This window comes from Streptomyces sp. NPDC008313 (assembly GCF_042956125.1).
Lineage (GTDB): Bacteria > Actinomycetota > Actinomycetes > Streptomycetales > Streptomycetaceae > Streptomyces.
Genome location: NZ_JBIBFR010000024.1, coordinates 1 through 113829, shown reverse-complemented (window position 1 = coordinate 113829; position 113829 = coordinate 1). Strand labels below are relative to the sequence as shown.

Sequence of the window (113829 nt, the reverse complement as noted above, 5' to 3'; positions counted from 1 at the left end):
CAGGTGATCCCGCCCACCTTCGCCGCGTACCACGTCAACGGCACGTCGTCGAACATCTACGACCCGGTCGCCAACATCACGGCCGCCGCCAACTACGCGGCCGACAAGTACGGGTCGATCGACAACGTCAACAGCGCCTACTGAGCCTCGCGAGGCGCGCGGACCTCATAGGGGTCTCAGCAGGGACGCGGAAGGGCGGCACCCCCTCGGGGGCGCCGCCCTTCCGCACTGCGACCGCGTCCGCCCCGCCATCGGGCCACCGGCGCGCGCGACCGCTACTTGCGCATGACCTCGGGCTCGTGGCGCCGCAGGAAGCGGGCCACGAAGAAGCCGCACAGCGCGCCCAGCGCGAGCAGGGCGATCATGTCGAGGCCCCAGGCCGCCGCGGAGTGGTCCCACAGCGGGTCCGTGCTCGTGGGGTCGTCGGTGTTCGGGCTGATGTTGTTGAAGTCCAGCGTCGTACCGGCGGCGGCGACCGCCCAGCGCGACGGCATCAGGTACGAGAACTCGTTGACGCCGACCGTGCCGTGCAGGATGAACAGACAGCCGGTGAACACCACCTGGATGATCGCGAACATCACCAGCAGCGGCATCGTCTTCTCGGCGGTCTTCACCAGCGAGGAGATGACCAGGCCGAACATCATCGAGGTGAACCCGAGACCCATGATCGGCAGGGAGAGCTCCAGCAGCACCCCGTTGCCCAGCACCAGGCCCTTCTCGGGGATCTCGCGGCTGGAGAAGCCGATGGCGCCGACCAGCGCGCCCTGCAGGACGGTGATCGCGCCGAGCACGATCACCTTCGACATCAGGTACGCCGACCGGGACAGGCCCGTCGCGCGTTCCCGCTCGTAGATCACCCGTTCCTTGATCAGCTCGCGTACGGAGTTGGCCGCGCCCGCGAAGCACGCACCGACCGCGAGGATCAGCAGCACCGTGGTGGCGGTGCCGTTCGGGACGGGGATGCCCCTCGAGTTCGGCGGGTTGACCAGCAGGCCCTTGTCCGGGTCGATGAGCAGGCTCACCGCGCCGAGCACCGCCGGCAGGATCACCGTCAGCGCCAGGAAGCCCTTGTCGGACACGATGACCGACACGTACCGGCGCATCAGCGTCATCAGCTGCGAGCCCCAGCCCTGCGGCTTGGGCGGCCTGATCGCCTGCGGCGGCGGCATGTGCACCGACTGCGGGGCGACGGCGTCGATGTCCGCGGCGTACATCTGGTAGTGCTGCGAGCCCTTCCAGCGGCCCGCCCAGTCGTAGTCGCGGTAGTTCTCGAAGGCGGAGAAGACGTCGGCCCAGGTGTCGTAACCGAAGAAGTTCAGCGCCTCCTCCGGCGGACCGAAGTAGGCGACGGAGCCGCCCGGTGCCATCACCAGGAGCTTGTCGCAGATCGCCAGCTCGGCCACGGAGTGCGTGACCACCAGGACCGTGCGGCCGTCGTCGGCGAGACCGCGCAGCAGCTGCATGACGTCGCGGTCCATGCCCGGGTCGAGACCGGACGTCGGCTCGTCCAGGAAGATCAGCGACGGCTTGGTCAGCAGCTCCAGGGCCACCGAGACACGCTTGCGCTGGCCACCGGAGAGGGAGGTGACCTTCTTCTCCTTGTGGATGTCCAGCTTCAGCTCGCGCAGCACCTCGTCTATGCGGGCCTCGCGCTCCTGCGCGGTGGTGTCCGCGGGGAAGCGCAGTTTGGCCGCGTACTTGAGGGCCTTCTTGACGGTCAGCTCCTTGTGCAGGATGTCGTCCTGCGGGACCAGACCGATGCGCTGGCGCAGCTCGGCGAACTGCTTGTAGAGGTTCCGGTTGTCGTAGAGGACATCGCCCTGGTTGGCCGGGCGGTAGCCCGTGAGCGCCTTGAGCAGCGTCGACTTGCCGGAGCCCGAGGGGCCGATGACCGCGATGAGCGACTTCTCCGGGACGCCGAAGGAGACGTCCTTGAGGATCTGCTTGCCACCGTCGACCGTGACCGTCAGGTGCCGGGCGGAGAAGGACACCTCACCGGTGTCGACGAACTCCTCGAGGCGGTCGCCGATCAGGCGGAACGTCGAGTGGCCGACGCCGACGATGTCGTTCGGGCCGAGCAGCGCCGAGCCGCCCTTGGCGATCGGCTGGCCGTTGACGTACGTGCCGTTGTGCGAGCCGAGGTCGCGGATCTCGAAGCGGCCGTCGGGCGTCGCGTGGAACTCGGCGTGGTGCCGGGAGACCTGAAGGTCGGAGACGACCAGCTCGTTCTCCAGGGCACGGCCGATGCGCATCACGCGGCCGAGGGAGAACTGGTGGAACGTGGTCGGGCTGCGGTCGCCGTACACCGGCTGCGCCCCCGCGCCGCCACCGGGCACCTGCTGCGCGTGTCCCGCGGCCGGGCCCTGGCCCTGCTGCTGCGGGATCTGCGGCTGCCCCTGCTGCTGCCAGCCGGCCCCCGCCGCCTGCTGGTGCTGCGGCGGAGCCTGCTGAGCCCAGCCGGCGCCCGCGCCCTGCGCCGCGTACGGCTGCTGCTGGGGCTGCGCCGCCTGTGCCTGCTGGGGCTGCGCCTGCTGCTGCGGGGCGGCCCCGGCGGCGCCGGAGAGGTTCAGCCGCGGACCGTCGGTCGCGTTGCCGAGGTGCACCGCCGAGCCCGGACCGATCTCCATCTGATGGATCCGGTGCCCCTGCACGAACGTGCCGTTGGTGCTGCCGTGGTCCTCGACGACCCAACTCCGGCCGTTCCAGCTGATCGTGGCGTGACGCCAGGACACCCTGGCGTCGTCGAGCACGACGTCACCCTGCGGATCGCGTCCGAGGGTGTATTGCCTGGACGCGTCGAGCGTCCAGGTGCGTCCATTCAATTCCAGTACGAGTTCCGGCACTCCATGCCCCACTGAGTTGTCCCCCGAGATACCCCCGTCGCTGGGAGTCTAGGGATGTCGAACATCGTGGGGAACTATTTCAGTAGGAGCACCCTGACCGAAAGTCGGGCCTCGTGAAGACCGCTTACGGGCGGGTTGCCCGTTTCCGTTGACGGGGTGGAAACCGGCCCGGAGAGTGGTAATCCCACGCGAGGGGGACATCCGCGGTGGATCGCCGCGACGCGGACCGGGGGGCCTGACGATGAGGGACAAGACCGCGCAGTACCGCGGGAGGGTGCCGTGGGGCGATGTGCTCCTGTCCTCGATCGCCGCCGTGAGCTGGGCGTTGATCGGGATGGCGGGCACAGCGGCCCTCGGGCTGCATCTGCTCGGCGCGGACGCGGCGGGCTCCCTCGGGCCGATGACCGCGGCGGTGGTGGCCCTTGGGGCGGGTGGTTCGGTCACTCCGTCCGGCGATGTGTCCGCCTTCGGCCTGAAAGGCGCCGAGGCTCATACGGCCGTCCAGATCACGCCACTTGGCGTCGGTCTGGTGGGCGCGCTCCTGCTCGCCTGGTTCTTCCTGCGCTCCCTGCGCGGAGTGAGCGGCGTGCTCGCGCCGCGCGAACTCCTCGCGCGCGCGGGGACGGTGGTGGCGCTCTTCGTCGCCGTGCTCGGCGCCCTCACCCGGGCCGGCCACGACGTCATCACCGTCGACGGCGCCCGGCTCGGCCTCGACCGGGTGCCCGGCGGGGGCGGCCTCGGCGGCATCACGGACAAACTGCCCGGCGGGCTCGGGGACATCGGCGGACTGCTGCCCGACGGGCTCGACGGCCTGGCGGACACCGAGGCGGCGGTCACCTTCACGGTCGACACGGCGGCCACGCTCCTCGGCGGCGCCGTCTGGTGCACCGGCGTCCTGCTCGTCGCCCTGCTCGCCTCGCGCCGCACTCCCCTGCCGCGCGGCTGGGACGCCGTGCACCGGGTGGTGCGGCCGGCCTCGTCCGCGCTGGTCACGGTGGTGCTGGTGGCGGTGCTGGCCGGGCTCGCGGCGGCCGCCTACGCGGCGGTCGGCGACGACCACCCGAAACGGATCGCGGGCGCGGCACTGCTCGGCGCCCCGAACGGGGTGTGGCTGGGCCTCCCGGTCGGCCTCTTCGTCCCCTGGGACGGGAAGGCGACGGGGGAGCTCGTCAGCGTCCTGCCCGACCCGCTGGACAAGCTGCTGAGCACCGGTTCCGACCGGCCCGTCACCCTGGGGCGCCTCGCCGGACTGGACGGCCGCGTCTGGCTGCTGGGGGTCGCGGCCGCGCTCATGATGCTGACCGCCGGAGTCCTGACCGCGGCGCGTACGCCGTACGGAGGCGGGCGGGGTGCCGCGCCCGCGGGAGGCGAGGACACCACGGCTGTACGAGGCGGGGGCGCCGCCGGGTTCGCCGGGCGCTGCGCGCTTCGGCTCGGGGTGGCCACGGCGCTGGCACTGCCGCTGCTCGCCCGGTTGACGGACGTGTCCGTGGACGCCTCGGTGTCCGTACTCGGATTCGACGCGTTCGGTGCCGGGGTCGAGCTGCACGGGCATCTCTGGGCGGCCTCGCTGCTGGGCGCGGTGTGGGGGGCGGGTGCCGGGACGGCGGGGGCGCTGCTCGCACACGCGAGCGGAGCGGCCGGGCGGCGGGCGGCGCCACTGGCACGGCGTGCCAAGGTGGTGCCGGACGCGGTCCCGGGCGGCCCGGGACTGCCGGGACCGTACGAGCCGGGCGCGCCCTACCGGCCGCCGAACCCCGCCACCAACCCGTATCTGCGGCTGCCGGACGAACTGCGGGACGGGGTACGCGACGAGGTGCCGTACCGGCAGCCCGGCCGGGGGCGGGACTCCGGGCGGGGCCGGGAGCACGGGCGTGGCCGGGGCCGCGACGGGGACGGTGCCCCGGACCGGGATCACGGGCGGGGGGACGCCCGCGGTCGGGAACCGGGGCAGGAGGAGCGGCGGGGACCGGGCCGGGCGGGGCGGGAGGTGCCCGAGCCGGACGGCCGGCCGGCGGACGACGTCTACGGCGCGCCGACGGTGGCCGGACCCTGGACACCGCCGCCACGCTCCCCGGCCCGGCGCCCGCACCCGGGGCCGCCCGACCGGCCACCGCCCCCGCCACCACCACCGCCATCGCCGTCCGCCGTTCCGCCCACCCCTCCACCCGCACCCCGGCCCGCGTCTCCCCCGCCGTCCCCGCCCTCCGCGGAGGGCGGGCGGCCGCCCGCACGGAGGAGGCCGAGAGGGAAGGACTGAGGGAGGATGGCACCGACAGCCCCTGGCGGCCGCCACGCTCCGGCAGGAAGCGGGCCACCGCGGTGACAGCCGATGTTCCCCTGTCCGTCAGGCGGACCTCAGGGGCGGAAGGCACTGGGTGCCGGATACGGTGGGAGCACCATGAGCCCTTCGCAGACCTCTGACGTTCCCACTCTCCTCGTCAAGATCTTCGGCAAGGACCGGCCCGGTATCACCGCCGGTCTCTTCGACACCCTCGCCGCCTACTCCGTCGACGTGGTCGACATCGAGCAGGTCGTCACCCGTGGCCGGATCGTGCTGTGCGCGCTCGTGACCGAGCCGTCCGCCGGGCTCTCGGGAGACCTGCGCGCGACCGTCCACAGCTGGGCGGAGTCGATGAAGATGCAGGCGGAGATCATCTCCGGTCTCGGCGACAACATGCCGCGCGGGCTGGGGCGTTCGGTCGTGACCGTGCTCGGGCACCCGCTGACCGCCGAGTCGACGGCCTCGATCACCGCGCGGATCACCGAGACCGGTGGCAACATCGACCGGATCTTCCGGCTCGCCAAGTACCCCGTGACGGCGGTCGAGTTCGCCGTGTCCGGCACCGAGACCGAGACCCTGCGCACCGCTCTGGCGACCGAGGCCGCCGCGCTCGGTGTCGACGTCGCGGTGGTCGCGTCCGGACTGCACCGGCGGGCCCAGCGGCTGGTCGTGATGGACGTGGACTCGACGCTCATCCAGGACGAGGTGATCGAGCTCTTCGCCGCCCACGCGGGCTGCGAGAAGGAGGTCGCCCAGGTCACCGAGACGGCGATGCGCGGTGAGCTGGACTTCGAGCAGTCGCTGCACGCGCGCGTGGCGCTTCTCGAAGGGCTCGACGCGTCGGTCGTGGACAAGGTGCGCAGCGAGGTCCGGCTGACGCCGGGGGCGCGGACCCTGATCCGTACGCTGAAGCGGCTCGGCTTCCAGGTGGGTGTCGTGTCGGGTGGCTTCACGCAGGTCACGGACGATCTCAAGGAGCGGCTCGGGCTCGACTTCGCGCAGGCCAACACGCTGGAGATCGTCGACGGGAAGCTGACCGGGCGGGTCGTCGGCGAGATCGTGGACCGGGCGGGCAAGGCGCGGCTGCTGCGCCGGTTCGCCGCCGAGGCGGGCGTCCCGCTCGTCCAGACGGTGGCGATCGGGGACGGCGCGAACGATCTGGACATGCTCAACGCGGCGGGCCTCGGGGTGGCCTTCAACGCCAAACCCGTCGTCCGCCAGGCCGCGCACACCGCCGTGAACTTCCCCTTCCTCGACACCGTCCTGTATCTGCTCGGGGTCACCCGCGAAGAGGTCGAGGCGGCAGACACGCACGACGACGACGCGCAATGAGTCCGTTCGGTCACGGCGGGCCCGGCGCCGCGGCGCCGGGCCCATGATTGTCCGGGCCTCGTGGGTTATGTGGGTTACTCGGTCGGCGCCCAGTAGTCGGTCAGCGTGCCGACTCCCGGCTCCACGGTCTTCCAGGAGCCCGTGAAGGTGAGGACCGCGTAGGCCGCCGTCGGGAATCCGAGGCTCTTCATCCGGGTGCGGGCGTCGCCCTCGGCCTCTCCGGCCAGGATGTCGGCGAGGCCCTGGATACCGGGGTTGTGGCCGATGAGGACCACGTTCTGCGCGTCGTCGGGTGTCTCGTTGAGCACGGCGATCAGCTCGCCGGGCGAGGCTTCGTAGACCCGCTCCTCGTAGACCGTTTTCGGCCGGTGCGGGAGCTCGTGGACGGCGAGCTTCCAGGTGTCGCGGGTCCGGGTCGCCGTGGAGCAGACGGCCAGGTCGAGGGGGATGCCGGTGTCGGCCAGTTTGCGTCCGGCGACGGCCGCGTCCATACGGCCTCGGTCGGCGAGCGGCCGCTCGTGGTCGGACACTTGCGGCCAGTCGGCTTTCGCATGCCGGAAGAGGACGATCCTGCGGGATTCTGCGACGCTCATGCTTTCCAGCTTCGCACGAAACACGCCACGGGGCGCAGGGAGTTGGCAGGCTCTGCCACTACGGGTGACGGAGTGCTTCCGTATCGACGCCCGAGGGCCCGGGGAAGGGCGGGACGTGGTCCTCCGGGCCGGCCTCAGCGGGTCAGGGCCTGCTGAGCGCGCTCGAAGAGGTGGGCGATCCCGGGGTCGCCGGCGGAGGCCTGGGCGTCGGCCGGGTTGAGTATCAGCATGAGCAGTGCCGCGAAGGCGAGCGCGGGAAGGGCGAGCGCCCACCAGGGCAGCCGGATGTCGACGCGGCCCGTGGTCGCCGGGTGGGGCCGGGTGTGCGTTCGGGCCGGCATGCCGCCTCCAGGGGTCTTCCGCTGCTCCGTGTCGCCACGTCTTCGCGGCCACACTGGAAATCTACGGAATCCGGAGCCGTCGACCCATCCGGTGATCCACCCACTTGACCCTGACACCCGCCCCCTAGGGGATCGGGGGTTAGCCCCACCTCCGGCGGGCGGCGCGGGAGCCGGAACCGGACTCCCTCGGCCGGGGTCCGGCGGTCGGGGCGGCGGTCAGGGCGACGCGATCGTCGCGATGACGCCGATGATGACGGTGATGGCCAGCATCGCGCCGAGCACGAGCATCAGCTTCTTCTGGCCGTTCTGGGGGTTCGGGTCGAGCACAGGCATACGGCAAGTCTCGCACCCCCCGCCGGCCCCCGCCGCGCCGGGGTGACGGGGCGACGGGGCGACGGAGCCATGGGGTTCAGCGGGCGGCCTCGTCCTCCACGGTGCGGTCGCGTCCGGCGAGCACGCCCGCCACGACCTGCGGGACCATCAGCCCGGCCATCAGGGCGATCGGCAGGCCCCAGCCCCCGCTGTGCTGGTAGAGCACGCCGACGAGCAGCGGGCCCGGGATCGAGATGAGGTAGCCGGTGCTCTGCGCGAAGGCCGACAGCTTGGCGACGCCCGCGCGGGTCCTGGCCCTCATGCCGACCATGGTGAGGGCCAGCGGGAAGGCGCAGTTGGAGACGCCGAGGAGCAGTGCCCAGGCCCAGGCCCCTGCCTCGGGGGCGAAGTACAGGCCCGCGTATCCGGCGAGTCCGCAGACGCCGAGCGCGACGACGATCGGTCCCTGGTGGGGCAGGCGGGTGGCCAGCCGGGGGATGACGAAGGCCAGCGGCACCCCCATCACCATGGTGACGGCGAGGAGCAGTCCCGCGGTGCGCGCGGGGACACCGGCGTCGCGGAAGATCTGCGCCATCCAGCCCATGGTGATGTACGCGGCGGTGGCCTGGAGCCCGAAGAACGCGGCGAGGGCCCAGGCGGTACGGCTCCGGGTGATCCGCAGCCCGTCGGCGTCCGGCCGGCCGGCGCCGGTGTCGGCGCCCGTCCCGCTCCCGGCGGGGCCCTCCGGGGCGCCCGGGAGGGTGGCCCGCGCGCGTGACAGGGGGATCCAGGGCAGTACGGCGGCTGCGGCGAGGACGGCCCAGAGCGCGAGTCCGGACCTCCAGCTGCCGCCGAGGGCGTCGGTGACGGGCACGGTCACCGCGGCCGCCGCGGACGTGCCGAGCGCGAGCGCCATCGAGTACAGGCCGGTCATGGAGCCGACCCGGTCCGGGAACCAGTGCTTGACGATGACGGGCATCAGCACGTTGCTGACGGCGATGCCCATGAGGGCGAGCGCGCTGGCCGCGAGGAATCCGGCGGTGCCCCCCACGTAGGGGCGGATCAGCAGGCCCGAGGCGATGGCGGCCATGCCGGCGCCGACCACCGCCGCGGTTCCGAAGCGGCGGGCCAGCCGGGGGGCCATGACGCCGAAGACGGCGAAGCAGAGCGGGGGTACCGACGTGAGGAGTCCGGCGACGCTGCCGCTCATGCCGAGCCCGTCGCGCACCTCTTCGAGGAGGGCACCGAGGCTGGTGATCGCGGGACGCAGGTTGAGGGCCGTGAGGACGATGCCGACCACCACCAGACGCGTCGCCCACGCGCGCGTGGGGTGCGTCCGGGCCTCGGGCTCCGTGCCGGCGGAGCTGCGTATCGGTGCGGACGTCGTCGCCCGGGTCTCCTCGGTAGCCATGACGCCATCATAGAATCATGGGATGAATGGCTGTCCACTGCCCTTCCGCTACTCTCCGGAGCCACCGGCCACACACAGGGCCGGGCACGCAGCGCCCCACGAAGGACCGTCATGCCGCTGAGCCACCCCCGCCGATCGGCCCTGTCCGAGCAGGTCATCTCCGAGCTGCGGACGCAGATCACCTCGGGTGAATGGCCGGTCGGCTCCCGCATCCCCACCGAGCCGGAGCTGGTCGAGCAGCTCGGGGTGGCCCGCAACACCGTCCGCGAGGCCGTACGGGCGCTCGCCCACAACGGCCTGCTCGACAGCCGGCAGGGCTCGGGCACGTACGTGGCGGCGACCAGCGAACTGGCGGGCGTGATGCACCGCCGTTTCGCCGACGCCGATCCCCGGCACGTCGCGGAACTGCGCTCCACGCTGGAGTCGAGCGCGGCGAAGCTGGCCGCCGAGCGGCGCACCGAGCGCGATCTCAAGCAGTTGGACGCGCTGCTCGTACGCCGCGAGGAGGCATGGGAGTCGGGTGACACGGAGGCCTTCGTGACCGCCGACGCCACCTTCCACCTGGCCGTGGTCGCGGCGTCCGGCAACGAGGTCATGAAGGCGCTGTACGCGGACCTCGTCGAGGTGCTGCGGGACTGGCTGCGCGAGGACGTCGGCGAGGAGCTGACGCCGGAGACGTACATGGACCACGCGCGGCTCGTCGACGCGATCCGCGCAGGAGACCCCGAGACGGCGGCGGCCCGGGCGGCCGGCTACCCGTTCCTGTGCCGGCCGGGCCGCCCGCGGCCGGGGGCGCCGGAGCGGCCCGCGGGCCAGGGCGACATGGGCTGAGCGCTCAGTGCTTCCCGGCCCGTTCAGCCCCGGCCCGGCGGTGCGGGGCGACGGTCAGGTCCTGGCCCTCACGGCCGGTGGCTGACCCAGACCGCGCGGATCTCCTTCCAGCAGCGTCCCGTCAGCCGCACGGTCTCGGCCGGGCCGACGAGGACCGGTGAGCCGTCGCTGTCGATGTCCCACCAGCGGTCGCACTCGACGTGCAGGGCGACCCGGTCGACCTCCGGAAAGGGGTTGTGGCAGTAGGCGGTGGCGTGGGAGCCGTCGATCCTCGTACGGCACTCGGCGCCGGACGGCCGGTCGTCGCCCACGCGCGCGTGGGGGACGGTCTTCGCGACGTGCGCGGCCGACGCCTGCGAGGGCAGCGCGACGAGGAGGGCCAGAGCGGCCGGCAGCAGGGCGGAGCGTGGGGTAAGACGCACAAGTGGTACCTCCTCGGCCGTACGGGGGAGGGGGAACGTGCGGAACTCGTACTCCAGGGTGCGCCGCCCCCTGCCGCCCGCGCCCGGCCGGCAGGGCCGAACGGGTGACGCCCCGCCCCCCGCGCACTGCGGGGAACGGGGCGTCGTCACCGTACGAAAGTGCACGTCAGGGGCGTCGCGCCGGTCCGGCGGACCGGGACCGGCGGCCCCCCCACGGGCCCTACGCGCCGATCGCGTGCAGACCGCCGTCGACGTGGATGATCTCGCCGGTGGTCTTCGGGAACCAGTCGCTGAGCAGGGCGACGACACCGCGGCCGGCCGGCTCGGGGTCCTTGAGGTCCCACTCCAGGGGCGCGCGGCTGTCCCAGACCTGGGCGAGCTCGCTGAAGCCCGGGATGGACTTGGCGGCCATCGAGCCGATCGGGCCGGCCGAGATCAGGTTGGAGCGCACGTTCTGCTTGCCCAGGTCGCGGGCGAGGTAGCGGTTGGTGGCCTCCAAAGCGGCCTTCGCCGGGCCCATCCAGTCGTACTGCGGCCAGGCGTACTGCGCGTCGAAGGTGAGGCCGACGACGGAGCCGCCGTTCCGCATCAGCGGCAGGCAGGCCATGGTCAGCGACTTCAGCGAGAACGCCGAGACGTGCATGGCCGTGGCGACCGACTCGAACGGGGTGTTGAGGAAGTTGCCGCCGAGGGCGTCCTGCGGCGCGAAGCCGATGGAGTGGACCACGCCGTCCAGGCCGCCCAGCTCCTCGCCGACGACGTCGGCGAGGCGGCCGAGGTGCTCGTCGTTGGTGACGTCGAGCTCGATGACCTTGGTGGGCCTGGGCAGCTTCCTGGCGATGCGCTCGGTCAGGGTGGGCCGCGGGAACGCGGTCAGGATGATCTCCGCGCCCTGCTCCTGGGCCAGCTTGGCGGTGTGGAAGGCGATGGAGGACTCCATCAGCACACCGGTGATCAGGACGCGCTTGCCCTCGAGAATTCCGCTCATGTCGTTCAGTGACCCATTCCCAGTCCGCCGTCAACGGGGATGACGGCTCCAGTGATGTACGAGGCGTCGTCCGAGGCGAGGAACCGCACCGTCGCGGCGACCTCCTCGGGCTGGGCGTACCGGCCCAGCGGCACCTGCTTCACGATGTTCTCGCGCTGCTCGTCGCTGAGGGCCTTCGTCATGTCCGTGTCGACGAAACCGGGCGCCACGACGTTGAAGGTGATGTTGCGCGAGCCGAGCTCGCGGGCGAGGGAACGCGCGAAGCCGACGAGGGCGGCCTTGGACGCGGCGTAGTTCGCCTGCCCCGCGGAGCCGAGCAGCCCGACCACCGAGGAGATCAGGACGACGCGGCCCTTCTTGGCCCGCAGCATGCCGCGGTTGGCACGCTTGACGACGCGGAAGGTGCCGGTGAGGTTGGTGTCCACGACCGACGCGAAGTCCTCCTCGGACATCCGCATCAGGAGCTGGTCCTTGGTGACGCCGGCGTTGGCGACGAGGACCTCGACCGGGCCGTGCTGGGCCTCGATCTCCTTGTAGGCCTGCTCCACCTGCTCGGTGTCGGTGATGTCGCACCTGACGGCGAGGCAGCCCAATGCGGTCAGGGCGGCCGGCGGCTCACCCGACCGGTACGTGATCGCGACCTTGTCTCCGGCGTCGGCGAACGCCTGGGCGATGGCGAGGCCGATGCCCCGGTTGCCTCCGGTGACGAGAACCGAGCGGCTCAACGGATCACCCTTTCGATAGCGGACGTGGTACCTCGGAAACCTATCGGTACCGCCCGCCCCGCAAAGAATCGGGCGTCGACAGCGACACGCTGCACGTCCTGTCGGGTCCCTACAGCCGGACCACTTCTCGTGATCCGGGGCGGCCGGAAGCCCGAACGGGGCGGACCGCGGGCCCCGTCACTCTTTGGTTACCGGAACGGCTCACCTACGCGTGTCCGGGCCGCTGCGTGCGGTGTCGACCGACGCGGCGAGGGCGTCGATGTCCGAGGCCAGACTCCGCCAAGGGCGGGAGAGATAGACGACGTGTCGCCAGATCCTCAGCCGCCCCTCCCCCACCGGTACCTCCACGACTCCTGGCCTGCCGGAGGCGTAGACGAGATGCCCCTCGGCGAGACCGAGGCGTACGCAGTACGCGGTCATTTGGTACAGGTCACCCCGCTGCGGTCTGGTCTTGAACTTGGCGTCCAGGACGACGGCTTGGCGCATCGCCCCGTCGCGAGGCGACGGCAGGTAGTGCACGAGGTCGGGCTTGAGGGCGTGTCTGCCCGCGACGTCCAGGGAGAAGTTCCGGTCCTGCGGTTCGGGCCTGCCCCCGATGCGCAGGCGCAGGGCCTCGCCGACCGCGCGGGCCAGGTAGGCCTCGAAGAGGCGCCACATGGTCACGAGCATCCCGTCGACGGCGATCTCACGGCCGTCACCGAGTTCGTAGGAGGCACCGCGCAGGACGAGTTCGGCGAGGACGAGGGCGTGGGCGTAGCGGGCGTTGCGCCGGTCGGGGGTCCAGCGGGGTGACGGGGCCCCGGCGGGCAGGAGCGGGACTCCGTCGAGCCGGGCGGTGAGGCGCTGGAGGGCGGAGCGCGGTTCGGGGTCGAGGCCGGGCACGCGCAGGAGGCGGCGGGCGGCGGCGAGGAGGAGTCGGTTCTCCGGTATGTCGGGCGTGTGGTCGTCGTAGGCGACTTCCAGGGGCACGGGGACACCCGGTCTGCGGCGAAGCTGGTCGGCGTGGCGGATGCGGCCCCGGACGACGGGCAGCGTGTCGTACGTCTCCCGGTAGTCGTGGAGGACGCCGTGCAGCAGGGCGCGTTCGGCGGCGGAAACGAAGGCGTGCGCTAGGGCCGGAAGGAGGTCCGGGCGGGCGTCGGCGGTGACCGGGCGCGGATCGAAGTCGACGCGCTCGGGGCATAGGAGACGAGGTGGAGGAGACGGTCGACCGGGACCTTGGGGGTGATCGTCAGCTGGAGGGTGCCATCGCCCACGCCGAGGCGTACGGAGCCCACGGCGCCTTGGCGTACGTCTCCAGCGGAAGGGCGAGGGTATCGAACACCGCTTGGGGGAGCCGGTCGTAGGTCAGACCCTGCTCCCCCGCCGATTCCAGGGCCCGGTACAGCGCGCCACGTACTTGGCTGACCAGGGCGAAGTCGTTGAAATGGCCGGCCTGGAGGCTGGCGTCCTGCCGGTTGTCGACAAAGGTGAGCAGTTTGCGTGCCTTCTTCGTCAGGTCCGGCTGGTCGCGCAGGGAACGCACGACGCGGGAACTGATCAGGGAGACGGCGGAGCTGCGGCCCTCCGCGGAGAAGGTGCCCAGCTTGGCGAGGTCCTTGAGCCTCAGCTGCTCGTACGAGGTGCGGCAGTGGAGACAGAAGCGGAAGGGTGCGGCGATCCACCAGGCGCGCAGGCCCGTGCCGGGCTCGGTCGCCCGGCCGTCCGGGCCGATCCACACCTCTTGGGGAAGATCTCCCGACCGGGTCTTCAGGACCGTCGACCGGCCGTCGTCGTCGGTCTCGACCCAGCTCGCCGGGAGGCGCCGGAACACGGCGCCCTCGTCATGCACGTCGGGCCAGGGCCGGTCGTCGCTGACGTAGAGGAAACCGTCGCCGTCGGCGGCGGGGGCGTCCGGGTCCTCCCGAGCCTCGAACACCGCGCCCTCGTGCTCGGCGGGGCGAGTGACCACCAGGTACTCCTTGCCGCAGTCGCGGCAGAAGTGCAGAGGGACGAGCGGCTTGTCGCGGTGATCAGGGACCCGGGTCTGGTACTGGCTGGTGAGGTGGCGGCGGCCGGGCGGCTCGAAGCTGACGTAGACGGTGTCGCCCTTGGACAGGAACTGGTGCAGCCGGAAGGCGAACAGGGGCCTGTCCAGCTCCCGGTGCCTGGCCCTCGCTCCGACGCGCAGCACTGTCTCGATGGCACGGTGACAGGCCTCGGCGGGCTCCCCGCTCGCTTCGGCCAGCAGCCCGGACGCCTGCGGGATCGTCAGCGGGGGGCGGCGGACGAGCCGCCCACCGGGCTCCTCCACGGCCAGCCCCACGGTGTCCTCGACCCAGACAGCGAGGGGATCGCGGCTCAGGGTCTCGTACTCGGACGGAAGCTCATGAGGCGTTGCGGCGGCGCGGCGGACGGCGTCGGCAAGGGGTTCGCGGGGTGCACTCCGGGTACCGCGTCGGGGCCCGGGTCCGTCGAACGCTCCAGGGTCTCGCCGATCACACGCTTCGGCTCGATCTTCGTACCGAACAGGCGTGTGGCGACCTTGGCGATCTCCTTCCGGGCCTCGGCGAAGGTGACGCCGGTCGCCATCGTGGCCGACGTCCCGATGCACTGGAGTCCGGGCGCCTCACAGGCGTCTCGCAGGCGACGGACGAGAAGGGCGACGTCGGCTCCCTGACGGCCCCGGTAGGTGTGCAGCTCGTCGAGAGCGAGGAAGCGCAGCCCACGGGCAGCGCCGATCAGTTCCCGCCGCTCGTCGGGGCGGGTGAGGAGGTACTCCAGCATCACGTAGTTGGTGAGCAGGATGTCCGGCTTGCTCTTCAGGACCTGGAGTTTCTGCTCGGAGTTCTCCTGGCCTGTGTACCGGGCGAAGGTCACCTTGCGGTGGCCCTCGGGAACGCCCCACGTCAGGTACTTCTCCAGCTCGTGGAGCTGACTGTTGGCCAGCGCGTTCATGGGATAGACGACGATCGCCGAGATCCCGTCGGGGTTCGGGTGCCGCAGCACCTTGTCGACGATCGGCACGATGTAGGTCAGGCTCTTGCCCGAACCGGTACCCGTGCTCAGTACGTACGAGTCTCCGCGGTCGGCCACGGCGATGGCCTCGCGCTGATGCTGGTGGAGGGACAGGGTGCGGCTACCGGGGTCGTTCAGGTGCTTCTTGTGCCGAAAGTACTCCCGGCACATCGGGTGCAGCAGACCGTCGTCACACAGGGAGGCGACCGTTCCACCACTGCGGAAGGTGGGATTCAGCGCAAGCTTGGGGTCGGGCCAGCGGGTCTTGCGCTCGCGCTCGCCGGCAAGGTGACTCTCGATGTCCGGGTCTCGCACGGCAACAAGGGAGCTGGTGAACGCCTCGTACTCGGCGATGAGGTCGTGGTGGACACCGAAAACGTCCATGGTCGGCTGGGCCCCCTTGCAGTTCTACTCGCTCACCCGCGCGGTCCAACGGCCAGGTCACACACCACGGAACGCCCCCACGTAACTGCTCCACCCTACTGCTCCGCACGGACGTCCTCGTCAGTGATTTCGTTCTTTGCCGTGCAGGCAGGAAGGGTCGTGCGCATTTCCGGGGAATGGGCCCGGCGAGCCGTGATTCACTGCGTGCGACGGTCAGTACAGGCGAACAGTTCGAAGGGATCGCACCCGTGCCCCATGAAATCGATCAGTCGTTTCTCGCACTGCCGCTGCGGGCGCTGGCCGACGCGGCGCTCGCGCGGGCCCGGGCGCTGGGCGCCGAGCACGCGGACTTCCGGTTCGAGCGGGTGCGCAGCGCGTCCTGGCGGCTGCGGGACGCGAAACCGTCCGGATCCTCGGACACCACGGACCTGGGGTACGCGGTGCGGGTGGTGCACGGCGGGACGTGGGGGTTCGCGTCGGGCGTGGACCTCACGATGGACGCCGCCGCGAAGGTCGCCTCCCAGGCCGTGGCCATGGCGAAGCTGTCCGCGCAGGTGATCGCGGCGGCCGGCTCCGAGGAGAGGGTGGAGCTGGCCGACGAGCCGGTGCACGCCGAGAAGACCTGGATCTCCGCGTACGACATCGACCCGTTCTCCGTGCCGGACGAGGAGAAGTCCGCGCTCCTCGCCGACTGGAGCGCGCGGCTGCTGGCCGCCGGCGGGGTCGACCACGTCGACGCCTCGCTGCTGACGGTGCACGAGAACAAGTTCTACGCCGACACGGCGGGGACGGTGACGACCCAGCAGCGGGTGCGGCTGCATCCGCAGCTCACCGCGGTCGCCGTCGACGGGTCGACCGGGGAGTTCGACTCGATGCGGACCGTCGCGCCGCCCGTCGGACGCGGCTGGGAGTACCTGACGGGCACCGGCTGGGACTGGGACGCGGAGCTGGAGCGGATCCCGGAGCTGCTGGCCGAGAAGATGCGGGCGCCGAGCGTGGAGGCGGGGGTGTACGACCTCGTCGTCGACCCCTCGAACCTGTGGCTGACCATCCACGAGTCCATCGGGCACGCCACCGAGCTGGACCGGGCGCTCGGTTACGAGGCCGCGTACGCCGGGACGTCCTTCGCCACCTTCGACCAGCTCGGCAAGCTCAGGTACGGCTCCGAGCTGATGAACGTCACCGGTGACCGCACCGCCGAGCACGGCCTGGCGACCATCGGGTACGACGACGAGGGCGTGGCCGGGCAGTCCTGGGACCTGGTGAAGGACGGCACCCTGGTCGGCTACCAGCTGGACCGGCGGATCGCGCGGCTGACCGGCTTCGAGCGGTCCAACGGCTGCGCGTACGCCGACTCCCCCGGGCACGTGCCCGTGCAGCGGATGGCGAACGTGTCGCTGAAGCCGGATCCGGCCGGCCTGTCCACGGAGGGCCTCATCGGCAGCGTCGACCGCGGGATCTACGTCGTCGGCGACCGCTCCTGGTCGATCGACATGCAGCGCTACAACTTCCAGTTCACCGGGCAGCGCTTCTTCAAGATCGAGAACGGCCGGCTCACCGGCCAGCTGCGCGACGTCGCCTACCAGGCCACGACCACGGACTTCTGGGGTTCCATGGCGGCCGTCGGCGGTCCGCAGACCTATGTGCTCGGCGGCGCGTTCAACTGCGGCAAGGCCCAGCCGGGCCAGGTCGCGGCGGTGTCGCACGGCTGCCCGTCCGCCCTCTTCAAGGGCGTCAACATCTTGAACACCACGCAGGAGGCCGGTCGATGAGCACACGCACCAACAAGCCGCACGAGATCGTCGAGCGGGCCCTGGAGCTGTCCCGCGCGGACGGCTGCGTGGTGATCGCCGACGAGCGGTCGACCGCGAACCTGCGCTGGGCGGGCAACGCGCTGACCACCAACGGCGTCACCCGCGGGCGCACGCTGACGGTCGTCGCCACGGTCGAGGGCCGCGAGGGCACGGCGTCCGGCGTCGTCACGCGGGCGGCCGTGACGGCGGACGACCTGGAGCCGCTGGTACGGGCCGCCGAGGAGGCCGCGCGCGGGGCGGGCCCCGCCGAGGACGCGCAGCCGCTGGTCACGGGGGTGTCCCACTCCCCCGACTTCACGGACGCGCCCGCCGAGACCTCGTCGGCGGTGTTCACCGACTTCGCGCCCGCGCTCGGCGAATCGTTCGCACGCGCGCGTGCCGGCGGACGCGAGCTGTACGGCTTCGCCAACCACGAACTGGTCACCAGCTATCTCGGTACGTCGACGGGGCTGCGGCTGCGCCACGACCAGCCGAACGGGACCCTGGAGCTGAACGCGAAGTCGCCGGACCGTACCCGCTCGGCGTGGGCGGGGCGTGCCACACGCGACTTCAAGGACGTCGACCCGGCGGCGCTGGACGCGGAGCTCGCCACCCGGCTCGACTGGGCCCGGCGGCGGATCGAGCTGCCCGCGGGGCGCTACGAGACGCTGCTGCCGCCGACCGCCGTCGCGGACCTGCTGATCTACCAGTACTGGTCGGCGGCGGCCCGGGACGCGGCAGAGGGCCGCACGGTGTTCAGCAGGCCCGGAGGCGGCACCCGCGTCGGCGAGAAGCTCGCCGGGCTGCCACTGACCCTGCGCAGCGACCCGGACGAGCCGGGCCTTGAGTCCGCGCCGTTCGTCCTCGCGCACTCCTCCGGCGACGACGCGTCCGTCTTCGACAACGGGCTGCCGCTGACGGCCACCGAGTGGATCTCCGGGGGCGAGCTGAGGCATCTGTCGACCACCCGGCACAGCGCCGGGCTCACCGGACTGCCGGTGGCGCCGTCGATCGACAACCTGATCCTGGACGGCGGCGGTGACCGCTCCCTGGAGGAGATGGTCGCCGGCACCGAGCGGGGTCTCCTGCTGACCTGCCTCTGGTACATCCGGGAGGTCGACCCGGCGACGCTGCTGCTGACCGGCCTGACCCGGGACGGCGTCTACCTCGTGGAGGACGGGCAGGTCGTCGGCGAGGTGAACAACTTCCGGTTCAACGAGTCGCCGGTGGACCTGCTGCGGCGTGCGACCGAGGCCGGGCGCACCGAGAAGACGCTGCCCAGGGAGTGGGGCGACTGGTTCACCAGGGCGGCGATGCCCGCGCTGCGCATCCCCGATTTCAATATGAGCTCTGTCAGCCAGGGCGTATAACCTCGTAGTCGGCCGCCACCCGGCTGCCTCATGATCACCGAGGAGACACGAGAACCGTGACGGACATCGTCGACGAACTGCAGTGGCGGGGGCTGATCGCCCTCTCCACTGACGAGGACGCACTGCGCAAGGCGTTCGCGGACGGTCCCGTCACGTTCTATTGCGGTTTCGACCCGACCGCGCCCAGCCTGCACCTCGGCAACCTGGTGCAGATCCTCACGATGCGCCGGATCCAGCAGGCGGGCAACCGCCCGCTGGGTCTGGTGGGCGGCGCGACGGGTCTGATCGGTGACCCGAAGCCGAACTCGGAGCGCACGCTGAACGCCCCCGAGGTCGTGGCCCAGTGGGTGGAGCGGCTGCGCGCGCAGATCGCCCCGCTGCTGGACTTCGAGGGTCCGCACGCCGCGGTGATGGTCAACAACCTGGACTGGACCCAGGACATGTCGGCCATCGAGTTCCTGCGCGACATCGGCAAGCACTTCCGGGTCAACAAGATGATCGCGAAGGAGGCCGTCTCCCGGCGGCTCACCTCCGACGCGGGCATCAGCTTCACCGAGTTCAGCTACCAGATCCTGCAGGGCATGGACTTCCTGGAGCTGTACCGGAGGTACGGCTGCACGCTGCAGACCGGCGGCAGCGACCAGTGGGGCAACCTCACCTCGGGCACCGACCTGATCCACCGGGTCGAGCCGGAGGCCGCGGTGCACGCCCTCGCCACCCCGCTGATCACCAAGGCGGACGGCACCAAGTTCGGCAAGACCGAGTCCGGCACGATCTGGCTCGACCCCGAGATGACGACGCCGTACGCGTTCTACCAGTTCTGGCTGAACGCGGACGACCGGGACGTCTCGAACTTCCTGCGCATCTTCAGCTTCAGGTCCCGTGAGGAGATCGAGGAACTGGAGCGGCAGACCCAGGAGCGCCCCCAGGCCCGGGCGGCCCAGCGGGCGCTCGCCGAGGAGCTGACGACGATGGTGCACGGCGCCGGCCAGACGGCCGCCGTCGTCGCCGCGTCCAGGGCGCTGTTCGGCCAGGGCGAGCTGACGGACCTGGACGAGGGCACGCTGGCCGCGGCCCTCTCCGAGGTGCCGCACGTCCAGGTCGCCGAACTCGGCCCGGTGGTGGACCTCTTCGCCGAGGTGGGTCTGGTCGCGAGCAAGTCGGCCGCGCGCCGCACGGTCAAGGAGGGCGGGGCGTACGTGAACAACGTGAAGGTCGCCGCCGAGGACGCGGTGCCCGCCGCCTCCGACCTCCTGCACGGCCGCTGGCTGGTGCTGCGCCGGGGCAAGAAGAACCTGGCCGCGGTCGAGGTCACGAACGGCTGACCGCCCGCCCGCATCCGTACGCGCCTCCGGTGGACCCGGGGGCGCGTACGTGCGCCGGGCCGGGTACGAGGGGGGCGGTCCCGTCCGGGGCCGCTTCCCGCCTCCGACGGTCAGGCCCGCTGACGCCGCTTGTTGCCCCGCATCGCCATGTACAGCATGTCGCCGAGGAAGACGATCACGATGGCCGCGCCGAGCTGCAGCGCGTGCCGGCCCCAGTCGATGCCCTTGGTCGCCTCGATGCCGACGGCGCGGGCGATCGCGTTGCCCACGATGCCTCCGATGATGCCGAAGATCGTGGTCAGCCAGAGCGGACTGTGCTGCTTGCCCGGCAGAATGGCCTTGGCGAGCAGACCCAGCACGAACCCTACGATGATCGCCCACAACCAGCCCATGACTGCCTCCTAGTAGCACTCCGCGTACTGCTCCACGAGAGCATTTCGGCCAGTCTCGGCCTGCCCGCCATACAGCGCATGTCCGGCTCCGCCATACGCGGGACCCCTCGGCGTGGCCGCTCGCGCGCGGCGGGCCCCGGTCTCGTGACCGGCCGGGCGGCGGCGTACCGTGGAGTTTGTCCGGGCCCGGTTCCTGACGGGGTTCGTGGCGGGTACGAGCCGGGGCGTCGGACACAGGCGGGTGGTGCAGCGTGATGCTGAGACAGAGCAAGGACGAGGTCTTCCGGATCACCGGAGCCCGGCAGGGACTCGAGGAGGACGTCCGCGGCCGGCAGCGCCGGTACATCGTGTCGATGTCCGTCCGTACGGTCTCGGTGATCCTCGCGGCCGCCCTGTGGAACGTGGAGCGGCACGTCGCTCTGGTCGCCCTGGTGCTCGGCGCGGTCCTCCCCTACATCGCCGTGGTCCTCGCCAACGCGGGCCGCGAGAACGCGCCCTCGCTGCCCTCCACGTTCGTCACCGCACCGGTGCGGCCGATGCTCACCGGGTCCCCGCAGGACGGCTCCGCCCGGTCCGGGCCCGGTCCGCAAGCGGAGTCCGACCACGTCACAGGGGTGCCGGAAGCGGAACGCGACCCCTCGTGAAGCTCAAGAAAACCTCAGATCAATCACGTAGTTCCGGTGCCGGTCACCGGGTCCTCCGTGACATACTTCGTACGCGCTCCGCATCCCCCGTCGGAGCGACGGACCGACGCCGGGCAGCTCCCCCCGTGGCTGCCCGGCGTCGCCTTTTGTCTGGAGTCGCAAGGTGATCTCGCACAGTCCGGAGCCGTCCTCCGACTCCGGAGGCTCCGCGCCGATGTGCTCCGCCAAGGGCTGCCGGGCCGACGCCGAGTGGGTGCTGGCCTGGAACAACCCGAAGCTGCACACGCCGCAGCGCCGCAAGACCTGGCTCGCCTGCGAGGAGCACCGCGAGCACCTCTCGCAGTTCCTCGGCGTACGCGGGTTCCTGAAGGACGTCGTCCGCTTCGAGGAGTGGGAAGCGCCCCGGCAGGAGTCCTGACCGGGCCGCACCGCCGGCCGTGCCGGCGGTGCGGGCGGCCGGCCGGTCAGCCGCCGATGGACGACATCGGGCGCTCCGGCTGGAGGAACGACGGGTCGTCCAGGCCGGAGCCCGCCTTCTTGCCCCACATGGCGAGCTTCCAGATGCGGGCGATCTCCTCGTCGGGGGCGCCCGAGCGGAGCGCGGCGCGCAGGTCCGTCTCCTCGGTGGCGAACAGACAGGTGCGCACCTGGCCGTCGGCCGTCAGCCGGGTGCGGTCGCAGGCCGCGCAGAACGGGCGGGTGACCGAGGCGATCACTCCGACCCGGTGCGGGCCGCCGTCGACGACCCAGCGCTCGGCGGGGGCGGAACCCCGCTCCTCGGAGCCCTCCTCGGTGAGCTCGAAACGCGTGCGCAGCGCGGTGAGGATGTCGCCCGCGGTGACCATGCCCTCGCGCTTCCAGCCGTGCTGGGCGTCGAGGGGCATCTGCTCGATGAACCGCAGCTCGTAGTCGTGCTCGACGGCCCAGGCCAGCAGGTCGGGGGCCTCGTCCTCGTTCAGTCCGGGCATCAGGACGGTGTTGACCTTGACGGGGGTCAGACCGGCCTCGCGTGCCGCTTCGAGGCCCGCGACGACGTCGCGGTGGCGGTCGCGGCGGGTGAGGGTCTTGAAGACGTCCGGGCGCAGGGTGTCGAGGGAGACGTTGACGCGGTCCAGGCCGGCCGCCTTCAGCGCGGTCGCGGTGCGCCTGAGGCCGATGCCGTTGGTGGTCAGGGACATCCGGGGGCGCGGTGCGAGGGCCGCGACCCGCTCGACGATGCCGACGAGTCCCGGGCGCAGCAGCGGCTCGCCGCCGGTGAAGCGGACCTCGGTGATGCCGAGCAGCCCGACCGCGACGCCGATGAGGCGGACGATCTCGTCGTCGGTGAGCAGGTCGGGCTTGGCCAGCCACTGGAGGCCCTCTTCGGGCATGCAGTAGGTGCAGCGCAGGTTGCAGCGGTCGGTCAGCGAGACGCGCAGGTCGGTGGCCACCCGGCCGTAGGTGTCGATCAGCATGACGGCCCCCTCCCTCGATCCGGATCAGTTCTCGAGCCACTAGCGAGCCTACGTGAAGGGACCGACATCGTGAGCCGCCCGATCCCACGAGGAGGGCCACGGCCGTGTCGTAGGGAGCTACGACACGGCCGTGGGCGCGGGGGCGGGGAGGGTGTGGGTCAGTGCGCCCCGGTGCCGGTGAGGGAGCGGACCTCCAGCTCGGCGTACTTGCCGGTGTCGGGTTCCTCCTTGGACAGCACGGTGCCGAGCCAGCCCAGCGCGAAGCCGACGGGGATGGAGATGATGCCCGGGTTGTCCAGCGGGAACCAGTGGAAGTCGACGTCGGGGAACATCGCCGAGGGCTTGCCGGAGACCACCGGGGAGAACAGCACGAGGCCGACCGCCGTGACCAGGCCGCCGTAGATCGACCACAGCGCGCCCTGGGTGGTGAACCGCTTCCAGAACAGGCTGTAGAGGATGGTCGGCAGGTTGGCGGACGCGGCGACCGCGAAGGCCAGCGCGACCAGTCCGGCGACGTTCATGTCCCGGGCGAGGGCACCGAGGCCGATGGAGACGGCGCCGATGGCGACCGTCGCGTAGCGGGCGGCGCTCATCTCCTGCTTCTCGGTCGCCTGGCCCTTCTTGATGACGTTCGCGTAGATGTCGTGGGCGAACGACGAGGACGAGGCCAGGGTCAGGCCGGCGACGACCGCGAGGATCGTGGCGAAGGCGACCGCCGAGATGGAGGCGAGCAGGACGGCGCCCCAGTTGGAGTCGACGCCGCCGAGGTGCAGGGCGAGCAGGGGTGCCGCCGTGTTGCCGGCGGCGTTGGAGGCGATGATCTCGTCGGGTTTGATCAGCGCCGCGGCGCCGAAGCCGAGGGCGATGGTCATCAGGTAGAAGCCGCCGATGAGGCCGATCGCCCAGTTCACGGACTTCCGCGCGGCCTTGGCCGTGGGCACCGTGTAGAAGCGGATCAGGATGTGCGGCAGGCCGGCGGTGCCGAGGACCAGGGCGATGCCCAGGGAGATGAAGTCGAGCTTGGTCGTGGAGTCGACGCCGTACTTGAGGCCCGGCTCCAGGAAGGAGGAGCCCTTGCCGCTGTTCTCGGCGGCCTTGCCGAGCAGGTCGGAGATGTTGAAGTCGAACTTGAGGAGCACCAGGAAGGTGATCAGCAGGGCGCCGATGATCAGCAGGACCGCCTTGACCATCTGGACCCAGGTGGTGCCCTTCATGCCGCCGATGGTGACGTACACGATCATCAGGACGCCGACCAGGGCGACGATGCCGACCTTGCCCGCGTCGCTGGTGATGCCGAGGAGCAGGGAGACGAGGACGCCCGCCCCGGCCATCTGAGCCAGCAGGTAGAAGATCGAGACGACGATCGTGGAGGTGCCGGCGGCGGTGCGCACGGGGCGCTGGCGCATGCGGTACGCGAGGACGTCACCCATCGTGTACCGGCCGGAGTTGCGCAGCGGTTCGGCGACCAGCAGCAGCGCCACCAGCCAGGCGACGAGGAAGCCGATGGAGTAGAGGAAGCCGTCGTAGCCGAAGAGGGCGATGGCGCCCGCGATGCCGAGGAAGGACGCGGCGGACATGTAGTCGCCGGAGACGGCGAGTCCGTTCTGGAAACCGGTGAACTGGCGGCCGCCCGCGTAGAAGTCGGCGGCGTCCTTGGTCTGGCGGCCCGCCCAGACGGTGATGACGAGCGTCGCGAGAACGAACACCGCGAACAGGGAGATGATCAGTGTGCGGTGCTCACTGGCCTCGCCCGCGGCGAGAGTGGTCAGTGCGGGGCTCATGCGCCGCCCTCCATCCGGGACTTGATGGCCTCGGCCTTGGGGTCGAGTTTCGCGGCGGCGTGCCGCGAGTACCACCAGGCGATGAGGAACGTGGTGAGGAACTGGGCGAGACCGAACACCAGGGCGACGTTGATGTTGCCGAACAGCTTGGTGCCCATGAAGTCGCCCGCGTAGTTCGAGAGCAGGACGTACAGCAGGTACCAGGCGATGAAGGCGACGGTCAGGGGGAAGGCGAACGAGCGGTGGGCGCGGCGCAGTTCACCGAACTCCGCGCTGCCTTGCACCTCGACGAACTGCTCGGTGGCGGGGAGCCGGGGCGGGGTCTCGGACGGGGGCGGCGTTTCGGTGGCCACGGAGTCTCCTCGCGTTGCGGGTGCGGTGACGACGGTGGACGGGAGCGGGTCGGTGTTCTCGTGCCGGGACGGGGACGAAGGGGACGGGTTCGGGGACGGGTTCGGCACGGACATGGCTGGTCTTCCTCGCGGTGACATGGATCACGTTGACCGGGAGTCGACGCATGTGCTCCGGAACGTGCTCCGAGGGGGCGCGACGGTGCGCACGCTCCCTGTTCAAGGTCACGGCGCCACGCGCGCACCGGTTCAACTCACCGGGTCTCTTTCGGAAGTCGTCACCGGAACATCGCCGGAACTCATTGCTGGCCAGGTCGGGCGGGGGATAGCTTCGCCCTGCACCACTCCGTCATGCACCTGCCCGAAGACCACCCTGTTTTCGGGCGGTTCCGTTTCCGGATGATGTGGAGACCCCATGGCTCATCTGCGTTCCAGACGCCGTCTCGCCCTCGCCGTTCCGGCCGCGCTGGCGCTCACGGCATCGGTCGGATTCATGCCGGGCACCGCCTCGGCCGCACCGCACTCCGCCCCGGCCACGGCGAGCGCCGACAGCCCGAACCTCAGCTACGTCGTGAACGTCCGCCCCGGTCACGGGGTTTCCCAGCACGTGAAGAGGGCCATCGCCAAGGCCGGCGGCACCGTCGTGACGTCGTACGACCGGATCGGCGTCATCGTCGTCCACTCGTCGGACGCCGACTTCGCCGCGAAGATCCGCAAGGCGCACGGTGTCGAGTCGGCGGGTGCCACCCGTACGGCGCCGCTGCCCGCGCAGTCGACGACCGACATGGGCGCGCCGATCAAGCTCAGCGCCGCGCAGGCCGACGCCGCGGGCGCCGAGGCGGCCGCGGGGCAGGACCCGCTGGAGCCCCTGCAGTGGGACCTGCCCGCCATCAAGGCGGACAAGGCGCACGAGAAGTCGCTGGGCAGCCCCAAGGTCACGGTCGCCGTCATCGACACCGGCGTCGACGACACGCACCCCGACATCGCGCCCAACTTCGACCGCGACGCCTCCGTCAACTGCGTGTCGGGCAAGCCGGACACCACCGACGGGGCCTGGCGGCCGAGCGCCTCGGAGAGTCCGCACGGCACCCATGTCGCCGGTGAGATCGCGGGCGCCAAGAACGGCATCGGGATGACCGGCGTCGCGCCCGGCGTGAAGGTGTCCGGCATCAAGGTCGGCAACCCGGACGGCTTCTTCTACACGGAGGCCGTGGTCTGCGGCTTCGTGTGGGCGGCCGAGCACGGCGTCGACGTGACCAACAACAGCTATTACACCGACCCGTGGTACTTCAACTGCGCGGACGACCCCGACCAGAAGGCCCTCGTCACCGCCATCACCCGGGCCACCCGGTACGCGGAGAAGAAGGGCACGGTCAACGTCGCGGCGGCCGGCAACGAGAACTACGACCTGGCGGCGGACGAGATCACCGACCCGGTGTCGCCGAACGACTCGACCCCCTCGGACCGGGTGATCGACCCGTCCGAGTGCCTCGACATACCCACCCAGCTGCCGGGCGTCGTCACGGTCGCCGCGACGGGCGCGAAGGGCATCAAGTCGTCCTTCTCCAACCACGGCCTGGGCGTCATCGACATCGCCGCCCCGGGCGGTGACTCGACGAGGTACCAGACCCCCGCCCCGCCGGCCACGAGCGGTCTGATCCTCGGCCCGCTGCCGGGCGGCCAGTGGGGTTACATGGCCGGTACGTCGATGGCGTCCCCGCACGTCGCGGGTGTCGCGGCGCTCATCAAGTCGACGCACCCGCACGCTCCCGCGTCGCTGGTCAAGGCCCTCCTGTACGCGGAGGCCGACGCCACGCCGTGCACCGACCCGTACGACATCGACGCCGACGGCAAGGTCGACGCGGTGTGCGAGGGCACGAAGAACCACAACGGGTTCTACGGCTGGGGCACGGCCGACGCGCTGGACGCGGTGACCAAGTAGGCACCGGTTCCAGGGCACTTGGCGAGGCCGGGCGGCGGATGCCGTTCGGCCTCGCCGTACGTCCGGCGTCCGGCCTCACCGTATGTCCGGCCCGCGTGCCCCGGTCCGCCCGCGCTCGCGCGCGCAGGGCATCATGCCGTCATGACGCGATCACTTACCGGTACGGAGTCGGTGTGGGCGGCGCTCGGCGGGGACCCCGCCCGGCTGTCCCGGGTGTCCGTGGTGGAACGGGACGGGGCGCTGGACGCGCGGCTGCCGGTACGGGAGCTGGCGCGGGCCTGTGTGGGGGCGTGCGCGCTCGCGGGCGCCGAGCTGGCGGCCCGCCGCACTGGGGGCGAGGTGCCCGCGGTGTGGGTGGACGACGCGGCCGTGGCCACGGCGTTCACCAGCGAGCGGCACCTTTCGGTCGACGGCCGGGCGCCGGTCAACTTCGCGCCGATGTCGCGGTTCTGGCGGACCGGCGACGGCTGGGTGCGCACACACGCGAACTATCCGCACCACCGGGCACGGCTGCTGGGCGCGCTCGGGCTGTCCGGTGACGTGCCGGTGGAGACCGTCGCGGCCGTCATCGCCCGGCGGTCCGCCGCGGAGGTGGAGGACGCCGTGTACGCGGCGGGCGGCCTCGCGGTCGCCCTGCGTACGGCCGGGGAGTGGGCCGGGCACGCGCAGGGGGCGGCGGTCGCCGGACGGCCCCTGCTGAGCCGGGAGTGGATCGGCGACGGCCCCGTCCGTCCGCTCGGGCCGCTCACCGGTGCGCCGCTGCTGCCCGCCTCGGGCGTCCGGGTGTTGGACCTCACGCGGGTGCTGGCGGGCCCGGTCGCCGGCCGCAGCCTCGCCCTCCTCGGCGCCGACGTGCTGCGCGTGGACTCGCCGGGGCTGCCCGAACTCCCCGACCAGCACACGGACACCGGGTTCGGGAAGCGGTCCACGACGCTCGACCTCGCGGCGCGGGAGGACCGCCGCACGTTCGAGGAACTGCTCGCCACGGCCGACGTCGTGCTGTCCGGGTACCGTCCGGGCGCCCTGGACCGCTTCGGGCTCGCCCCGGAGGCACTGGCCGAGCGCAGGCCCGGCCTGGTGATCGCCCAGCTGTCGGCGTGGGGCGCCTACGGGCCGTGGGCCGAGCGGCGCGGCTTCGACAGTCTGGTGCAGGTCGCGACGGGGATCGCGGCGACGGAGGGCACCGCCGAGCGGCCCGGCGCGCTTCCGGCGCAGGCCCTCGACCACGGCACGGGGTACCTGCTCGCAGCGGCGGTGCTCCGCTCGCTCACCGAGGGGACCGAGCGGGGCGGGACCCGGCTCGTACGGGCGGCGCTGACGCAGACGGCCGCGTGGCTGACGGGCGGGCTCCGCGCGGCCCCGGACGGCACGGCGGCCGCCGCCGGTCCGGGCGGCGCCCGGTCCGGGCCGGGACAGGAAGAGGACGCCCTGCTCGCGGAGACCGACAGCGACCTGGGACGGCTGCGGTACGCCCTGCCGCCGGTCCGCTTCGCCGACGGGCCACGGACCTGGTCGCGCCCGCCGAGCCGCTGGGGCGGCGACGCCCCGCGCTGGGCCACGTCCTGAGACCGCCCCGGAGCCTCCCGGGACCCCCCACGCCGCGCCGGCCGCCGTGCCCGCCGGCCGGTGCCGGGCGGCAAGAGCCGGGCGGCGGGAGCCGGGCCGGTCAGCCGGTGATGAGGACCTTGAGCGCGGTGCGTTCGTCCATCGCCCTGTAGCCCTCGGGCACGTCCTCGAGGCCGACGGTGCGGTCGAAGACGGGCGAGGGGTCGATCGTGCCGTCGAGGACGTCGGGCAGCAGTTCGGGGATGTAGGCGCGGACGGGGGCGACGCCGCCGCGCAGGGCGACGTTCCGGTCGAACATCACGCCGAGGTCCAGGCCGGTGCCGCTGCCGTGCGGGACGCCGACGAAGCCGATGGCGCCTCCGTCACGGGTGATGTTCACGGCCGTGCTCATGGACTGCTCGGTGCCGACGGCCTCGACGACGCAGTGGGCGCCCTGGCCCCGGGTGAGTTCGCGCACCGCCTCGACGGCCGCGTCGCCGCGTCCGGCGACGACGTCCGTGGCCCCGAACCGCCGTGCGATGTCCGTCCGCTCCTGGTGGCGTCCGAGCGCGATGATCCGCTCGGCGCCGAGCCGCCTGGCGGCCAGGACGGCGCACAGGCCGACGGCCCCGTCACCGACGACGGCGACCGTCGCGCCGGGCCGGGCCCCGGCGCCGAGGGCCGCGTGGTGCCCGGTGCCCATCACGTCGGAGAGCGTGAGCAGCGCCGACAGCAGGCGGTCGTCGGAGGCCGCCTCCTTGGGCAGCCGGACGAGCGTCCCGTCCGCGTAGGGCACGCGCACGGCCTCGCCCTGCCCTCCGTCGTAGCCCACCGCGCCCCAGAAGCCGCCGTGCTCGCAGGAGGTGGTCAGGCCCTCGCGGCAGTAGTCGCAGACGCCGTCCGACCACATGAAGGGGGCGACGACCAGGTCGCCGCGGCGGACGCCCGCGACCTCGGAGCCGGTCTCCTCGACGACGCCGAGGAACTCGTGCCCGATGCGCTGGCCCGGCTTGCGCGCCGCCTCGCCCCGGTACGCCCACAGGTCGCTGCCGCAGACGCAGGAGCGCAGCACCCGCACGACGGCGTCGGTGGGCAGCTTCACCACGGGGTCGGGGACGTCCTCCACGCGCATGTCGTACGGGGCGTGAATGGTGGTGGCGCGCATGGCGAGGGTCCTTCTCGTGCTGTGTGCGGAGAGCGCTCAGGGGGTGGTCGAGCGCACCTCACCGTACGCCGACCTCGGCGCGGATGGCTCGCGCGGGCCGCCCAGCACGCCGCTGACCAGGAGGTACTGGGCGGCTGTGTAGGTGAGCATGACCCACAGGTCGGGCCTCGGGAGCTGCGGCAGGCCGGCGACGCCGGTGGCGATGAGGGTGTCCGAGAGCATGAACAGCGCACCGCCGGCCGCGGCCGTGACCCCGAGCCGGGTGGCCCGGTGCGCCATGGCCGTCAGCAGCAGGCTGTAACCGGCGACGGGGGCGCGCAGTCCGCCGGGCAGGCCGGACCACAGGAGGGCGACGGTGACGACGAGGGCGAGGGCGTAGCAGGAGGCGAGCAGGGCGCCACGCGCGCGTGGGGCGCTCCTCGCGAACAACAGCAGATAGCAGACGTGCCCGGCGGCGAAGGAGGCCATTCCGGCGAGGAACGCCGGCTGGGCGTCGAAGAGCAGCAGCAGGTCGCCGCCCCAGCCGCACAGCAGGGCGGCGACGAGCAGCCGGGGTGCGCGGCACATCGCCGCGTACGTGGCGAGCAGCGGCATCAGCAGGGGCTTGGCGACGAGGTGCCCGGGCTCGGACCCGGCGGCCAGGGAGGTCAGGTCGACGGCGGCCAGGAGGGCGAAGGCCCACAGCACCGGCGGGGCGTGCCGCGGGAACGCGCCGGGGCGCGCCGACTCGCCGGCTCCCGCTCCCGGGGGCCGCGCCCCGTGGACGGAGGTCACGCGACGGGTTCCGTGACCGGCTTGCCGTCCGCTGCCGCCGCCGCCCGCGTCGCCGGCGCGGGCTGCCAGCCCGGTCCGCGGAACACCCGCCCGGCCCGCTCCCGCCAACTCCGCGCCGCCCTGAGGTCCCTGGCGATGGCCGCGTACTCGTGGGTGGCGACGCGCAGCGGGTTGTAGGTGGTGATGTTCTTGGTGAGGCCGTAGACGGGCCGGTCGGTCTCGGGGACGAAGGAGCCGAAGAGGCGGTCCCAGACGATGAGGATGCCGCCGAAGTTCCGGTCGAGGTAGCCGCCCTGGGAGGCGTGGTGGACGCGGTGGTGCGAGGGCGTGTTGAAGACGAACTCGACGGGGCGCGGCAGCTTGCCGATGCGCTCGGTGTGGATCCAGAACTGGTAGACGAGGCTCGCGGAGGAGCAGAACGCGAGCGCCGCGGGGTGCACTCCGGCGGCGACGAGGGGCAGGTAGAACGGCCACACGGTGAGGGACGTCCAGGGCTGCCGCAGCGCGGTGGTGAGGTTGAACCTGCGGCTGGAGTGGTGGACGACGTGGCACGCCCAGAGGATGCGGATGACGTGGTGTCCGCGGTGCGACCAGTAGTAGAAGAAGTCCTGGGCGAGCAGCATCAGCGGCACGGTCCACCACAGGACCGGGACCCGCAGCGGGGTGAGTTCGTGGACGGCCGTGTAGACCGCGACGATCGGGATCTTCCACAGGAAGTCGAAGAACAGGCTGCCGAGACCCATGCCGAGACTGGTGGCGGCGTCCTTCGTCTCGTACCCGGCGGCGTCCTCGTCCGGATGAATTCTGACGCTCACGATCTCGATCACGGTGAGCAGCACGAAGGCGGGTATCGACCACAGCACGACATCGGGCAGGTTCGGCATGAGTGCACCGTAGGGCGGCCGGCCCGCCGCGGCTAGACGTTGTTACCGACAAGTATTTCCCGGGGTACGCGCTTGCTTGTTGGTGGTCCCGGCCAAGTCGCCGCGGGTCTCAGACCCCCGCCGCCCCCAGCAGGGCGCCGGCCCCGTACGTCACCGCCATGGCCAGCGCCCCGCCCGCGACGTTGCGCAGCACGGCCCGGCCCGCCGCGGCCGCGCCCAGCCGGGCGCTGAGCCAGCCGGTGAGCACCAGCGCGGCGAGCACCGACAGCACCGTGACGGCGAGGCGCCAGTCCGCCGGCGGGAGGACGATCGCGAGCAGGGGCAGCAGGGCGCCGACCGTGAAGGCGAGGAAGCTGGCCCAGGCCGCGTGCCAGGGGTTGGTGAGGTCGTCGGGGTCGATGCCGAGTTCCACGTGCGCGTGCGCCCGCAGCGCGTCGCGTTCGGTGAGCTGTACGGCGGCCTCGCGGGCCACCTCGTGGGTCAGGCCCCGCTCCTCCAGCAGCCCGGTCAGTTCCGCCAGTTCCGCCTCGGGCTGTTCGCGCAGCTCGCGCCTCTCCACGGCCAGGGCGGCCTTCTCCGAGTCCAGCTGGGTGGAGACGGAGACGTACTCCCCCGCCGCCATGGACATCGATCCGGCGAGCAGTCCGGCCAGGCCCGCCGTGAGCAGCGCGGAGCGGTCGTCGGTCGCGCCGGCCACGCCGACGACGAGGCCGGCGGTGGAGACGATGCCGTCGTTGGCGCCCAGCACCGCGGCGCGCAGCCAGTTCAGCCGGCTGCCGAGCGCGCCGCCGTGGGACTCGTCGTGCGTAGCTTCCGTCACACGGCGAGGATCGCACCCCGCGCCGGGGCGCACACGCATCGACCCGGACGACCGCCCGGAGCGGCCCGCCGGCCCGAGGGCCCGTCAACTCGCGCGGGAGGCAGCCGGGGAGGCTCCCGGGGCGGGGCTGTCGGTCGGGGCCCGTATCCTCATGGACCATGCTCGAAGACCTCGCGACCGCAGCGTCCCCAGCCTCCTGGCCGGCCTCGTATCCCGAGGGGTACGCGGTCGTCGACGTGGAGACCACCGGCCTGGCCCGGCACGACCGGATCATCTCGGCCGCCGTCTACCGGCTGGACGCCCGCGGCGAGGTCGAGGACCACTGGTACACGATGGTCAACCCGCAGCGGGACCCCGGCCCGGTCTGGATCCACGGCCTGACGGCCGAGATGCTGGAGGGCGCACCTCTGTTCGGGGACATCGCCGAGGAGTTCGCCGCCCGGCTCGCCTCCCGCGTGCTCGTGGCGCACAACGCGGTCTTCGACTGGTCGATGATCGCGCGGGAGTACGCGCGTGCCGAGCGGGAGGCCCCGGTGCGCCACCGGCTGTGCACCATCGCGCTCTCCAAGGAGCTGGGCCTGCCGCTGCCCAACCACAAGCTGGAGTCCCTCGCCTCGCACTTCGGCGTCGTCCAGCAGCGGGCGCACCACGCGCTGGACGACGCGCGCGTGCTGGCCGAGGCGTTCCGCCCGAGTCTGCGGGCCGCCGCGCGGACCGGGGTGCGGCTGCCGCTGCTGGAGTGCCGGCCGCTCAAGGAGTGGTCCGAGAGCCCCACGCCGCACATCGGCCGGCAGGCCTCCGGCGGTTACCGGCCCACCAGTTGGCGCCCTTCACGCAAAAGGCCCGCCTGCCCCTATCCCAACCCGGGCCGGTATGAACCGGACAAACCGCTCAAGCAGGGCATGAGGGTGGCGTTCTCCGGGGACACGTCCGTCGACCGGGAGCTGCTGGAGGACCGCACCACCGAGGCCGGGCTGCATGTCGCGACGAGCGTGTCCCGCCTGACCAGCGTCCTGGTGACCAACGACCCGGAGTCGGCCACCTCCAAGGTGGTGAAGGCCCGGCAGTTCGGCACGCCGGTGATCGACGAGGCGGCCTACGGGCAGCTGCTGCGGGACGTGGAACCGGCGTCAGACGGGTGATTGCCGGGCGACTCGCCCCGCGCCCGCTCGCCCGCGCCGCCCCGGCGCCGCACCCTGTGGCGCATGGCACGTTGCGAAGTCTGTGGCAATGACTACGGCATGACCTTCGAGGTGCACGCGCAGGGCGCGGTGCACGTCTTCGACTGTTTCTCCTGCGCCATCCACCGCATGGCACCGCTCTGCGAGCACTGCCGCGTCCAGATCATCGGACAGGGCGTCGAGGTCGAGGGCCGCTGGTACTGCGGTGCGCACTGCGCCCGCGCGGAGGGAAAGGTGGGCATCATCGACAGCGTCTGACACGCATCCCGTGCCGGCCCGGCCCGGCCCGGTCCGTCCCGCCCGCCCCGGCACGCACCCGCCTGAAGACACCCCACGACCGAGTTGTACGGTCGTGGGGTGTACCGCTTCCTGTTGTCCCGGCAGTGGGTGATTCTCACCCTTGTGACGCTCGCGCTCATCCCGACCATGATCGAGCTGGGCTTCTGGCAGCTGCACCGCCACGAGCACCGGGTGGCGCTGAACACGGTGATCTCCGACTCGCTGGCCGCGAAGCCGGTCCCCGCCGAGTCGCTCACCTCCCCCGGCCACACCGTGGAGCACGAGGACCTGTACCGCCGGGTGACCGCGAAGGGCACCTTCGACACCGCGCACGAGGTCGTCGTACGGCGCCGTACGAACAGCGACGAGGAGGTCGGCTTCCACGTCCTGACCCCGTTCGTCCTCGACGACGGCCGGGTCCTCCTGGTCAACCGGGGCTGGATCCCCGCGAACGGCGCCCAGACCGCGTTCCCGAAGGTCCCCGCGCCCGCGAAGGGCGAGATCACGGTCACGGGCCGGCTGATGGCCGACGAGACGACCGCGGCGAGCGGCATCAAGGACGTCCAGGGACTCCCGGACCGCCAGGTCATGCTCATCGACAGCGGACAGCAGACGAAGCGCCTGGGCGAGCGGGTCCTCGGCGGTTACGTCGAACTGACCTCCCCCGCCCCCCGGGGCGGCGGCCCGGAGCTGATCCCGGACCCGGACCACAGCAGCATCGGCCCGCACATGGCGTACGCGATCCAGTGGTGGCTGTTCTCGGCGGGCGTCCCGGTGGGCTGGGCGGTCCTCGTCCGGCGCGAGCGGCGCGACCGCGCGGAGGCCGCCGCCGACGAGAGCACCGCCGAGGCAGAGCCCGCCGCCGTCTAGGCCCGCCGCCGTCCGGGCCCGCCGCCCGGACGTCTCCCGGGCCGCCCCTCGCCGAACCCGTGTCACCCGCCCGGCGCACCCCCCGGATTGGCGCCGCGTCCCGCCGGGAAACCGCCCCACGTGCACCCACCCATCGAGGACTACGCGCTCATCGGGGACCATCAGACGGCCGGCCTGGTCGGGCGGGACGGCTCCATCGACTGGCTGTGCCTTCCCCGCTTCGACTCGGCCGCCTGTTTCGCGGCGCTGATCGGCGACGAGGACAACGGGCACTGGCGTATCGCGCCGAAGGGCACGGGCCCCTGCACCCGGCGCGCCTATCGCGAGAACTCCCTGGTCCTCGACTCCGAGTGGGACACCGACGAGGGCAGCGTCCGCGTCACGGACCTGATGCCGCAGCGCGAGCGGGCCCCGGAGGTCGTCCGTGTCGTCGAGGGGCTGCGGGGCCGCGTCACCGTGCACAGCACCCTGCGGCTGCGCTTCGACTACGGCTCCATCGTGCCGTGGATGCGCCGCGCCGACGGCCACCGGGTCGCCGTCGCCGGTCCGGACTCGGTGTGGCTGCGCACCGAACCCGAGGTGCGCGGCTGGGGCAAGGACAAGAGCACCCACGCGGAGTTCACCGTCGCCGAGGGCGAGAAGGTCGCCTTCGTCCTCACCTGGCACCCCTCCCACGAACCGCGCCCCCGGCTCATCGACCCGCACGACGCGCTGCGCAACAGCGTCGACGACTGGCAGGCGTGGGCGGCGCGCTGCCGCTACCGCGGACCGCACCGCGAGGCGGTCCTCCGGTCCCTGATCACCCTCAAGGCCCTCACCTACGCACCGACCGGCGGCCTCGTCGCCGCGCCCACCACGTCCCTGCCTGAGGAGATCGGCGGCGTACGGAACTGGGACTACCGCTACTGCTGGCTGCGCGACTCGACGCTCACCCTGGACGCCCTGCTGTCGGTGGGCTATCTGGAGGAGGCCAGGGCCTGGCGGGACTGGCTGCTGCGCGCCGCCGCGGGCGACCCGGCGGACCTGCAGATCATGTACGGCATCGCCGGGGAGCGCCGGCTGCCCGAGGTCACGCTGGACTGGCTGTCCGGCTACCGGGACTCGGCGCCGGTCCGGGTCGGCAACGACGCCGTACGGCAGCTGCAGCTCGACGTGTACGGCGAGGTCATCGACTCGCTCACGCTGGCGCACCGGGCGGGCCTTGCGAGCAAGCCGCACGCCTGGAGCATCCGCAACGCCCTGATGGACTTCCTGCACTCCGCCTGGCGCCTGCCGGACGCGGGCCTGTGGGAGGTCCGCGGCCCGAACCGGCACTTCGTGCACTCCAAGGTCATGGCCTGGGTCGCCGCCGACCGCACGGTGCGCACGCTGGAGGAGAACCCGGGCCTGCGCGGCGACGTCGGCCGCTGGCGCGCGATGCGCGACGAGGTGCACCGCGAGGTGTGCGAGCGCGGCTACGACCCCGTGCGGAACACCTTCACGCAGTCCTACGACTCCCCCGAACTGGACGCCGCGCTGCTGCTGATCCCCCGCCTCGGCTTCCTGCCGCCCGACGATCCCCGGGTCGTCGGCACCGTCGACGCGATCCAGGATGAGCTCGGGCACGGCGGTCTGCTGCGCCGCTACACCGCCGAGGCGACGGCCGTCGACGGTCTCCCCGGCCGGGAGGGCACGTTCCTCGTCTGCTCGTTCTGGCTGGCCGACGCCCTGCATCTGACGGGCCGCACGAAGGAGGCCCGCGAGCTGTTCGAGCGGCTGGCGGGCCTGGTCAACGACGTGGGGCTGCTCTCCGAGGAGTACGACCCCGCGGGCGGCCGGCAGCTCGGCAACTTCCCGCAGGCGTTCAGCCACATCGGCCTGGTGAACACCGCCCTCACCCTCTTCGGCGCGGAGGAGGCAGGATAGGGGGCATGGATCTTGGACTGAAGGACCGTGTGTACGTCGTCACCGGGGCGACCCGCGGGCTGGGCAACGCCGCCGCGCGCGAGCTGGTCGCCGACGGCGCGAAAGTGATCATCACCGGCCGTGACGCCACGTCCGCCGCCGAGGCGGCGGCTCAGCTCGGCGAGGGGGCCGTCGGCATCGCCGCCGACAACGCGGAGCCGGCGGCCGCGGAGCGGCTGATCGCGGCCGCCCGTGAGCACTTCGGCGGCTTCGACGGCATCCTGATCAGCGTCGGCGGTCCCGCGCCCGGCTTCGTCGCCGACAACACGGACGAACAGTGGACGGCCGCGTTCGAGTCCGTCTTCCTGGGCGCGGTCCGCCTGGCCCGTGCGGCCGCCGCCGAACTCGGCGACGGCGGGACGATCGGCTTCGTCCTCTCCGGTTCCGTGCACGAGCCGATCCCGGGCCTGACGATCTCCAACGGACTCCGTCCCGGCCTCGCCGGTTTCGCCAAGTCCCTCGCGGACGAGCTCGGCCCGCGCGGCATCCGCGTCGTGGGCCTGCTCCCGTCCCGGATCGACACGGACCGCGTCCGTGAACTCGACGGGCTCTCCGCCGACCCGGAGGCCACGCGCGCCGCCAACGAGTCCCGCATCCCGCTGCGCCGCTACGGCACCCCGCGCGAGTTCGGCCGCGCCGCGGCCTTCCTGCTCTCCCCCGCGGCGTCCTATCTGACGGGCATCATGCTGCCCGTCGACGGCGGGATGCGGCACGGGTTCTGAGGACGGGCGCGGCGCCGGGGACTACTCCCCGACGCCGGCGAGGTCGCGGAGGCGGCGGCCCTGGGCGGCCCGCTCCGCGACCCGCTGCTCCTCGTAGGTGCGGTCCTGGGCGCCGCGCAGCAGCGCCTTCGTCTCGATGACGGCGTCGCGCGGCGCGGCGAGAAGGGCACCCGCCAGGTCCCGTACGGCGTCGTCGAGCTGGTCGGCGGGGACGGCGAGGTTGGCGAGGCCGGTGCGCTCGGCCTCCTCGGCCAGGACGTAACGGCCGGTGGCGCAGATCTCCAGCGCGCGGGCGTACCCGACGAGGCCCACCAGCGGGTGCGTGCCGGTGAGGTCGGGGACGAGGCCCAGGCTGGTCTCGCGCATGGCGAACTGCACGTCGTCCGCGACGACCCTGAGGTCGCAGGCGAGCGCCAGCTGGAAGCCCGCGCCGATGGCGTGCCCCTGCACGGCCGCGACGGAGACGATGTCGCTGCGCCGCCACCAGGTGAACGCCTCCTGGTACTCGGCGATGGTCGCGTCGAGTGCGGCGTCGCCGCCGCGCGCGAGGTCGATGAAGGACGGCTCGCCGTCGAATCCCTCGGGCGTGAACGCCTGCCGGTCCAGGCCAGCGGAGAAGGACTTGCCCTCTCCGCGCAGGACGACCACCCGCACCGTGCCGGGCAGCGCCCGTCCGGCCTCCGTCAGCGCCCGCCACAGAGCGGGGCTCTGCGCGTTGCGCTTGGCGGCGTTGGCCAGCGTCACCGTGGCGATGGTGTCGTCGACGGTGAGCCGTACGCCGTCCTTGTCGAGTACCGGGTCGAGCGAAGCCATGGAACGCCTCCGATGCGTGCGGTCAGCCGGGAATGCCGAGGGACGGCATCCATAAGTGACTGCACAGTAACCACCCGGCCGCCGGCACGGCCGACCGGGTGGTCACCATCGAAGCCGGTGGGTCGTCCGGGCTCTCAGGCCGAGGGGGCCTTCTTGCCGCGGGTCGCCCCGCCACGCCCTCGCAGCGTGACGCCCGACTCACTGAGCATCCGGTGGACGAAGCCATACGAGCGGCCGGTCTCCTCGGCCAGCGCCCGGATGCTCGCACCGGAGTCGTACTTCTTCTTCAGGTCTGCCGCGAGCTTGTCGCGCGCGGCGCCGGTCACCCGGCTGCCCTTCTTCAGAGTCTCGGCCACCCGTGCCTCCTCATGGGAAGTGCGCTCTGGACTTCTCATGATCACCCCTCCCGGCCCTCATGGCCACCCATTCGGCAAGGTCCGTGGGACAAGGTTGTGACGACGGGAGCCCGTCCTCACGACCGGAATCTCTCATTCCGGTCTCTGCTCTCCGCACAGCAGAACGGGTTCCTCCGCATAGCGGCAGGTCAGCGGCACACCGCGGCCGGGCCCCTGTGCCGTAAGGGCCCGGCCGCGAAATCGGTGGACGACACACCTCGGTACGAGGAGATCTCACACAGATGGTGGATCACCGATGGGCCGAATGATCCAGACGCAAGGGATCACCGGAGCCGGCCCTGTCCCGCCGGAAGTCCCTCCGGCCGGTTCCGGGGCGGCGCCGCGGAGCCGGACGAGAGGGTCCCTTCGGGGAGTGGGGAGGTGCTCAGGCGAGGGCGACGAGGTCCGCGTAGTCCGCGCCCCAGAGGTCCTCGACACCGTCGGGCAGCAGGATGATCCGCTCGGGCTGGAGCGCGTCGACCGCGCCCTCGTCGTGCGTGACGAGGACGACGGCGCCCTTGTAGGTGCGCAGCGCGCCCAGGATCTCCTCGCGGCTGGCGGGGTCCAGGTTGTTGGTGGGCTCGTCGAGGAGCAGCACGTTCGCCGAGGAGACCACCAGGGTGGCGAGCGCGAGACGGGTCTTCTCCCCGCCGGAGAGGACCCCGGCCGGCTTGTCGACGTCGTCGCCGGAGAAGAGGAACGAGCCCAGCGTCTTGCGGACCTCGACCAGGTCCAGGTCGGGCGCGGCCGAGCGCATGTTCTCCAGGACCGTGCGCTCGGGGTCCAGGGTCTCGTGCTCCTGCGCGTAGTAGCCGAGCTTCAGGCCGTGGCCCTCGATGACCTGCCCGGTGTCGGGCTTCTCCGCCCCGCCGAGGAGGCGCAGCAGGGTCGTCTTGCCCGCGCCGTTCAGACCGAGGATGACGACGCGCGAGCCCTTGTCGATGGCGAGGTCGACATCGGTGAAGATCTCCAGCGACCCGTACGACTTCGACAGGCCCTCGGCCATGAGCGGCGTCTTCCCGCACGGCGACGGCTCGGGGAAGCGCAGCTTGGCCACCTTGTCGGACTTCCGAACGGCCTCCAGACCGGACAGCAGCTTGTCCGCGCGCCGCGCCATGTTCTGCGCGGCGACGGTCTTCGTCGCCTTGGCGCGCATCTTGTCGGCCTGCGAGTGCAGCGCGGCCGCCTTCTTCTCGGCGTTCTGCCGCTCGCGCTTGCGGCGCTTCTCGTCGGCCTCGCGCTGCTGCTGGTACAGCTTCCAGCCCATGTTGTAGACGTCGATCTGGGCGCGGTTGGCGTCCAGGTAGAACACCTTGTTCACGACCGTCTCGACCAGGTCGACGTCGTGGGAGATCACGATGAAGCCGCCGCGGTAGGTCTTCAGGTAGTCGCGCAGCCAGACGATCGAGTCGGCGTCGAGGTGGTTGGTCGGCTCGTCGAGCAGGAGGGTGTCCGCGTCCGAGAAGAGGATGCGGGCCAGCTCGATACGGCGGCGCTGACCGCCGGAGAGCGTGTGCAGGGGCTGGCCCAGCACGCGGTCGGGCAGGTTCAGCGCGGCGGCGATGGTGGCGGCCTCGGCCTCGGCGGAGTACCCGCCCTTGGTGAGGAACTCGGTCTCCTGGCGCTCGTACTGCTTCAGCGCCTTGGCGCGGGTGGCGCCGGTGCCGTTCGCGATGCGCTGCTCGTTCTCCCGCATCTTGCGGATCAGGGAGTCCAGGCCGCGCGCGGACAGGATCCGGTCGCGGGCGAGCACGTCCAGGTCGCCGGTGCGGGGGTCCTGCGGGAGGTAGCCGACCTCACCGGAGCGGGTGACGGTGCCCCCGGCGGGGATGCCCTGGCCCGCGAGGACCTTGGTGAGGGTGGTCTTTCCCGCGCCGTTGCGGCCGACCAGGCCGATGCGGTCGCCCTTGGCGATACGGAAGGTGGCGGACTCGATGAGGATGCGGGCACCGGCGCGCAGCTCGATACCGGAGGCGGAGATCACGGACAGACTCCAGGGCGGGTTCGTTGACGGGGTGGGCGGCTGAGGGCGTTCCCGCCGTCTAATGCGCGAGGAGAATGGCCATGGGCCAAGTCTAACGGGGCCGTGCAACCGGTTTTCGCGTCCGCGGCGGTCCGCGTCACCTCCCGCGTCCGGACTGTGGGGCAGGTCACCCGCGGGCCGTCGGGGGACGGGACGGCCCTGGACGCCGAGGGCGGCATCCGGATATCGGGCACCCGCACCCCCGGCACGGGGCGCGGCAGCCCCGTCAGCTGCCTCCGGTGTGCACCTGGAAGGCGGCGCGGCGGACGGCCTTGGCGAGGGCCGGGTCGGGGTGCGCGGCGGCGAGGGCCACCAGCACCTGCACGGTGCGCGGATGCCCGACGGCGCGCACCTCGTCGAGCAGCGCGGGCACGGTGGGCTGCACCGCCGACTCCAGGTGCCGTACGAGGAGCGGGGCCTCGCCGTGGTCGGCGACGGCGGCGGCGGTGTCGACCCAGAGCCAGGTGGCCTCGGCCCGGGTGAGCACCGTGTGGGCGTCCTCGGGGTCGTGGCCGTCGTGCTCGGCGAGCCACAGCAGGGCGTAGGGGCGCAGGAAGGCCTCCTCGGCCACCGCGCGCACCTCGGGTTCGGCGGGGGCTCCGACGACCCGCAGGGCCTCGAAGGCGAGTCCGCGCAGCAGGGCGTCCTCGCCGCGGGCGGCGGAGAGGAGTTCGGTGACCGCGCTGCCGACGGGGCGCGCGGCGAGCCAGGCGCGGTACTCGGCGCGGGCCGCGTTCGGGCGCAGGCGGGCGCAGCCGCGGAGCATGTCCTCGGCGTTCTGCTCGATGTTGCCCGCGGGGCTCTGCGCGGCCACGCAGATCTGCTCCAGCTTGACCCAGACCGCCCAGCTGCCGAGCGGGGTGAGCGTGGCCTGGCCGTCGGCGCAGGTGAGCGCTCCCACCGAGGCGAGGGCGTGCAGGGCCCAGTCGAGCAGGGGCGCCAGCGGGGTGTCGTCGGCCTCCTCCTCGGCCTCGGCGGGGCCGGGCCGGGGGCCGTAGGGGATCTCGCAGCGTTCGGTGCGCAGCTCCGTGACCCGCTGCTGGAGCAGGTCGAGCAGTTGCGCGACGGGCACGGGTCCCGCGGAGAGCTGGAGGAAGGAGAGGAGCTGAGGCATCGCGGAGACGACCTCGGCGACGCCCGCCGCCTCGCGGCCCTCCGGTTCCGGGTGGGCGAGGGACCAGGCGTCGAACAGGGCGACCCAGCCGCGCAGTACGGCGCTGTCGTCGCGGTTCCAGGCACGCAGCCGCCAGCCGGGGCGGGCGACGTCGCCGTGCACCTCGACGAGGCCCGCCAGGCGCGCGGTGTCCCAGTCCGCGCGGACCTGGGCCGGGGTCAGCCCCAGTTCGGCCGCGGCCCGTTCGGCGGTGCTGTCGGAGAGCGCGCCCATTCCGTCGGGCGTCGCGGCGTCCGAGGGAGTTCCGTCGCGGCCGGGACCGAGCGCCGCGTCGGCCCAGCGGGCGACGCGGGCCGCCCCGGCCAGGCCGGAGCGTGCCATTCGGGCCAGTTCGGCGGGCGCCGGTGTGCCCTCCGGGGGCCGGGGCGCGGGACGGCGGGAGCGTCGTTGCCCCACTGTTCGGGGGGCGGCTGCCAGGGGCCGCGGGCGGACGAGTCTGAGCCTGGAGTCGCGCGGGTTACGGGACGTCACGGGTGCAGTCTTCCGGTTGACGGTCCGAAATCCCAAACGGAATGCGGCGGAGCCCGCCGGGCGAGGGTGGTCCGGCGGCTCCCGGCGGGCCCGGCACGGGCCCGCCGCGTCTTCGCCGAGGCCGAAACGGAAGGCTCGTTTCACGCCATGAAGACCTCCCGGGCCGGCGCCGGGGCGGCCCTGAGGAGACCCCGTCGGGAACGGCGTGCGCCGGCCTCGCGGACCGGGGGAGGGAACGGCTACATGAGCGGGGTGAGGAAGCGGCGCAACGTCTCCTCGTAGCGGGCGGGGTCGGCGTTCCACATGGCGGCGTGCGGGGCGTCGGCGACGGTGTGCAGGGTGACCAGGTCGGGGCGGAGCCGGGCGAGGCGGCGGGAGGGGCCCCAGGGGGCGACGGTGTCGCCCGGGCCGTGCAGCAGCAGGGTCGGCACGCCGAGCCTGCCGGGGTCCGCCGTCCGCCGGATCCGGTCGCCGTGCAGCCCGGTGCGGCCCTGGGCGGCGCGGACGGCGAGCGGGAGCAGGGCGCTCGGGGTGTGGCGGGCCGTGGCGAGGGCCCGCAGCGTGGTCTCCCAGTCCAGGACGGGCGAGTCGAGGATCAGTCCGGAGATCCTCTCCCGCAGCGCGGAGTACGCGGCGGCGCGCAGGGCCATCGTGGCGCCGGTCGACCAGCCGTACAGGACGACCTCCTCGGCTCCGTAGCGGACCGCGTAGCGGATGGCCGCGTCCAGGTCGCGCCACTCGGTCTCGCCCAGGTGCCCGAGGCCGTCCGGGGGGCGCGGTGCGCCGGGGTCGCCGCGGTAGGCGAGGTCGAGCACGGGGAACTGGTGGCCGTTCAGGAACCGCATGACGTTCATCGGGTGCTCGCGCGTGGTGCCGAGGCCGTGGACGGTGATGACCCAGGTGTCGCGGGCGGCCGGTACGAACCAGGCGGGCAGTGCGCCGAGCTCCCCGGGGACGTCGGCCTCGACGTACTCGAGTCCGAGCGCGTCGCCCGGGTTCCCGACGTGCACCTGCGGGGAGAACCACACCTTGTCGCCGGGCTCCGGTGTGCCGTACGTGACGCGCTCCAGCCGGCGCACCACCGTGTCGGCGGAGGGGGACGCGGACCCCAGCACCTGGCCGACGACCGCGTGGCCGTCGTCGCCGCTCAGCCCGTAGGTGCCCGGCCGCAGGGAGGCCAGGTGCCGGGTGAGGGTGACGCGGCCCGCCGCCATGGAGTGCAGGGTGAGCCGGGGTTCGGTGGGCAGCGGTCTGCCGGGCGGCGCCTTCAGGGCGGCGTCGCTGGCGAACCGGCCGGCGGCCACGGAGGCCGCGCCCGCGGCCAGGACGACGGTGACGGCCGCGGCCGTCGCGGTGACTGTGCGCACCGGTCCAGTCTCGTGGCGAACGCCGCCCCGGGCCAGTGGAACGGCGCCTTCGGTATGAGGCCCGCCGGCGGCGCACCCCCTGCCGGCCCGGCCCCCGACCGCCTCCGGCCCCGTACGGCTCCGCCCCCCCGGGCCCGCCGCGCTACCCGGGTTGCCCGTACCCCTTCAGCCGCTCCGCCGCCGCGTCCAGCTGTTCGAGGGAGAGGATGTTCGGGGAGAGGCCGGGGACACCGGACGCGGTGAGCCAGACCCGGCACATCCACTCCAGCTGGGCGGTGCGGTCGTAGGCCTGGTCGAGGGTGTCGCCGTAGGTGACGGTGCCGTGGTTCTGGAGCAGGCAGCCGGAGCGGCCGTCGAGCGCCCGGAGCATGGCGCGGGCCAGCTCCTCGGTGCCGTACGTCGCGTACGGGGCGACCCGGACCGGTCCGCCGAGGGCGCCGGCCATGTAGTGGATCAGCGGCAGTTCCCGGACGAGCGTGGAGACGGCCGTGGCGTGCACGGCGTGGGTGTGCACGACGGCGCGCGCGCCGGTGGTGCGGTAGACGGCGAGGTGCATGGGCAGTTCGCTCGTCGGCGCGAGCGAGCCGAGCACCTGACGGCCGTCGAGGTCCACGCCGACGGCGTCGCCTGGCGCGAGCCGGTCGTAGGGCACACCGGTGGGCGTCACCAGCACGGTGGCGCCGACCCGCACCGACACGTTGCCCGACGTGCCGACGACCAGGCCGTCGCGTACCGTCCTGCGGGCCGCCGCGACCAGTTCCTCCCAGCCGCGCCGCAGCGCCTCGCGCCCCTGCGCGGCCTCACGGCCCTCCCCCGCGCCCGGTGCACCCCGCGCGCCTCGGCCGTCCCGTCCGTCCACCGCGTCCCGCCGCTCCTCAGCCATGTCAGCCATGGCGCGATCCTGTCAGGCCGGGGCGGCGGGCCGGTGGCGACCGGGGGACATTGCGGCCTCGTCGGCGCGCCCTCCAAAGGGATATAAGCGTATGAAACAACCTGTGTGAGTGACCGATCGACGACTGGCCGACGCCCCCCACGACCGACCGGACCCCGACGACCCGCCCGCCCCCTCCTCCAGACGCGTCACGGGCCTGACCGCCGCCTGCGCCGCGGCGCTCGCCCTCGGCACCGCCGCCCTCACCGCCCCGCCGGCCGCGGCATGGGACCTGCCCCTGGGCCACGACGTCTCCTCGCACCAGCGGAACGTCGACTGGGCCGGCGCGAGGGCCAGGGGCGCCCGGTTCGTCTACGTCAAGGCGACCGAGTCCCGCTCCTACCGCAACCCCTTCTTCCGCGGGCAGTACAAGGGGGCGCGCGACGCCGGACTGATCCGCGGCGCCTACCACTTCGCCCTGCCCGACAAGTCCTCCGGCACCGCCCAGGCCGCGTATTTCGTGCGGCACGGCGGCGACTGGCGCCCGGACGGCCGGACGCTGCCTCCCGCGCTGGACATCGAGCGCAATCCGTACGGCGCGAAGTGCTACGGCCTGGGCAAGAAGGCCATGGTCCGCTGGATCAGGGCGTTCAGCGACGAGGTGCTGCGGCGCACGGGCCGCCACCCGGTGATCTACACCAGCACGGACTGGTGGAACGACTGCACCGGCCGCAGCAAGGCCTTCGGCCCGGACCACGCCCTGTGGCTGGCCCGCTACAGTTCCGCCGGAGCGGGCCGCCTGCCCGCCGGGTGGTCGCACTGGACGTTCTGGCAGTACGCCAGCAGTGGACCGCTGCCCGGCGACCAGAACCTCTTCAACGGCTCCCGGGCCGCGCTCGAACGCCTGGCGAGGGGGTGACCCGGCACTCCTTTCGGGCGTCACGCAGGCGTGACGCGGCTCACAGAAGGTTCACGAAGCGTCAGCGGAACCCAATATTCCGTCTGTGTTCGAGCCTCGCGCCCCGATTCCGCCACATACGGAGGGACGGGACCCTGTTTTCCGCCACCCCGGCGCCCGCCCCAGTTCATCTTCCGTTCACCCAGGTTGCCTACGTTCCTGATGCCACTGACGTCCAACAGAAGCCTGGGTAAATGGAAAACATCACGCTCCTCCTCGGAATCGTGATCGTAACCGCCCTCGTGTTCGATTTCACGAACGGTTTCCACGACACAGCCAACGCGATGGCCACCACCATCTCGACCGGTGCTCTGAAGCCCAAGACGGCGGTGGCCATGTCCGCCGTGCTCAACCTCGCCGGCGCCTTCCTCTCCGTGGAGGTCGCCAAGACGATCTCCGGCGGCATCATCGACGAAGAGGGCATACGGACCGAGGTCATCTTCGCGGCGCTCGTCGGCGCCATCCTCTGGAATCTCCTGACCTGGCTCCTGGGTCTCCCCTCCAGTTCCTCCCACGCGCTCTTCGGCGGCCTCATCGGCGCCGCCGTGATGTCCGCGGGCTGGTCGTCGGTGAACGGCTCGACCGTCATCACCAAGGTCCTGCTCCCCGCGGTCGCCGCGCCGCTCGTGGCCGGACTCGCCGCGCTGCTGGCCACCCGCCTCACCTACCGGATCGGCCGCGGCACCGACGAGAAGGCCACCGCCAAGGGCTACCGCGCGGGCCAGATCGCCTCCGCCGGCCTGGTCTCCCTCGCCCACGGCACCAACGACGCCCAGAAGACGATGGGCATCATCACCCTCGCCCTGGTCACCGGCGGTGTGCTCGCGCCCGGCTCCAACCCGCCGCTGTGGGTCATCGTCTCCGCCGGCACGGCCATCGCCCTCGGCACCTACCTGGGCGGCTGGCGCATCATCCGCACCATGGGCAAGGGCCTCACCGAGCTCGCGCCGCAGCAGGGCTTCGCCGCCCAGACCAGCGCCGCGACGGCCATCCTGGCCTCCTCGCACATCGGTTTCTCGCTCTCCACCACCCAGGTCTGCTCGGGCGCCGTGATGGGCTCCGGCCTCGGCCGCAAGGGCGGCGTCGTCCGCTGGTCGACCGCGACCCGGATGTTCGTCGCCTGGGGCCTGACCCTGCCGGCCGCCGGCCTGGTCGGCGCGGGCGCGGAGTTCCTCACCAAGCAGGGCACCTGGGGCATCGTCCTCACCGGCACGCTGCTGGTGGCCGGGTCCGGCGCCATCTGGGTCCTGTCCCGCCGCCGCCCGGTCACCGTCGACAACGTCAACGACCGCGACGACGAGCCCGCCGGCGTCGTCACCACCGCGATCGCCGCCGTCACCCCGCCGCCCGCGGGCGTCGCGGCCGGCCCCGGCGCCGAAACGGCCGACGACGCGCTGAAGGCCACCATCCCCGCTCCGGGCCCCGGGCCCGCCGCCGAGCCCACCCGCCCGGCCACGGTGTAAGGAACGATCACCATGCACATCGACTGGGCAGCCCTCGGCTCCGTCTTCGGAGTCAGCCTCGTGGTCACCGTCGCCCTGGTGGGCTTCTTCACCCTGGGCATCATCGGCCTCACCAAGCGCGAGTCCGCCTCCGAAGGGGGCGGCGGCGCCGCCCTCGCGGTCACCGGCGCGTACGCCTGCTTCGCCGCCTGCGCGGCGGCGGTGGCGTACGGCATCTATCTGATCGTCGCCTGACGCCGGGTCATGGGCCGGGAAACCGGCCGTCGGCCGGTTCCCGGCCGTCGTGGGGTGCGGGACGGATCGACGTCCCGCACCCCACGCGCATGTGGGCCTTCGCACACTCTCCCCTCGCAGGTCAACAGCGAGTTGACGGGTGTTCTCGCCCCGTGGTGGACTGCCAACGCCATTACGGCGGCAGAAGAGGAAGCCGGTGCGAATCCGGCGCGGTCCCGCCACTGTCACCGGGGTAGTAAGCCCCCGGGAGCCAGGAACTCTCACCGCCGGTCTCGTCGAACCAGGGCGCGGACACCCTGAGTGAGGACCTATAGCCATGCGCGGCTGCCCGCTGCCGGTCTTGCCCAGCAGTACCTCGTGTACACGGATTCCGGCTCCCTCCACGGCCGGCTGACCGCATGCGTGCCGATCGCGTCTTCGCGTACGGCGCCACCGCCGGACTCCTCGGCGACCTGCTCCTCGGCGATCCCCGCCGCGGGCATCCGGTCGCCGCGTTCGGGCGGGCCGCCGGCGCCGTGGAACGGGCGCTGTGGCGCGACCACCGGGGGTGGGGCGCGCTGCACACCCTCGTGTGCGCCGGTGGCGCCGTCGGTGCCGCGGCCGTCGCCGCCCGCCGCGCCCGCCGGTCCCCCGCCGCCTCCGTCGCGCTGACCGCCGCCGCCACCTGGTCCGTCGTCGGCGGCACCTCACTGGCCCGCGAGGCCACGGCGATCGGCGACGCGCTGACCGCGGGCCGGGTCGACGCCGCCCGTGAGCGCCTGCCCCATCTGTGCGGACGCGACCCGCAGGCGCTGGACGCGGACGGCATCGCCCGGGCCGTGGTCGAGTCCGTCGCCGAGAACACCTCCGACGCCGTCGTGGGCGCACTGGTGTGGGGCGCCGTCGCCGGGGTGCCCGGACTGGCCGGCTTCCGCGCCGTGAACACCCTGGACGCCATGGTCGGACACAAATCCGCCCGCTACCGGCGCTACGGCTGGGCCTCGGCCCGCCTCGACGACGTCGCCGGGTGGCCCGGCGCCCGCCTCACCGCGGCCCTCGCCGTCCTCGCCGGCGACGACCCGCGCGGCGCCGTGCGCGCCTGGCGCGCGGACGCCTCCCGGCACCCGAGCCCCAACGCCGGTCCCGTCGAGGCCGCCTTCGCCGGCGCCCTCGGCGTACGGCTCGGCGGCACCCTCTCGTACGGAGGCCGGGTCGAGCACCGCCCCGTGCTCAACGGCGGCGGACGCCCCGTGGAGGCGAAGGACATCGAGCGGGCCGTACGGCTGTCCCGCCGGGTGGGCCTGCTGGCCCTCGGCGCGAGCGTCGCCGGACGCCTGCTGGCAGGCAGCGGGCGCGCGCCGGGCCGTGGGCCGGGGAAACGGCGGGGGACGACGGCGCTGACGACGGGTACTGGAACGGGACGGGGAGGGACGGCATGAGCGGCGGACTGCTGGTCGCCGGTACGACATCCGACGCGGGAAAGAGCGTCGTCACGGCCGGGATCTGCCGGTGGCTGGTGCGGCAGGGGGTGAAGGTCGCCCCGTTCAAGGCGCAGAACATGTCGCTGAACTCGTTCGTCACCCGCGAGGGCGCGGAGATCGGGCGGGCGCAGGCCATGCAGGCGCAGGCGGCACGCGTCGAGCCGACGGCGCTGATGAACCCCGTCCTGCTCAAGCCGGGCAGCGACCGCAGCAGCCAGGTCGTGCTGATGGGCAGAGCCGTCGGCGAGCTGACCGCCCGCGGCTACCACGGAGGGCGTCAGGAGGCGCTGCTCGGCACGGTCCTGGAGTGCCTGGCCGAGTTGCGGGGCACGTATGACGCGGTGATCTGCGAGGGGGCCGGCAGTCCTGCCGAGATCAATCTGCGCCGCACCGACATCGTGAACATGGGCATCGCACGCAACGCGCGGCTGCCCGTGCTCGTCGTCGGCGACATCGACCGGGGTGGCGTGTTCGCCTCCTTCTTCGGCACCGTCGCGCTGCTGTCCCGGGAGGACCAGGAGCTGGTCGCGGGCTTCCTCGTCAACAAGTTCCGCGGTGACGTGTCCCTGCTGGAGCCCGGCCTCGACATGCTGCACGGCCTGACCGGACGCCGCACGTACGGCGTCCTGCCGTTCCGGCACGGCCTCGGCATCGACGAGGAGGACGGCCTGAGGGTGTCCCTGCGCGGGACGGTCAGGGAGTCCGGGACCGCGGCCCCGGCGGGCGAGGACATCCTGCGCGTCGCCGTCTGCGCCGTCCCGCTGATGTCCAACTTCACCGACGTCGACGCGCTGGCCGCCGAACCGGGCGTCGTCGTGCGGTTCGTGGACCGCCCCGAGGAACTCGCCGACGCCGACCTCGTCGTCGTCCCGGGCACCCGGGGCACGGTCAATGCCTTGGAATGGCTGCGCAGACGCGGCCTCGCGGACGCGATCTCCCGTCGGGCCGCCGAGGGCCGCCCCGTCCTCGGCATCTGCGGCGGTTACCAGCTCCTCGGCGAACACATCGACGACGAGGTCGAGTCGAGGGCGGGCTCCGTCGGCGGGCTCGGACTGCTGCCCGTCCGGGTGCGGTTCGCCCGCGAGAAGACGCTCACCCGGCCCGTCGGCACCGCCCTCGGCGAAAGCGTCGAGGGGTACGAGATCCACCACGGGGTCGCCGAGGTCACCGGTGGCGACACGTTCATCGCCGATGACGAGGGACGCCGCCTGGACGGCTGCCGGGCCGGCTCCGTCTGGGGCACGCACTGGCACGGCTCGCTGGAGTCGGACGGCTTCCGGCGTGCCTTCCTGCGCGAGGTGGCGGCCGCCGCAGGCCGCCGCTTCGTCCCCGCCGACGGTACGTCGTTCGCCGCGCTGCGCGAGGAGCAGCTGGACCGGCTCGGCGACCTGATCGAACAGCACGCGGACACGGACGCGCTGTGGCGGCTCATCGAGTCCGGCGCTCCGCAAGGACTGCCCTTCATCCCACCGGGAGCGCCCGCATGAGCACAGTGTTGTTGTTGTCGACCGCCGACACGGACCTGCTGGCCGCCCGTGCCTGCGGCGCCGGCTACCGGATCGGCAACCCGACCCGTATCGACGTCCGGGAGGAGCTGCCGGAGCTGGTCGCGGGCGCGGACGTCGCCGTCGTACGGCTGCTGGGCGGCAAACGGGCCTGGGAGGACGGGCTCGCGGCGCTCAAGGCGTCCGGCATCCCGACCGTGCTGCTCGGCGGGGAGAGCGTGCCGGACGCGGAGCTGATGGCCGAGTCGTCGGTGCCGGCCGGGGTGGTCGCGGAGGCGCTGCGCTACCTCGTCGAGGGCGGCCCCGCCAACCTGGTGGAACTCGCCCGGTTCCTGTCCGACACCGTGCTGCTCACCGGCGAGGGCTTCGACGAGCCGCGGAAGATGCCCGAGTACGGCGTCCACGGCTCCCGCGTGTTCCAGGAGGGCCGCCCGAGCGTCGGCGTGCTCTTCTACCGCGCCCACGAGCTGTCCGGGAACACCGCCTTCGTCGACACCCTGTGCGACGCGATCGAGGCCCAGGGCGCCAACGCGCTGCCGGTGTACTGCGGTTCGCTGCGCGGCGCGGACGCCGGGCTGTACGAGCTGCTGGCCCGGGCCGACGCCCTGGTCGCCACCGTCCTCGCGGCCGGCGGCACGCACGCCTCGCAGGCGTCGGCGGGCGGCGACGAGGAGGCGTGGGACATCGGGGCCCTGGCCGACCTGAACATTCCCGTGCTGCAGGGGCTGTGCCTGACCACGTCGCGGGCCGCGTGGGACGCGTCGGACGCCGCCCTGTCCCCCATGGACGCGGCGATGCAGGTGGCCATTCCCGAGTTCGACGGCCGCCTCGTCACCGTCCCGTTCTCCTTCAAGGAACAGGGCCCCGACGGCGTGCCCGTCTACACCGCCGACCCCGAGCGGGCCGCGCGCGTCGCCGGGATCGCCGTCCGCCACGCCCGGCTGGGCCACAAGCCGAACGCGGAGAAGAGGATCGCGCTCGTCTTCACCGCCTACCCGACCAAGCACTCGCGCGTCGGCAACGCGGTCGGCCTCGACACACCCGCCTCGGCGGTACGGGTCCTGGACGCGCTGCGGGACGCCGGGTACGGGGTCCACGGCTACCCGGCCGGCGGCGACGAGCTGATCCACCGGCTCATCGAGGCCGGCGGCCACGACGTGGAGTGGCTGACGGAGGACCAGCTGGCCGCGGCCCCGGCGCGCGTCCCGCTCGCCGACTACCGGGAGTGGTTCGACACGCTCGACCCCGAGCTGCGGAACGGGATGCTGGAGGCCTGGGGCGAGCCGCCGGGTTCGCTGTACGTCGACGGCGACGACATCGTCCTCGCCTCCCTGCGGTTCGGGAACGTCGTCGTCATGATCCAGCCTCCGCGCGGCTTCGGCGAGAACCCGATCGCGATCTACCACGACCCCGACATGCCGCCGTCGCACCACTACATGGCGGCCTACCGCTGGCTGGACCGCGGCTTCGGCGCCGACGCCGTCGTGCACATGGGCAAGCACGGGACGATGGAGTGGCTGCCGGGCAAGGGACTGGGCCTCGGCGCCGGCTGCGCCCCCGACGCCGTCCTCGGCGACCTGCCGCTGATCTACCCGTTCATCGTCAACGACCCCGGCGAGGGCACCCAGGCCAAACGGCGCGGGCACGCCACCGTCGTCGACCACCTCGTCCCGCCGATGGCCCGCGCCGACACGTACGGGGACCTGGCGAAGCTGGAGCAACTCCTCGACGAGTACGCGCTGGTGAGCGATCTGGACCCGACGAAGGCCCCGGCCGTGCGGGCGCAGATCTGGACGCTGGTCAAGGCCGCCGAGCTCCACCACGACCTGCACGTGGACGACCAGCCGGACGACGACGCGTTCGACTCGTTCGTCATGCACATCGACGGCTATCTGTGCGAGATCAAGGACGTGCAGATCCGCGACGGGCTCCACATCCTCGGCGGCGGCCCGGTCGGTGAGCCGCGCGTGAACCTGGTGCTCGCCGTGCTGCGCGCCTCGCAGGTGTGGGGTGGGCAGGCGAACGCGCTGCCGGGTCTGCGGGCCTCGATCGCCGCTCATTTCGGCCTGGTGGAGAAGGAGCTGCTGGCCGAGCCGGGCGCCGGGGTCAAGGTCCCGGTGGAGCTGACCGGCCTGGTGGACGGCCCGGCCCGGACCGCCGCCGACGCCATCGATCTGCTGGAACAGCTCTGCCGGCGGCTCGCGGAGGGCATGGAGGCGCGCGCGTGGGCGGCGGGTGACAGCGATGCCCTGGTACGGGAGGTGCTGGGCACCGAACTCCCGGACGCGGTCGCGGTGTTGCGGTTCGCGTGCGAGGAGGTCGTGCCCCGGCTGGCCCGGACGACGGACGAGATCGGGCACATCCTGCGGGCGCTGGACGGCGGTTACGTCCCGGCGGGCCCGTCCGGTTCGCCCACCCGCGGGCTGGTCAACGTCCTGCCGACCGGCCGGAACTTCTACTCGGTCGACCCCAAGGCGATCCCGTCGAGGCTGAGCTGGGAGGTCGGGCAGTCCCTCGCGGACTCGCTGGTGGCCCGGTATCTCCAGGACACCGGTGACTACCCGAAGTCCGTCGGCCTGACGGTCTGGGGCACCTCCGCGATGCGCACCCAGGGCGACGACATCGCCGAGATCCTGGCGCTGCTGGGCTGCCGCCCGGTGTGGGACGACGCGTCGAGGCGCGTGACCGGCTTCGAGGTGGTCGGCCTGGAGGAGCTGGGCCGGCCGCGCATCGACGTCACGGTTCGCATCTCCGGCTTCTTCCGGGACGCGTTCCCGCACGTGGTGGGCCTGATCGACGACGCGGTGCGGGCGGTGGCGGAGCTGGACGAGCCGGCCGACCGGAACTACGTGCGCGCCCACGCCGACGAGGACACCGCCGAGCACGGCGACCGGCGGCGGGCCACCGCGCGCATCTTCGGCTCGAAGCCGGGCGCGTACGGCGCGGGCCTGCTGCCGCTCATCGACGCCCGCAACTGGAGAAGCGACGCGGATCTCGCCGAGGTGTACGCGGTGTGGGGCGGCTACGCCTACGGACGCGGGCTGGAGGGACGCGCGGCACGCGGCGACATGGAGACCGCGTTCCGGCGGATCGCGGTGGCGGCGAAGAACGTCGACACGCGCGAACACGACCTGGTCGACGCCGACGACTACTTCCAGTACCACGGCGGCATGGTCGCCATGGTCCGGCACCTGACGGGCGAGAGCCCCGAGGCGTACGTCGGTGACTCGGCCACCCCCGACCAGGTGAAGACGCGGACGCTGGGCGAGGAGACGCACCGCGTCTTCCGGGCCCGGGTGGTCAACCCGCGCTGGATGGCGGCCATGCGGCGGCACGGCTACAAGGGCGCCTTCGAGATGGCGGCGACCGTCGACTACCTGTTCGGCTACGACGCCACGGCGGGCGTCGTCGACGACTGGATGTACGAGAAGTTGTCGGCCGAGTACGTCTTCGACGCCGAGAACCAGGACTTCATGCGCAAGTCCAACCCGTGGGCGCTGCGCGGCATCACCGAGCGGCTGCTGGAGGCGGCGGAGCGCGGGCTGTGGGCGGAGCCGGACGCGCAGACGCTGGAGCGGCTGCGCGCCACCTATCTGGAGCTCGAAGGCGACTTGGAGGGCGACGACCAGTGAGTACCCCCTTCCCTTTCACGGCCGTGGTCGGCCAGGACGATCTGCGGCTGGCGCTGCTGCTCAACGCGGTGAGCCCCGCGGTCGGCGGTGTGCTGGTCCGGGGTGAGAAGGGCACCGCGAAGTCGACCGCCGTGCGGGCGCTGTCGGCGCTCATGCCGGAGGTGGACGTCGTCCCCGGGTGTCGTTTCTCCTGCGACCCCGAGGCCCCGGACCCGGCGTGCCCGGACGGGCCGCACGAGGCCGGTGCGGGCGCCGCACGGCCCGCCCGCATGGTCGAGCTGCCCGTCGGCGCCTCCGAGGACCGGCTGGTCGGCGCCCTCGACATCGAGCGGGCGCTGGCCGAGGGCGTGAAGGCGTTCGAGCCGGGCCTGCTCGCCGACGCCCACCGCGGAATCCTGTACGTCGACGAGGTCAACCTCCTCCACGACCACCTCGTGGACCTCCTCCTCGACGCCGCCGCGATGGGCGCCTCGTACGTCGAGCGCGAGGGTGTCTCCGTACGGCACGCGGCGCGCTTCCTGCTCGTCGGGACCATGAACCCCGAGGAGGGCGAGCTGCGGCCGCAGCTCCTCGACCGGTTCGGCCTCACCGTCGAGGTCGCCGCATCCCGCGAGCCCGACCAGCGCGTGGAGGTCGTGCGGCGGCGGCTCGCCTACGACGACGACCCCGAGGGCTTCGCCGCGCGCTGGGCCGACGAGGAGACCGCCGTACGGGCGCGGATCGTGGCGGCACGGGAGTTGCTGCCGTCGGTGCGGCTCGGTGACGGGGCGCTGCGGCAGATCGCGGCGACCTGCGCCGCCTTCGAGGTGGACGGCATGCGTGCCGACATCGTCATGGCCAGGACCGCGACCGCGCTGGCCGCCTGGGCCGGGCGGACCGAGGTGCTCGCCGAGGACGTACGGCAGGCCGCGCTGCTGGCCCTCCCCCACCGGCGCCGTCGCAACCCGTTCGACGCGCCCGGGCTCGACGAGGACAAGCTCGACGAGACGCTGGAGGAGTTCGGCGGGCAGGACGGCGACGCGGACGGGAACGGGAACGAGGAGGACGGCGGGGACGGCGGGGACGACGATCCGGACCCGGACGGGCCCGGCCCCGGCGGCGGGCGGTCCCCGCAGGACGGCCCCGACGACGGTGAGTCCCCGTCCGGGGAGACCCCGGACGTCCCCGCGCAGGGTGAGGCCGCCGAGGACGGGCAGGGCGCGTCCTCCGGTGCCGGGGAGCAGTCGCCCGTACGGGCCGCCGAGCCCTTCCGCACGAAGGCGCTGAGCGTGCCCGGTCTCGGCGAGGGCGCCGCGGGCCGGCGTTCCCGGGCGCGGACCGAGCACGGGCGGACGACGGGTGCCCGGCGGCCCCGGGGCGCCCTGACCAAGCTGCACCTGGCGGCGACGGTGCACGCCGCCGCGCCGCATCAGCGGGCGCGGGGGCGGTCCGGCCCCGGTCTGGTCGTGCGCCGGGACGATCTGCGGCAGGCGACGCGGGAGGGGCGCGAGGGCAACCTCGTCCTCTTCGTCGTCGACGCCTCCGGGTCGATGGCGGCGCGGCAGCGGATGAGCGCGGTGAAGGGCGCCGTGCTGTCGCTGCTGCTGGACGCCTACCAGCGGCGGGACAAGGTGGGGCTGGTGACCTTCCGGGGGAAGGACGCGCAGGTCTCCCTGCCGCCGACCTCGTCCGTCGACGCGGCGGCCGTGCGGCTGGAGTCGCTGCCGACCGGTGGCCGCACCCCGGTCGCGGCCGGGCTGCTCAAGGCGCACGACGTGCTGCGAGTGGAGCGGCTGCGGGACCCGGCCCGGCGGGCGCTGGTCGTGGTCGTGACCGACGGGCGGGCGACCGGTGGTCCGGAGCCGGTGGCGCTGGCGTCGCGTGCCGCGCGGCTGTTCGCGGCGGAGGGGACCGCCTCGGTGGTCGTGGACTGCGAGTCGGGTCCGGTGCGGCTGGGGCTGGCCGGGCGGCTCGCGGGCGAACTGGGCGGTACGGCGGTGACGTTGGACGAGCTGCGGGCGGACTCGATCGCCGGGCTGGTGCGGAATGTGCAGGGTGCGCAGAAGACCCAGAGGAGGGCCGCGTAATGCCGCAGGGACAGCCGAGTGTGGTGCCGGACGACGGGCTGACGACGCGCCAGCGGCGCAACCGGCCGCTGGTCGTCGTGCACACGGGCGTCGGCAAGGGCAAGTCGACCGCCGCCTTCGGGCTGGCGTTGCGCGCCTGGAACCAGGGGTGGCCGATCGGGGTGTTCCAGTTCGTCAAGTCGGCGAAGTGGAAGGTCGGCGAGGAGAACGCGCTGCGGGTGCTGGGTGCGTCCGGCGAGGGCGGCTCGGTCGACTGGCACAAGATGGGCGAGGGCTGGTCGTGGGTCCAGCGGGACTCCCAGATGGACAACGAGGAGAAGGCCCGCGAGGGCTGGGCGCAGGTCAAGCGTGACCTGGCCGCCGAGACGTACCGGCTGTACGTGCTCGACGAGTTCGCGTACCCGATGCACTGGGGGTGGGTCGACACCGACGAGGTGATCGACGTGCTGCGGGACCGTCCCGGGACCCAGCATGTCGTGATCACGGGGCGGAACGCCCCGGAGAAGCTGGTGGACTTCGCCGACCTGGTGACGGACATGTCGAAGGTGAAGCACCCGATGGACGCCGGCCAGAAGGGCCAGAGGGGCATCGAGTGGTGACTTCGGTGCCTCGGCTGGTCGTCGCCGCGCCGGCCTCCGGCAGCGGCAAGACCACCGTCGCCACGGGGCTGATGGCCGCGTTCGCCGCGCGAGGGCTCGCCGTGTCCCCGCACAAGGTGGGGCCCGACTACATCGATCCCGGGTACCACTCGCTGGCCGCCGGGCGCGTGGGGCGCAACCTCGACGCGTATCTGTGCGGCGAGGGGCTGATCGCCCCGTTGTTCGCGCACGGCGCGCGGGGCTGCGACATCGCCGTGGTCGAGGGCGTGATGGGGCTGTTCGACGGGGCGGCCGGGGAGGGGGAGCTGGCGTCCACCGCGCAGGTGGCGAAGCTGCTGCGGGCGCCGGTGGTGCTGGTCGTCGACGCGTCGTCGCAGTCGCGGTCGGTCGCCGCGCTGGTGCACGGGTTCGCCTCGTGGGATCCCGGGGTGCGGGTCGCCGGGGTGATCCTCAACAAGGTGGGGTCCGCGCGGCACGAGGCCATGCTGCGGGAGGCGCTGGACGCGTCCGGGGTGCCGGTGCTGGGGGTGCTGCGGCGGGTGCCGCAGGTGGACACGCCGTCGCGGCACCTCGGGCTGGTACCGGTCGCCGAGCGGCGGGCGGAGGCGGTCCAGGCGGTCGCGGCGATGGCCGCGCAGGTGGCCGCCGGGTGCGATCTGGAGGCGCTGGAGAGGCTGGCGCGGGGTGCGGGGGCGCTGCCGGGGGACGCGTGGGACGCGGCTGAGGCCGTGGCCTCTTCGCCCTCCTCGCCCCCTGAGCCCCTCCCCGTTCCCGAGCACGGGGGCTTCGCCCCCTCGTCCCTCAGGCCTGTCGTGGCTCTCGCCGGGGGGCCCGCGTTCACGTTCTCCTACGCCGAGCACGCCGAACTGCTGCGTGCCGCCGGGGCCGAGGTCGTCACGTTCGATCCGCTGCGGGACGAGCGGCTGCCGGAGGGGACGGGCGGGCTCGTCGTCGGGGGCGGGTTCCCGGAGGTGTACGCGGCCGAGCTGTCCGCCAACGAGCCGCTGCGCGCGGCCGTCGCCGGGCTGGCGTCGAGCGGGGCCCCGGTGGCCGCCGAGTGCGCCGGGCTGCTGTATCTGTGCCGGGAGCTGGACGGGCTTCCCCTGTGCGGGGTGCTCGACGCGAGCGCCCGGATGCACGAGCGGCTCACGCTCGGCTACCGGGACGCCGTGGCCGTCAGCGACAGCGTGCTCGCCGCCGCCGGTACCCGGATGCGCGGCCACGAGTTCCACCGGACCGTCGTCGAGCCGGGGGCGGGGGCGGCCGCAGCGTGGGGAGTGCGCGCCCCGGTGCGGCGGCTCGAGGGCTTCGTACAGCGAGGCGTGCACGCGAGTTATCTGCACACGCACTGGGCGTCCGAGCCCGGTGTCGCCCGTCGGTTCGTCGAGAGGTGCCTGACGTCATGAGCAGCAAGCTGGTCGGAGTCGGGGTCGGCCCCGGCGATCCCGAGCTGGTGACCGTCAAGGGGGTCAACGTCCTGCGTGCGGCCGACGTCGTGGTCGTGCCCGTCATGGCGGCCCCCGACGGGACGGACGGGGGCGAACGCGGCCGCGCCGAGGCGACCGTCGTGCACTACGTGCCCGAGGAGAAGATCGTCCGGGTCGTGTTCGCGCTCAACGAGCGGTCCGACCGTGCGCGCCGCGAGGCCGCCTGGGACGCGGCGGGCGAGCGGGTGGCTCAGCTGCTGCGGTCGCACACGACCGTCGCCTTCGCCACCATCGGAGACCCGAACGTGTACTCGACGTTCACCTATCTCGCGCAGACCGTCGGGGAGCTGGTGCCGGGGACCGTGATCGCGACCGTGCCCGGCATCACCGCCATGCAGGATCTCGCGGCACGATCGGGCGCGGTGCTGACCGAGGGGACCGAGCCGTTGACGCTGGTGCCCGTGACGGCGGGGGCCGCCGTGCTCAAGGAGGCGCTGAGCGGGCCGGGCACGGTCGTCGCGTACAAGTTCGGGCGGCAGGCGCGGGAGGTGGCCGAGGCGCTTCGGGAGTCCGGCCGGGTCGAGGGCGCCGTGTGGGGCTCCGCGCTCGGACTGCCCGAGGAGTCGGTCCGGCCGGCCGGCGATCTCGACGACGGTCCGCTGCCCTACCTGTCCACGCTCATCGCGCCCCCGGTGCGCGACGGCGGACGCGGCGGGAAACTGTGACCGGCGCGCTCCGGTGCGGTCGCTCAGCCCGCGATGCCCACCACCAGCCAGATGAACGCGGCGCCCGCGACCGTGCACAGCAGGGTGGAGCGGGCCGGGTGCTCGTGGTGGGCCTCGGGGAGGATCTCGGCGGCGGCGAGATAGAGCAGGACGCCGCCGAACAGACCGAGGTAGCAGCCGAGCAGCCGCTCCGGGATGGTGACGAAGAGCGTGGAGGCCGCACCGGCCACGGGGGCGACCGCGTCCGCGAGCAGCATGGCGACGGCCTTGCGCCGGGCGTTCCCGTACAGGCTCGTGATCGTGTAGGTGTTGAAGCCGTCGGCGAAGTCGTGGGCGACGACCGCCAGGGCCACGGCCGCGCCCATGCCGCCGCCCACCTGGAAGGCGGCGCCGATGGCGACGCCGTCCATGGCGCTGTGGCCGACCATCGCGGCGGCCGCCGTGAGGCCCACCTCGGGCGCCCGCGCGTCGCGTTCCTCGCCGCCGTGCGACGCCTGCCGCGCGGCCAGCAGGCGTTCGACCAGATGGGCCAGCAGGAAGCCGCCGACGAACAGCAGCAGGGCCGCCGGTACGCCGAAGACCTCGTCGCCCGCCGCGTCCAGTGCCTCGGGCAGCAGGTCCAGGCCGACCACGCCCAGCATCAGGCCGCCGGCCAGTCCCAGGACCAGATGGCGGCGGTCGGTCACCCGCTGGGCCGTCCATCCGCCGGCCAGCGTCATCAGGAACGCGCCGAGCGCGACGAGGACCGCCATACGCCCTTGCTATCCGATCACCCCCGGTTCACGCACGTTCGCGGCCGCTGAGCACCGGTAGACCGCGCGGGACCCGGCACGTCCGGCACGACGCGCGCCGGGGCCGACCGCCCCGTGCGCACATCCGCACGCCCCCGAAGTTCCGAAGTTCCGAAGTTCCGACGTTCCGTAGGAGAGGACCCCATCCCATGGCCGATGCCCCCACCGGCGCCCCCGTCGGCAAGGTGACGTTCGTCGGTGCCGGCCCCGGCGCCGCCGATCTGCTGACGTTCCGCGCGGCACGTGCCATCGCCGACGCCGACATCGTGATCTGGGCGGCGAGCCTCGTCCAGGCCGAGGTCCTCGAACACGCCCGCGAGGACGCCGAGATCCTGGACTCGGCGACGATGTCCCTGGAGGACGTCGTCACCGTGTACGAGCGTGCCGCCGCCGAGGGACTGAAGGTGGCCCGGATCCACTCGGGCGACCCGGCGCTGTGGGGCGGTACGCAGGAGCAGCTGGACCGGTGTGCGGACCTCGGGGTCGAGACGGAGGTCGTCCCGGGCGTCTCCGCCTTCTCGGCGGTCGCGGCGCTGGCGCGGCGCGAGCTGACGATTCCGGAGGTCGCGCAGTCCGTGATCCTCACCCGGCTGGGCGGCGGCAAGACGCCGATGCCGCCCGGCGAGGAGGTGCGGGAGTTCGCGCGGCACGGCACGACGATGGCGCTGTTCCTGTCGGCGGCGCGCAGCGGGCAGCTGGTGCGGGAACTGCTGGAGGGCGGCTATCCGACGTCGACGCCGGTGGTCGTCGCCTACCAGGCGACCTGGCCGGAGGAGCTGGTCGTCCGCTGCACGGTCGGCACGCTGGAGGAGACCGTCAAGGAGCACAAGCTCTGGAAGCACACCCTGTTCCTGGTCGGCCCGGCGCTGGACGCGAGCGGCACGCGTTCGCATCTCTACCACCCGGGCCACTTCCACGGCTTCCGCAGGGCCGACCCGCGGGCGCGCGCGGAGCTGCGGGCCGCCCGCGAGAGCGGTACCTCGTGATCACGGTCGTCGGTACGGGGACGGGGGCGCCGCTCACGCCGGACGCCGTGGCGGCGCTGGCCGGGGCCGGACTCGTCGTGGGCGGGCGGCGGCATCTGGCGGCCGCCCCGGTGCCCGACGCGGCCGGGCGGATCGTGCTCGGTCCGCTGGCGCCCGCCCTGGACGCGGTGGAACGGTACCTGGAGAAGGGGCAGGGTCACCGGGTGGTCGTGCTGGCCTCCGGCGACCCCGGGTTCTTCGGGATCGTGCGGGCGCTGGCCGAGCGGTTCGGGCCGGACCGGCTGGACGTGCGGCCGGGGGTGTCGTCGGTCGCGACGGCGTTCGCCCGCCTCGGGCTGCCCTGGGACGACGCGGTGGTGGTGAGCGCGCACGGGCGTGATCTGCGTACGGCGGTGAACGTGTGCCGCGCGCGGCCGAAGGTGGCGGTACTGACCGGGCCCGGCGCCGGTCCGGCCGAGCTGGGCGCGGCGCTCGCGCCCCCGTCCGGTGAGCGTGTCCTGGTGGTGGCGAGCGCGCTGGGCGACCCGGAGCGGGAGCGGGTCGAGCGGGTGACGCCGGCCGAGGCCGCCGCCCGTGACTGGGGCGACGCGGTGAGCGTCGTGCTGTGTCTGGACGAGTCGCGTGTCCTCGCGCCGGTGCGGACCGTCGCCGGGCCGCCGAGGAGCCCGGACCGGTGGGCGCTGGAGGAGCGGGAGTTCGCGCACCGCGACTCCATGATCACCAAGTTCGAGGTGCGGGCGCTGGCGCTGGCCCGGCTCGGGCCGGGCCTCGGGGACGTCGTCTGGGACGTGGGCTCGGGTTCCGGGTCGGTCGCCGTCGAGTGCGCCCGGCTGGGCGCCGCCGTGACCGCCGTCGAGAAGGCCTCGGACGGGGTGGGCCGCATCCGCGCCAACGCCCTGGCGCACGGCGTGGACGTGCGGGTCGTGCACGGGACGGCGCCGGCCGTGCTGTCCGGCCTGGCCGCTCCGGACGCCGTGTTCGTCGGCGGCGGGGGGCGGGACCTGCCGGCCGTCGTCACGGCGTGCGCGCGGCGGGCCCGGCGGTCCGTGGTCGTCGCGATGGCCGCCCTCGACCGGGTGCCCGCCGTGCGCGAGTCGCTCACCGGGGCCGGTCTCGACTGCGACGGCGTGCTGCTGCAGTCGTCCCGGCTCGCGCCGCTGCCCGGGGACGTGACCCGGCTCGCGGCCACCAACCCCGTGTTCCTGCTGTGGGGCGTGCGGCCCCCGGCGTCCAGTGAAGGAGTCTCCAAGTGATCGGCATCGTCTCCGCGACCGCGGCGGGCGCCGCGGCCCGTGACCGGCTGGTCGCGGCCTGGCCCGGCCGCACCAGGGTGTACGACGGCCCGGTGCGGGACGCCGTCGGGCGTGCCTTCTCGGAGTGCGAGCAGGTGGTGTGCTTCCTCGCCACGGGCGCGGTGGTGCGGCTGATCGCCCCGCTGCTGTCCGCGAAGACGTCCGACCCGGGCGTCGTGTGCGTCGACGAGGCGGGGCGCTTCGCGGTGTCCCTCGTCGGCGGGCACGGCGGCGGGGCCAATGAACTGGCCCGTGCGGTGGGTGAGGTGCTGGGCGCCGAGCCGGTGGTGACCACGGCGACGGACGCCGTCGGGCTGCCCGGCCTGGACACGCTCGGCCTTCCCGTGGAGGGCGACGTCGCCGGGGTCTCGCGGGCGCTGCTCGACGGGGAGCCGGTGGCGCTGCGGGCCGAGGTGGTCTGGCCGCTGCCGCCGCTGCCGCTCGCCGCGGAGGGGGCCTGTGCCGTCCGGGTGACGGACCGTCTGGTGGAGCCGGCCGGGGGCGAGGCCGTCCTGCGGCCGCCGTCCCTGGTCGTCGGGGTGGGTGCCTCGAAGGGTGCCCCCGTCGAGGAGGTGCTGGCTCTCGTCGACGCCGCCCTGCGCGACGCCGGACTGTCCGCCGCGTCCGTCGGCGCCCTGGCCACCGTGGACGCGAAGGCCGACGAGCCCGGGATCACCGGCGCGGCCGAGCGGCTGGGCGTGCCGCTGGTGACGTACGCGGCCGGGGAGCTGGCGCGGGTCGAGGTGCCCAACCCGTCCGGCGCGCCGCTCGCCGCCGTCGGCACCCCGTCGGTGGCGGAGGCCGCCGCGCTCGCCGGGGGCGGTGAACTCCTCGTGCCGAAGCGGAAGTCGCGGCGTGCGGACGGCGCTCCGGCGATGGCGACCTGTGCCGTCGTACGGCGGCCGGGGCGCGGGCGGCTCGCGGTGGTCGGGCTCGGGCCCGGCGCGCGCGACCTGCTGACCCCGCGTGCCCGGGCGGAGTTGCGGCGCGCGTCCGTGCTCGTGGGACTCGACCAGTACGTCGACCAGATCCGTGATCTGCTCCGCCCCGGCACGCGGGTCCTGGAGTCCGGGCTCGGCGCCGAGGAGGAGCGGGCGCGGACGGCGGTCGCCGAGGCCCGGCGCGGGCGGGCGGTGGCGCTGATCGGCAGCGGGGACGCGGGCGTGTACGCGATGGCGTCGCCGGCGCTCGCGGAGGCGTCCGGGGACATCGACGTGGTCGGGGTGCCCGGTGTCACGGCCGCGCTCGCGGCGGGGGCGATCCTGGGCGCGCCGCTCGGCCACGACCACGTGTCGATCAGCCTGTCGGACCTGCACACGCCGTGGGAGGTCATCGAGCGGCGGGTGCGGGCGGCGGCGGAGGCCGACATCGTCGTGACCTTCTACAACCCGCGCAGCCGGGGCCGTGACTGGCAGCTCCCGAAGGCGCTGTCGATCCTCGCCGGGCACCGGGATCCGCGGACGCCCGTCGGTGTCGTGCGCAACGCCTCGCGTCCGGACGAGAGCAGCCGCCTCACCACGCTCGGCGCGCTCGACCCGGCCTGGGTGGACATGATGACCGTCGTGACCGTGGGCAACACGGCGACCCGTGAGATCGCCGGCCGCATGGTGACGCCGCGCGGCTACCGCTGGCAGGAGAGCGCGCCTGCGGGCGCGCGGGAGGAGTCCCGGTGAACCGTGTCGTGCACCCCATCGAGCAGGAGTCCTTCCGGCGGCTGCGCGCCCGCCTGGACACCTCGTACCTCCCGCCGCTGAGCCGGGCGGTGGTGGAGCGGGTCATCCACTCCGCCGCCGACCTCGGCTACGCGGACGATCTCGTCCTGGACGAGGGCGAGCTGGCGACGGCGCACGCGGCGCTGCACGCCGGGGCGCCCGTGGTCGTGGACGTGGAGATGGTCGCGGCGGGCATCACACGCCGCGAGACCGTCTGCCGGCTCCGGGACGCCGTGTCCGGGCCGGGACTGACCCGTTCGGCGCACGCGATGCGCCTGGCGTACGAGCAGGTCGGCCCCGGCGCGCTGTGGGTGATCGGCTGCGCGCCCACCGCCCTGGAGGAGCTGCTGACCCTGGACGCCTCCCCCGCGCTCGTCGTCGGGCTGCCCGTCGGCTTCGTCGGCGCGGCCGAGTCGAAGGCCGCGCTGCGCGGGAGCGGGCTGCCCGCCGTGAGCAACGTGTCCGAGAAGGGCGGTTCGGCGGTCGCGGCCGCCGCGCTCAACGCCCTGCTGTACCACCCTGTTTCCGCCCTTTCCGATTCCGAGGAGACCCTGTGACCGCCCCCACACCGCCCGCCCTGCTCATCGCCGGCCACGGCACCCGGGACGAGGCCGGGGCCGAGGCGTTCCGCGCGTTCGTACGGGAGCTGGGGCGCCGCAACCCCGGGCTGCCCGTCGCGGGCGGCTTCATCGAGCTGTCCCCGCCGCCGCTGGGCGAGGCGGTGACCGAGCTGGTGGAGCGCGGGGTGCGCCGCTTCGCCGCCGTCCCGCTGATGCTGGTGTCCGCCGGGCACGCCAAGGGGGACATCCCGGCGGCCCTGGCCCGCGAGAAGGAACGGCACCCGGGGATCTCGTACACCTACGGCCGCCCGCTGGGCCCGCACCCGTCGCTGCTGACGGTGCTGGAGCGGCGGCTGGCCCAGGCCCTCGACGGCACGGACTGGGACCGGTCCGGAGTGACGGTCCTGCTGGTGGGCCGCGGCTCCACCGACCCGGACGCCAACGCCGAGGTGCACAAGGCGGCGCGGCTGCTGTGGGAGGGCCGGGGATACGCGGGCGTGGAGCCGGCGTTCGTGTCCCTGGCGGCGCCGGACGTGCCGACCGGCCTGGACCGCTGCGCGAGGCTGGGCGCGCGCCGGATCGTCGTCCTGCCCTACTTCCTGTTCACCGGCATCCTGCCGGACCGGGTGCGGGAGCAGACGGGGGCGTGGGCGGCGGAGCACCCCGAGGTGGAGGTGCGGTCGGCGGACGTCATCGGTCCGGAGCCGGAACTCCTCGACCTGGTGATGGAGCGGTACGCGGAGGCCGTGAAGGGCGATCTGCGGATGAACTGCGACTCGTGCGTGTACCGCGTCGCGCTGCCGGGCTTCGAGGGCCGGGTGGGCCTGCCGCAGCAGCCGCACTTCCACCCGGACGACGAGGGCCACGACCACGGGCACCACCATGGGGGGCATGCACACACCCATGCGCACTGACGAGGCCGCCGGTCCGGCCGGGCACGATCTGCGGCATCACGGGGACGCGGAGGTACGCGACGACGGCGCGGCGCTGGCCGACCTGGCCGTCAACGTCCGCACCGGGACGCCCCCGGCGTGGCTGCGTGACCGGATCGCCGCGTCGCTGACCGGGCTGGCCGCCTACCCGGACGGCCGGGCCGCCCGGTCGGCGGTGGCGGCGCGGCACGGGCTGCCGGTGGAGCGGGTGCTGCTGACGGCGGGGGCGGCGGAGGCGTTCGTGCTGCTGGCGCGGGCGCTGCGGGTGCGCCGTCCGGTGGTCGTGCACCCGCAGTTCACGGAGCCGGAGGCGGCGCTGCGGGACGCGGGGCACGAGGTGGGCCGGGTGCTGCTGCGCCCCAAGGACGGCTTCCGCCTCGACCCGGCGGCCGTCCCCGAGGACGCGGACCTGGTCGTCGTCGGTAACCCGACCAACCCCACGTCGGTGCTGCACCCGGCCGCGACGGTCGCCTCGCTCGCCCGCGCCGGGCGGACGCTGGTGGTCGACGAGGCGTTCATGGACGCGGTCCCGGGCGAGCGTGAGGCGCTGGCGGGGCGGACGGACGTGCCGGGCCTGGTGGTCCTGCGCAGCCTGACGAAGACGTGGGGGCTGGCGGGGCTGCGGATCGGGTACGTTCTCGCGGCTCCGGAGACGGTCCGCGCCCTGGAGCGGGCGCAGCCGCTGTGGCCGGTGTCGACCCCGGCGCTGGTGGCGGCACAGGCGTGCGTGTCACCGGCGGCGGTGGCGGAGGCGGAGGACGCGGCACGGCGGACCGCGCGGGACCGGGCGTATCTCGTCGCCGCTCTCAAGGAGGTCGCCTCTGCAGGCGTGCGGGTCGTGGAGCCGGCGGAGGGGCCGTTCGTGCTGGTCCGGGTGCCGGGTGCGGCCCAGGTGCGGGGGCGGCTGCGGGAGCTGGGGTTCGCGGTGCGGCGCGGGGACACCTTCCCCGGGCTGGGCGAGGACTGGCTCCGTCTGGCCGTGCGGGACCGGGGGACGACGGAGGAGTTCCTGGGGGCGCTGCGGAAGGCGCTGGGCTGAGGGCGGAGGCGCCTCGCCCCCGCCCCTTCCCCTCGCGTTACCCGGGGCTCTGCCCCAGGATCCCGTTCGCGCAGGTCCCCGCGCCGCTGCCCGCTCAGCCGCGTCGTCTCGCCACCGCGAAGGCCGCGCCGCCGAGGGCCAGCAGCACCGCCGAGCCGCCCGCGAGATACACCGTCGTCGCACTCCCACCCGTCTCCGCCAGATTCTCCTCGGCGGGCTTCTCCTTCACCGGCTTCCCCTTCGCCCGCTTCTCCTTCGCCGGTGCCCCCTGCGCCCGCACGTCGCCCGCCGGCTCCGCGGCCTCCTCCTTCCGCGCCGACGGGGTCTCGCACGTCGCCTCGGCGAGCGTGACCGTTCCCTCCACCTCGGCCACGTTCAGCTTCAACGGGTCGACGGAGACCTTGAGTTCGAGGGCGGTCGCGGCGGCCGTGCGGGACGTGGTGTGCTTCCTGGCCAGCTCGAGCCGCACCTCGCCCACGCCCGGGACCCGCACCTCGGTGGGTCCGCTCGCGCTCACCGTGGTCCGCTTGCCGAGCACGGTCACCGGCCCCACCAGGTTCGCCGAGGCGACCGGCGCCTTCCCGGCCTCGCAGGTCGCGGTGGAGGTGACCCCGGAGAGTTCGATCAGCGACAGCAGGGGCAGTCCGGGCACGTGCAGCCTGGCGTGGGCGAGTTCGGTGTGCGCCTCGGCCTTACCGCCGGACACGGTGGCCTTCGCGGTCGCCACATCGGCGCGCAGCACGCTGAACGGCTTTCCGCGGTCGACTCCGTCGAGCCGGGCGGTGAGCGCGGTCTTCTCGGCGCTCCGCGGCGCGTGCACCTCGTCGAGCGTGACGGCGAGCGGCACGTCCACGGACTTGTCGGCGAGGGAGACGTCGAGCCCGGTGCGCAGGACGACGGCGTCCGCGCGACCGTGGCCGCCGGTCGCGACGGCCGGTCCGGTGGCCGCGAGGGCGGCGGGGCCCGCGGCCAGCGCGGTGGCGGCGGCGACGGTGACGATTCTGCGCGCGGGCATGCGGAAGGTGGTGCCGTTCACGGTGTGGGACCCCCAGAGGGACAGGTACTGGTGCTCGGGACCCGGTAAGAATTACGTACTGTCCGTGAACGGTCAGCGATCCTGGGTTACTTCACTCCATCGGGGGGTTTCCGCGAACGGGTTCGAATTCGGCCACACGGTTGTTCCCAGCGCGGCGAGCAGGATGCCCCGGTCCGGAAGCTCCGGTCCGGACGCCCCGGTCCGGACGCCCCGGTCCGGACGCCCCGGTTGAGGCGGCCTGATCCGAGCGAGAGGTCCTAACCGGCGACCCTGCCGTTCAGCACGATCCGCCGGGGCGCCGCCAGGACCCGTACGTCGGCCCGGGGGTCGGCCTCGTACACCACCAGGTCGGCGGGGGCGCCCTCCTCGAGACCGGGACGGCCCAGCCAGGCGCGGGCTCCCCAGGCCGTCGCCGAGACCGCCTCGACCGGCGGGATCCCCGCCTTCACCAGTTCCGCGACCTCCGCGGCGACCAGGCCGTGCGGCAGGGCGCCGCCCGCGTCGGTGCCGACGTACACCGGGATGCCGGCGTCGTAGGCGGCGCGCACGGTGTCGTAGCGGCGCGCGTGCAGCCGCCGCATATGAGCCGACCAGTCCGGGAACTTGGCTTCCCCGCCCTCGGCGAGCTTCGGGAAGAGGGCGATGTTGACGAGGGTGGGGACGATGGCGACGCCGCGCTCGGCGAAGAGGGGGATGGTGTCCTGTGTGAGCCCCGTGGCGTGCTCGACGCAGTCGATGCCCGCCTCGACCAGGTCGCGCAGGGAGTCCTCGGCGAAGCAGTGCGCGGTGACGCGGGCGCCGAGGCGGTGGGCCTCGGCGATGGCCGCCTCGACGGCGTCGCGGGGCCAGCAGGCCGAGAGGTCGCCGGTCCCCCGGTCGATCCAGTCGCCGACCAGCTTGACCCAGCCGTCGCCGCGCCGGGCCTCCTGGGCGACGTACGCCGTCAGGTCCTCCGGCTCGATCTCCCAGGCGTAGTTGCGGATGTAGCGGCGGGTGCGGGCGATGTGCCGGCCCGCCCTGATGATCTTCGGCAGGTCCTCGCGCCCGTCGGCCCAGCGGGTGTCGGACGGCGAACCTGCATCACGGAGCAGCAGCGCGCCGGCGTCCCGGTCGGTCAGCGCCTGCTTCTCGGAGACGTCGTCGGGGACGGGCCCGTGCGCGTCGAGGCCGACGTGGCAGTGGGCGTCGACGAGCCCGGGCAGCGCCCAGCCCTCGACGGTGCGGACGTCCCGGGCGCCGGCGGGCCGCTGGTGGGCTATCCGCCCCCCGACGACCCACAGCTCGTCGCGGACGTCCTCGGGCCCGACCAGCACCCGCCCCTTCACGTGCAGCACCGCACCATCGCTCATGCAGGCACCTTAGTGAGTCACCGTTCGCTCCCGCCCCCCTAGGGTCTGTCCGAGGTCCCCTCCTCCACCTCGGCCATGGCCGGGTCGAGGAGGCGGGAGAGGAAGTGGCGGGTGCGTTCGTGGCTGGGGGCGCCGATGACGCGGGCGGGCGGGCCGTCCTCGACGATCACGCCGCCGTCCATGAACACGACCCGGTCGGCGACCTCGCGCGCGAAGGTCATCTCGTGGGTGACGACCATCATCGTCATGCCCTCGTTCGCGAGCATCCGCATCACGGCGAGCACGTCGCCGACGAGCTCCGGGTCGAGCGCCGAGGTCGGCTCGTCGAAGAGCATCACCTCGGGTCCCATGGCGAGGGCGCGGGCGATGGCGACGCGCTGCTGCTGGCCGCCGGAGAGGGAGGACGGATGGGCGCCGGCCTTCTCGGACAGGCCCACGCGCTCCAGGTTCTCGGCGGCGACCCGGGCCGCCGTCGCCTTGTCCCGCCCCAGCACCCGGCGCTGCGGCAGCGTGAGGTTCTCGGTCACCGACAGGTGCGGGAACAGGTTGAACTGCTGGAAGACCATGCCGATACGGCGGCGCACCGCGTCGATGTCGACGTCGGGGTCCGTGATCTCGGTGTCCCCGATGAAGACCTGGCCCTTCGTGGGCTCCTCCAGGAGGTTCACACAGCGCAGCAGCGTCGACTTGCCCGACCCCGAGGGGCCGATGACGCAGACGACCTCGCCCGCGCCGATCTCCAGGTCGATGCCGCGCAGCACCTGGTTGTCGCCGAAGGACTTGTGGAGGTCCCTCACGCGGATCTCGGGGCGGGTCACCTGATCTCCTTCAGAGCCTTGGTTTCCATACGGCGTACGACGAGGCTGAGCGGGATGGTGATCAGCAGGTAGCACAGGCCCGCGACCAGGATCGGCGTGCTGTTGGCCGTGGTGCTGGCCAGGTCGTTGCCGAACTTGGACAGTTCGCGCTCCTCCAGGGTGACGCCGAGGAACAGCACCAGCGAGGAGTCCTTGAAGAGCAGGACGAGTTCGTTGGTCAGCGGCGGCATGATGATCCGGAAGGCCTGCGGCAGGACGATGGAGACCATGGCCCGCGCGGGCGAGAACCCGAGCGAACGGGCCGCCTCCATCTGCCCCTTGGGCACGGCCTGGATGCCCGCGCGGATCGTCTCCGCCATGTAGGCGGCGGAGACGAGTCCGAGGGCGACGGCGACCTTGCCGTAGGTGCCGCCCGGGTACTCGATGTGCGGGAAGGCCAGCGGGACGCCGACACCCACGAAGATGAAGATCAGCAGCGCGGGCAGGCCGCGGAAGATCTCGATGTAGATCCCGGCGAGCCAGCGGTAGGGCCCCACGGACGACAGGCGCATCAGAGCGATGACCATGCCGAGGGCGAGGCCCACGACGAACCCGGACAGCGTGTAGAGCACGGTGTTCTTCAGGGCCACCGTGATGATGTCCGGGAACAGCTCCTTCGCGATGTCGACCTGAGCGAACTGGTTCTTCAGCCGGCCCCAGTCCGCGGCGAGCGCCGCGGCTATGACCGCGGCGGCGAAGACGACGTACTGCGCGGCGCGCGACAGCCGGCGCTTCTGGCGGCGGGTGAGGCCCGTCTTCCTCGGCTGGACGGGTGTGTCCGTGTCGGCCATGGGGTCAGGCGGCCGGAGAGGCGGCGGAGGGGTCGTACGGGCCGATCCACTTCTCGTAGATCTTCTTGTAGGTGCCGTCGGCCTTGGCGTCCTTCAGGGCCTTGTTGATGGCGTCGAGCAGTGCCTTGTTGCCCTTCTTGACCGTGAAGCCGTACTGCTCGCCGGTCTTCAGGTTGTCGACGACCTTGAAGGCGTCCGCGTTGGCCTTGTCCTTCAGCCAGCCCTGGACCACCGGGTAGTCGATGACGACGGCCTGGACCTGACCGGTGCGCAGGCCGTTGAGGACCGCGTCGGACGAGTGGAACGAGACCGGGTCGAAGCCCTGCTTCTTGGCGTACTCCTCGCCCGTGGTCTGCGCCTGGGCGCCGAGCTTCTTCCCCTTGGACTTGACGTCGGCCAGCGAGGCGATCCCGCTCTTCCTGTCGACGAGGACGGCCTGGGTCGCCTCGAAGTACGGGTCGGAGAAGTCGACGTTCTTCTTGCGCTCCTCGGTGATGGTCATGCCGGCGGCGGCGAGGTCGCACTGGCCCGAGTTGAGGAACGCCCCGGTCTTGAAGTTCTCGAACGGGGTGTCGACGATCGTCTGCTTCACCCCGAGGTCGTCGGCGACGAGGTCGATGAGCGACACGTCGAAGCCCTGGACCTTGCCGTCGATCTCGGACTGGAAGGGCGGGTACGGCAGGTGGGTGCAGGTGGTGAGGTTGCCCGCCTTGACGACGTCGACGCCCCCCTTGACGGTGGACGCGCCCCCGGAGTCGTCCGAGGAGCAGCCGGCGACGAGCAACAGCCCGGCCGCCGCGGTGATGGCGGCCAGCACGCGTGTCCGGCGTCCGAGGACGGTGTTCAAGGGGGACCTCCTGTGAGGGAACTGAGGATTCCGATTATAAGGAAACGTTTGACTTCCTCAAACCATTCCGATGGTCACCGGGTCGTACGGCCTCCGAAGTCCGGGCGCGAAGCCCCTGGGGTCTTGGCTTCACTGGCCGGTGACACCCGGTGTCCGCCCGCCCTGAGGCCTCTGGGGCTGTTGTTATCTTCTGATCTATTGCCCCGCTGAGCGAGAGAAGCACCACCGTGACGCACCCCTTCCTGGACCTGGCCCCGCTGAGCGCCACCCACTTCGCGGCGATCGAGGACCGCGTGGCACGGCTGCTCTCCACCACGCAGGACGTCCTGATCACGCAGGGCGAGGCGCTGCTGCCGCTCGAGGGAGCCATCCGTTCGGCCGCCGGACCCGGCACCACCGCCCTCAACGTGATCACCGGCCCCTACGGGCAGACCTTCGGCGACTGGCTGCGGGACTGCGGCGCTACCGTGCACGACCTCGCCGTGCCGTTCCACACGGCGGTCACCGCCGCGCGGATCCGTGAGGCGCTGGCCGAGCACCCGGAGACCGACTTCGTGTCCCTGGTGCACGCGGAGGCGGCCACCGGCAACACGAACCCGGTCGCGGAGATCGGCGAGGCGGTGCGGGAGCACGGCGCGCTGTTCTACGTGGACGCGGTCGCGTCGGTCGGCGCCGAGCCGGTGCTGCCCGACGCGTGGGGCATCGACCTGTGCGTGATCGGCGCCCAGAAGGCGATGGGCGGCCCCGCGGGCGTCTCCGCGGTCTCCGTGAGCGAGCGGGCGTGGGCACGGATGGCCGCGAACCCCCGGGCGCCCCGGCGTTCGTACCTCTCCCTCCTCGACTGGAAGGAGCGCTGGATCGACGGCGGCCGCAAGGCGCTGCCGCACGCTCCGGCCCAGCTGGAGATGCTGGCACTGGAGGCGTGCCTGGAGCGCATCGAGTCGGAGGGGCCGGACGTGGTGATGGCCCGCCACGCGTCGGCCGCCGCGGCGACCCGCGCGGGTGCGCTCACCCTCGGCGGCGGGCTGGAGCCGTACGTCCGCGAGGCCGCGGACGCCGCGCCGGTCGCCACGACCCTGCGGACGCCCCCGGGGACCGACGCCTCCGAGCTGGTCGCCCTGGCACTGGCCGCCGACCCGGCGCTGCCGCTGGCCGCCGGCGGGGGCGCGCTCGCCCGGGAGATGATCCGGGTGAACCACTACGGAGGCGACGCCACCCGGGGCGCCGTGCTGGCCTGCCTGGCCGCGGTGGGCGCGGCGCTGGCCGAGTCGGGCCGGACGGTGGACCTGGAAGCGGCGCGGCGCGCGGCGACGGACGCCTGGCACTGAGCGGCGCCCTGACGCCCGGGGACGCCTGACGCGCGAGGACGCCTGGCAGTGAGGGGCGCCCGGCGCCCAGGGACGCCGACATGCGTCCGTGCGAAGGGCGGACGCAGCGAAAGCGTCCGATCACGCAGCGGAAAGGAATAGGAATTCCACACTTCCTTTTCTTTCACTGCCTTCCACCGCACTTATCCTGCTTTTAATACCGGGTGCAGCTTCCCGTGTTCTTCTGCCCGCTTTTTTCGGGCCTAAACCCAGAGATTTCGCGGACGTCATTCGACGTGATCCGACCCCGTCACCGGACGGTTATGGAGTTGTGACGGACTCCACAACCAGTCCGGTTCCTCCCCTATTTTCCGGGCAAACAGGGATCTTCCGACGCCATCTCGCGCGATCGTGCGCGCCCGCGTGATAACACATCAGGTCGCTGCACCCAACCCTTTCCGGCGATGCAATTTCGATTTTCCCTCGGTAAATTCAACCCGCATGACCGCCGCACAAGCAGACCTGCAAGCGGAATTCCTGGAAATGCCGGAGGGCCTGCGGATCGACCGTCCGGAGGTGGCCGACGGGGCCGCTCTCTGGCGGATCGCCAGGGACTCCGAAACTCTCGACCTGAACTCCTCGTACAGCTACCTGCTGTGGTGCCGTGACTTCGCCGGCACCTCCGCGGTGGCACGCGACGAGGAGGGCACCCCCGTCGGTTTCGTCACCGGATACGTACGCCCCGAGCGCCCCCGCACCCTCCTGGTGTGGCAGGTGGCCGTCGACGCCGTGTGCCGCGGACGCGGACTGGCCGGCGCGCTGCTGGACGGGCTGACGGCACGGGTCGCGCGTGAGCAGCGGCTCACGTCGCTGGAGACCACGATCGCCCCCGGGAACACCGCGTCCGAGCGCCTGTTCACCTCGTACGCCGCACGCCACGGCGCGACCGTCGAGCGGGAGGTCCTGTTCGACACAGGGCAGTTCCCCGACGGCCCGCACGACCCCGAGGTGCTGTACCGCATAGGGCCGCTGACCTTCTGACCGAGTTCGTCCCCGGGTACCCCACGACTTTCATCTCCCAGGAGGAGATTCGCTGTGACCATCACCCAGCCCGATCTGAGCGTCTTCCAGACCCTGGAGTCGGAGGTGCGCAGCTACTGCCGCGCCTGGCCCACCGTCTTCGACCGGGCCCAGGGCAGCACCATGTACGACGAGGACGGCCACGCCTACCTGGACTTCTTCGCCGGAGCCGGTTCGCTCAACTACGGCCACAACAACCCGGTCCTCAAACGCGCCCTCATCGACTACCTGGAGCGGGACGGCGTCACCCACGGTCTCGACATGTCGACGACGGCCAAGCGGGCCTTCCTCGAGTCCTTCCAGAACCTGATCCTGCGCCCGCGCGACCTGCCCTACAAGGTCATGTTCCCGGGCCCGACGGGCACCAACGCCGTCGAGTCGGCGCTCAAGCTGGCGCGAAAGGTGAAGGGCCGCGAGGCGATCGTCTCGTTCACCAACGCCTTCCACGGCATGTCGCTCGGCTCGCTCGCCGTCACCGGCAACGCCTTCAAGCGGGCCGGGGCCGGTGTGCCGCTGGTGCACGGCACCCCGATGCCGTTCGACAACTACTTCGACGGCACGGTCGAGGACTTCCTCTGGTTCGAGCGGCTCCTGGAGGACCAGGGCTCCGGCCTCAACAAGCCGGCCGCGGTGATCGTGGAGACCGTGCAGGGCGAGGGCGGCATCAACGTCGCCCGGGCCGAGTGGCTGCGCGCGCTGGCCGAGCTGTGCGAGCGCCAGGACATGCTGCTGATCGTCGACGACATCCAGATGGGCTGCGGGCGCACCGGCGCGTTCTTCTCCTTCGAGGAGGCGGGCATCACACCGGACATCGTGACGGTGTCGAAGTCCATCAGCGGGTACGGGCTCCCCATGGCCCTGACCCTGTTCAAGCCCGGGCTCGACATCTGGGAGCCGGGCGAGCACAACGGCACGTTCCGCGGCAACAACCCGGCGTTCGTGACGGCGGCGGCGACCCTGGAGGCCTACTGGGCCGACGGGTCGGCGATGGAGAAGCAGACCCGCGCCCGCGGCGAGCAGGTCGAGCAGGCGTTCATCTCCATCACCGAGGAGAACCTCGCCGACGTCAAGGAGTACCGGGGCCGCGGCCTGGTGTGGGGCCTGGAGTTCCACGACAAGGAGCGTGCGGGCCGGGTGGCCCGGCGGGCCTTCGAACTCGGTCTGCTCATCGAGACCTCGGGCCCCCAGAGCGAGGTCGTCAAGCTCCTCCCGGCGCTGACGATCACGCCCGACGAACTGGACGAGGGCCTGCGCACCCTCGCCCGCGCCGTCCGCGAGACGGCGGTCTGACCAGCGTACGCACAGGGCCGCGCGAAGCAGGCCACGAACAAGGCCGTACACGCACACCGTACGGACAAGCAGAGAGGCAGCGACTCACCGTGATCGTCCGATCGTTCAAGGACATCGAGGGAACCGACCGTCATGTGAAGGCCAAGACCGGCACGTGGGAGAGCAAGAGGATCGTGCTGGCCAAGGAGGGCGTCGGCTTCTCCCTGCACGAGACGATCCTGTACGCGGGTACGGAGACGTCGATGTGGTACGCGAACCACATCGAGGCCGTGCTCTGCGTCGAGGGCGAGGCCGAACTGACCGACGACGAGACCGGCGAGAAGCACTGGATCACGCCCGGGACGATGTACCTGCTGGACGGCCACGAGCGTCACACCATGCGCCCCAAGAGCGACTTCCGCTGCGTCTGCGTCTTCAATCCGCCCGTCACCGGACGGGAGGACCACGACGAGAACGGCGTCTACCCGCTGCTGACCGAGGAGGTCTGATCACCATGACCGTCACCCCCGAGAGGATCACCGACCTCTATCCGAGCCGCGGCGCCACCGAGGTGCGCGTGGACCGCAAGGACCCCGTGGTGTGGGGCGCGCCGGGCACGCCCGGGCCCCTCGCGACGGCCGAGCTGGAGGGCTTCGAGCGCGACGGCTTCCTCGCGGTCGAGGAACTCATCGGCGCGGCCGAGGTCGCGGTCTACCGCGAGGAGCTGGAGCGGCTGGTCACCGACCCGGCGATCCGGGCCGACGAGCGCTCCATCGTCGAGCCGCAGTCCCAGGAGATCCGGTCGGTCTTCGAGGTCCACCGGATCAGCGAGGTCTTCGCCCGTCTGGTGCGCGACGAGCGCGTGGTCGGCCGGGCGCGGCAGATCCTCGGCTCGGACGTGTACGTCCACCAGTCCCGGATCAACGTCAAGCCCGGTTTCGGCGCGAGTGGCTTCTACTGGCACTCGGACTTCGAGACCTGGCACGCCGAGGACGGTCTGCCGAACATGCGGACGGTGTCCGTCTCGATCGCGCTCACCGAGAACTACGACACCAACGGCGGTCTCATGATCATGCCGGGGTCGCACAGGACGTTCCTCGGGTGCGCGGGGGCCACGCCGAAGGACAACTACAAGAAGTCGCTGCAGATGCAGGACGCGGGCACGCCCTCGGACGAGGCCCTGACGGACTTCGCCACCCGGCACGGCATCAAGCTGTTCACCGGCAAGGCGGGTTCGGCGACCTGGTTCGACTGCAACTGCATGCACGGCTCCGGGGACAACATCACCCCGTTCCCGCGCAGCAACGTCTTCATCGTCTTCAACAGCGTGGAGAACGCGGCGGTCGAGCCCTTCGCGGCACCGGTCCGGCGCCCCGAGTTCATAGGAGCCCGGGACTTCACTCCGGTGAAGTAGGAGACCTCCCGCACGTCCATGGCCCGGCTCGGCGCCCCTCCCTCCGGGGGGAGCGCCGAGCCGGGCCATGTGCGCGTCCGGGCCGGGTCAGCCGGAGAGCGCGTCGAGCAGGCGGTCGACGTCCTCGGGGGTGTTGTAGAGGTGGAAGGCGGCCCGCAGGTTGCCCGCCCGGTCGGAGACCTCGATCCCCGCCCGGCTCAGCTCGCCCTGCCTGCCGCCGAGGCCGGGCACCGACACGATGGGCGACCCGGGCGCGGGCAACGGCTCCCGGCCCAGCTCGGCGAGGCCCGCGCGGAAGCGGTCGGCGAGCGCCAGGTCGTGGGCGCGCACGGCGTCCACCCCGAGTTGTTCGATGAGCGCGAGGGAGTGCCGGGCGCCCGCGTACGAGAACAGGCTGGGGCTCTCGTCGAACCGCCGGGCGGAGTGGGCGAGTTCCTCGACGGGGCCGTAGCAGCTGTCCCAGGGGCGCTCCCCCGCCACCCAGCCCGCGAACACGGGGGTGAGGCCGCCGAGGTCCTCGGGGACGACCAGGAAGGCGACGCCGCGCGGGCAGGTCAGCCACTTGAAGGCGACGGAGGACACGAAGTCGTACGCGTCCGCCTCGACGGGCAGCCATCCGGCGGCCTGGGACACGTCGATGTAGGTGCGGGCCCCGTGGGTCCGCGCGGCCTCGCGGATCGCGGGCAGGTCGGCGATCCGGCCGTCGGCCGACTGCGCGGCGCTGACGGCGACGAGCGCCGTGCCGGGGCGCACCGACTCGGCGATCCGCTCCAGCGGGACGGCGCGGACCTTGAGGTCGCCGCGGATGTGGAAGGGGTTGACGACGGAGGTGAAGTCGGCCTCGGCGGTGAGGACTTCGGCGCCCGCGGGGAGCGAGGCCGCGATCAGGCCGGTGTGGACGGCGACCGAGGCACCGGCCGCGACACGGCCGCCGGGGACGCCGGCCAGCCGGGCGAAGGCGGCCCGCGACTCCTCCACGTCCGCGAACATGTCCTGCGGCTGCCCGGCGGCCACCGACTCGACGGCGGCCCGCATGGCCTTCACCGTGCGGGCCGGCAGCAGTCCGGTGCTCGCGGTGTTCAGATAGGTGTTCTCCGGGGCGAACTCGGCGCGTACGAGGCTCTCGAAGGTCTCCATGGGACCACTGTGCGGCCCCCGGACCTCCCCGTCCATTGCGGAGTTCTACGTGGTTTCGCCAAGCATCGCTTATACGTCCGCCCGACCTGCGGCGATCGTGGTCAGTGCCCCGGGACCGCGCACCCGTCCGGGCCGCAGGCCCCGGCGTCGTCGGCCGTCGCGCCGTCCGCGGCCTGGACCGGGGTGAGCCGCGGGCGCGCGTCCCACGCCTGCTCCAGCGCACGGGTGAAGACCTCGGTGGGCTGGGCTCCGGAGACGCCGTAGGCGCGGTCGAGGACGAAGAAGGGGACGCCGCTCGCGCCCAGCTCGGCGGCCTCGCGCTCGTCGGCACGCACGGCGTCGGCGTACGCGGTGGGGTCGGCGAGCACGGCGCGGGCGGCGCCGGCGTCCAGTCCGGCGGCGACGGCGAGTTCCACGAGGCGTTCGTCGTCGTCGAAGACGGACCGCTCCTCGGCGAAGTTCGCCCGGTAGAGGAGACCGATCAGCTCGTCCTGGCGGCCGTGCTCCCCGGCGAGGTGCAGCAGCCGGTGCATGTCGAAGGTGTTGCCGTGGTCACGGCCCTCGGTGCGGTACTCCAGACCCTCGGCGGCGGCGTTCGCGCCCAGGTTCTCCTCGGCGGCCCGGGCCTGCGCCTCGCTCATGCCGTACTTCTTCGCCAGCATCGGCAGCACGGCCCCGGTGTCGCCCTTCGCGCGGTGCGGGTCGAGCTCGAAGGAGCGGTGCACCACCTCGACCCGGTCGCGGTGCGGGAAGGCGTCGAGCGCCTTGTCGAACCGGGCCTTCCCCACGTAACACCAGGGGCAGGCGATGTCCGTCCAGATCTCGACGCGCATGCTTCGGCTTCTCTCGGGTCGTACGGGCACGGAGAGGTGCCTCCGCTCGGTACGTGAACGTTCAAGCGCATCGGGGTATTCCCCCGGCCGCGGCGGCCGGCGCCGGGCGTCGGCCGCCGGACGTCGGTCAGCGGCCGTCCCGCAGGTCCTCTGGCCAGTTCGGGCGGAACTCGATGTGGTCGTAGGTGACGACGCAGCCCTCGCCCATCGGGGACTGGGTCATGAAGCCGATCAGGGCGGCGCCGGTCTCCTTCTCTCCGCCCAGGGTGAACAGGCGGACGAAGGTCCAGGTCACTCCGTCGCGGGAGGCGTGGAAGGCGAAGGCCCGGCCGGTGCGGCTGACCCGCAGCCAACCGGAGGCGCCGTCGACCGTGAAGGAGTTGGCGTCGTCGGAGTGCTCGCGGGTCACCACCGTGCAGACGGTGGGGACGTCCGGGGAGTACTCCAGGCAGAGCTTCGCCCAGGCACGCTCGCCCACGTGGACGTAGAGCAGTCCGGCGTCGAAGGACGCCGCGAAGCCGACGGTGACGCGGGCGATCAGCTGGAAGTCGCCCTCCGGGGCGCCGAGCAGCCGGGGCGCGTCGGATGCGGGGTCGAGGGCCTCACCGGTGGGGGGCACGAAGCGGTCCTGCCTCGGGCCCGCCCAGCCGGTGAGTACGCCGTCCTCGTACGACCAGTTCCCGTCGGGACCGTACGTACGGAGGGCGAAGGGGAGTTCGGGAAGTTCCACGTCCATCCGCAGAGTGTCGCATCCCGACCGTGCGCCGGAGTGCGCCCTCAGCGCTCCAGCCGGCCGTCGTAACGGCGCGGCAGCCCCAGCGGGTTGTCGTCGCGCAGCTCGGGCGGCAGCAGGGCCTCGGGCGCGTTCTGGTACGCGACCGGACGCAGCCAGCGCTCGATGGCCGTCCCGCCGACGGAGGTCGAGGTGGACGTCGTCGCCGGGTAGGGGCCGCCGTGGTGCTGGGCGGGGGCGACGGCGACGCCGGTCGGCCAGCCGTTGACCAGGACGCGTCCGGCGAGCGGGGTCAGCTCGGCGAGGATCTCGGCGCCGCGGCCCTGCCCGGCGGCCTCCTCGGCGGAGAGGTGCACGGTCGCGGTGAGGTTGCCGGGCAGCCGGGACAGGAGGGCGCGGGCCTCGGCGTCGTCCTCGTAGCGGGCGACGACCGTGAGCGGTCCGAAGCACTCCTCCAGGAGCAGGTCGTGCTCGCCCTCGGCGGCCAGCCGGCCGGCCGGCACGGTCAGGAAGCCGGGGCTCACCGTGTGCTCGCCGCCCGCGCCGGCGGTCACCGGGGCGTCCACGTCGGGCAGGCCGGAGCGCTCGGTGACACCGGCGATGAAGTTGTCCCGCATCCGGTGGTCGAGCAGGACTCCGGCGTCGGTGTCGCTGACGGCGTCCGTGAGGGACTTGACCAGCCGGTCGCCCGCCGCGCCGGCCGGGGCGAGGACGAGTCCGGGCTTGACGCAGAACTGGCCGACGCCGAGCGTCATCGAGCCCGCGAGCCCGGCGCCGATCGCCTCGGCGCGCTCGGCGGCGGCCGCCTCGGTGATCACGACGGGGTTCAGCGAGCCCAGCTCGCCGTGGAAGGGGATCGGCACCGGCCGCGCCGCCGCCGCGTCGAAGAGGGCACGGCCGCCGCGTACGGAACCGGTGAAACCGGCGGCGGTGACCAGCGGGTGCGTGACGAGCGCGACGCCCGCCTCGAAACCGTGCACGAGGCCGACGACCCCGGCGGGGATGCCGTGCCCGGCGGCGGCCCGGCGCAGGGTGGCGGCGACCAGCTCGGACAGGCCCGGGTGGTCGGGGTGTGCCTTGACGACGACCGGGCAGCCCGCGGCGAGCGCGCTCGCGGTGTCCCCGCCCGCGACGGAGAAGGCGAACGGGAAGTTGGAGGCGGAGTAGACGGCGACGACGCCGAGCGGCACCTTGTAGCGGCGCAGGTCGGGGACGGGCGGGGTGGCGGTGTCGTCGGGGTGGTTGATCACCACGTCGAGGAAGGCGCCCTCGTCGACGATGTCCGCGAAGGCGCGCAGCTGGTAGCAGGTGCGGGCGAGTTCGCCGGTGAGGCGGACCGGGCCGAGGGCGGTCTCGGCGTCGGCGGCCTCGACGAGCTGGTCACGGGCACCCTCGAGCGCGTCGGCCGCGGTGCGCAGGAACGCGGAGCGCACCGTCCGGTCGGCCAGGGCCGCCCTGGCGGCGTGGGCCGCGCGGACCGCCTCGTCGACCTCCTGGGCTGTGGCCTCCACCGCAACCTGTTCGCGCTGCTTCCCGGTACGGGGGTCGACACTCCAGACTGGTGCTGCTGACACCGCGGATCCCTCCAGATGTTTGCCGCAGTTCTCACCGCAGTTTCTGTGCGATCCACCAGGGGCGTTCGATATACTGAACGCTGTCTCTGATGGTGAATATGATGCGGAGACTATTTGGCGTCCAACGAAGGGGTCAAGGGCGATGTCGGCAGGCGAGACAGGCGGCGGGGCTCAGGTCAAGTCCGCGGTACGGACCGTGGAATTGCTCGAGTACTTCGCCGGCCGGCCCGGAATGCACTCCCTGGCGGCCGTCCAGGAGGCCGTCGGCTATCCCAAGTCCAGTCTGTACATGCTGCTGCGCACCCTGGTGGAGCTCGGCTGGGTGGAGACGGACGCGACGGGCACGCGGTACGGCATCGGGGTGCGGGCGCTGCTCGTCGGCACCTCGTACATCGACGGCGACGAGGTGGTGGCCGCGGCCCGGCCGACCCTGGACCGGCTCTCGGACGACACCACCGAGACGATCCACCTCGCGCGTCTCGACGGCACGAACGTCGTCTATCTGGCCACCCGCCAGTCGCAGCACTATCTGCGCCCCTTCACCCGGGTGGGCCGCCGGCTGCCCGCGCACTCCACCTCGCTGGGCAAGGCGCTGCTCGCCACCCACACCGACGAGCAGGTCCGCAAACTGCTGCCGGAGACACTGCCCGCGCTCACCGAGCACACCATCACCGACCGGGAGAAGCTCATCGGGGAGCTGCGCCAGGTCCGGGAGCAGGGCTTCGCGGTGGACCGCGAGGAGAACACGCTGGGGCTGCGCTGCTTCGGCGTCGCGATCCCCTACCGCACACCGGCCCGCGACGCGATCAGCTGCTCGGTGCCCGTGGCGCGGCTGACGCCCGCGCACGAGCAGATGGTGAAGGACGCGCTGTTCGACGCGCGGGACCGGCTGACCCTGGCGACCCGGAGGCTCTGACATGGAGGTGGCTCTCCGCGAGGTCCACGACAGTGACCTGCCCGTCTTCTACCGGCAGATGAACGACCCCGAGGCCTGCCGGATGGCCGCGTTCGTCCTCGAGGACCCGGCCGACCGCGACGGCTTCGACGCGTACTGGGCACGCAACCGCGCCTCCTCCGCCGTCCTGCGGACGGTCCTGGCCGACGGCGACGTGGTCGGCAGCGCCGCCGTGTACGGCGAACCGGGCGAGCGGGAGGTCACGTACTGGATCGACCGCGCCTACTGGAACCGCGGCATCGCGACCGCCGCGCTGCGCGGCCTGCTCGCGCAGGTCCGCGAGCGCCCGCTGTACGCCAGGGCCGCCGCCGACAACGCCGGTTCGCTGCGCGTCCTGGAGAAGTGCGGTTTCCGCGTGACCGCGCACGCCAGCGGATACGCGAACGCGCGCGGCGAGGAGACGGCGGAGGTCGTGCTGACGCTCGCGGCGGACTGAGCGGGCGCCCGCGCGGCCCGGGAGGAGACCGGGCCCCGGCCTCCTCCCCCGTCCGGCGGAGGTGGATCGTCGGCGGGGACGACGTGGGGGGCGGGGCCGCCGCGGGAGCGTGGAGGCATGAGCCAGACATCCGCTTCCGCCGCCACCGCGGGCACCTCCCCGGGTGCCCCGGCGGCCCCCGGCCGGGCACGCCGCGCCCTGCGCGCCACCGCCATCGTCTCCTGCGTGCCCTACCTGGCCCTGAAGGCCGCCTGGGTCGCCGGCAGCCGGCTCGGCATCCCCGACGGCAGTCCGCTGCTGGAGCACCGCACGACCATGGCGGTCGCCAACTCCCTGAGCATCGTCCTGGACAGTGCCGTGGTGGTGCTGGCCCTGCTCCTCACCCGGCCGTGGGGGCTGCGGGTGCCCGCGTGGCTGCTCGCGTTCCCGATGTGGGTCGCGACCGGGCTGATCGCTCCGATCATGACCGGCTATCCCCTGCAACTGCTGGTCAGGGTGGTCGACGGCGGCGCCCGCACGTCGGGCACCGGAGGGGGCGGCGAACCCTTCCTCGACGAGTGGGTGTTCGGGGTCGTGTACACGGGGTTCATCGTGCAGGGACTGACCCTCGGCACCCTGTTCGTGCTGTACGCCCGCGACCGCTGGCGGCATCTGTGGAGCGGGCGCACGGGCGACCTGCCGGTCAGCGCCGTGGCACCGGCCCAGCGGGCCACCGCCGTGGCCGCCGCCGTCCTCGCCCTGTTCCCCCTCGCCCAGCGCGCGGCGTGGGCCTGCGGGAGCACGGCCGGGCTGAGCGGCCGGCGCGCCATGGGCCGGGACAGCGACTTCCACGTGCTGGAGGCCACGTTCGCCGCCTTCCTCGTCGTCGCCGTCGCCGGTGCCTGGATGCTGGCCTTCCGTCAGGGCCGCGGACTGTCCCTGAAGGTGCCCCTCGCCCTCGCCTGGACCGGGTCGGGGGCGACGGCCTGCTGGGGCTGCTGGGTGTCGCTGGCGTCGCTGGGCGGCGGGAACGACCTCGCCGACCGCCCCACCCAGGCGATGAACCTCACCTACGCTGGGCAGATGATCGTCGGCATACTCGTGGCCGCCCTCGGCGCCCACTTCCTCGCCGAACGGGCCGCGGCCGGCCGGGCGGCCCGGCGTCCGGTGTGAGCGGCCTCGCCCGGTTCCTGCTCGGACGGCGGGCACGGCGCCGCTGGGTCCACCTCATCCTCGGCGGCGCGCTCGCGATGCCGTACGTCCTGGTCGGCGAGGTCTTCGTCGGACCGGCCCTGGACGCGCGGTACGCGTTCGGTTCGCTTCCCCTCCAACTCCTCTCCTTCGCCGCCGGGTTGCCGCTCGCGGCCGTCACCGGGCTCTTTCCGCTCACCCGGCCCGTGTCGGCCGGCGCGGTACGGGCACTGTGCGGGACCGACGGCGGTCTCGCCGAGGGACCGGCCCGCACCCCGGCCGCCCGCCGGCGCGCCGCCGTCTGGTTCACCCTGCATCTGGGGATCGGCGGGATCGTCTCGGGGATGTCGCTCGCCGTGCCGCCGTTCGCGGTGGGGCTGATCGTGCTGCCGGTGGTCGCCGCGCTGTCCGGGGCCCGTCTCGGGCTGCCCGACGTGTTCGGCCACACCTGGGCACTGGCGCTCTCGCCGCTCGCCGGGGCAGCGATCCTGGTCGCCCTCGCGGCGTGCGCGGCCGCCTGCGGTCTGCTGCTCGCCCGCTGGGCGCCGGTCCTGCTCGGGCCCACGCCCGAGGACCGGCTCGCCGCCGCCGAACGCCACGCCGCGGACCTCGCCGTACGCAACCGGCTCGCCCGGGAACTGCACGACTCCGTCGGCCACGCGCTGAGCGCGGTCACCCTCCAGGCGGGCGCGGCACGCCGGGTCCTCGGCACCGACCCCGGCTTCGTCCGTGAGGCCCTGTCCGCGATCGAGGAGACGACCCGGCGCACGGTGGGCGAACTGGACGCGGTCCTGGGGGTGCTGAGGGAGGGCGACGACCGCTCCACGGCGCCCGCGCCCACCCTCGCCGACGACCTCGACGGCCTGCTGCGCCGCACCGGGGCGGGCGGGTCCGAGCTGACGGCCCACGTCGACGTGGACGTCCACGCCCTTCCCCCGCTCGTCTCCCGCGAGGCCTACCGCATCGTCCAGGAGGCCCTGAGCAACGCCCTGAGACACGCGGGGCCGGCGGCTCCGGTGACGCTCCGGCTGCGCCTCGTCCGCGAGGGGGACGGCGACGGTGGTGACGACTCCCGTGACGACGACGGTGCCGGCGCACGGGGCGCGGACGAACTGCGGATCACCGCCGAGAACCCGGCCGCGTCCGGGGCGGCGCCGGGCCGGCCCGGCGGCGGCCACGGCCTGCGCGGCATCTCCGACCGGGCCCGGCTCCTCGGCGGGACGGCCGAGGCGGGTCCGCGCCCGGCGGGCCCCCGCGGCACGGTCTGGCGCCTCGACGTCCGGCTCCCCCTGAGAGGACCCTCATGACCGGCCCGCCCACCGAACCCCTCGCTCCCGAACTGCTCGCCCCCGAACCCGTCGCTCCCGGGTCCCGCGTTCCCGAACCCATCCCTCCCGAGTCCGCCGGGCCCCCGTCCGCGCCCGCCGCCCCGCGCCTGCGGATCGTCGTCGCCGACGACGAGCGCATGGTCCGCACCGCGCTGCGGGTGATCCTCTCGGCCGAGGCGGACCTGGAGGTCGTGGGCGAGGCGGCCACCGGGGCCGAAGCCGTCTCCGTCGTCCGCCGGACGGCACCCGACGTCGTCCTCATGGACGTGCGCATGCCGGAGATCGACGGCATCCGCGCGACCGAGCGGATCCTCGCCACGGTCCCCGACCCGCCCCGCGTCGTCGTCGTGACCACCTTCGAGAACGACGCGTACGTGTACGACGCCCTGCGGGCCGGGGCCAGCGGGTTCCTGCTGAAACGGGCGGACGCGGACGCGCTCGTCCAGGCGGTGCGGCTGGTCGCGCGCAGCGACAGCCTGCTGTTCCCCTCGGCGGTGCGGGCGCTGGCCGCCGAGCACGCCCGGCGCCGCACCCCGGCCCCGCCGCCCTGGGTGGCGAGGCTCACGGCGCGGGAGAGCGAGGTGCTGCGCCTGATGGCCTCCGGGCTCACCAACTCCGAGATCGCCGGACGCATGGGCGTCGGCCCCTCGACGGTGAAGACGCACGTCGCGGCCGTACTGGCGAAGACGGCGACCCGCGACCGCACCCAGGCGGTGATCGCCGCGTACGAGGCGGGCTTCATGAACGACTCATGAGAAACAGGGGCGGACGGGAACGATTCGCCCGGCTCCGCTCGTCCTCTGAGCGGGATGAACAAGACGATCAGGCGCGCCGCCGTCTTCAGTCTGATGCTCGTGCTCGCCCTGCTGGTCAGGGCGACCTGGGTGCAGTTCTACGACGGCCAGGCGCTCGCGGACAGCAAGCACAACCGGCGGAACGCGATAGAGAGGTACGCGAACCCGCTCGGGAACATCATCGTGGCGGGAAAGGCGGTAACCGGTTCGGCTCGGACGAAGGGCGGCGACCTCGCGTACAAGCGGACGTACACGGACGGCGAGCTGTACGCGCCCGTGACGGGCTACAGCTCGCAGGTGTTCGGGGCGACCCAGCTGGAGGGCATCTACCAGGACCTCCTCGACGGCACGGACACCGATCTGAGGAACCCGCTGGACACGATCACGGGCAAGCGCGCCGACCCGGGTGATGTGATCACGACCATCGATCCGGCCGTGCAGAAGGCGGGGTTCGAGGCGCTCGGCGACAAGAAGGGCGCCGCCGTCGCGATCGACCCGAAGACCGGCCGGATCCTGGGCGCCGTCTCCACCCCGTCGTACGACCCCACCCGGATCAGCACCGGGGACTCCGGCGCCTGGAAGGAGCTGACGAAGGACCCGGACAAGCCGATGACGAACCGGGCGCTGCGCCAGCCCCTGCCTCCGGGCTCCACGTTCAAGCTGGTCGTCGCGGCGGCCGCGCTGGAGGACGGGCTGTACGAGGACGTGGACACCGGCACGGACAGCCCGAACCCGTACACGCTGCCGGGCACGACGACCGTGCTGAGGAACGAGAACGCGTCCGCCCCCTGTGAGGACGCCTCGATCCGCGTGGCCCTGCAGTACTCGTGCAACAACGTCTTCGCGAAGATGGCCGTCGACCTGGGCCAGGACGAGGTCCGGGCCATGGCGGAGAAGTTCGGGTTCAACGACGCGTCGCAGGACGTGCCGGTGCGCGCCCACCCGAGCGTCTACCCGTCGGACATGGACAAGGCGCAGACCGGGCTGAGCGGGATCGGGCAGTTCGACGTGACGGCGACGCCGCTGCAGATGGCCATGGTGTCCGCGGCCATCGCCCACGGCGGCGAGCTGGTCTCGCCGCACATGGTGTCGCGGACCAGTGACTCCGACGGCGACGTGCTGAAGGACTACGAGGACGGCACGGAGACCAAGGAGATCGTCAGCGCGTCCACAGCCGGGCAGTTGCGCTCCGCCATGGAGACCGTCGTCGAGGAGGGCACGGGCACCAACGCCCGCATCCCCGGGGTCACGGTGGGCGGCAAGACGGGCACGGCCCAGCACGGCGAGAACAACAGCAAGACGCCGTACGCGTGGTTCACCTCGTACGCGACGTCGGACTCGACGGGCGAGGAGGTCGCCGTCGCGGTCATGGTCGAGCAGTCCGACGCGGCCCGTTCGGAGGTCAGCGGCAACGGCCTGGCGGCCCCGGTGGCGAAGGCCATGATGCGGGCGGCACTGGGGACCTAGTCTCCTCCGTTCGCCGGGCCGGGCCTAGCGGCCGGTCACCCGGTGTGCCACGAAGGCCGGTTCGTCCCTGGGACGGACCGGCCTTCGCCGTCTGCCCGCCCCAGGGCCCCGGTTCGGGATGCCATACGACGTTCGAAGCTCCGTACGGACGCTGGTACGCTTCCGGGTCTCGCCGCGGCGGACCACCATTCGACGCGCGCGGCGGAGCCGGGGGACGCGTCCGCACCCCCGCCGGTGCCGAGAGCCGCAGCGAGGAGGGGTCGCCCGTGGGCACTGTCGTCGACGACGCCGCCTCCGAGGAGTTCCACGCGTTCTTCGAGCTGCACTACGCCGAACTGGCCCGGTTCGCCCGCCTGCTGACGGGCGGTGAGGCCGACGCCGCCGACGATCTGGCGGCGGACGCGCTGGTCGCGCTCTGGAAGCGCTGGGACCGGGTCCGCGCGGCCGACCACCCGGTGGCGTACGCGCGCGGGGTGGTCGCCAACCTGGCCCGCACCCGGATCCGCAGCGCGGTGCGCGAGCGCAGGAGGATCACGCTGTTCTGGTCGCAGCGCGAGGAGAAGGCCGAGAACCCGGACGTACCGGCGGTGATCGACGTGCAGGAGGCGCTGCGCCGGCTGCCGTTCCGCAAGCGGGCGTGCGTGGTGCTGCGGCACGCCTTCGACCTGTCGGAGAAGGACACCGCGCTCGCGCTGGGCGTCTCGGTCGGTACGGTGAAGAGCCAGACGTCGAAGGGGATGGCCGAGCTGCAGCGCCTCCTGGGCACCGGGGCGGCAGCGCAGCGGGTGCACGCGGCGGCGGCAGGCACGGGTGAAGCCGGAGGAAGGGACCGATGACCAGGCCTCACGACGTGCACGAGTCCGAGGAGCTGCGCGGCGGGCTGCGCGAGGCGGCCGGGGCGCACGAGCCGGACCGGGCGCGCATCCTGGCCCGTGTCGAGCGCGGCATGGCCGACGGGCATCCGGGTCCCGCGCGCGCCGCCCGGCCCCCGGTGTCCGGCTGGCTGCGGGTCGTGGGGGCCACGGCCGCGGTCGCGGGCGTCCTCGCGGTGGGCGGCTACGCGGTCGCCTCGGCGGTCGGGGACGACGTGCCGCAGCAGACGGTGGGTGTCTCGCCCACGCCCCTGCCGTCACCGGACGCGACGAGCCGGGCGCCCCTCCCGCCGGACACCACGCCGAGCGCCGGCACGTCGAAGGGGCCGGACGCGTCCGCCTCGCGCACCCCGCAGGGGCCGGACTCCGCCCCCGCCACGGCGAAGCCGCCCGCCGACGGCGTCGAGGACGGGCCGCTGTGGTCCGACGGCTCGGTCGACCCGCAGAGCAACGCCTTCTGGGCACAGAGCAATGTGACCCTGAAATCCACGCGGGAACTGACGTCGCTCACCGTCGAGTTGCGCGTCGCGCAGACCGGCGGGGTGACCTCGACGGGGGCCTGGCGCTCGCTGCCGGAGGACGATTTCACGCTGACCGTCGGCGAGCGGGACGGCTTCCTCGTCTACCGGTGGGTGCTGAAGGCGGGACGCACCGTTCCGGCCGGTGAGTGGGTGTTCGCCGGGCAGTACGACCACGCGCGCGGCGGCCGTGACGCCAAGGACGACCGCTACGCGGCGAGCGGGCGGGCGAAGGACCGGGAGCGGTCCGTGGCGGGCGGCTTCGCGGCCCGGGACACCCCCTGGGACGGCGACGCGTAGAAAGTTTTCCCGGACCGGCAACCCTTTCCCGGCGGGCGGCGACCAGGAGACGCAAGACTCTCCTCCACACAGGGAAACGGGACATGACTTCTCGAGCTGAGCAGCGCGTACGTCACCGCCGGCGGATCACCAGGCGCCGGGCCGTCGTCGGCGGGGTGGCCGCCTTCGGCCTCACCGGCGCGGCGATCGTCACGAGTTCGATGCTGGCCACCGCCGGTGCCGCGACCTCCTGGCCCGAGGCCACCGGCGACAAGGCCGTCTCGAAGACGATCGAGGTCTCGGGCACGTACGACGGCAAGCTGCGGAAGTTCTACGGCAGCGGCGACCTCGGCGACGGCGGGCAGGACGAGGGCCAGGACCCGGTCTTCGAGCTGAAGGACGGCGCGGTCCTGAAGAACGTCATCATCGGCACACCGGGCGCGGACGGCGTCCACTGCTCGGGCAGCTGCACGCTGCAGAACGTGTGGTGGCTGGACGTCGGCGAGGACGCGGCGAGCTTCAAGGGCAAGTCGTCGTCGGCCACGTACACGGTGACCGGGGGCGGCGCGAGGTCGGCGTCGGACAAGGTGTTCCAGTTCAACGGCGCGGGGAAGCTGACCGTGACCGGCTTCCGGGTCGAGAACTTCGGCAAGCTGGTCCGCTCCTGCGGCAACTGCTCGAAGCAGTACAAGCGCACGATCGTGGTGAACGACGTCGACGTGACGGCCCCGGGCAAGGTGCTGGTCGGCATCAACTCCAACTACGGGGACACGGCGACCCTGACCAAGGTGCGCGTCCACGGCGACAGCGGCAGGAAGATCAAGCCGTGCGTCCGCTTCAAGGGCAACAGCACGGGCAAGGAGCCGACGGAGATCGGAAGCGGTGCCGACGGCACGTACTGCAGGTAGTCCTCGTCCGACCTCACGTACAAGTAGCCGCGCGCCGGCGAGGCCCCCGCCTCCCCGGTCCCGGCCGGTCGGGCCCCCCTCGGCCGGCCGGAGGAACGCCCCCGCCGGTGACGACCGGCGGGGGCGCTCGCCCGTCCGGGGAACGGTCGGTTCATCGTCGCGCGCCTCCGAAGGGGAAGGCCCGGGTCAGCGGCGTCCGGTGTCCGGCCGCCAGTCCCGCAGGTAGGCCGCGCGGGTGTGCGCGCGGGCCTCGGCGCGGGTGAGCTGGGGGCGGTTCGCGGGGACGGTGACGGCCGCGCCGGGGCCGGTGTTGCGGTACTCGGCGAAGCGCTGGTCCTGCCACGGGTATCCGGCCGACATGGTGGTGTACGGCTCCACCGCGTCGATGCCCGCCCCGAGGTGGGTGTCGCGCACGGTGAGCATGGGCCGGGCGGTGGTGTCCGAGCCGGGCACCCAGGGGCGGGCCAGCTTGTAGAAGGCGTCCGGGGCTTCGCTGGTGACGCGCCCCCGGGTCACCAGGTAGCCGCGCGGGTTGGCGGCCGCGGTGGACGGCGCGAAGACGAAGCCGTACGGGGCCGACGCCAGGTCCGTACGGGTCAGGGTGTGGAAGTGGCAGTGCTCGAACACGGCGGTGGCCCGGCCGAAGACGAAGTCGACGTCGCCCTCGACGTAGCAGTCCGTGAAGTACTGGCGGGCGAAGGTGCCGAGCGCCATGGAGTCGGCGTACAGGGTGTCCTGGTGGCCGAGGAAGCGGCACCGCTCGAAGGCCGACCGGTCGCCCTGCACCTTGATGGCGACGGCCTGGGTGCCGGTGATCTCGGGGTGGTCGGCGCGCAGCCAGTCGTTGGCGAAGGTGAGGTGGCGTGCGGTGAACCCGTCGGCCTGCACGGTGGTGGTCGCGGACCCGGTGGTGCCGTAGGTGCCGCCGCCGGGCTTCGGGGTGCCGTTGGCGTGGTCGTACACGATGACGACGTCGCGGGGGTTCCCGGAGGCGCCGATCCAGGTGGCCTCGGTCCGGTCGGCGGGTACGGCGACGGTCTCGCGGTAGGTGCCGGGGGCGATGACGAGCGTGCGGCCGCTGCCGGTCGCGGCGGTCACGGCGGCCTGGACGGTGGTGAAGTCACCGGCGCCGGCCGCGTCCACGTAGAGCGTCCCGGGGTCGAGCCGGGCGGCCGGGGAGCCGTGGCGTCCGAACGGTGAGCGGCCCCGGGCGCGGGCGGGCGCCGCGGCGGCGAGCGAGAGGGCGGTGGCACCGGCCGCCGCGGCGCTCGCGGCGAGGAAGGACCTGCGGCTGGTGACGGCGGCGGGGGTGGGGCGGGAGCGCATGGTTCTCCTTGGCTGTACGGCTCGGGGAGGCGATGAGCGGGGAGTCCGGGCCGGAGCGGCACGCCCGGGTGCGGCGGGCGGGTGCGGTGCCGCTCCGGCCCCGAGGGGGGCCGGATCAGCCGGCGGTGGTGCCGACGGCCGACCCGGCCCGTCCGGTGGGCCGGGTCAGCGCAGCCTGCCCGCTCCGGCCCGGTGGCCGACGATCGCGGGCACGGCGCGCGGCGGGTCGACGTGGCGGCGCAGGGTGGGCGTCCAGCCCGCGCCGGACTGGAGCGTCTCCCCGGGGATCTCCGCGTTGTGCACGGCGATGAGGTCGGTCCTGCGCCCGTTGACGTAGTTGTGGTCGGCGGTGACCGGCGCCTCCTTCCACTTCTTCAGCACCGTCGCCGCGCTGACGCCGTCCGCGAGGGTGAAGGCGTTGTACTGGGCGACGAGCTGGGACTCCATGCCGATGCCGAGGCTGTAGGCGTAGGAGGCGTCGGCGACGTAGTGGTTGTTGTACGTGTCGACCTGGCCGAAGCGGACGCGCGGGGCGCGCTCGACGAGCCCGGAGAACAGGTTGTGGTGCAGCGTGACCTTGAGGTGGCCGCGGTCGACGGCGGCGGTGGCCGCGCTGTCGCTGTTGCCGATCATCAGGGTCTTGTCGTGCTCGGTGAAGACGTTCCAGGACGCGGTGACGTAGTCGGCGCCCTTGACGATGTCGAGTTCGCCGTCGTGCTGCTGGAAGACGCGGCCGTAGTACGAGGGCAGGGTGCTGTCGGGGTGGTCGCCGTCGGTGAAGGTGTTGTGGTCCAGCCAGACATGGGTGGAGCCGTGGACGACCGCGCTGTCGTACTCGGAGTTCCAGTTGCCGGTGTCGCCGTCGGTGGGGTCCCACTGCGGGAAGCAGTCGAGCGGGGTCTCGAAGGTGAGGTTGCGGACGATGACGTTGTCGACGCCCTTGATCTGCAGGCTGGCTCCGCTGATCCCGGCGTGGCGGCCGATGCCGACGATGGTGGTGTCGGCGGGGACGTTCGCCTTGATGGCCCGGTCCTGGTCGGCGGCGGAGGCCCGGCGCAGCCCTTCCTGGCTGTCGTCGGGCTCGGCGGACAGGTCGGTGTCCATGCCCCAGGTCTCGGGCGCGTAGTCGGCGAGGTACCGGTCGAAGTCGTAGCCGTCGGCCTCGAAGGAGGCGCAGCCCTCGGCGTTGGCGTCGATCGTGCCCTTGACCTTGATGATGCGCGGGGCGGTGCCGCCGGCTTCGAGGGCGGCTCTGAACTCGCCCCAGGTGGTGACGGTGTAGACGTGGGCGGCGTCGGCGGCCGAGCCGCCGGTGGTTCCGGTGCCCTGGGACGCCCAGCCGTCACCGGCGGCGAGGGTCTGCCGGGCGAGGTCGCGGCCGTGCGCCTGGGCGGTGGTGCCGGTGACCGTGAGGATCAGGGCGGTGCAGCCCGCGAGCGTCGCAGCTGTGACGCGCGCATGACATTTCTGTGTGTTCATGGTGCGGCTCTCTTTCCGTCAGGCGGTGGGCCAGGTGATCCAGGACTCGGGAATCGCGTCGTCGAGCCGGCGCACGTCCCGGTGCGCCAGCACCCGGCGGTGCAGCAGTCCGGCGGCGACGAGACGGGCCACGGCGATGGCCCCGGGCGGGTTGAAGTGGGTGTTGTCCTGCTCGGTCGCGGTCCAGTTGAAGTAGGTCTTGGTCTCCTCGGCGCCCAGCCGCTGCCACAGGGCGATCGACAGGGCCTGGATGTCGAGCAGGGCCACATGCTCGTCCTCGGCGAGGGCGCGCATCGCCGCCGGGTAGTCGCCGTGGCTCGGCAGTGCGTTGCCGTCCGCGTCGAACCTTCTGCGCTCGACCGGGGTGGCGAGCACGGGCCGCGCCCCGCGGGCCCGCGCCCCGTCGACATACCGGCGCAGGTGGTCCTGGTACGTGGTCCAGGGCTCGGTGTAGCGGGTGGGGTCGGCGGACTTCTCGTCGTTGTGGCCGAACTGGACGAGGAGGAGGTCGCCGGGGCGGATCGACGCGAGGATGACGTCGAGGCGCCCCTCGTCGATGAAACTCTTCGAACTGCGGCCGTTGACGGCGTGGTTGGCGACGGTGACCGCGCCGGGTCCGTCGGTGTGCAGGAAGAACGGCAGCGCCATGCCCCAGCCGGTCTCGGGGGCGGCGTCGGCGTACTTCTGGGCGGCGGTGGAGTCACCGGCGATGTACAGGGTGCGCATGCGCCGGGAACCTCGTGAGTCGTTCGCCGCCGAAGCGGGGGCGCTCGCCGCGACGGCGAGCGGGACGGCGGCCAGGGCGGCCGCGGAGACCTGTCTGCGGGTGAGGGACACGCTGGTGTGCCTCGCTTTCGGGCAAGGGTCAGGTGAAGGGGGAACGGGAGGGCGCCGCCCGCGCGGGAAGCGCACCTCTCCGAAAGGGCCGGGGAAGGGCCGGCGGCGTGGCGCGACCGTGTGGTCCGCCGCCGGCCCCGGTCACCGGTGGGAGTGGGGCGGGGCCCCTACTTCTTGTTCTTCTCCCAGTCCGCCTGGGCCGCGTCGAACTGCTCGGCCAGGGTGTCCAGGAAGTCCTCGGCGGACATCTTGCCGAGCAGGACCTTCTGGAAGCCCGGCTCGTTGTCGGCCTTGGAGATGGTGTTCCAGTCCGGCAGGTAGTACGGCAGCTGCACGATCTTGGTGCTGCCGCTGTTCAGCGCCTCGGCGGCGAGCTTGGTCGGCTCGGCCTCGGAGATCCACGCGTCCTTGGCCGCCTCGGTGTTGGAGGGGATGGCGCCGGCCGACTCGTTCCACTTGCTGTTGGACTCGTGGGACGCGGCGAACTCGATGAACTTCCAGGCGGCCGCCTTGTTCTTGCTCGACTTGAACAGGCCGAGTCCGTCGACCGGGTTGGAGACCTGCACCCGGGTGCCGTCGTCCGAGGCCGGCAGGGGCAGGCCGCGGAACTTCCCGGTGCCGAGCGCCTTCACGTGGTCCTGGTAGGAGCCCAGGTTGTGGTTCAGCATGCCGATCTTGCCGCTGTCCCACTGCGCGACCATCTTGGTGAAGTCGTTGTTGACGTCGGCGGCCGGGGTGTCCTTCTTGTACAGCGCGACGTACTTCTTCAGCGCGGCGACGTTCTTCGGGTCGTCGACCGTCGATCTGCCGCCCTTCCAGAACTCGGTGATCCCGCTCTGGCCGTACATCGCGTCCAGGGCCTGCGCGATGGAGCCGGCGCCGCCGCGGATGGTGTAGCCGAACTCGTTCTTCCCCTTCTTGGTGAGCTTGTCCGCGGCCTCGTAGAACTTCGCCCAGGTGGTGGGCGCGTCCACGCCGGCCGCCTTGAAGAGGTCGGTGCGGTAGTACAGGACGCCGTTGCTGGCGGAGGTGGGCACGGTGTAGAGCCCGTCGGCGCCGCCGGCGACCTTGACGCTCTCCAGCATGCCCGCGTTCAGCTTGCCCTCGAGGGAGCTCTTCTTGATGCGTGAGTCGAGCGGCTCCAGGGCGTTCTGCGCGACGATTCCGGAGAGCATCGCGGCCCCGACACCGCCGACGTCCGGCAGGCCGCCGCCCTGGATGGCGGTGTCGTACTTGGACTGGACACTCTCCGAGGGCACTCCGACGTAGTTGACCTTGATGTCGGGGTTCTGCTTCTCGAAGTCCTTGATGATCTCCATCCAGATGTCACGGCGGACGGCCGTGTTGTTGTCCCAGAAGGTGATCTCGCCCTTGCCCGAGCCCTCGTCGCCCTTGTCGCCGCCCGAGCCGCTGCCGTCGTCGCCGCAGGCGGTCACGGTCAGCGCGAGCACGGCGCTCAGGGCGACGGCCGCGGCCGCGCGCCGCCCGCCCCTGCTGTTTCTGTGGATGCTGATCTTCATTGGTCGGCTCTCTTCTTCTGGATCCAACAGGTGTGTGTGGGTGGGTCTGCGATGCAAGCGCTTACTGGGAGGGTGTGCCGGTGCGCCTCCCAGCAGGCCGTCCGGGGGGTCTTCGGTCGTGGTCGGAGGGTCGGGTGGCGCGTCAGCCGTTCGTCTTCGGGGCGGTGACGCGGAAGTGCGTGAAGGTGGCGGCGCCGGCGTGTCCCGTGCCGGCGGGCGCGAGCGCGAAGAGCCCGAGCAGGGCTCCGACCCAGCGCCACGGGGTCGCGGTGAAGACCTGTCCCGCCGGCCGCCACCCCGCCCCGGTGTCGTAGGAGAAGCGGCAGCGCGCGCCCGGTGCGAGGTCGATCCGCAGCCGGGCCCGCCCCTCGGGTGCCGGGCAGGCGTGCGCGGCGTCCCGTTCGCTCTCGGCGACGGGCTCGGCGAACCGGTGCACCAGCGCGACGGAGCCGTCGGACCCCCGCTGGAGGCCGATCCAGCGGTAGGCGTCGCCGAGCACCACCAGTCCGGCCCGTGCGCCGGGCTGCCCGGCGCCGAGGGCGAGGTCCACCTCGACGGCCGCCGGCCGGCCGGGCAGCCGCTGGGTGAGCACGTGCGGCAGCCTGCGCAGGTCGTGCGCGTCGGCCGTCCGTACGCAGCTCAGCCGCAGTCCGTCGGCGGAGTGCTGGGTGGCCCAGCCGTCGCGGGGATTCGCGGTCCACTGCCACTGGCGTCCGAACCGTCCGCCGGGGAAGTCGTCGTCGGTGGCCGGCGCGGACACCGGCTGTGCCGGCAGCGCCGGCTTGCGGTGGACGGTGACGGGGGTGCCCCGGTCCCCGATCACCGGCCAGGGGCCCGCCGGGTCGCCCTCCTCGCTCCAGCGCATCGGCTGGAGGTGGACGACCCTGCCGTACGCCCCCTTCGCCTGGAAGTGCGCGAACCAGTCCTCGCCCGACGCGGTGCGCACCCAGCCGCCCTGGTGGGGGCCGTTGACGTCGGTGCCGCCCTGTTCCAGGACGACCCGCTCCTCGTACGGGCCGAAGAAGCCGCGCGAGCGGAAGACGCCCTGCCAGCCGGTCTCCACTCCCCCGGCGGGCGCGAAGATCCAGAACCAGCCGTCGTGCCGGTACAGCTTCGGGCCCTCCAGGGTGAACCAGCCGGGGATGCGGTCGGCGTCGACGATCACCTTGCCCTCGTCGAGCAGTCCGGTGCCGTCGGGCCGCATCCGGTGGCCGGTGAGCCGGTTCTTGACGCCGGAGCGGGACCTGGCCCAGGCGTGCACGAGGTACGCCTCCCCGCTCTCGTCGTCCCACAGGGGGCACGGGTCGATGAGCCCCTTGCCCTCCTTGACGAGGTGCGGACGGGTCCAGGGGCCGCGTATCGCTGGGGCGTTGACCTGGAAGACGCCGTGGTCGGGGTCGCCCCAGAAGATCCAGAACCGGTCGTCGTGGTGACGCAGGGCCGGTGCCCACACCCCGCTGTCGTGCCGCGGGACCCCGGACTCGGCGGCGGGCTCCAGGCGTTCGAGCGCGTGGCCGACGAGCGTCCAGTTGACCAGGTCGCGGGAGTGCAGCAGCGGCAGGCCCGGGACGCGGCCGAAGCTGGACGCGGTCAGGTAGAAGTCGTCGCCGACCCGGATCAGGTCGGGGTCGGACCAGTCGGCGTCGAGGACGGGGTTGCGGTAGGTGCCGTCACCGAGGTCGGCGCCGGTCATGGGTTCACCGCCTTGCGTACGAGGGCCGCGGCCTCGTCCCGGCCGAGGGTGCCGTCGGCGACGACGGTGACGATCCGGCGCACGAGGGTGTCGCCTGGCGGGACCGGCAGCCGCTCGCTGTGGGCGAGGGACGAGCCGACGCCGGGGTACTCGGCGGTGCGCACGAACCACGGGTCCTGCCGGGTGGTGCCGGTGGCACCGGCGAAGACCAGGGTCCAGTCCGCGCCGGTGAGGGCGAGCCAGTCGGCGCGGGAGCCGTGGACGGCGTCCTCGCCCTCGGCGTCGGGGGTGAACACGCGTGGCGCGCCGGCCTCCTTGCGGGCCCGCCAGAAGAACCCGCCGTAGGCCGCGCCGGGGCGCCCGTTGGTGGCGGGGCTGCCGATCGACAGCATCCCCCGGGTGGTGTTGGTGAGCGAGAAGGTGAAGTCCAGCGCCCAGGCGGTGTCCGTGAGTCCGGTGGCCGCGACGGTGCGCCGCTCGCGCAGCAGTTCGACGCCTGCGGCGACCCAGCGCAGTTCCTCGACGAAGCCGTCGGGGTCGCACAGCTGGAAGCCGGCGTGCCGCTGGACCCCGTGGTTGTCGAGCTCGGTGGGGCCCCGGCCGCGGACGAAGGTGCGGCCGCCCCAGAAGTTGTGCCCCTCGACGTCGGGAACGGCGACACCGACGCCGAGGTGGTGGGGGTGGTCGGCGGGGCCGAGTTCGGTGACGGCCGTGCCGGCCGGGGTGGTGACCGGGTGCAGGTACGGGCGGGGCGAGAGCGTGCCGGGCAGGTGCGGCCGGGTGACGTAGCGCCCGACCGGGCGGCCCGCGGCGCGCAGGACCGGCGAGTCGTGGGTCATCGGGTGCTCACCTCGTTCGACGGCGACCAGGGGGCGCCCGGGTCCTGTTCCGAGTCCCCCCGCGGCGTCGCGCCGGAAGCCCAGGCAGGACCGAGTTCGGAGTAGAGGGACAGGGTGTCGGCGGCGGCCTCGACGAGTGCGTCGACACCGGTCACGACCCTGCGCCGTTCGCCGGGGTCGAGGTACCAGGCCCCGGCGGGCAGCGGGACGGGGTCGGGGGCCGTCCGGACCGCCTCGACGACCTTCATGAAGGCTCCCGTGGACTCGGGGGCGACCAGCAGTTCCGCGGTGCCCGCCAGATGCCCGGCCAGGTTCTCCAGCAGGTCCGTCCTGCCGTACCGGCTCTCCTCGGGGCCGCGTCCGGAGCGCTGCAGGAGCACACGGTCCTGCTTGTACCAGAAGGTGATCCGGCCGCGGGTGCCGTGCACGACGACGTACGGCTCGGCGGGCCGCTGCGCGCACAGGGTCGCGGCGACCGTGACGCGTCGGCCCTCCGTCGTGGTGACGCGGACGCAGGAGGTGTCGTCGGACTCGATGTCGTTGGCCCGCAGCAGTTCCGTCTCGATCGTGGCGACGTCCTCGGCGCGGGTGGAGCCGTCGAGGGCCAGCGCGGTCGCGACGGCGTGCGCCAGCGGGTTGGTGAGCGCCCCGTCGACGACGTCGACCCCGTCCAGACGCCGGTGCCCGGCCCAGGGCGCGCGCCGGTAGTACGCCTCGTCGCGGGCCCAGGCACCGGCCGCGCCGACCCCGAGGACCGTGCCGAGCTCGCCCTCGGCGATCAGCTCGCGGATCGCGGGCACCGCCTGCGAGCCGAGCGACTGGAAGCCGATCTGGCAGACGACGCCGGCCTTCGCGACGCCGTCGGCCATCCGCCGGAACTCCGCGTACGAGGGCGCGGGCGGCTTCTCCAGGAGCAGGTGGACGCCGCGTGCGGCGGCGGTGAGCGCCAGGCCGGTGTGGGTGTGGATGGGCGTGCAGATCACGGCGGCCGCCGCGCCGGTGGAGTCCAGCAGGGCGCCGAAGTCCGCCGACTGCTCGGGCGTACCGAGGCCGTCCAGCTCCTGGCCGGTCAGCGGTGTCAGCTCGCAGACACCGGCCAGCCGTACGAGGCCCAGGTCCGAGAGGCGGCGGATGTTCGCCAGGTGCCAGCGGCCGTGTCCGCGGGCACCCGCGAGGACGACGGGCAGCGGGGACGGTGGTCTCGTCATCCCTTCACCGCCCCGGCGCTGAACCCGGTGATCAGCCACTTCTGGATGAAGGCGAAGACGACGACCACGGGGACGGCGGCGATGATGCCGCCCGCGGCGAGCGCCCCGAGGTCGACGCTGTCGGAGCTCATCAGGGTGTTGAGACCGACGGGCAGCGTCTGCTGGTCCTGGTTGCTGAGGAACATCAGGGCGAACAGGAAGTGGTTCCAGGCGTGCACGAAGGCGAAAGAGCCGACGGCTATGAGCCCGGGGCGCAGCAGTGGCAGGACGACGATCCGGAAGGCGTTGAAGCGGTTGCAGCCGTCGACCCAGGCGGCCTCCTCCAGGGAGTAGGGGACGTTCTTGATGAAGCCGCTGATCAGGATCATCGACAGGGGCAGCTGGAAGACCGTCTCGGCGATGATGACGCTGGCCAGCGAGTTGATCATCTGGAGCTTGGCGAAGATCTGGAAGAGCGGGACCAGGAGCAGGGCGCCCGGCACGAACTGGGAGCACAGCAGCCCCAGCATGAAGCCGCGCTTGACCCTGAAGTCGAAGCGGGCCAGGGCGTAGCCGCCGGCCAGCGCGATGACGGTGGTCATCACCAGGGTGGCGACGCCGATGAGGACGCTGTTCTGGAAGTAGGTGCCGAAGCTGCGCTCGGTCCACACCTTGTCGAAGTGCTCGAGGGTGAGGGGCCAGGGCACGAGGGAGGTCGAGCCGGCCGGGCGGAGCGCGAAGAGCAGGATCCAGTAGAAGGGGATGAGGGTGAAGAGGAGATAGACCGACAGGGGGACGTAGATCTGCCAGCGGGGGACCTCGTCCCAGCCGCGTCGGGGCTTGCGCGAGCGCGGCCCGGGGGGTGCGACCGCCACGGGGGCGGTGGGCGCGGGAGCTCTGGTCCCGGCGTCCTCGGTGATCACTTGTCTCCGCCTCCGAACTTGCTCAGCCGCAGGTAGACGATCGAGCAGAAGAGCAGAATGACGAACGCGACCGTGGTCAGGGCCGACGCGTAGCCGAAGTTGTGGGCGTCGACGCTGGTGTTGGCGATGTAGAGCGGGAGCGTCGTCGTCTCGCCCGCGGGTCCGCCGCCGGTCAGGGTGTAGAGCAGGTCCACGTTGTTGAACTCCCACACGGCGCGCAGCAGGGTGGACAGGACGATGGCGTCCTTCAGGTGGGGCAGGGTGATGTGCAGGAACTGCCGGAAGCGGCTCGCGCCGTCGACCTCGGCGGCCTCGTACAGGTCCTTCGAGACGGACTGGAGGTCGGCGAGGATGAGGATGGCGAAGAAGGGGACGCCGCGCCACAGGTCGGCGACGACGGCGGCCGGGAAGACGGTCGAGGTGTCCGACAGCCAGCTGGTGCCGTACTCCCCCAGCCCCATGTCGGCGAGGTAACGGGTGATGCCGGTCTGGGAGTTGTAGAGGAGCACCCAGATCGCCGAGGTCAGCACGCCGGAGACGGCCCAGGGGGAGAAGACCAGCGCCCGGCCGACGGCGCGGCCCACGAACGTCTGGTTGACGATCAGGGCGAGCGCCAGGCCGAACAGCAGCTGCATGCCCACTTCGACGAAGACCCACTGGGCGCTGAAGGTCAGGGTGTCCCAGAACTGCGGGTCGTCGGTGAAGGCGTGGACGAAGTTGTCGAAGCCCGCGTAGCCGTTGCGCCACGGCTTGGTGGGGTTGAAGTTCTGCAGGCTGTAGTAGAAGACGCTGATGACCGGGTAGGCGATGAAGCCCAGCATCAGCAGGCCCGCCGGGGCGATCAGCAGATAGGGGAGCTTGCGCGGCGTAGCCGAGCCACGGCGCCGCCGGGGTGGCGCGGGCTGCTTCGCCACGGCTGCGGCTTGGGCCATGACTTTCTCCGTTCGTGGGTGTGCTGGTCGGGCACTTCGGCGGCGCGTGCCGTTGAAGCGCTTCGCGTACGGTGTTCGGGATGTCGGCCGCCAGGGGGCCGGCCGGGTGGCGGTCAGCCCGCGTAGGGGTCCGGCACCTTGCCGGGCCTGGCCAGGAACTCGAAGTCGCAGCCGGTGTCGGCCTGGGTGATCTGTTCGTTGTAGAGGGCGCCGTAGCCGCGCTCGTAACGGGCGGGCGGCGGCGTCCAGGCGGCCCGGCGGCGCTCCAGTTCCTCGTCGTCCACGTCGAGCCGCAGGATGCGGGCCTCGACGTCGAGGGTGATCGTGTCCCCGGTCCGCACCAGGGCGAGCGGGCCGCCGACGTACGACTCGGGGGCCACGTGCAGGACGCAGGCGCCGTAGCTCGTGCCGCTCATCCGGGCGTCGGAGATCCGGACCATGTCGCGCACCCCCTGCTTGAGCAGGTGGTCGGGGATGGGCAGCATCCCGTACTCCGGCATGCCGGGGCCGCCCCGGGGGCCGGCGTTGCGCAGCACCAGCACCGTGTCGGCGGTGATGCCGAGGTCCGGGTCGTTGATGGTGCGCTGCATCGTCCGGTAGTCGTCGAAGACGACGGCGGGACCGCTGTGCCTGAGCAGGTGCGGCTCGGCGGCGATGTGCTTGATGACGGCGCCGTCGGGGCAGAGGTTGCCGCGCAGCACGGCCACACCGCCCTCGGCGGCCACCGGGTCGGCGCGGGTGCGGATGACGTCGTCGTCGTGGACGAGGGCGCCGGCGAGCTGCTCCCGCAGGGTGTCGTGGGAGACGGTGGGCCGGTCCAGGTGGAGGAGGTCGGTGATGCGGGAGAGGAAACCGGGCAGTCCGCCGGCGAAGTGGAAGTCCTCCATCAGGTACCGGCCCCCGCCGGGGCGGACGTTGGCGAGGACGGGGACGGTCCGCGCGACGCGGTCGAAGTCGTCGAGGGTGAGCCGTACGCCCGCCCGGCCGGCCATCGCGATCAGGTGGATGACGGCGTTGGTGGAGCCGCCGAGTCCGAGGACGGTGATGACGGCGTCCTCGAAGGCGTCCCGGGTGAGGATGTGGGACAGCCTGCGGTCGGTGCGGACGAGTTCGACGATCCTGAGCCCCGCGGCGGCGGCCATCCTGTCGTGGCCGGAGTCCACGGCCGGGATGGAGGAGGCGCCGGGGACGGTGACGCCGAGCGCCTCGGCGGCGGCGGTGAGCGTCGAGGCCGTGCCCATGGTCATGCAGTGTCCCGGGGACCGGGCGAGGCCGCTCTCCAGCTCGGACATCTCGCAGTCGCCGATGAGCCCGGCGCGCTTGTCGTCCCAGTACTTCCACATGTCGGTGCCGGAGCCGAGGACCTCGTTGCGCCAGTGGCCGGGGAGCATCGGGCCGGCGGGGACGAAGACGGCGGGCAGGTCGACGGTGGCGGCCCCCATGAGCAGCGCGGGCGTCGACTTGTCGCAGCCGCCCATCAGGACCGCGCCGTCGACCGGGTAGGACCGCAGCAGCTCCTCGGTCTCCATCGCGAGCAGGTTGCGGTAGAGCATCGGGGTGGGCTTCTGGAAGGTCTCGCTCAGCGTCGACACCGGGAACTCCAGCGGGAATCCGCCGGCCTGCCACACGCCCCGCTTGACCGCCTGGGCACGGTCGCGCAGGTGGACGTGGCAGGGGTTGATGTCGCTCCACGTGTTGAGGATCGCGATGACGGGCTTGCCCAGGTGCTCCTCGGGGAGGTAGCCGAGCTGGCGGGTGCGGGCGCGGTGGCTGAAGGAGCGCAGGCCGTCCGTCCCGTACCACTGGTGGCTTCGCAGCCGGCGGGACGCGTCGTCCGTGCCGTCCGCCCTGGCGCCGCCCGTCCCGCCGTCCGCCTCCCGGTCGTTCGCGGGGCCGTTCACATGGACCACCCCGCGGCGATGGCGGCGACCTCGGCCCGCTCCGGTTCGGGCAGCGGCCTGCTGGGGGCGCGGACCTCGCGGCGGCACAGACCGAGCGAGGCGAGGGCCTCCTTCACGACGGTCACGTTGTTGGCGGAGCCGTTGGCGGCGCGCAGTTCCTCGAAGCGGCGGATCTGCTCCCAGACCTTCATGGCGGCCGGGTAGTCGCCCGCTCGAAGCGCTTCGATCATGTTCAGCGAGACGGCCGGGGCGACGTTCACGAGCCCCGAGGTGAAGCCGGTGGCGCCGGCCGAGAAGTACGAGGGCGCGTACGGCTCGGCGAGGCCCGCGACCCACACGAACCGTTCGAGGCCGGCGTCGCGGGCGAAGGCGGCGAACCGGGCGGCGTCCGGGACGGCGTACTTGACGCCGACGACGTTCGGGCAGGCGTCGGCGAGTTCGGCGAGCCGGGAGCCGGCCAGCAGCGAGTTGCGGATGTAGGGGACGACGCCGAGCTCGGGCACGGCCTCGGCGATGGCACGGTGGTAGTCGACCCAGCCGCTCTCCGACACGTAGGGGTGCACGGGCTGGTGGACCATCACCATCCGCGCCCCGTGCTCCCGGGCGTGCCGGGCGGAGGCCACGGCGGTCGGCACGTCGTGGCCGACGCCGACCAGGACGACGGCGCGGTCCCCGGCCTCCTCGATCGTCAGCTCGGTGACGAGGGTGCGCTCCTCGGGGGTCAGGGCGTAGAACTCCCCGGTGTTGCCGTTCGGGGTGAGGGTGCGCACGCCGCCGTCGAGCAGCCGGCGCAGCAGGGCCCGGTGGGTGCCGCGGTCGATCGTGCCGTCCTCGGCGAACGGGGTCACCGGGATCGCCACGACCTCGGCGAGCGCCGCCCGCTGGGTCTCGTACGTCGCTGTCATGCCTGCTCGTCCTCTCCCTGGGCCGCCTCGGGGAAGGCCCGTCGCACGAACGACGCGATGTGCGCGTGCAGGGCGCCGGCCGCGCCGTCGGCGTCCCCGTCCAGGGCGAGCCGCAGGATCTCCCGGTGCTCGCCGGCCTCGCGCTCCCAGGAGGGGTCGGCGGCCCAGGCGACCGCGGAGACCAGGGCGGCCTGGTCGCGGACCTCGTCGAGCATCCGGCCGAGCAGGGGGTTGCCGCAGGGCACGTACAGGGCACGGTGGAACTCGCGGTTGGCGAGGGAGCGTTCGGCGGTGTCGGAGGCGCTGTCCGCGCGGCCGAGCGCGTCACGCGCGGCCTCCAGGGAGGATCCGAGGCGGACCGCCCGGCGCAGCGCCTCGGGTTCGAGGAGCAGTCGCACGTCGTACACCTCGCGCGCCATCTCCGCGTCCACCATGCGCACCGTGACGCCCTTGTACTGGTTCATCACGACGAGCCCGGTACCGGCCAGGGTCTTGAGCGCCTCGCGCACCGGGGTCTTGGACACCCCGAACTGTGCGGCGAGCTCGGTCTCGACCAGGGCCTGTCCCGGGGACAGCTGCCCGGTGAGGATGCGGTGTTTGATGCCCTCCAGCACGTACTGCGTGCGGGAGGGGATCGGTGTGGGCACAGAGGTCATGCGCGCCTCTCGGATCTCATCACGTGCGGGAACGCGGGACCGTGATGTATCGGATCTCGCGTATCGCGTCTCATATATGACGTACGAAGTACGACGCGATGAAGCTAGAAGCGCCCCGGTGTTTCGTCAACGCTTCTGACAGAAGTAATCGGCGGGGCACGCGAATCCGTCTCGAAGGGCCCTGCTTCGGTCCCGGTTCGTCAGAGGATCGCCCTCGGGGTCACGCGATGACCTTTACGTCCCCTTCGCGGGCGGCCGTGGTGCGGCCGCCGAAGACCGCCGCGGCCCGTGCGGCCGCCGCCTCGCGGGTGAGCGCGGGCCCGACATGGGTGACGCACAGTTCCCGTACGCCGGCGGTGCGGGCGACGCGGCCGGCGTCCTCGGGGGTGAGGTGGACCCTCTGTTCGCCGTCGCGATGCCGGTCGAGGCCGGCCTCGCAGAGGAAGAGGTCCGCGCCGACGGCGAGCCGGGCGAGCGCGGGCACGGGGCCGCTGTCCCCGGAGTACGCGAGGACGCCGCCCTCGCACTCGGCGCGCAGTCCGTACGCCTCCGTGTCGTGTGCGACGGCGTGGCTGCCCAGCCGGACCCCGCCGGCCCACGCCTCGTGGCCGTCCGACAGGGGGCGCAGGTCGAACACGCCGTCGAGGGAGCCGGGATCGGAGCGGCCGAGGAACGCGGCGATCCTGCGCCCGCAGTCGCGGGGCGCGTACACGGGCACGGGGGCGGCGGGGGTGAGGCCGCCGTACGCGAAGGCGTAGGCGGCGGACAGGAGGTCGGCGCAGTGGTCCGCGTGCAGATGCGAGACCCAGATCGCGGAGAGCCGCGCCGGGTCGGTGTGCTCCTGCAACGCGGCGAAGCTGCCGGGCCCGGCGTCCACCCATATCTCGGCGCCGCCACCGCTCAGCAGATACCCGGAACAGGGGCGGCCGGGGCGGGGATGGGGGGTCGCGGTGCCGAGAACGGTGAGGGTGAGCGCCATGGAGGGAGCGTACGGAACGCCGTACGCGGGAGCCCCGGGTTTCCCGGCGGACCGGCGCGCCCCCGCGTGGGGCGCCCGGCCCGGCGGGGCCGCGTCCCCGGTGTGTTCAGGTCGTGCGGCCGCGGGCGCCCTCCTCCGGGCTCCTGGCGGCACGCACGGCACGGACGCCCGCGGCCACGGCCTCCAGGTCCGCGTCCGACGCCAGTCCCGCGTGGTACAGGCGCAGTTCCGTCGCGCCCAGGGCGGCCGCCTGCCCGGCGTTCGCCGCGAGGGAGCGCGGATCGCCGCCCATGCCGGTGACGACGGTGAGGTTGGCGGCGAGGACGGTGCCGGGGCGGGCGTGGGCCGCGAAGGCGGGCAGCAGGGCGGGACCGGCGGTGCAGGGCACGACCACGCCGTCGGCGACGCCCAGGACGTGCTCCGGGTCGACGCCCGCGTTCGCCCCGCAGTGCCACGACCGCGGGTCCGCGTGGAGCAGTACCCGGAAGCCGTCCGGCGCCGCCGCCCGCACCGCCGCGACGACGGTCTCCTGCAGACCGCGGGCGGTGGTGTCGCGCCACGCGCGCGTGGCGGCCGCCGTCGCGGCGCCCAGCAGCTCCTCGACGCCGGGCCAGCCGCCGTCACCGGCCGCCGCGCCCCGCCACACCGGCTCCAGCGCGGCGCGCACCTCCCCCGCCAGCGTCCTTGCGTCGAGCCCCTGCCCGGCGTAGCCGTCCCGGCAGGCCGGGCAGAAGCACAGCGACATCAGGTACTGCGCGGCGTCCCCGAGCGGCACTCCGGCGGTCTTGTCGTGCGCGTGCAGGTGGGCGAGCCCGTACCAGCCCAGGGACTCCAGTTCCGTGCCGCCGGCGCCGTCCCGCACCGCCGACTCGGCCGCGAGGCCGGTCAGGTACTCCCGTGTGCCGTCCTGGGCGATGCAGGGCGCCCAGGGGTAGCGGTCCCCGTAGGCGTTGACGACGGAGGTGTCCGGGAACTCCTCGCCGAGACGGGAGTTGTGCGCGAGGACGACCCAGGAGTGCACGTCGAGCCCGGCCGCCGCGAGCTCCTCGGCAGCCCGGCCGTACGCGTCGCCGGGGGCCCAGTCGCCGGCCGGGTACGGCCGCAGCCTGCGTCCCTTCCACCGGTCCTCGTCCACCGGGTGGAGCACGGCGGCGTGCGCGGCCGTGACGATCCGGTGACGGGGGTGGCGGGGGGTCAGCGCGCGGGTGGAGTGGTAGGCGGAGGCGAGGGTCACCTGCTCGACGCCGAGATCCGCGAGGCGCCGCGCGGCCTCCGGGTCGCCGACGACGTCCCAGGGGTAGACGAACGCGGACGCCTTCACTCGCCCTCCTCCACGAGCGCGTACCCGCGCTCGGTCAGCCGGGCCAGCTGCTTGACGTGGTCGTCGGCCGGCTCGTGCAGCGGCGGCCGGACCTCGCCGACGTCGAGCCCGCGCAGGCGGACGCCCGCCTTGACGAGCGAGACGGCGTATCCGCGCCCCTGGGCGCGCAGGTCGACGAAGGGCCGGTAGAAGCCGTCGACGAGGCGGTTGACGGTCGCGTCGTCGCCGGAGTTGAACGCCTTGTGGAAGGCCTGGGCGATCTCTGGCGCGAAGCAGAACACGGCGGAGGAGTAGAGGGTGATGCCGATGCCGCGGTAGGCGAGCCCGGTCAGTTCGGCGGTCGGCAGGCCGTTGAAGAAGAGGAAGTCCCCGGGGGCCTCGGCGCGCACGGTGCTGACGATCCGCTGCATCAGGTCCAGGTCGCCGAGGCCGTCCTTGAGTCCGATGATCCCCTCGGTGCGGGCCAGGCCGACGACGGTCTCGGGGGTGAACACGGCGTTGTCGCGCTGGTAGACGATGACGTCGAGGGAGGTGGCCGCGGCGAGTTCGCGGTAGTGGCGCAGCAGCCCCTCCTGGCCGGCCACGACGAGGTAGGGCGGCATGGCGAGCAGTCCGTCGGCCCCCGCGTCCTCGGCGATCCTCGCGTAGCGCACGGCGAGCGCGGTGCCGTATCCCGCGCCCGCGACGACCGGGACGCGGCCCGCCGTCTCCTCGGCCGCCGCGCGCACGCACGCCTCGAACTCCTCGGGCAGGAGGGCGTGGAACTCGCCGGTGCCGCAGCAGGCGAAGACGGCGGCGGCACCGGCCTCCACGCCCTGGCGCACATGGGTGCGGAACGCGTCGAGGTCCAGGGTGCCGTCCTGGCCGTAGGCCGTGACCGGGAAGAACAGGGGCCCGCTGGGGACACCGAGTCGAGCGGCGAGAGGGGCTGACGTCACGGGGCTCTCCCTATCCAGGCGCTCACGGCGCTCACTCACACCACGCCGGTGCACGTTTCTGATTCGCGTCTACATTTCTGAACAACTCCACGCTAAGGCGCGACCTCCGGGCCGGTCAAGCGCCCCCACCGGCCGATCCGGAGCCGCGTCGACCCGACGGCGACCCCTCACCCGGCCCCCGTCCCGGCTAGCGGGACACTTGACGCGACACCCCGGCGCTCCCTAGCGTGTCCACGGATGTGAATGCGGTACACAGATAAAGCCGTTGAGTCAAGGAGTCCGAGGATGCCCGCTCGCCGTACCGTTCTGCTCACCGGCGCCGCCGGCGGACTCGGCACCCTGATGCGCGGGCTGCTGCCGGCGTACGGCTACGAACTGCGCCTCCTCGACATGCTGCCCGTCGCGGGCGAGCCGGACGCGATCACGGCCGACCTGGGCGACCGGGCGGCGCTGCGCGAGGCGGTGCGCGGGGTCGACGCGATCATCCACCTCGCGGGCATCTCCCTGGAAGCCTCCTTCGGGAAGATCCTCGCGGCCAACATCGAGGGGACGTACAACCTGTACGAGACCGCGCGCGAGGAGGGGGTCGGCAGGATCGTCTTCGCCTCGTCCAACCACGCGGTGGGCTTCACGCCCCGGCCCCGCGGCGAGGCGCCGTTCGGTCCCGGTGAGCTGATCCCGGTCGACACCCCGCGCCGCCCGGACACCTTCTACGGCCTCTCCAAGTGCTTCGGCGAGGACCTGGCCCAGCTCTACTGGGACAAGCACGGCCTGGAGACGGTCTCGGTCCGCATCGGCTCCTGCTTCGAGGAGCCCACCAGTGTCCGCATGCTCTCCGTCTGGATGAGCCCCGCCGACGGCGCCCGCCTCTTCCACGCCGCGCTGAGCGCCGAGGGCGTCGGGCACACCGTCGTCAACGGCTCGTCCGCCAACACCCGACTGTGGTGGGACCTCACGTCGGCCCGTGCGCTGGGCTACGAGCCGCAGGACGACTCCGAGCCGTACGCGGCGAAGCTGATCGCGGAGCAGGGCGAACTCGACCCGGACAACCCCGACCACGACCACCTGGGCGGACACTTCACCACGAACCCGCCGATCTGGCCGTACTGACACGGCACGGCACGGACAGCCGGAGGCGGGCGGGCACCGAACGGGCCCGCCCGCCCCGCTGTTCGGGCACACAGGCTGCCCGAACTCACCGTCCCGGCCACCGCGCCCCAGGTCCGCGGCGCACCGCGGCCCGCGCCGAACGGGCACAGGCGGGCATCATCGGGCCCGCAACAGGCCTGGTCAGTGTCGCGTACCCGCTGTAGAACTTCCCCCAGGGCCCGATCGGGCCCGAACGGGCAGTGAGTACGGGAAGCGGGTGTCGGAAATGAGCGCCGAGGAACGTCAGCGGGAGATCGTCCGGGCCGCCCGCCGCGCCGGATCGGTCGACGTCTCCGCGCTCGCCGCCGACCTGGGCGTCGCCAAGGAGACCGTCCGGCGCGATCTGCGCGCCCTGGAGGACCACGGCCTGGTGCGCCGCACCCACGGCGGCGCCTACCCCGTCGAGAGCGCCGGTTTCGAGACGACCCTCGCCTTCCGCGCCACCAGCCACGTGCCCGAGAAGCGCCGGATCGCCTCGGCCGCCGCCGAACTGCTCGGGGACGCCGAGACCGTCTTCGTGGACGAGGGCTTCACCCCCCAGCTCATCGCCCAGGCCCTCCCCAGGGACCGGCCGCTGACCGTGGTCACCGCGTCCCTGGCCACCGCGGGCGCGCTCGCCGAGGCCGGCAGCACCACGGTGCTGCTGCTCGGCGGCCGGGTCAGGTCCGGCACGCTCGCCACCGTCGACCACTGGACGACGAAGATGCTCGCCGGCTTCGTCATCGACCTCGCCTTCATCGGCGCCAACGGCATCTCCCGAGAGCACGGACTCACCACCCCCGATCCCGCCGTCAGCGAGGTCAAGGCGCAGGCGATGCGGGCCTCCCGGCGGACGGTCTTCGCGGGCGTGCACACCAAGTTCGGCGCGGTCAGCTTCTGCCGGTTCGCGGACGTCGGCGCGCTGGAGAGCATCGTCACCAGCACCCAGCTGCCCGCGTCCGAGGCCCACCGCTACTCGCTCCAGGGCCCCCAGGTCATCCGCGTCTGACCGGCCGGCCCACCCGCCGGACGGCGCGCCCGCACACCCGGGCGTACGCCTTATCTCCCGATATCCTCCGACACGTTCAGGAGCGGTTCATGCGAACCCAGAGCCGACACAGGCCGCGCGCACTGCTCGCGGCGGCCGCCGCAGGGACGCTGCTGGCCCCGTTGCTCTCCGGCTGCTGGGCCGGGGCGGGCGGATCCGGTTCCGGCGGCGACTCGATCAACGTCCTGATGGTCAACAACCCGCAGATGGTCGAACTGCAGAAGCTCACCAAGGCCCACTTCACCAAGGAGTACGGCATCAAGGTGAACTTCACCGTGCTGCCGGAGAACGACGTCCGCGACAAGATCAGCCAGGACTTCGCCAACCAGGCGGGGCAGTACGACGTCGCCACCCTGAGCAACTACGAGATACCCATCTACGCCAGGAACGGCTGGCTGCACGACATGGGCTCGTACGTCGCGAAGGACAGCGGCTACGACGAGCAGGACATCCTCGCCCCCATGCGCCAGTCGCTCACCGGCGACGACGGCAAGCTCTACGGACAGCCGTTCTACGGCGAGTCGTCGTTCCTGATGTACCGCAAGGACGTCTTCGCCGAGAAGGGGCTGAAGATGCCCGCGCACCCCACCTGGGAGCAGGTGGGCGAACTCGCCGCCCGGGTGGACGGCGCAAAGCCCGGCATGAAGGGCATCTGCCTGCGCGGGCTGCCCGGCTGGGGCGAGCTCATGGCACCGCTGACGACGGTCGTGAACACCTTCGGCGGCACCTGGTTCGACAAGGACTGGAAGGCGCGTCTGGACTCCCCCGAGTTCGTGAAGGCCACGAAGTTCTACGTCGGCCTGGTGCGCGAGCACGGCGAGTCCGGCGCCGCCCAGTCCGGCTTCGCCGAGTGCCTCAACAACCTGACCCAGGGCAAGACGGCCATGTGGTACGACGCCACCTCCGCCGCCGGTTCCCTGGAGGCCGGCAAGTCCCCCGTGAAGGGGAAGATCGGCTACGCGCCCGCGCCGGTCGAGAAGACCGACAGCTCCGGCTGGCTCTACACCTGGGCCTGGGGCATGCAGAAGGCCTCCCACAACTCCGACAAGGCCTGGAAGTTCATCTCCTGGGCGTCCGGCAAGGAGTACGAGCGGCTGGTCGGCGACGAGATCGGCTGGTCGGACGTCCCGGCCGGAAAGCGCGCCTCGACGTACGAGAACCCGGCCTACGTCAAGGAGGCCGCCGCCTTCCAGGAGATGACCAGGAAGGCCATCGAAGGCGCCCGGCCCAAGAACCCCGGCGTGCAGCCACGGCCCGCGCCCGGCATCCAGTTCGTCGGCATCCCCGAGTTCACCGACCTCGGTACCAAGGTCTCCCAGGAGATCAGCGCGGCCATCGCCGGACGCCAGTCCGTCGAGTCGGCCCTGAAGAAGTCCCAGGACCTCGCCGACGAGATCGCGAAGGAGTACGCGGGACGATGACCGCCACCACCGCAGCCCCCGTGACCACCGTTCCCGGACGCGCCGCACGCCGGCCGTCAGGCCGACTGCGGGCCTGGGCGACGCGCGCCCCGCTGCTGCCCGCCCTGATCTTCATGATCGCCGTGACCCAGCTGCCGTTCGTGGCCACGCTGGTGATCTCGTTCTTCGACTGGAACGCGCTCTATCCCAAGGCCCGCCACTTCACGGGCCTCGGCAACTACACGGACGTCCTCGGCGACGCGGACCTGCGCCACTCGGTGTGGACGACGATCCTGCTGACCGTGAGCGTGGTGCTGGCCAGCCTCGTCCTCGGACTGGTTCTCGCGCTCCTCCTGGACCGGAGGTTCCGCGGCCGGGGCCTCGTCCGCACGCTGCTCATCGCGCCGTTCCTGGTGGTGCCGGTGGCCGCGGCCCTCCTCTGGAAGCATGTGCTCTACAACCCGGAGTACGGCCTGCTCAATGGGCTTCTGCACTATGTGGGCGGCCCACAGCCCGACTGGATCTCCGACACCCCGCTGCTGGCGGTCGAGGCCTCCCTGGTCTGGCAGTGGACGCCGTTCATGATGCTGATCCTGCTCGCCGGGCTGCAGAGCCGCTCGCACGAACAGATCGAGGCCGCCCGCGTCGACGGCGCGAGCGACTGGCAGGTCTTCCGCCACCTCACGCTCCCGCACCTGCGCCGCTACCTCGAACTGGGCGCCCTGCTCGGCTCCATCTACATCGTGCAGAACTTCGACGCCGTCTTCACCCTCACATCCGGCGGTCTGGGCACCGCCAACCTGCCCTACACCGTCTACCAGAGCTTCTACCAGGCCCACGAGAACGGCCTCGCCTCGGCCGCCGGCGTCCTGGTCGTCATCGGCTCGATCATCATCGCGACCTTCGCGCTCCGCGTGGTGTCGTCCCTGTTCCGCGAGGAGGTAGGCCGCGCATGAGCGCCACAGCGACCGCCGCAGCCACAGCCGCACCACCGACGACCGCCCCCGTACGGGCCGGACGGGCCCGGGGAGCGGGTCTGGGACTGCTCGCCTGGCTGGCCGGGATCGTGTTCTTCCTGCCGATCGCCTGGATGGCGCTGACGTCCTTCCACTCCGAGGCGGACGCCGCGACCAACCCGCCGTCCTTCGCCGCCTCCCTCACCCTCGACGGCTACCGCGAGTTCTTCGGCACCGGCGGCGGCGCGAGCCCCTGGCCCGCGCTGGTCAACTCGGCGGTGGCGTCGATCGCCTCGACCCTCTTCGTCCTGGTCCTGGCGCTGCCCGCCGCCTACGCGCTGTCCATCCGGCCGGTGAAGAAGTGGACCGACGTCCTGTTCTTCTTCCTGTCCACCAAGATGCTGCCGGTCGTCGCGGGGCTGCTGCCGATCTACCTGTTCGCCAAGAACACCGGGATGCTGGACAACATCTGGCTGCTCGTCATCCTCTACACGTCGATGAACCTGCCGATCGCGGTGTGGATGATGCAGTCCTTCCTGGCCGAGGTCCCGGTGGCGATCATCGAGGCCGCGCAGATCGACGGGGCGAGGCTGCCTACCATCCTCACGCGCGTGGTGGCCCCGATCGCACTGCCGGGCATCGCCGCGACCTCCCTCATCTGCTTCATCTTCAGCTGGAACGAACTGCTCTTTGCACGGGTGCTCACCGGCGTGGTCGCCGAGACCGCCCCCGTCTTCCTGACCGGCTTCATCACCAGCCAGGGCCTCTTCCTGGCCAAGGTGTGCGCCGCGTCGCTCGTGATCTCCCTGCCGGTGCTCGCCGCGGGGTTCGCCGCCCAGGACAAGCTGGTCCAGGGCCTGTCGTTGGGAGCCGTGAAATGAAAGCCGCCGTCATCGAGTCCGTGGGCAAGGCCGTCGTCGCCGAGGTGCCCGACCCGACGCCAGGACCCCGCCAGGTCGTCGTCGAGGTCGCGGCCTGCGGTCTGTGCGGCACCGACCTGCACATCCTGCAGGGGGAGTTCGCGCCCGAGCTGCCGATCGTCCCGGGGCACGAGTTCGCGGGCGAGGTGGTCGGCGTCGGCACCCAGGTCACCGAACTGGCCGTCGGCGACCGGGTGGCGGTGGACCCCTCCCTCTACTGCCACGAGTGCCGGTACTGCCGCACGGGTCACAACAACCTCTGCGAGCGGTGGGCGGCGATCGGCGTCACCACGGCGGGCGGCGCCGCCCAGTACGCCGTCGCGCCCGTCGCGAACTGCGTGAAGCTCCCCGAACACGTCCGCACCCAGGACGCGGCGCTGATCGAACCGCTCTCCTGCGCGGTGCGCGGCTACGACGTGCTGAACTCCCGGCTGGGCGCCCACGTCCTGATCTACGGCTCGGGCACGATGGGCCTGATGATGCTGGAGCTGGCCAAGCGCACGGGCGCGGCGAGCGTGGACGTGGTGGACCTCAACGAACGGCGGCTCGACACCGCCCGCCGGCTCGGGGTCTCGGCCTCGGCGGCGAACCCGGACGAGCTGGACCGCCCGCAGGGCTGGGACGTGGTCGTCGACGCGACGGGCAACGCGGCGGCGATCCAGGACGGCCTGGACCGGGTCGCCAAGGCCGGGACGTTCCTGCAGTTCGGGGTGGCGGACTACGCGACCCGGGTCACCATCGACCCGTACCGCGTCTACAACCAGGAGATCACCATCACCGGCTCGATGGCAGTCCTGCACAGTTTCGAGCGCGCGGCCGAACTCTTCGCGAACGGCGTCCTGAACCCCGACGTCTTCATCAGCGACCGTCTGCCGCTCACGGAGTACCCCCGGGCACTGGAGCAGTTCGCGTCGGGGGTGGGCAGGAAGATCGTGGTGGTGCCGTAGGCGTCCGCGTCCTCAGGTGCGGGGCGGCGGCGGGGGCGGAAATCCTGAGGACGCCGCCCCCGCCGCCCCGTACGATCCCCCGCATGCCAGGACCTCACGGCTTCGCCTGCACCACCACAGCGGCCGGCACCGTCTTCATCACCCACCACGACCGGCCCGCCGCCACCCTCAACGGCTCCCGGGCCGCCCGCTTCCTCGAAGAGGTCACGTCCGGCGACCCGCAGCTGGTCATGGCCCGCTGGACCGGGAACTACCGGCACGGCAACGAACGCGCCGCCCGCGACCACCCCCGCAACCGCCGCTGACCCGATCGGCCGCACGGTAAGGGAACGGTAAAGCGGGTCCGGTCGTTCTCCCGTCATGACCGCTATGACCCCCGGCTCGAACATCCCTCTGCCCACCGCGCGCGTGACGGTGGACGTCACCGCCCCGGTGCGGCTCGACGTGTCGGGCCTGCTGCTCACCGCCGACGGCAAAGTGCGCTCCGACGACGACTTCATCTTCTACAACCAGCCCGCCGGCCCGGGCGTGACCTACCGCTCGGGCGGCGGCACGGCCCCGGACGCGATCACGGTCGACACGTCCGCGCTCCCCCCGGGCATCGAGAAGATCGTCGTGACCGCGAGCCCCGACGCGGCGGGCCAGACCTTCCAGGGCGTCGAGCCCACCGCGACGATCCGCGACGCCGGCGACAACTCCGTACTGGCCACCTTCACCCCGCCGCGGCTGGGCACAGAGACGGCACTGGTGATCGTGGAGGTCTACCTCAGGAACGGGGCGTGGAAGGCCCGCGCCGTCGGCCAGGGGTACGCCAACGGCCTGGCGGGCATCGCCACGGACTTCGGGGTGAGCGTCGAGGAGCCGGCCCCCGCCCCGGCACAGCCCGTCACCCCGGCGCAGCCCGTCGTCCCGCCCGCCCCGCCGGCGCACCCCCCGGTGACCCCGCCCGCGCCCCCGACGGACCCGCGCCTCGCGGCGCCCCCGGCTCCGTCCGCCCCGCCGGCCCCCGCCGCCGCGGGCACCGGCAAGATCAACCTGGACAAGGGCCGGGTGAGTCTCCAGAAGAACCAGACGGTGTCCCTGGTCAAGGGCGGACGCCCGCTGCTCTCCCAGGTCAAGATGGGTCTCGGCTGGGAGCCCGCCTACCGCGGCAAGGACATCGACCTGGACGCCTCGGTGATCGCGTACGGCCCGCAGCGCAACCACGTCGACAGCTGCTACTTCGGCAAGCTCTCCATCGTCAACGGCGCGATCAAGCACTCCGGCGACAACCTCACGGGTGAGGGCGGGGGCGACGACGAGGTGATCGTCGTGGACCTCGGCCGGCTGCCCCAGGAGGTCACCGGACTGGTCTTCACGGTCAACTCGTTCTCCGGGCAGAAGTTCACGGAGGTCGCCAAGGCCTACTGCCGTCTGATCGACGCCGCGTCCGGCGAGGAGCTGGTGCGCTTCGACCTGACCAACGCGGAGGCGCAGACGGGCGTCATGATGGCCAAGCTGATCAAGCAGTACTCGGGCGAGTGGGAGATGACGGCCCTCGGCACCTTCGTCAAGTCCCGCACGGTCCGCGGCATGGTGAAGCCGTCGGCGCAGTCGCTGTAGCACCCGGCACCCCCGCCTGCCGAGCCGAGGGGCCGCCGCCTCCCGTGCAGGGCCGCGACGCGCTCTCGCCGTGCTCGGCGAAGGCGGCCGCCGCCTCCTCGGCCAGACGCTCGCGGTCGCGCCGCGCGCCGGCCCGCATCGGCCTGGCTCCCCCGTTATCTTTTTCGCGGTCCTGCAACGGGGCCGCTGGCCTCCGGGCTCGGCATGACTGTGTCCCCCTGTCGAAGGAATGACCTGGGGGGTGG

The 113829-nt window shown here is 72.8% G+C and carries 104 protein-coding genes and 1 riboswitch (1 of these 105 only partly in view); of the genes, 54 read left to right on the top strand and 50 right to left on the bottom strand.

The genetic code is table 11. The annotated features are described in order from the left end of the window. On the top strand, positions 1-144 hold the 3' portion of the coding sequence (locus ACFY93_RS27810; RefSeq protein WP_391363989.1) for a transglycosylase SLT domain-containing protein. The gene continues 600 nt to the left of window position 1, outside the view; 144 of the gene's 744 nt are visible here — the last part of the coding sequence; its start codon lies off the left edge, out of view; it ends in the stop codon at positions 142-144. Positions 145-275: 131 nt separating this feature from the next. Here the strand turns inward: ACFY93_RS27810 and ACFY93_RS27805 are convergent, their stop codons facing one another. Beyond that, positions 276-2855 (bottom strand): FHA domain-containing protein, encoded by a 2580-nt coding sequence (locus ACFY93_RS27805; protein ID WP_391363986.1) that lies wholly within the window; start codon positions 2853-2855, stop codon positions 276-278. A 229-nt stretch (positions 2856-3084) separates the two neighbouring features. Here ACFY93_RS27805 and ACFY93_RS27800 point away from each other — a divergent pair, with 229 nt between their 5' ends. Together ACFY93_RS27800 and serB are read left to right on the top strand one after the other, a co-directional pair. Beyond that, positions 3085-5103 (top strand): streptophobe family protein, encoded by a 2019-nt coding sequence (locus ACFY93_RS27800; protein ID WP_391363984.1) that lies wholly within the window; start codon positions 3085-3087, stop codon positions 5101-5103. Positions 5104-5244: 141 nt separating this feature from the next. Beyond that, positions 5245-6459 carry a phosphoserine phosphatase SerB gene (gene serB, locus ACFY93_RS27795; RefSeq protein WP_391363982.1) on the top strand — a complete coding sequence of 405 codons (1215 nt, stop codon included), beginning with the start codon at positions 5245-5247 and terminating at the stop codon, positions 6457-6459. A gap of 74 nt (positions 6460-6533) precedes the next feature. Here the strand turns inward: serB and ACFY93_RS27790 are convergent, their stop codons facing one another. From ACFY93_RS27790 to ACFY93_RS27775, 4 genes are all read right to left on the bottom strand, one after another. Continuing rightward, positions 6534-7052, bottom strand: coding sequence for a histidine phosphatase family protein (locus ACFY93_RS27790; RefSeq protein ID WP_391363980.1), 519 nt, complete (start codon positions 7050-7052; stop codon positions 6534-6536). Positions 7053-7186: 134 nt separating this feature from the next. Continuing rightward, positions 7187-7393, bottom strand: coding sequence for a hypothetical protein (locus ACFY93_RS27785; protein ID WP_391363978.1), 207 nt, complete (start codon positions 7391-7393; stop codon positions 7187-7189). A gap of 216 nt (positions 7394-7609) precedes the next feature. Then, the gene (locus ACFY93_RS27780) at positions 7610-7726 is read right to left on the bottom strand and encodes an SGM_5486 family transporter-associated protein (RefSeq protein ID WP_391363976.1); all 117 of its coding nucleotides are present in this window, start codon (positions 7724-7726) and stop codon (positions 7610-7612) included. Between the two features lie 76 nt (positions 7727-7802). Next, a complete protein-coding gene (locus tag ACFY93_RS27775) occupies positions 7803-9116 on the bottom strand; it encodes a CynX/NimT family MFS transporter (protein ID WP_391363974.1) in 1314 nt (437 codons plus the stop codon). 111 nt (positions 9117-9227) lie between these two features. Here ACFY93_RS27775 and ACFY93_RS27770 point away from each other — a divergent pair, with 111 nt between their 5' ends. Next, complete coding sequence (locus ACFY93_RS27770) at positions 9228-9947, top strand: FCD domain-containing protein (protein ID WP_391363972.1); 720 nt, start codon at positions 9228-9230, stop codon at positions 9945-9947. A 68-nt stretch (positions 9948-10015) separates the two neighbouring features. Here ACFY93_RS27770 and ACFY93_RS27765 read toward each other — a convergent pair whose 3' ends face one another. From ACFY93_RS27765 to ACFY93_RS27740, 6 genes are all read right to left on the bottom strand, one after another. Continuing rightward, positions 10016-10369: a hypothetical protein gene (locus ACFY93_RS27765; protein WP_391363970.1), complete on the bottom strand. Its 354-nt coding sequence runs from the start codon at positions 10367-10369 to the stop codon at positions 10016-10018. Positions 10370-10589: 220 nt separating this feature from the next. Then, a complete protein-coding gene (gene fabI, locus ACFY93_RS27760) occupies positions 10590-11357 on the bottom strand; it encodes an enoyl-ACP reductase FabI (RefSeq protein ID WP_391363968.1) in 768 nt (255 codons plus the stop codon). Between the two features lie 5 nt (positions 11358-11362). Continuing rightward, positions 11363-12082, bottom strand: coding sequence for a 3-oxoacyl-[acyl-carrier-protein] reductase (fabG, locus tag ACFY93_RS27755; protein ID WP_391363966.1), 720 nt, complete (start codon positions 12080-12082; stop codon positions 11363-11365). 201 nt (positions 12083-12283) lie between these two features. Then, complete coding sequence (locus tag ACFY93_RS27750) at positions 12284-13399, bottom strand: McrC family protein (RefSeq protein ID WP_391364028.1); 1116 nt, start codon at positions 13397-13399, stop codon at positions 12284-12286. Beyond that, on the bottom strand, positions 13314-14387 hold the full coding sequence (locus tag ACFY93_RS27745) for a hypothetical protein (RefSeq protein ID WP_391363964.1): 1074 nt from the start codon (positions 14385-14387) through the stop codon (positions 13314-13316). Before ACFY93_RS27745 ends, ACFY93_RS27750 begins: the two co-directional genes overlap by 86 nt. A 35-nt stretch (positions 14388-14422) precedes the next feature. Next, complete coding sequence (locus ACFY93_RS27740) at positions 14423-15463, bottom strand: DEAD/DEAH box helicase (protein ID WP_391363962.1); 1041 nt, start codon at positions 15461-15463, stop codon at positions 14423-14425. 248 nt (positions 15464-15711) lie between these two features. Between ACFY93_RS27740 and ACFY93_RS27735 the strand changes: the two genes are divergently transcribed. From ACFY93_RS27735 to tyrS, 3 genes are read left to right on the top strand one after another with little or no spacing between them, the layout of a single operon-like run. Beyond that, complete coding sequence (locus tag ACFY93_RS27735; protein WP_391363959.1) at positions 15712-17235, top strand: metallopeptidase TldD-related protein; 1524 nt, start codon at positions 15712-15714, stop codon at positions 17233-17235. Further along, positions 17232-18626 (top strand): metallopeptidase TldD-related protein, encoded by a 1395-nt coding sequence (locus tag ACFY93_RS27730; RefSeq protein ID WP_391363957.1) that lies wholly within the window; start codon positions 17232-17234, stop codon positions 18624-18626. The genes ACFY93_RS27735 and ACFY93_RS27730 overlap by 4 nt, the downstream gene beginning before the upstream one ends. 56 nt (positions 18627-18682) lie before the next feature. Beyond that, positions 18683-19951, top strand: a complete 1269-nt coding sequence (gene tyrS / locus ACFY93_RS27725; protein WP_391363956.1) for a tyrosine--tRNA ligase — start codon at positions 18683-18685, stop codon at positions 19949-19951. A 110-nt stretch (positions 19952-20061) separates the two neighbouring features. On the opposite strand, the gene ACFY93_RS27720 is transcribed toward tyrS, so the two are convergent. Further along, positions 20062-20343, bottom strand: a complete 282-nt coding sequence (locus tag ACFY93_RS27720) for a GlsB/YeaQ/YmgE family stress response membrane protein (protein WP_391363954.1) — start codon at positions 20341-20343, stop codon at positions 20062-20064. Positions 20344-20597: 254 nt separating this feature from the next. Here ACFY93_RS27720 and ACFY93_RS27715 point away from each other — a divergent pair, with 254 nt between their 5' ends. After that, on the top strand, positions 20598-20987 hold the full coding sequence (locus ACFY93_RS27715; protein WP_391363952.1) for a DUF3099 domain-containing protein: 390 nt from the start codon (positions 20598-20600) through the stop codon (positions 20985-20987). A 214-nt stretch (positions 20988-21201) separates the two neighbouring features. Beyond that, complete coding sequence (locus ACFY93_RS27710) at positions 21202-21405, top strand: hypothetical protein (protein WP_391364026.1); 204 nt, start codon at positions 21202-21204, stop codon at positions 21403-21405. A gap of 46 nt (positions 21406-21451) precedes the next feature. Here ACFY93_RS27710 and moaA read toward each other — a convergent pair whose 3' ends face one another. The 3 genes from moaA to ACFY93_RS27695 form a co-directional block, all read right to left on the bottom strand. After that, entirely contained in the window at positions 21452-22441 is a 990-nt protein-coding gene (gene moaA / locus ACFY93_RS27705) for a GTP 3',8-cyclase MoaA (RefSeq protein ID WP_391363950.1), read from the bottom strand. 158 nt (positions 22442-22599) lie between these two features. Then, positions 22600-24222 (bottom strand): sodium/solute symporter, encoded by a 1623-nt coding sequence (locus tag ACFY93_RS27700; RefSeq protein ID WP_391363948.1) that lies wholly within the window; start codon positions 24220-24222, stop codon positions 22600-22602. After that, positions 24219-24575: a DUF485 domain-containing protein gene (locus ACFY93_RS27695; RefSeq protein WP_391363946.1), complete on the bottom strand. Its 357-nt coding sequence runs from the start codon at positions 24573-24575 to the stop codon at positions 24219-24221. Before ACFY93_RS27695 ends, ACFY93_RS27700 begins: the two co-directional genes overlap by 4 nt. A gap of 412 nt (positions 24576-24987) precedes the next feature. Here ACFY93_RS27695 and ACFY93_RS27690 point away from each other — a divergent pair, with 412 nt between their 5' ends. Next, positions 24988-26514: a S8 family serine peptidase gene (locus ACFY93_RS27690; protein ID WP_391363944.1), complete on the top strand. Its 1527-nt coding sequence runs from the start codon at positions 24988-24990 to the stop codon at positions 26512-26514. 141 nt (positions 26515-26655) lie between these two features. After that, the gene (locus ACFY93_RS27685; RefSeq protein ID WP_391363942.1) at positions 26656-28080 is read left to right on the top strand and encodes a CoA transferase; all 1425 of its coding nucleotides are present in this window, start codon (positions 26656-26658) and stop codon (positions 28078-28080) included. Between the two features lie 100 nt (positions 28081-28180). Here the strand turns inward: ACFY93_RS27685 and ACFY93_RS27680 are convergent, their stop codons facing one another. The 4 genes from ACFY93_RS27680 to ACFY93_RS27665 all read right to left on the bottom strand — a co-directional run bounded on the left by ACFY93_RS27680 (position 28181) and on the right by ACFY93_RS27665 (position 31702). Continuing rightward, on the bottom strand, positions 28181-29224 hold the full coding sequence (locus ACFY93_RS27680) for a zinc-binding dehydrogenase (RefSeq protein WP_391363940.1): 1044 nt from the start codon (positions 29222-29224) through the stop codon (positions 28181-28183). Between the two features lie 36 nt (positions 29225-29260). After that, entirely contained in the window at positions 29261-29911 is a 651-nt protein-coding gene (locus tag ACFY93_RS27675; protein WP_391364024.1) for a lysoplasmalogenase family protein, read from the bottom strand. An 83-nt stretch (positions 29912-29994) separates the two neighbouring features. Next, complete coding sequence (locus tag ACFY93_RS27670; RefSeq protein ID WP_391363938.1) at positions 29995-30882, bottom strand: sterol desaturase family protein; 888 nt, start codon at positions 30880-30882, stop codon at positions 29995-29997. Positions 30883-30991: 109 nt separating this feature from the next. After that, positions 30992-31702: a VIT1/CCC1 transporter family protein gene (locus ACFY93_RS27665; protein WP_391363936.1), complete on the bottom strand. Its 711-nt coding sequence runs from the start codon at positions 31700-31702 to the stop codon at positions 30992-30994. Positions 31703-31860: 158 nt separating this feature from the next. On the opposite strand from ACFY93_RS27665, the gene ACFY93_RS27660 reads away from it, so the two are divergent. The 5 genes from ACFY93_RS27660 to ACFY93_RS27640 all read left to right on the top strand — a co-directional run bounded on the left by ACFY93_RS27660 (position 31861) and on the right by ACFY93_RS27640 (position 36698). Continuing rightward, positions 31861-32844, top strand: coding sequence for a DEDDh family exonuclease (locus ACFY93_RS27660; protein ID WP_391363934.1), 984 nt, complete (start codon positions 31861-31863; stop codon positions 32842-32844). 63 nt (positions 32845-32907) lie between these two features. After that, a complete protein-coding gene (locus ACFY93_RS27655; protein ID WP_391363932.1) occupies positions 32908-33141 on the top strand; it encodes a hypothetical protein in 234 nt (77 codons plus the stop codon). 99 nt (positions 33142-33240) lie between these two features. Next, positions 33241-34032: an SURF1 family cytochrome oxidase biogenesis protein gene (locus ACFY93_RS27650; protein ID WP_391363930.1), complete on the top strand. Its 792-nt coding sequence runs from the start codon at positions 33241-33243 to the stop codon at positions 34030-34032. Between the two features lie 120 nt (positions 34033-34152). Continuing rightward, entirely contained in the window at positions 34153-35937 is a 1785-nt protein-coding gene (locus ACFY93_RS27645) for a glycoside hydrolase family 15 protein (RefSeq protein WP_391363928.1), read from the top strand. 5 nt (positions 35938-35942) lie between these two features. Continuing rightward, on the top strand, positions 35943-36698 hold the full coding sequence (locus ACFY93_RS27640; protein WP_391363927.1) for an SDR family oxidoreductase: 756 nt from the start codon (positions 35943-35945) through the stop codon (positions 36696-36698). Positions 36699-36719: 21 nt separating this feature from the next. On the opposite strand, the gene ACFY93_RS27635 is transcribed toward ACFY93_RS27640, so the two are convergent. The 6 genes from ACFY93_RS27635 to ACFY93_RS27610 form a co-directional block, all read right to left on the bottom strand. Beyond that, positions 36720-37511, bottom strand: coding sequence for an enoyl-CoA hydratase-related protein (locus ACFY93_RS27635; RefSeq protein WP_391363926.1), 792 nt, complete (start codon positions 37509-37511; stop codon positions 36720-36722). 134 nt (positions 37512-37645) lie between these two features. Then, entirely contained in the window at positions 37646-37867 is a 222-nt protein-coding gene (locus ACFY93_RS27630) for a helix-turn-helix domain-containing protein (protein ID WP_043439149.1), read from the bottom strand. A gap of 424 nt (positions 37868-38291) precedes the next feature. Next, complete coding sequence (locus tag ACFY93_RS27625; protein ID WP_391363924.1) at positions 38292-39890, bottom strand: ATP-binding cassette domain-containing protein; 1599 nt, start codon at positions 39888-39890, stop codon at positions 38292-38294. 265 nt (positions 39891-40155) lie between these two features. Then, entirely contained in the window at positions 40156-41574 is a 1419-nt protein-coding gene (locus ACFY93_RS27620; RefSeq protein WP_391363923.1) for a hypothetical protein, read from the bottom strand. 239 nt (positions 41575-41813) lie between these two features. Next, complete coding sequence (locus ACFY93_RS27615) at positions 41814-42941, bottom strand: alpha/beta fold hydrolase (RefSeq protein WP_391363921.1); 1128 nt, start codon at positions 42939-42941, stop codon at positions 41814-41816. Positions 42942-43083: 142 nt separating this feature from the next. Continuing rightward, on the bottom strand, positions 43084-43824 hold the full coding sequence (locus ACFY93_RS27610; RefSeq protein ID WP_391364022.1) for a class II aldolase/adducin family protein: 741 nt from the start codon (positions 43822-43824) through the stop codon (positions 43084-43086). A gap of 205 nt (positions 43825-44029) precedes the next feature. On the opposite strand from ACFY93_RS27610, the gene ACFY93_RS27605 reads away from it, so the two are divergent. From ACFY93_RS27605 to cobI, 10 genes are all read left to right on the top strand, one after another. Continuing rightward, complete coding sequence (locus ACFY93_RS27605) at positions 44030-44731, top strand: GH25 family lysozyme (protein WP_391364020.1); 702 nt, start codon at positions 44030-44032, stop codon at positions 44729-44731. A gap of 233 nt (positions 44732-44964) precedes the next feature. After that, a complete protein-coding gene (locus ACFY93_RS27600) occupies positions 44965-46233 on the top strand; it encodes an inorganic phosphate transporter (RefSeq protein WP_391363920.1) in 1269 nt (422 codons plus the stop codon). A 12-nt stretch (positions 46234-46245) separates the two neighbouring features. Next, positions 46246-46467 carry a hypothetical protein gene (locus ACFY93_RS27595; protein ID WP_391363918.1) on the top strand — a complete coding sequence of 74 codons (222 nt, stop codon included), beginning with the start codon at positions 46246-46248 and terminating at the stop codon, positions 46465-46467. Positions 46468-46605: 138 nt separating this feature from the next. Then, positions 46606-46748, top strand: a riboswitch (cobalamin riboswitch). Between the two features lie 117 nt (positions 46749-46865). Continuing rightward, positions 46866-47885 (top strand): cobalamin biosynthesis protein, encoded by a 1020-nt coding sequence (locus tag ACFY93_RS27590; RefSeq protein WP_391363916.1) that lies wholly within the window; start codon positions 46866-46868, stop codon positions 47883-47885. Then, entirely contained in the window at positions 47882-49414 is a 1533-nt protein-coding gene (locus tag ACFY93_RS27585; RefSeq protein WP_391363914.1) for a cobyric acid synthase, read from the top strand. The genes ACFY93_RS27590 and ACFY93_RS27585 overlap by 4 nt, the downstream gene beginning before the upstream one ends. After that, the gene (gene cobN / locus ACFY93_RS27580) at positions 49411-53064 is read left to right on the top strand and encodes a cobaltochelatase subunit CobN (protein ID WP_391363912.1); all 3654 of its coding nucleotides are present in this window, start codon (positions 49411-49413) and stop codon (positions 53062-53064) included. The genes ACFY93_RS27585 and cobN overlap by 4 nt, the downstream gene beginning before the upstream one ends. Continuing rightward, positions 53061-55130 (top strand): putative cobaltochelatase, encoded by a 2070-nt coding sequence (locus tag ACFY93_RS27575; RefSeq protein ID WP_391363910.1) that lies wholly within the window; start codon positions 53061-53063, stop codon positions 55128-55130. The genes cobN and ACFY93_RS27575 overlap by 4 nt, the downstream gene beginning before the upstream one ends. Next, on the top strand, positions 55130-55729 hold the full coding sequence (cobO, locus tag ACFY93_RS27570) for a cob(I)yrinic acid a,c-diamide adenosyltransferase (protein WP_391363909.1): 600 nt from the start codon (positions 55130-55132) through the stop codon (positions 55727-55729). Before ACFY93_RS27575 ends, cobO begins: the two co-directional genes overlap by 1 nt. Beyond that, positions 55723-57135, top strand: coding sequence for a cobyrinate a,c-diamide synthase (locus ACFY93_RS27565; protein ID WP_391363907.1), 1413 nt, complete (start codon positions 55723-55725; stop codon positions 57133-57135). Before cobO ends, ACFY93_RS27565 begins: the two co-directional genes overlap by 7 nt. Next, positions 57132-57881: a precorrin-2 C(20)-methyltransferase gene (gene cobI, locus ACFY93_RS27560; RefSeq protein ID WP_391363905.1), complete on the top strand. Its 750-nt coding sequence runs from the start codon at positions 57132-57134 to the stop codon at positions 57879-57881. The genes ACFY93_RS27565 and cobI overlap by 4 nt, the downstream gene beginning before the upstream one ends. A gap of 23 nt (positions 57882-57904) precedes the next feature. On the opposite strand, the gene ACFY93_RS27555 is transcribed toward cobI, so the two are convergent. Next, positions 57905-58633 (bottom strand): ZIP family metal transporter, encoded by a 729-nt coding sequence (locus tag ACFY93_RS27555; RefSeq protein ID WP_391363903.1) that lies wholly within the window; start codon positions 58631-58633, stop codon positions 57905-57907. A 188-nt stretch (positions 58634-58821) separates the two neighbouring features. Between ACFY93_RS27555 and cobM the strand changes: the two genes are divergently transcribed. The 6 genes from cobM to cobC are packed head-to-tail and all read left to right on the top strand — an operon-like array spanning position 58822 to position 65193. Next, a complete protein-coding gene (gene cobM / locus ACFY93_RS27550) occupies positions 58822-59658 on the top strand; it encodes a precorrin-4 C(11)-methyltransferase (RefSeq protein ID WP_391363901.1) in 837 nt (278 codons plus the stop codon). Next, complete coding sequence (gene cbiE, locus ACFY93_RS27545) at positions 59655-60911, top strand: precorrin-6y C5,15-methyltransferase (decarboxylating) subunit CbiE (RefSeq protein ID WP_391363899.1); 1257 nt, start codon at positions 59655-59657, stop codon at positions 60909-60911. Before cobM ends, cbiE begins: the two co-directional genes overlap by 4 nt. Beyond that, positions 60908-62623: a precorrin-3B C(17)-methyltransferase gene (cobJ, locus tag ACFY93_RS27540; protein WP_391363898.1), complete on the top strand. Its 1716-nt coding sequence runs from the start codon at positions 60908-60910 to the stop codon at positions 62621-62623. Before cbiE ends, cobJ begins: the two co-directional genes overlap by 4 nt. Beyond that, positions 62620-63219: a precorrin-8X methylmutase gene (locus ACFY93_RS27535; protein WP_391363896.1), complete on the top strand. Its 600-nt coding sequence runs from the start codon at positions 62620-62622 to the stop codon at positions 63217-63219. The genes cobJ and ACFY93_RS27535 overlap by 4 nt, the downstream gene beginning before the upstream one ends. After that, positions 63216-64136 carry a CbiX/SirB N-terminal domain-containing protein gene (locus ACFY93_RS27530; protein WP_391363894.1) on the top strand — a complete coding sequence of 307 codons (921 nt, stop codon included), beginning with the start codon at positions 63216-63218 and terminating at the stop codon, positions 64134-64136. The genes ACFY93_RS27535 and ACFY93_RS27530 overlap by 4 nt, the downstream gene beginning before the upstream one ends. Continuing rightward, the gene (gene cobC, locus ACFY93_RS27525) at positions 64126-65193 is read left to right on the top strand and encodes an Rv2231c family pyridoxal phosphate-dependent protein CobC (protein ID WP_391363892.1); all 1068 of its coding nucleotides are present in this window, start codon (positions 64126-64128) and stop codon (positions 65191-65193) included. Before ACFY93_RS27530 ends, cobC begins: the two co-directional genes overlap by 11 nt. Before the next feature lie 94 nt (positions 65194-65287). On the opposite strand, the gene ACFY93_RS27520 is transcribed toward cobC, so the two are convergent. From ACFY93_RS27520 to ACFY93_RS27500, 5 genes are all read right to left on the bottom strand, one after another. Then, positions 65288-66229, bottom strand: a complete 942-nt coding sequence (locus tag ACFY93_RS27520; protein WP_391363890.1) for an SCO1860 family LAETG-anchored protein — start codon at positions 66227-66229, stop codon at positions 65288-65290. A gap of 257 nt (positions 66230-66486) precedes the next feature. Further along, complete coding sequence (locus ACFY93_RS27515; protein WP_391363888.1) at positions 66487-67578, bottom strand: amidohydrolase family protein; 1092 nt, start codon at positions 67576-67578, stop codon at positions 66487-66489. A 38-nt stretch (positions 67579-67616) separates the two neighbouring features. Beyond that, entirely contained in the window at positions 67617-68396 is a 780-nt protein-coding gene (locus ACFY93_RS27510; RefSeq protein ID WP_391363886.1) for an ATP-binding cassette domain-containing protein, read from the bottom strand. Further along, positions 68393-69226: an ABC transporter permease subunit gene (locus ACFY93_RS27505; RefSeq protein ID WP_391363884.1), complete on the bottom strand. Its 834-nt coding sequence runs from the start codon at positions 69224-69226 to the stop codon at positions 68393-68395. Before ACFY93_RS27505 ends, ACFY93_RS27510 begins: the two co-directional genes overlap by 4 nt. Positions 69227-69230: 4 nt before the next feature. Continuing rightward, the gene (locus ACFY93_RS27500; protein ID WP_391363882.1) at positions 69231-70073 is read right to left on the bottom strand and encodes a transporter substrate-binding domain-containing protein; all 843 of its coding nucleotides are present in this window, start codon (positions 70071-70073) and stop codon (positions 69231-69233) included. A gap of 227 nt (positions 70074-70300) precedes the next feature. On the opposite strand from ACFY93_RS27500, the gene ACFY93_RS27495 reads away from it, so the two are divergent. From ACFY93_RS27495 to thpD, 5 genes are all read left to right on the top strand, one after another. After that, a complete protein-coding gene (locus tag ACFY93_RS27495) occupies positions 70301-71401 on the top strand; it encodes an aminotransferase class V-fold PLP-dependent enzyme (protein WP_391363880.1) in 1101 nt (366 codons plus the stop codon). Between the two features lie 480 nt (positions 71402-71881). After that, the gene (ectA, locus tag ACFY93_RS27490; RefSeq protein ID WP_391363878.1) at positions 71882-72421 is read left to right on the top strand and encodes a diaminobutyrate acetyltransferase; all 540 of its coding nucleotides are present in this window, start codon (positions 71882-71884) and stop codon (positions 72419-72421) included. 54 nt (positions 72422-72475) lie between these two features. Continuing rightward, positions 72476-73750 carry a diaminobutyrate--2-oxoglutarate transaminase gene (gene ectB, locus ACFY93_RS27485; protein WP_391363877.1) on the top strand — a complete coding sequence of 425 codons (1275 nt, stop codon included), beginning with the start codon at positions 72476-72478 and terminating at the stop codon, positions 73748-73750. Between the two features lie 89 nt (positions 73751-73839). After that, positions 73840-74238 (top strand): ectoine synthase, encoded by a 399-nt coding sequence (locus ACFY93_RS27480; RefSeq protein WP_391363875.1) that lies wholly within the window; start codon positions 73840-73842, stop codon positions 74236-74238. A gap of 5 nt (positions 74239-74243) precedes the next feature. Further along, positions 74244-75143, top strand: a complete 900-nt coding sequence (thpD, locus tag ACFY93_RS27475) for an ectoine hydroxylase (RefSeq protein ID WP_391363873.1) — start codon at positions 74244-74246, stop codon at positions 75141-75143. Positions 75144-75230: 87 nt separating this feature from the next. Here thpD and ACFY93_RS27470 read toward each other — a convergent pair whose 3' ends face one another. The 4 genes from ACFY93_RS27470 to ACFY93_RS27455 form a co-directional block, all read right to left on the bottom strand. Next, on the bottom strand, positions 75231-76316 hold the full coding sequence (locus tag ACFY93_RS27470) for an aminotransferase class V-fold PLP-dependent enzyme (RefSeq protein ID WP_391363871.1): 1086 nt from the start codon (positions 76314-76316) through the stop codon (positions 75231-75233). A 65-nt stretch (positions 76317-76381) separates the two neighbouring features. Beyond that, positions 76382-77113, bottom strand: coding sequence for a DsbA family protein (locus ACFY93_RS27465; protein WP_391363869.1), 732 nt, complete (start codon positions 77111-77113; stop codon positions 76382-76384). 127 nt (positions 77114-77240) lie between these two features. Further along, complete coding sequence (locus ACFY93_RS27460; RefSeq protein WP_391363868.1) at positions 77241-77849, bottom strand: DUF1349 domain-containing protein; 609 nt, start codon at positions 77847-77849, stop codon at positions 77241-77243. Positions 77850-77890: 41 nt separating this feature from the next. Continuing rightward, entirely contained in the window at positions 77891-79420 is a 1530-nt protein-coding gene (locus ACFY93_RS27455; protein WP_391363867.1) for an aldehyde dehydrogenase family protein, read from the bottom strand. Positions 79421-79562: 142 nt separating this feature from the next. On the opposite strand from ACFY93_RS27455, the gene ACFY93_RS27450 reads away from it, so the two are divergent. The 9 genes from ACFY93_RS27450 to ACFY93_RS27410 all read left to right on the top strand — a co-directional run bounded on the left by ACFY93_RS27450 (position 79563) and on the right by ACFY93_RS27410 (position 88147). After that, complete coding sequence (locus ACFY93_RS27450) at positions 79563-80336, top strand: IclR family transcriptional regulator C-terminal domain-containing protein (protein ID WP_391363866.1); 774 nt, start codon at positions 79563-79565, stop codon at positions 80334-80336. 1 nt (position 80337) lies between these two features. Continuing rightward, positions 80338-80811: a GNAT family N-acetyltransferase gene (locus tag ACFY93_RS27445; RefSeq protein WP_391363864.1), complete on the top strand. Its 474-nt coding sequence runs from the start codon at positions 80338-80340 to the stop codon at positions 80809-80811. A 117-nt stretch (positions 80812-80928) separates the two neighbouring features. Beyond that, positions 80929-81963, top strand: coding sequence for a hypothetical protein (locus ACFY93_RS27440; RefSeq protein ID WP_391363863.1), 1035 nt, complete (start codon positions 80929-80931; stop codon positions 81961-81963). Further along, positions 81960-83288 (top strand): histidine kinase, encoded by a 1329-nt coding sequence (locus tag ACFY93_RS27435; RefSeq protein ID WP_391363862.1) that lies wholly within the window; start codon positions 81960-81962, stop codon positions 83286-83288. The genes ACFY93_RS27440 and ACFY93_RS27435 overlap by 4 nt, the downstream gene beginning before the upstream one ends. A 158-nt stretch (positions 83289-83446) precedes the next feature. Next, the gene (locus ACFY93_RS27430; protein WP_391364019.1) at positions 83447-84064 is read left to right on the top strand and encodes a response regulator; all 618 of its coding nucleotides are present in this window, start codon (positions 83447-83449) and stop codon (positions 84062-84064) included. Positions 84065-84118: 54 nt separating this feature from the next. Next, positions 84119-85570, top strand: a complete 1452-nt coding sequence (locus ACFY93_RS27425) for a penicillin-binding transpeptidase domain-containing protein (RefSeq protein WP_391363860.1) — start codon at positions 84119-84121, stop codon at positions 85568-85570. 266 nt (positions 85571-85836) lie between these two features. Further along, on the top strand, positions 85837-86406 hold the full coding sequence (locus ACFY93_RS27420) for a SigE family RNA polymerase sigma factor (protein ID WP_391363858.1): 570 nt from the start codon (positions 85837-85839) through the stop codon (positions 86404-86406). Beyond that, on the top strand, positions 86403-87260 hold the full coding sequence (locus tag ACFY93_RS27415) for a hypothetical protein (protein ID WP_391363857.1): 858 nt from the start codon (positions 86403-86405) through the stop codon (positions 87258-87260). Before ACFY93_RS27420 ends, ACFY93_RS27415 begins: the two co-directional genes overlap by 4 nt. A gap of 83 nt (positions 87261-87343) precedes the next feature. Next, the gene (locus ACFY93_RS27410) at positions 87344-88147 is read left to right on the top strand and encodes a pectate lyase (protein ID WP_391363855.1); all 804 of its coding nucleotides are present in this window, start codon (positions 87344-87346) and stop codon (positions 88145-88147) included. 186 nt (positions 88148-88333) lie between these two features. Here the strand turns inward: ACFY93_RS27410 and ACFY93_RS27405 are convergent, their stop codons facing one another. The 15 genes from ACFY93_RS27405 to ACFY93_RS27335 all read right to left on the bottom strand — a co-directional run bounded on the left by ACFY93_RS27405 (position 88334) and on the right by ACFY93_RS27335 (position 105583). Next, positions 88334-89473 carry a pectinesterase family protein gene (locus ACFY93_RS27405; RefSeq protein ID WP_391363854.1) on the bottom strand — a complete coding sequence of 380 codons (1140 nt, stop codon included), beginning with the start codon at positions 89471-89473 and terminating at the stop codon, positions 88334-88336. A 165-nt stretch (positions 89474-89638) separates the two neighbouring features. Beyond that, the gene (locus ACFY93_RS27400) at positions 89639-90952 is read right to left on the bottom strand and encodes a polysaccharide lyase family 1 protein (protein ID WP_391363852.1); all 1314 of its coding nucleotides are present in this window, start codon (positions 90950-90952) and stop codon (positions 89639-89641) included. A gap of 18 nt (positions 90953-90970) precedes the next feature. Next, positions 90971-91789 carry a GDSL-type esterase/lipase family protein gene (locus tag ACFY93_RS27395; protein ID WP_391363850.1) on the bottom strand — a complete coding sequence of 273 codons (819 nt, stop codon included), beginning with the start codon at positions 91787-91789 and terminating at the stop codon, positions 90971-90973. A gap of 167 nt (positions 91790-91956) precedes the next feature. Beyond that, complete coding sequence (locus ACFY93_RS27390; RefSeq protein ID WP_391363849.1) at positions 91957-93309, bottom strand: extracellular solute-binding protein; 1353 nt, start codon at positions 93307-93309, stop codon at positions 91957-91959. 142 nt (positions 93310-93451) lie between these two features. After that, positions 93452-95002: a family 43 glycosylhydrolase gene (locus ACFY93_RS27385; protein WP_391363847.1), complete on the bottom strand. Its 1551-nt coding sequence runs from the start codon at positions 95000-95002 to the stop codon at positions 93452-93454. Further along, positions 94999-95841 carry a DUF6807 family protein gene (locus ACFY93_RS27380; protein ID WP_391363846.1) on the bottom strand — a complete coding sequence of 281 codons (843 nt, stop codon included), beginning with the start codon at positions 95839-95841 and terminating at the stop codon, positions 94999-95001. Before ACFY93_RS27380 ends, ACFY93_RS27385 begins: the two co-directional genes overlap by 4 nt. Next, on the bottom strand, positions 95838-97049 hold the full coding sequence (locus ACFY93_RS27375) for a Gfo/Idh/MocA family oxidoreductase (protein ID WP_391363844.1): 1212 nt from the start codon (positions 97047-97049) through the stop codon (positions 95838-95840). The genes ACFY93_RS27380 and ACFY93_RS27375 overlap by 4 nt, the downstream gene beginning before the upstream one ends. After that, a complete protein-coding gene (locus ACFY93_RS27370) occupies positions 97046-97951 on the bottom strand; it encodes an ABC transporter permease subunit (protein WP_391363842.1) in 906 nt (301 codons plus the stop codon). The genes ACFY93_RS27375 and ACFY93_RS27370 overlap by 4 nt, the downstream gene beginning before the upstream one ends. Further along, entirely contained in the window at positions 97948-98883 is a 936-nt protein-coding gene (locus tag ACFY93_RS27365) for an ABC transporter permease subunit (protein WP_391363840.1), read from the bottom strand. The genes ACFY93_RS27370 and ACFY93_RS27365 overlap by 4 nt, the downstream gene beginning before the upstream one ends. Positions 98884-98996: 113 nt before the next feature. Beyond that, positions 98997-100793: an L-arabinonate dehydratase gene (gene araD / locus ACFY93_RS27360; RefSeq protein ID WP_391363838.1), complete on the bottom strand. Its 1797-nt coding sequence runs from the start codon at positions 100791-100793 to the stop codon at positions 98997-98999. After that, entirely contained in the window at positions 100781-101689 is a 909-nt protein-coding gene (locus tag ACFY93_RS27355; RefSeq protein WP_391363836.1) for a dihydrodipicolinate synthase family protein, read from the bottom strand. Before ACFY93_RS27355 ends, araD begins: the two co-directional genes overlap by 13 nt. After that, entirely contained in the window at positions 101686-102345 is a 660-nt protein-coding gene (locus ACFY93_RS27350) for an FCD domain-containing protein (protein WP_391363835.1), read from the bottom strand. The genes ACFY93_RS27355 and ACFY93_RS27350 overlap by 4 nt, the downstream gene beginning before the upstream one ends. Positions 102346-102565: 220 nt before the next feature. Next, positions 102566-103324 (bottom strand): MBL fold metallo-hydrolase, encoded by a 759-nt coding sequence (locus ACFY93_RS27345; protein WP_391363833.1) that lies wholly within the window; start codon positions 103322-103324, stop codon positions 102566-102568. Positions 103325-103430: 106 nt separating this feature from the next. Further along, positions 103431-104645, bottom strand: a complete 1215-nt coding sequence (locus ACFY93_RS27340) for a hypothetical protein (protein ID WP_391363831.1) — start codon at positions 104643-104645, stop codon at positions 103431-103433. Next, entirely contained in the window at positions 104642-105583 is a 942-nt protein-coding gene (locus ACFY93_RS27335; RefSeq protein WP_391363829.1) for a 5-dehydro-4-deoxyglucarate dehydratase, read from the bottom strand. Before ACFY93_RS27335 ends, ACFY93_RS27340 begins: the two co-directional genes overlap by 4 nt. A gap of 285 nt (positions 105584-105868) precedes the next feature. On the opposite strand from ACFY93_RS27335, the gene ACFY93_RS27330 reads away from it, so the two are divergent. From ACFY93_RS27330 to ACFY93_RS27295, 8 genes are all read left to right on the top strand, one after another. Further along, the gene (locus tag ACFY93_RS27330) at positions 105869-106693 is read left to right on the top strand and encodes an NAD-dependent epimerase/dehydratase family protein (protein WP_391363827.1); all 825 of its coding nucleotides are present in this window, start codon (positions 105869-105871) and stop codon (positions 106691-106693) included. 256 nt (positions 106694-106949) lie between these two features. Further along, the gene (locus ACFY93_RS27325; RefSeq protein ID WP_391363825.1) at positions 106950-107720 is read left to right on the top strand and encodes a DeoR family transcriptional regulator; all 771 of its coding nucleotides are present in this window, start codon (positions 106950-106952) and stop codon (positions 107718-107720) included. Between the two features lie 89 nt (positions 107721-107809). Beyond that, positions 107810-109180: an extracellular solute-binding protein gene (locus ACFY93_RS27320; protein ID WP_391363823.1), complete on the top strand. Its 1371-nt coding sequence runs from the start codon at positions 107810-107812 to the stop codon at positions 109178-109180. Further along, positions 109177-110115 carry an ABC transporter permease subunit gene (locus ACFY93_RS27315; protein WP_391363821.1) on the top strand — a complete coding sequence of 313 codons (939 nt, stop codon included), beginning with the start codon at positions 109177-109179 and terminating at the stop codon, positions 110113-110115. Before ACFY93_RS27320 ends, ACFY93_RS27315 begins: the two co-directional genes overlap by 4 nt. Continuing rightward, entirely contained in the window at positions 110112-110996 is an 885-nt protein-coding gene (locus tag ACFY93_RS27310; protein ID WP_391363819.1) for an ABC transporter permease subunit, read from the top strand. Before ACFY93_RS27315 ends, ACFY93_RS27310 begins: the two co-directional genes overlap by 4 nt. Beyond that, on the top strand, positions 110993-111982 hold the full coding sequence (locus ACFY93_RS27305) for an alcohol dehydrogenase catalytic domain-containing protein (protein WP_391363817.1): 990 nt from the start codon (positions 110993-110995) through the stop codon (positions 111980-111982). Before ACFY93_RS27310 ends, ACFY93_RS27305 begins: the two co-directional genes overlap by 4 nt. An 83-nt stretch (positions 111983-112065) precedes the next feature. Next, complete coding sequence (locus ACFY93_RS27300; protein ID WP_391363816.1) at positions 112066-112287, top strand: hypothetical protein; 222 nt, start codon at positions 112066-112068, stop codon at positions 112285-112287. 64 nt (positions 112288-112351) lie between these two features. Continuing rightward, positions 112352-113584, top strand: coding sequence for a TerD family protein (locus tag ACFY93_RS27295; protein ID WP_391364017.1), 1233 nt, complete (start codon positions 112352-112354; stop codon positions 113582-113584). Positions 113585-113829 lie beyond the last annotated feature (245 nt).

Excerpts from the sequence above, each read along its gene's own strand:
- ACFY93_RS27800 (WP_391363984.1), top strand. The coding sequence starts at position 3,085 with ATGAGGGACAAGACCGCGCAGTACCGCGGGAGGGTGCCGTGGGGCGAT.
- serB (WP_391363982.1), top strand. The coding sequence starts at position 5,245 with ATGAGCCCTTCGCAGACCTCTGACGTTCCCACTCTCCTCGTCAAGATC.
- ACFY93_RS27790 (WP_391363980.1), bottom strand. The coding sequence starts at position 7,052 with ATGAGCGTCGCAGAATCCCGCAGGATCGTCCTCTTCCGGCATGCGAAA.
- ACFY93_RS27785 (WP_391363978.1), bottom strand. The coding sequence starts at position 7,393 with ATGCCGGCCCGAACGCACACCCGGCCCCACCCGGCGACCACGGGCCGC.
- ACFY93_RS27780 (WP_391363976.1), bottom strand. The coding sequence starts at position 7,726 with ATGCCTGTGCTCGACCCGAACCCCCAGAACGGCCAGAAGAAGCTGATG.
- ACFY93_RS27775 (WP_391363974.1), bottom strand. The coding sequence starts at position 9,116 with ATGGCTACCGAGGAGACCCGGGCGACGACGTCCGCACCGATACGCAGC.
- ACFY93_RS27770 (WP_391363972.1), top strand. The coding sequence starts at position 9,228 with ATGCCGCTGAGCCACCCCCGCCGATCGGCCCTGTCCGAGCAGGTCATC.
- fabI (WP_391363968.1), bottom strand. The coding sequence starts at position 11,357 with ATGAGCGGAATTCTCGAGGGCAAGCGCGTCCTGATCACCGGTGTGCTG.
- ACFY93_RS27740 (WP_391363962.1), bottom strand. The coding sequence starts at position 15,463 with ATGGACGTTTTCGGTGTCCACCACGACCTCATCGCCGAGTACGAGGCG.
- ACFY93_RS27730 (WP_391363957.1), top strand. The coding sequence starts at position 17,232 with ATGAGCACACGCACCAACAAGCCGCACGAGATCGTCGAGCGGGCCCTG.
- ACFY93_RS27720 (WP_391363954.1), bottom strand. The coding sequence starts at position 20,343 with ATGGGCTGGTTGTGGGCGATCATCGTAGGGTTCGTGCTGGGTCTGCTC.
- ACFY93_RS27715 (WP_391363952.1), top strand. The coding sequence starts at position 20,598 with ATGCTGAGACAGAGCAAGGACGAGGTCTTCCGGATCACCGGAGCCCGG.
- ACFY93_RS27710 (WP_391364026.1), top strand. The coding sequence starts at position 21,202 with ATGTGCTCCGCCAAGGGCTGCCGGGCCGACGCCGAGTGGGTGCTGGCC.
- moaA (WP_391363950.1), bottom strand. The coding sequence starts at position 22,441 with ATGCTGATCGACACCTACGGCCGGGTGGCCACCGACCTGCGCGTCTCG.
- ACFY93_RS27700 (WP_391363948.1), bottom strand. The coding sequence starts at position 24,222 with ATGAGCCCCGCACTGACCACTCTCGCCGCGGGCGAGGCCAGTGAGCAC.
- ACFY93_RS27690 (WP_391363944.1), top strand. The coding sequence starts at position 24,988 with ATGGCTCATCTGCGTTCCAGACGCCGTCTCGCCCTCGCCGTTCCGGCC.
- ACFY93_RS27685 (WP_391363942.1), top strand. The coding sequence starts at position 26,656 with ATGACGCGATCACTTACCGGTACGGAGTCGGTGTGGGCGGCGCTCGGC.
- ACFY93_RS27680 (WP_391363940.1), bottom strand. The coding sequence starts at position 29,224 with ATGCGCGCCACCACCATTCACGCCCCGTACGACATGCGCGTGGAGGAC.
- ACFY93_RS27670 (WP_391363938.1), bottom strand. The coding sequence starts at position 30,882 with ATGCCGAACCTGCCCGATGTCGTGCTGTGGTCGATACCCGCCTTCGTG.
- ACFY93_RS27660 (WP_391363934.1), top strand. The coding sequence starts at position 31,861 with ATGCTCGAAGACCTCGCGACCGCAGCGTCCCCAGCCTCCTGGCCGGCC.
- ACFY93_RS27655 (WP_391363932.1), top strand. The coding sequence starts at position 32,908 with ATGGCACGTTGCGAAGTCTGTGGCAATGACTACGGCATGACCTTCGAG.
- ACFY93_RS27640 (WP_391363927.1), top strand. The coding sequence starts at position 35,943 with ATGGATCTTGGACTGAAGGACCGTGTGTACGTCGTCACCGGGGCGACC.
- ACFY93_RS27635 (WP_391363926.1), bottom strand. The coding sequence starts at position 37,511 with ATGGCTTCGCTCGACCCGGTACTCGACAAGGACGGCGTACGGCTCACC.
- ACFY93_RS27610 (WP_391364022.1), bottom strand. The coding sequence starts at position 43,824 with ATGGCTGAGGAGCGGCGGGACGCGGTGGACGGACGGGACGGCCGAGGC.
- ACFY93_RS27600 (WP_391363920.1), top strand. The coding sequence starts at position 44,965 with ATGGAAAACATCACGCTCCTCCTCGGAATCGTGATCGTAACCGCCCTC.
- ACFY93_RS27595 (WP_391363918.1), top strand. The coding sequence starts at position 46,246 with ATGCACATCGACTGGGCAGCCCTCGGCTCCGTCTTCGGAGTCAGCCTC.
- ACFY93_RS27590 (WP_391363916.1), top strand. The coding sequence starts at position 46,866 with ATGCGTGCCGATCGCGTCTTCGCGTACGGCGCCACCGCCGGACTCCTC.
- ACFY93_RS27585 (WP_391363914.1), top strand. The coding sequence starts at position 47,882 with ATGAGCGGCGGACTGCTGGTCGCCGGTACGACATCCGACGCGGGAAAG.
- cobN (WP_391363912.1), top strand. The coding sequence starts at position 49,411 with ATGAGCACAGTGTTGTTGTTGTCGACCGCCGACACGGACCTGCTGGCC.
- cobO (WP_391363909.1), top strand. The coding sequence starts at position 55,130 with ATGCCGCAGGGACAGCCGAGTGTGGTGCCGGACGACGGGCTGACGACG.
- cobI (WP_391363905.1), top strand. The coding sequence starts at position 57,132 with ATGAGCAGCAAGCTGGTCGGAGTCGGGGTCGGCCCCGGCGATCCCGAG.
- ACFY93_RS27555 (WP_391363903.1), bottom strand. The coding sequence starts at position 58,633 with ATGGCGGTCCTCGTCGCGCTCGGCGCGTTCCTGATGACGCTGGCCGGC.
- cobM (WP_391363901.1), top strand. The coding sequence starts at position 58,822 with ATGGCCGATGCCCCCACCGGCGCCCCCGTCGGCAAGGTGACGTTCGTC.
- cobC (WP_391363892.1), top strand. The coding sequence starts at position 64,126 with ATGCGCACTGACGAGGCCGCCGGTCCGGCCGGGCACGATCTGCGGCAT.
- ACFY93_RS27515 (WP_391363888.1), bottom strand. The coding sequence starts at position 67,578 with ATGAGCGATGGTGCGGTGCTGCACGTGAAGGGGCGGGTGCTGGTCGGG.
- ACFY93_RS27505 (WP_391363884.1), bottom strand. The coding sequence starts at position 69,226 with ATGGCCGACACGGACACACCCGTCCAGCCGAGGAAGACGGGCCTCACC.
- ectA (WP_391363878.1), top strand. The coding sequence starts at position 71,882 with ATGACCGCCGCACAAGCAGACCTGCAAGCGGAATTCCTGGAAATGCCG.
- thpD (WP_391363873.1), top strand. The coding sequence starts at position 74,244 with ATGACCGTCACCCCCGAGAGGATCACCGACCTCTATCCGAGCCGCGGC.
- ACFY93_RS27470 (WP_391363871.1), bottom strand. The coding sequence starts at position 76,316 with ATGGACGGGGAGGTCCGGGGGCCGCACAGTGGTCCCATGGAGACCTTC.
- ACFY93_RS27465 (WP_391363869.1), bottom strand. The coding sequence starts at position 77,113 with ATGCGCGTCGAGATCTGGACGGACATCGCCTGCCCCTGGTGTTACGTG.
- ACFY93_RS27460 (WP_391363868.1), bottom strand. The coding sequence starts at position 77,849 with ATGGACGTGGAACTTCCCGAACTCCCCTTCGCCCTCCGTACGTACGGT.
- ACFY93_RS27450 (WP_391363866.1), top strand. The coding sequence starts at position 79,563 with ATGTCGGCAGGCGAGACAGGCGGCGGGGCTCAGGTCAAGTCCGCGGTA.
- ACFY93_RS27445 (WP_391363864.1), top strand. The coding sequence starts at position 80,338 with ATGGAGGTGGCTCTCCGCGAGGTCCACGACAGTGACCTGCCCGTCTTC.
- ACFY93_RS27440 (WP_391363863.1), top strand. The coding sequence starts at position 80,929 with ATGAGCCAGACATCCGCTTCCGCCGCCACCGCGGGCACCTCCCCGGGT.
- ACFY93_RS27430 (WP_391364019.1), top strand. The coding sequence starts at position 83,447 with ATGGTCCGCACCGCGCTGCGGGTGATCCTCTCGGCCGAGGCGGACCTG.
- ACFY93_RS27425 (WP_391363860.1), top strand. The coding sequence starts at position 84,119 with ATGAACAAGACGATCAGGCGCGCCGCCGTCTTCAGTCTGATGCTCGTG.
- ACFY93_RS27415 (WP_391363857.1), top strand. The coding sequence starts at position 86,403 with ATGACCAGGCCTCACGACGTGCACGAGTCCGAGGAGCTGCGCGGCGGG.
- ACFY93_RS27410 (WP_391363855.1), top strand. The coding sequence starts at position 87,344 with ATGACTTCTCGAGCTGAGCAGCGCGTACGTCACCGCCGGCGGATCACC.
- ACFY93_RS27405 (WP_391363854.1), bottom strand. The coding sequence starts at position 89,473 with ATGCGCTCCCGCCCCACCCCCGCCGCCGTCACCAGCCGCAGGTCCTTC.
- ACFY93_RS27400 (WP_391363852.1), bottom strand. The coding sequence starts at position 90,952 with ATGAACACACAGAAATGTCATGCGCGCGTCACAGCTGCGACGCTCGCG.
- ACFY93_RS27390 (WP_391363849.1), bottom strand. The coding sequence starts at position 93,309 with ATGAAGATCAGCATCCACAGAAACAGCAGGGGCGGGCGGCGCGCGGCC.
- ACFY93_RS27385 (WP_391363847.1), bottom strand. The coding sequence starts at position 95,002 with ATGACCGGCGCCGACCTCGGTGACGGCACCTACCGCAACCCCGTCCTC.
- ACFY93_RS27380 (WP_391363846.1), bottom strand. The coding sequence starts at position 95,841 with ATGACCCACGACTCGCCGGTCCTGCGCGCCGCGGGCCGCCCGGTCGGG.
- ACFY93_RS27375 (WP_391363844.1), bottom strand. The coding sequence starts at position 97,049 with ATGACGAGACCACCGTCCCCGCTGCCCGTCGTCCTCGCGGGTGCCCGC.
- ACFY93_RS27365 (WP_391363840.1), bottom strand. The coding sequence starts at position 98,883 with ATGGCCCAAGCCGCAGCCGTGGCGAAGCAGCCCGCGCCACCCCGGCGG.
- ACFY93_RS27355 (WP_391363836.1), bottom strand. The coding sequence starts at position 101,689 with ATGACAGCGACGTACGAGACCCAGCGGGCGGCGCTCGCCGAGGTCGTG.
- ACFY93_RS27350 (WP_391363835.1), bottom strand. The coding sequence starts at position 102,345 with ATGACCTCTGTGCCCACACCGATCCCCTCCCGCACGCAGTACGTGCTG.
- ACFY93_RS27345 (WP_391363833.1), bottom strand. The coding sequence starts at position 103,324 with ATGGCGCTCACCCTCACCGTTCTCGGCACCGCGACCCCCCATCCCCGC.
- ACFY93_RS27330 (WP_391363827.1), top strand. The coding sequence starts at position 105,869 with ATGCCCGCTCGCCGTACCGTTCTGCTCACCGGCGCCGCCGGCGGACTC.
- ACFY93_RS27320 (WP_391363823.1), top strand. The coding sequence starts at position 107,810 with ATGCGAACCCAGAGCCGACACAGGCCGCGCGCACTGCTCGCGGCGGCC.
- ACFY93_RS27315 (WP_391363821.1), top strand. The coding sequence starts at position 109,177 with ATGACCGCCACCACCGCAGCCCCCGTGACCACCGTTCCCGGACGCGCC.
- ACFY93_RS27310 (WP_391363819.1), top strand. The coding sequence starts at position 110,112 with ATGAGCGCCACAGCGACCGCCGCAGCCACAGCCGCACCACCGACGACC.
- ACFY93_RS27305 (WP_391363817.1), top strand. The coding sequence starts at position 110,993 with ATGAAAGCCGCCGTCATCGAGTCCGTGGGCAAGGCCGTCGTCGCCGAG.
- ACFY93_RS27300 (WP_391363816.1), top strand. The coding sequence starts at position 112,066 with ATGCCAGGACCTCACGGCTTCGCCTGCACCACCACAGCGGCCGGCACC.
- ACFY93_RS27295 (WP_391364017.1), top strand. The coding sequence starts at position 112,352 with ATGACCCCCGGCTCGAACATCCCTCTGCCCACCGCGCGCGTGACGGTG.